94 protein-coding genes and 1 pseudogene (1 of these 95 only partly in view) are annotated in these 115,343 nt (G+C 70.5%); 38 read left to right on the top strand and 57 right to left on the bottom strand.

Going from position 1 to position 115,343, the window contains the following annotated elements; translation table 11 throughout:
* Positions 1-332: 332 nt before the first annotated feature.
* A complete protein-coding gene (locus AB0J90_RS08295; protein ID WP_363593489.1) occupies positions 333-1,820 on the bottom strand; it encodes a catalase in 1,488 nt (495 codons plus the stop codon).
* A gap of 334 nt (positions 1,821-2,154) precedes the next feature.
* Between AB0J90_RS08295 and AB0J90_RS08290 the strand changes: the two genes are divergently transcribed.
* From AB0J90_RS08290 to AB0J90_RS08280, 3 genes are all read left to right on the top strand, one after another.
* Entirely contained in the window at positions 2,155-2,832 is a 678-nt protein-coding gene (locus AB0J90_RS08290; protein ID WP_363593487.1) for a hypothetical protein, read from the top strand.
* A 13-nt stretch (positions 2,833-2,845) separates the two neighbouring features.
* Positions 2,846-3,691 (top strand): hypothetical protein, encoded by an 846-nt coding sequence (locus AB0J90_RS08285; RefSeq protein WP_363593486.1) that lies wholly within the window; start codon positions 2,846-2,848, stop codon positions 3,689-3,691.
* Positions 3,692-3,791: 100 nt separating this feature from the next.
* Positions 3,792-4,157 carry a hypothetical protein gene (locus AB0J90_RS08280; RefSeq protein WP_363593484.1) on the top strand — a complete coding sequence of 122 codons (366 nt, stop codon included), beginning with the start codon at positions 3,792-3,794 and terminating at the stop codon, positions 4,155-4,157.
* A gap of 78 nt (positions 4,158-4,235) precedes the next feature.
* Here the strand turns inward: AB0J90_RS08280 and AB0J90_RS08275 are convergent, their stop codons facing one another.
* Positions 4,236-6,026: a glycoside hydrolase family 6 protein gene (locus tag AB0J90_RS08275; protein ID WP_363593482.1), complete on the bottom strand. Its 1,791-nt coding sequence runs from the start codon at positions 6,024-6,026 to the stop codon at positions 4,236-4,238.
* Positions 6,027-6,493: 467 nt separating this feature from the next.
* Between AB0J90_RS08275 and AB0J90_RS08270 the strand changes: the two genes are divergently transcribed.
* From AB0J90_RS08270 to AB0J90_RS08260, 3 genes are all read left to right on the top strand, one after another.
* Positions 6,494-7,243: a hypothetical protein gene (locus tag AB0J90_RS08270; RefSeq protein ID WP_363593480.1), complete on the top strand. Its 750-nt coding sequence runs from the start codon at positions 6,494-6,496 to the stop codon at positions 7,241-7,243.
* Positions 7,227-7,964, top strand: a complete 738-nt coding sequence (locus tag AB0J90_RS08265) for a class F sortase (protein WP_363593478.1) — start codon at positions 7,227-7,229, stop codon at positions 7,962-7,964. Before AB0J90_RS08270 ends, AB0J90_RS08265 begins: the two co-directional genes overlap by 17 nt.
* A 170-nt stretch (positions 7,965-8,134) precedes the next feature.
* Positions 8,135-10,438, top strand: a complete 2,304-nt coding sequence (locus AB0J90_RS08260) for an esterase-like activity of phytase family protein (RefSeq protein WP_363593476.1) — start codon at positions 8,135-8,137, stop codon at positions 10,436-10,438.
* 67 nt (positions 10,439-10,505) lie between these two features.
* On the opposite strand, the gene AB0J90_RS08255 is transcribed toward AB0J90_RS08260, so the two are convergent.
* Together AB0J90_RS08255 and AB0J90_RS08250 are read right to left on the bottom strand one after the other, a co-directional pair.
* Positions 10,506-11,132, bottom strand: a complete 627-nt coding sequence (locus tag AB0J90_RS08255; RefSeq protein ID WP_363593474.1) for a hypothetical protein — start codon at positions 11,130-11,132, stop codon at positions 10,506-10,508.
* Between the two features lie 328 nt (positions 11,133-11,460).
* Complete coding sequence (locus tag AB0J90_RS08250) at positions 11,461-16,530, bottom strand: NAD-glutamate dehydrogenase (protein ID WP_363593472.1); 5,070 nt, start codon at positions 16,528-16,530, stop codon at positions 11,461-11,463.
* Between the two features lie 294 nt (positions 16,531-16,824).
* Between AB0J90_RS08250 and AB0J90_RS08245 the strand changes: the two genes are divergently transcribed.
* Positions 16,825-18,789, top strand: coding sequence for a penicillin-binding transpeptidase domain-containing protein (locus AB0J90_RS08245; RefSeq protein ID WP_363593470.1), 1,965 nt, complete (start codon positions 16,825-16,827; stop codon positions 18,787-18,789).
* Positions 18,790-19,610: 821 nt separating this feature from the next.
* On the opposite strand, the pseudogene AB0J90_RS08240 reads toward AB0J90_RS08245, so the two are convergent.
* The 10 genes and pseudogenes from AB0J90_RS08240 to AB0J90_RS08195 form a co-directional block, all read right to left on the bottom strand.
* Positions 19,611-20,516: pseudogene (locus AB0J90_RS08240) on the bottom strand (arginase family protein); the annotation flags it as partial.
* A 199-nt stretch (positions 20,517-20,715) separates the two neighbouring features.
* Complete coding sequence (locus tag AB0J90_RS08235; RefSeq protein WP_363593469.1) at positions 20,716-21,645, bottom strand: tetratricopeptide repeat protein; 930 nt, start codon at positions 21,643-21,645, stop codon at positions 20,716-20,718.
* A 6-nt stretch (positions 21,646-21,651) separates the two neighbouring features.
* Positions 21,652-24,654, bottom strand: coding sequence for an FtsX-like permease family protein (locus AB0J90_RS08230; RefSeq protein ID WP_363593467.1), 3,003 nt, complete (start codon positions 24,652-24,654; stop codon positions 21,652-21,654).
* On the bottom strand, positions 24,651-27,785 hold the full coding sequence (locus AB0J90_RS08225; protein ID WP_363593465.1) for an FtsX-like permease family protein: 3,135 nt from the start codon (positions 27,783-27,785) through the stop codon (positions 24,651-24,653). The genes AB0J90_RS08230 and AB0J90_RS08225 overlap by 4 nt, the downstream gene beginning before the upstream one ends.
* A 126-nt stretch (positions 27,786-27,911) precedes the next feature.
* The gene (locus tag AB0J90_RS08220; RefSeq protein ID WP_363593463.1) at positions 27,912-28,778 is read right to left on the bottom strand and encodes an ATP-binding cassette domain-containing protein; all 867 of its coding nucleotides are present in this window, start codon (positions 28,776-28,778) and stop codon (positions 27,912-27,914) included.
* Positions 28,779-28,824: 46 nt separating this feature from the next.
* Positions 28,825-30,513 (bottom strand): methylmalonyl-CoA mutase family protein, encoded by a 1,689-nt coding sequence (locus tag AB0J90_RS08215; protein WP_363593461.1) that lies wholly within the window; start codon positions 30,511-30,513, stop codon positions 28,825-28,827.
* 206 nt (positions 30,514-30,719) lie between these two features.
* Positions 30,720-31,172 carry an Asp23/Gls24 family envelope stress response protein gene (locus AB0J90_RS08210; RefSeq protein WP_363593459.1) on the bottom strand — a complete coding sequence of 151 codons (453 nt, stop codon included), beginning with the start codon at positions 31,170-31,172 and terminating at the stop codon, positions 30,720-30,722.
* A 169-nt stretch (positions 31,173-31,341) separates the two neighbouring features.
* On the bottom strand, positions 31,342-32,031 hold the full coding sequence (locus tag AB0J90_RS08205; RefSeq protein WP_363593457.1) for an ATP-binding cassette domain-containing protein: 690 nt from the start codon (positions 32,029-32,031) through the stop codon (positions 31,342-31,344).
* A gap of 45 nt (positions 32,032-32,076) precedes the next feature.
* The gene (gene meaB / locus AB0J90_RS08200) at positions 32,077-33,048 is read right to left on the bottom strand and encodes a methylmalonyl Co-A mutase-associated GTPase MeaB (protein WP_363593455.1); all 972 of its coding nucleotides are present in this window, start codon (positions 33,046-33,048) and stop codon (positions 32,077-32,079) included.
* Positions 33,049-33,050: 2 nt separating this feature from the next.
* Positions 33,051-34,250 (bottom strand): acetyl-CoA C-acetyltransferase, encoded by a 1,200-nt coding sequence (locus AB0J90_RS08195; RefSeq protein ID WP_326562907.1) that lies wholly within the window; start codon positions 34,248-34,250, stop codon positions 33,051-33,053.
* Positions 34,251-34,315: 65 nt separating this feature from the next.
* Here AB0J90_RS08195 and mce point away from each other — a divergent pair, with 65 nt between their 5' ends.
* Entirely contained in the window at positions 34,316-34,786 is a 471-nt protein-coding gene (mce, locus tag AB0J90_RS08190) for a methylmalonyl-CoA epimerase (RefSeq protein ID WP_363593453.1), read from the top strand.
* Between the two features lie 85 nt (positions 34,787-34,871).
* On the opposite strand, the gene AB0J90_RS08185 is transcribed toward mce, so the two are convergent.
* Positions 34,872-35,753 (bottom strand): hypothetical protein, encoded by an 882-nt coding sequence (locus AB0J90_RS08185; protein WP_363593451.1) that lies wholly within the window; start codon positions 35,751-35,753, stop codon positions 34,872-34,874.
* A 169-nt stretch (positions 35,754-35,922) separates the two neighbouring features.
* On the opposite strand from AB0J90_RS08185, the gene AB0J90_RS08180 reads away from it, so the two are divergent.
* The 6 genes from AB0J90_RS08180 (at position 35,923) to AB0J90_RS08155 (ending at position 44,023) form a co-directional block, all read left to right on the top strand.
* On the top strand, positions 35,923-36,903 hold the full coding sequence (locus AB0J90_RS08180) for a TIGR03621 family F420-dependent LLM class oxidoreductase (RefSeq protein WP_363593449.1): 981 nt from the start codon (positions 35,923-35,925) through the stop codon (positions 36,901-36,903).
* Positions 36,904-37,259: 356 nt separating this feature from the next.
* Complete coding sequence (locus AB0J90_RS08175) at positions 37,260-38,507, top strand: cell division protein DivIVA (protein WP_363593447.1); 1,248 nt, start codon at positions 37,260-37,262, stop codon at positions 38,505-38,507.
* A gap of 281 nt (positions 38,508-38,788) precedes the next feature.
* Positions 38,789-41,062, top strand: a complete 2,274-nt coding sequence (locus AB0J90_RS08170; protein ID WP_363593445.1) for a hypothetical protein — start codon at positions 38,789-38,791, stop codon at positions 41,060-41,062.
* 56 nt (positions 41,063-41,118) lie between these two features.
* Positions 41,119-41,343, top strand: a complete 225-nt coding sequence (locus tag AB0J90_RS08165; RefSeq protein WP_363593676.1) for a low temperature requirement protein A — start codon at positions 41,119-41,121, stop codon at positions 41,341-41,343.
* An 89-nt stretch (positions 41,344-41,432) separates the two neighbouring features.
* Complete coding sequence (locus tag AB0J90_RS08160; RefSeq protein WP_363593443.1) at positions 41,433-42,578, top strand: AI-2E family transporter; 1,146 nt, start codon at positions 41,433-41,435, stop codon at positions 42,576-42,578.
* A gap of 119 nt (positions 42,579-42,697) precedes the next feature.
* The gene (locus AB0J90_RS08155; protein ID WP_363593441.1) at positions 42,698-44,023 is read left to right on the top strand and encodes a hypothetical protein; all 1,326 of its coding nucleotides are present in this window, start codon (positions 42,698-42,700) and stop codon (positions 44,021-44,023) included.
* On the opposite strand, the gene AB0J90_RS08150 is transcribed toward AB0J90_RS08155, so the two are convergent.
* From AB0J90_RS08150 to AB0J90_RS08130, 5 genes are read right to left on the bottom strand one after another with little or no spacing between them, the layout of a single operon-like run.
* Complete coding sequence (locus tag AB0J90_RS08150; protein ID WP_363593439.1) at positions 44,020-45,309, bottom strand: Coenzyme F420 hydrogenase/dehydrogenase, beta subunit C-terminal domain; 1,290 nt, start codon at positions 45,307-45,309, stop codon at positions 44,020-44,022. The two genes, AB0J90_RS08155 and AB0J90_RS08150, sit on opposite strands and share 4 nt — an antisense overlap.
* Positions 45,306-46,607: a polysaccharide pyruvyl transferase family protein gene (locus AB0J90_RS08145; protein WP_363593437.1), complete on the bottom strand. Its 1,302-nt coding sequence runs from the start codon at positions 46,605-46,607 to the stop codon at positions 45,306-45,308. Before AB0J90_RS08145 ends, AB0J90_RS08150 begins: the two co-directional genes overlap by 4 nt.
* 22 nt (positions 46,608-46,629) lie before the next feature.
* Positions 46,630-47,268: a PIG-L family deacetylase gene (locus AB0J90_RS08140; protein ID WP_363593435.1), complete on the bottom strand. Its 639-nt coding sequence runs from the start codon at positions 47,266-47,268 to the stop codon at positions 46,630-46,632.
* Positions 47,268-48,140, bottom strand: a complete 873-nt coding sequence (locus AB0J90_RS08135; RefSeq protein ID WP_363593433.1) for a sugar phosphate nucleotidyltransferase — start codon at positions 48,138-48,140, stop codon at positions 47,268-47,270. Before AB0J90_RS08135 ends, AB0J90_RS08140 begins: the two co-directional genes overlap by 1 nt.
* Positions 48,140-49,447, bottom strand: a complete 1,308-nt coding sequence (locus tag AB0J90_RS08130; protein WP_363593431.1) for a class I SAM-dependent methyltransferase — start codon at positions 49,445-49,447, stop codon at positions 48,140-48,142. Before AB0J90_RS08130 ends, AB0J90_RS08135 begins: the two co-directional genes overlap by 1 nt.
* Before the next feature lie 179 nt (positions 49,448-49,626).
* On the opposite strand from AB0J90_RS08130, the gene AB0J90_RS08125 reads away from it, so the two are divergent.
* The 5 genes from AB0J90_RS08125 (at position 49,627) to AB0J90_RS08105 (ending at position 54,926) form a co-directional block, all read left to right on the top strand.
* Entirely contained in the window at positions 49,627-50,667 is a 1,041-nt protein-coding gene (locus tag AB0J90_RS08125; protein WP_363593429.1) for an SDR family oxidoreductase, read from the top strand.
* Entirely contained in the window at positions 50,664-51,833 is a 1,170-nt protein-coding gene (locus tag AB0J90_RS08120; RefSeq protein ID WP_363593427.1) for a methyltransferase domain-containing protein, read from the top strand. Before AB0J90_RS08125 ends, AB0J90_RS08120 begins: the two co-directional genes overlap by 4 nt.
* A gap of 59 nt (positions 51,834-51,892) precedes the next feature.
* Positions 51,893-52,807 (top strand): glycosyltransferase family A protein, encoded by a 915-nt coding sequence (locus tag AB0J90_RS08115; protein WP_363593425.1) that lies wholly within the window; start codon positions 51,893-51,895, stop codon positions 52,805-52,807.
* Complete coding sequence (locus AB0J90_RS08110) at positions 52,807-54,315, top strand: lipopolysaccharide biosynthesis protein (RefSeq protein ID WP_363593423.1); 1,509 nt, start codon at positions 52,807-52,809, stop codon at positions 54,313-54,315. The genes AB0J90_RS08115 and AB0J90_RS08110 overlap by 1 nt, the downstream gene beginning before the upstream one ends.
* 164 nt (positions 54,316-54,479) lie before the next feature.
* Positions 54,480-54,926, top strand: coding sequence for an HIT family protein (locus tag AB0J90_RS08105; RefSeq protein ID WP_363593421.1), 447 nt, complete (start codon positions 54,480-54,482; stop codon positions 54,924-54,926).
* 90 nt (positions 54,927-55,016) lie between these two features.
* On the opposite strand, the gene AB0J90_RS08100 is transcribed toward AB0J90_RS08105, so the two are convergent.
* A complete protein-coding gene (locus tag AB0J90_RS08100; protein WP_363593419.1) occupies positions 55,017-58,700 on the bottom strand; it encodes a PQQ-dependent sugar dehydrogenase in 3,684 nt (1,227 codons plus the stop codon).
* 574 nt (positions 58,701-59,274) lie between these two features.
* A complete protein-coding gene (locus AB0J90_RS08095; RefSeq protein WP_363593417.1) occupies positions 59,275-62,958 on the bottom strand; it encodes a PQQ-dependent sugar dehydrogenase in 3,684 nt (1,227 codons plus the stop codon).
* 462 nt (positions 62,959-63,420) lie between these two features.
* Between AB0J90_RS08095 and AB0J90_RS08090 the strand changes: the two genes are divergently transcribed.
* The 6 genes from AB0J90_RS08090 to AB0J90_RS08065 all read left to right on the top strand — a co-directional run bounded on the left by AB0J90_RS08090 (position 63,421) and on the right by AB0J90_RS08065 (position 69,728).
* Positions 63,421-64,710: a glycosyltransferase family 4 protein gene (locus AB0J90_RS08090; protein WP_363593414.1), complete on the top strand. Its 1,290-nt coding sequence runs from the start codon at positions 63,421-63,423 to the stop codon at positions 64,708-64,710.
* A 61-nt stretch (positions 64,711-64,771) separates the two neighbouring features.
* On the top strand, positions 64,772-65,674 hold the full coding sequence (locus AB0J90_RS08085) for a Wzz/FepE/Etk N-terminal domain-containing protein (protein ID WP_363593412.1): 903 nt from the start codon (positions 64,772-64,774) through the stop codon (positions 65,672-65,674).
* 35 nt (positions 65,675-65,709) lie between these two features.
* Positions 65,710-67,062, top strand: coding sequence for an O-antigen ligase family protein (locus AB0J90_RS08080; RefSeq protein WP_363593410.1), 1,353 nt, complete (start codon positions 65,710-65,712; stop codon positions 67,060-67,062).
* Positions 67,063-67,087: 25 nt separating this feature from the next.
* Positions 67,088-67,930: a glycosyltransferase gene (locus AB0J90_RS08075; RefSeq protein ID WP_363593408.1), complete on the top strand. Its 843-nt coding sequence runs from the start codon at positions 67,088-67,090 to the stop codon at positions 67,928-67,930.
* On the top strand, positions 67,927-68,769 hold the full coding sequence (locus tag AB0J90_RS08070; protein WP_363593406.1) for a glycosyltransferase: 843 nt from the start codon (positions 67,927-67,929) through the stop codon (positions 68,767-68,769). Before AB0J90_RS08075 ends, AB0J90_RS08070 begins: the two co-directional genes overlap by 4 nt.
* Positions 68,766-69,728, top strand: a complete 963-nt coding sequence (locus AB0J90_RS08065; protein ID WP_363593404.1) for a glycosyltransferase family 2 protein — start codon at positions 68,766-68,768, stop codon at positions 69,726-69,728. The genes AB0J90_RS08070 and AB0J90_RS08065 overlap by 4 nt, the downstream gene beginning before the upstream one ends.
* Positions 69,729-69,762: 34 nt before the next feature.
* On the opposite strand, the gene AB0J90_RS08060 is transcribed toward AB0J90_RS08065, so the two are convergent.
* Together AB0J90_RS08060 and AB0J90_RS08055 are read right to left on the bottom strand one after the other, a co-directional pair.
* Positions 69,763-70,584, bottom strand: a complete 822-nt coding sequence (locus AB0J90_RS08060; protein WP_363593402.1) for an alpha/beta hydrolase — start codon at positions 70,582-70,584, stop codon at positions 69,763-69,765.
* Positions 70,585-70,666: 82 nt separating this feature from the next.
* Entirely contained in the window at positions 70,667-70,993 is a 327-nt protein-coding gene (locus AB0J90_RS08055; RefSeq protein WP_363593400.1) for a hypothetical protein, read from the bottom strand.
* Between the two features lie 180 nt (positions 70,994-71,173).
* On the opposite strand from AB0J90_RS08055, the gene AB0J90_RS08050 reads away from it, so the two are divergent.
* Positions 71,174-72,298 carry an FG-GAP-like repeat-containing protein gene (locus AB0J90_RS08050; protein WP_363593398.1) on the top strand — a complete coding sequence of 375 codons (1,125 nt, stop codon included), beginning with the start codon at positions 71,174-71,176 and terminating at the stop codon, positions 72,296-72,298.
* 295 nt (positions 72,299-72,593) lie between these two features.
* Complete coding sequence (locus tag AB0J90_RS08045; RefSeq protein WP_363593396.1) at positions 72,594-73,688, top strand: Ig-like domain-containing protein; 1,095 nt, start codon at positions 72,594-72,596, stop codon at positions 73,686-73,688.
* Here AB0J90_RS08045 and AB0J90_RS08040 read toward each other — a convergent pair.
* The 4 genes from AB0J90_RS08040 to AB0J90_RS08025 form a co-directional block, all read right to left on the bottom strand.
* On the bottom strand, positions 73,678-75,354 hold the full coding sequence (locus tag AB0J90_RS08040; RefSeq protein ID WP_363593394.1) for a 3-hydroxybutyryl-CoA dehydrogenase: 1,677 nt from the start codon (positions 75,352-75,354) through the stop codon (positions 73,678-73,680). The genes AB0J90_RS08045 and AB0J90_RS08040 overlap by 11 nt on opposite strands.
* Positions 75,355-75,439: 85 nt before the next feature.
* Entirely contained in the window at positions 75,440-76,351 is a 912-nt protein-coding gene (locus AB0J90_RS08035) for an alpha/beta hydrolase (protein WP_363593392.1), read from the bottom strand.
* On the bottom strand, positions 76,348-77,400 hold the full coding sequence (locus AB0J90_RS08030) for an alpha/beta hydrolase (protein ID WP_363593390.1): 1,053 nt from the start codon (positions 77,398-77,400) through the stop codon (positions 76,348-76,350). The genes AB0J90_RS08035 and AB0J90_RS08030 overlap by 4 nt, the downstream gene beginning before the upstream one ends.
* Before the next feature lie 117 nt (positions 77,401-77,517).
* Positions 77,518-78,054, bottom strand: coding sequence for an FHA domain-containing protein (locus tag AB0J90_RS08025; protein ID WP_363593388.1), 537 nt, complete (start codon positions 78,052-78,054; stop codon positions 77,518-77,520).
* A gap of 214 nt (positions 78,055-78,268) precedes the next feature.
* Between AB0J90_RS08025 and AB0J90_RS08020 the strand changes: the two genes are divergently transcribed.
* Together AB0J90_RS08020 and AB0J90_RS08015 are read left to right on the top strand one after the other, a co-directional pair.
* Positions 78,269-79,768, top strand: coding sequence for an aldehyde dehydrogenase family protein (locus AB0J90_RS08020; RefSeq protein WP_363593386.1), 1,500 nt, complete (start codon positions 78,269-78,271; stop codon positions 79,766-79,768).
* Between the two features lie 81 nt (positions 79,769-79,849).
* On the top strand, positions 79,850-80,536 hold the full coding sequence (locus AB0J90_RS08015) for a class I SAM-dependent methyltransferase (protein WP_363593384.1): 687 nt from the start codon (positions 79,850-79,852) through the stop codon (positions 80,534-80,536).
* A gap of 120 nt (positions 80,537-80,656) precedes the next feature.
* Here AB0J90_RS08015 and nucS read toward each other — a convergent pair whose 3' ends face one another.
* Positions 80,657-81,316 carry an endonuclease NucS gene (gene nucS, locus AB0J90_RS08010; protein WP_363593382.1) on the bottom strand — a complete coding sequence of 220 codons (660 nt, stop codon included), beginning with the start codon at positions 81,314-81,316 and terminating at the stop codon, positions 80,657-80,659.
* Between the two features lie 241 nt (positions 81,317-81,557).
* Here nucS and AB0J90_RS08005 point away from each other — a divergent pair, with 241 nt between their 5' ends.
* From AB0J90_RS08005 to AB0J90_RS07990, 4 genes are all read left to right on the top strand, one after another.
* Positions 81,558-82,175, top strand: a complete 618-nt coding sequence (locus AB0J90_RS08005; RefSeq protein ID WP_363593380.1) for a DUF4126 domain-containing protein — start codon at positions 81,558-81,560, stop codon at positions 82,173-82,175.
* Between the two features lie 69 nt (positions 82,176-82,244).
* On the top strand, positions 82,245-83,177 hold the full coding sequence (locus tag AB0J90_RS08000; RefSeq protein WP_363593378.1) for a polysaccharide deacetylase family protein: 933 nt from the start codon (positions 82,245-82,247) through the stop codon (positions 83,175-83,177).
* Between the two features lie 64 nt (positions 83,178-83,241).
* A complete protein-coding gene (locus tag AB0J90_RS07995; RefSeq protein WP_363593376.1) occupies positions 83,242-84,090 on the top strand; it encodes an ABC transporter ATP-binding protein in 849 nt (282 codons plus the stop codon).
* Positions 84,087-84,923, top strand: coding sequence for an ABC transporter permease (locus AB0J90_RS07990; RefSeq protein ID WP_363593374.1), 837 nt, complete (start codon positions 84,087-84,089; stop codon positions 84,921-84,923). The genes AB0J90_RS07995 and AB0J90_RS07990 overlap by 4 nt, the downstream gene beginning before the upstream one ends.
* A gap of 133 nt (positions 84,924-85,056) precedes the next feature.
* Here AB0J90_RS07990 and AB0J90_RS07985 read toward each other — a convergent pair whose 3' ends face one another.
* Entirely contained in the window at positions 85,057-85,905 is an 849-nt protein-coding gene (locus tag AB0J90_RS07985) for a 3-hydroxyacyl-CoA dehydrogenase family protein (RefSeq protein WP_363593372.1), read from the bottom strand.
* A 117-nt stretch (positions 85,906-86,022) separates the two neighbouring features.
* Positions 86,023-87,624: a UDP-N-acetylglucosamine 1-carboxyvinyltransferase gene (gene murA / locus AB0J90_RS07980; RefSeq protein WP_363593370.1), complete on the bottom strand. Its 1,602-nt coding sequence runs from the start codon at positions 87,622-87,624 to the stop codon at positions 86,023-86,025.
* Here murA and AB0J90_RS07975 point away from each other — a divergent pair.
* Entirely contained in the window at positions 87,623-88,195 is a 573-nt protein-coding gene (locus AB0J90_RS07975) for a cob(I)yrinic acid a,c-diamide adenosyltransferase (RefSeq protein ID WP_363593368.1), read from the top strand. The genes murA and AB0J90_RS07975 overlap by 2 nt on opposite strands.
* Before the next feature lie 17 nt (positions 88,196-88,212).
* Here the strand turns inward: AB0J90_RS07975 and AB0J90_RS07970 are convergent, their stop codons facing one another.
* The 3 genes from AB0J90_RS07970 to AB0J90_RS07960 form a co-directional block, all read right to left on the bottom strand.
* The gene (locus tag AB0J90_RS07970) at positions 88,213-88,977 is read right to left on the bottom strand and encodes a DedA family protein (protein WP_363593366.1); all 765 of its coding nucleotides are present in this window, start codon (positions 88,975-88,977) and stop codon (positions 88,213-88,215) included.
* Positions 88,978-89,089: 112 nt separating this feature from the next.
* A complete protein-coding gene (locus AB0J90_RS07965) occupies positions 89,090-89,809 on the bottom strand; it encodes a response regulator transcription factor (protein ID WP_363593364.1) in 720 nt (239 codons plus the stop codon).
* Positions 89,806-91,020: a histidine kinase gene (locus AB0J90_RS07960; protein ID WP_363593362.1), complete on the bottom strand. Its 1,215-nt coding sequence runs from the start codon at positions 91,018-91,020 to the stop codon at positions 89,806-89,808. The genes AB0J90_RS07965 and AB0J90_RS07960 overlap by 4 nt, the downstream gene beginning before the upstream one ends.
* A 121-nt stretch (positions 91,021-91,141) precedes the next feature.
* Between AB0J90_RS07960 and AB0J90_RS07955 the strand changes: the two genes are divergently transcribed.
* Positions 91,142-91,789 (top strand): SAM-dependent methyltransferase, encoded by a 648-nt coding sequence (locus AB0J90_RS07955; protein WP_363593360.1) that lies wholly within the window; start codon positions 91,142-91,144, stop codon positions 91,787-91,789.
* A gap of 165 nt (positions 91,790-91,954) precedes the next feature.
* On the opposite strand, the gene AB0J90_RS07950 is transcribed toward AB0J90_RS07955, so the two are convergent.
* The 16 genes from AB0J90_RS07950 to prmC all read right to left on the bottom strand — a co-directional run bounded on the left by AB0J90_RS07950 (position 91,955) and on the right by prmC (position 105,235).
* Positions 91,955-92,410: a DUF2550 domain-containing protein gene (locus tag AB0J90_RS07950; RefSeq protein ID WP_326562856.1), complete on the bottom strand. Its 456-nt coding sequence runs from the start codon at positions 92,408-92,410 to the stop codon at positions 91,955-91,957.
* Between the two features lie 12 nt (positions 92,411-92,422).
* Positions 92,423-92,707, bottom strand: coding sequence for a F0F1 ATP synthase subunit epsilon (locus tag AB0J90_RS07945; protein ID WP_363593358.1), 285 nt, complete (start codon positions 92,705-92,707; stop codon positions 92,423-92,425).
* Positions 92,708-92,794: 87 nt separating this feature from the next.
* Positions 92,795-93,931 carry an LCP family protein gene (locus AB0J90_RS07940; protein ID WP_363593356.1) on the bottom strand — a complete coding sequence of 379 codons (1,137 nt, stop codon included), beginning with the start codon at positions 93,929-93,931 and terminating at the stop codon, positions 92,795-92,797.
* 190 nt (positions 93,932-94,121) lie between these two features.
* Positions 94,122-95,558 carry a F0F1 ATP synthase subunit beta gene (gene atpD, locus AB0J90_RS07935; RefSeq protein WP_326562853.1) on the bottom strand — a complete coding sequence of 479 codons (1,437 nt, stop codon included), beginning with the start codon at positions 95,556-95,558 and terminating at the stop codon, positions 94,122-94,124.
* The gene (locus AB0J90_RS07930) at positions 95,558-96,487 is read right to left on the bottom strand and encodes a F0F1 ATP synthase subunit gamma (RefSeq protein ID WP_363593354.1); all 930 of its coding nucleotides are present in this window, start codon (positions 96,485-96,487) and stop codon (positions 95,558-95,560) included. The genes atpD and AB0J90_RS07930 overlap by 1 nt, the downstream gene beginning before the upstream one ends.
* 9 nt (positions 96,488-96,496) lie before the next feature.
* Complete coding sequence (gene atpA, locus AB0J90_RS07925) at positions 96,497-98,149, bottom strand: F0F1 ATP synthase subunit alpha (protein ID WP_363593352.1); 1,653 nt, start codon at positions 98,147-98,149, stop codon at positions 96,497-96,499.
* Positions 98,150-98,216: 67 nt separating this feature from the next.
* Positions 98,217-99,038 (bottom strand): F0F1 ATP synthase subunit delta, encoded by an 822-nt coding sequence (locus AB0J90_RS07920; RefSeq protein ID WP_363593350.1) that lies wholly within the window; start codon positions 99,036-99,038, stop codon positions 98,217-98,219.
* Complete coding sequence (locus tag AB0J90_RS07915) at positions 99,038-99,577, bottom strand: F0F1 ATP synthase subunit B (RefSeq protein ID WP_363593348.1); 540 nt, start codon at positions 99,575-99,577, stop codon at positions 99,038-99,040. The genes AB0J90_RS07920 and AB0J90_RS07915 overlap by 1 nt, the downstream gene beginning before the upstream one ends.
* 31 nt (positions 99,578-99,608) lie before the next feature.
* Positions 99,609-99,842 (bottom strand): F0F1 ATP synthase subunit C, encoded by a 234-nt coding sequence (locus AB0J90_RS07910; protein WP_363593346.1) that lies wholly within the window; start codon positions 99,840-99,842, stop codon positions 99,609-99,611.
* Positions 99,843-99,910: 68 nt separating this feature from the next.
* Positions 99,911-100,705, bottom strand: coding sequence for a F0F1 ATP synthase subunit A (gene atpB, locus AB0J90_RS07905; protein ID WP_363593344.1), 795 nt, complete (start codon positions 100,703-100,705; stop codon positions 99,911-99,913).
* A 12-nt stretch (positions 100,706-100,717) separates the two neighbouring features.
* Positions 100,718-100,960: an AtpZ/AtpI family protein gene (locus tag AB0J90_RS07900; protein ID WP_363593342.1), complete on the bottom strand. Its 243-nt coding sequence runs from the start codon at positions 100,958-100,960 to the stop codon at positions 100,718-100,720.
* A gap of 162 nt (positions 100,961-101,122) precedes the next feature.
* Positions 101,123-101,500 (bottom strand): hypothetical protein, encoded by a 378-nt coding sequence (locus tag AB0J90_RS07895; protein ID WP_363593674.1) that lies wholly within the window; start codon positions 101,498-101,500, stop codon positions 101,123-101,125.
* A 121-nt stretch (positions 101,501-101,621) separates the two neighbouring features.
* Positions 101,622-102,899, bottom strand: coding sequence for a serine hydroxymethyltransferase (gene glyA, locus AB0J90_RS07890; protein WP_363593340.1), 1,278 nt, complete (start codon positions 102,897-102,899; stop codon positions 101,622-101,624).
* Positions 102,900-102,998: 99 nt separating this feature from the next.
* On the bottom strand, positions 102,999-103,622 hold the full coding sequence (locus tag AB0J90_RS07885; protein WP_363593338.1) for a phosphotyrosine protein phosphatase: 624 nt from the start codon (positions 103,620-103,622) through the stop codon (positions 102,999-103,001).
* The gene (locus AB0J90_RS07880; protein ID WP_363593672.1) at positions 103,623-104,267 is read right to left on the bottom strand and encodes an L-threonylcarbamoyladenylate synthase; all 645 of its coding nucleotides are present in this window, start codon (positions 104,265-104,267) and stop codon (positions 103,623-103,625) included.
* Entirely contained in the window at positions 104,267-105,235 is a 969-nt protein-coding gene (gene prmC / locus AB0J90_RS07875) for a peptide chain release factor N(5)-glutamine methyltransferase (RefSeq protein WP_363593336.1), read from the bottom strand. The genes AB0J90_RS07880 and prmC overlap by 1 nt, the downstream gene beginning before the upstream one ends.
* A gap of 74 nt (positions 105,236-105,309) precedes the next feature.
* Here prmC and AB0J90_RS07870 point away from each other — a divergent pair, with 74 nt between their 5' ends.
* Positions 105,310-106,866: a GGDEF domain-containing protein gene (locus AB0J90_RS07870; protein ID WP_363593334.1), complete on the top strand. Its 1,557-nt coding sequence runs from the start codon at positions 105,310-105,312 to the stop codon at positions 106,864-106,866.
* A gap of 22 nt (positions 106,867-106,888) precedes the next feature.
* Here AB0J90_RS07870 and prfA read toward each other — a convergent pair whose 3' ends face one another.
* Positions 106,889-107,977, bottom strand: a complete 1,089-nt coding sequence (gene prfA / locus AB0J90_RS07865; RefSeq protein WP_363593332.1) for a peptide chain release factor 1 — start codon at positions 107,975-107,977, stop codon at positions 106,889-106,891.
* A 114-nt stretch (positions 107,978-108,091) separates the two neighbouring features.
* Positions 108,092-108,316, bottom strand: coding sequence for a 50S ribosomal protein L31 (gene rpmE, locus AB0J90_RS07860; RefSeq protein WP_121156762.1), 225 nt, complete (start codon positions 108,314-108,316; stop codon positions 108,092-108,094).
* Between the two features lie 214 nt (positions 108,317-108,530).
* Here rpmE and AB0J90_RS07855 point away from each other — a divergent pair, with 214 nt between their 5' ends.
* Both AB0J90_RS07855 and AB0J90_RS07850 read left to right on the top strand, forming a co-directional pair.
* Positions 108,531-109,622: an RNA ligase gene (locus AB0J90_RS07855; protein ID WP_363593330.1), complete on the top strand. Its 1,092-nt coding sequence runs from the start codon at positions 108,531-108,533 to the stop codon at positions 109,620-109,622.
* Between the two features lie 3 nt (positions 109,623-109,625).
* Positions 109,626-110,522, top strand: a complete 897-nt coding sequence (locus AB0J90_RS07850) for an AAA family ATPase (RefSeq protein ID WP_363593328.1) — start codon at positions 109,626-109,628, stop codon at positions 110,520-110,522.
* A 65-nt stretch (positions 110,523-110,587) separates the two neighbouring features.
* Here the strand turns inward: AB0J90_RS07850 and rho are convergent, their stop codons facing one another.
* The 5 genes from rho to AB0J90_RS07825 all read right to left on the bottom strand — a co-directional run.
* On the bottom strand, positions 110,588-112,618 hold the full coding sequence (gene rho / locus AB0J90_RS07845; RefSeq protein WP_363593326.1) for a transcription termination factor Rho: 2,031 nt from the start codon (positions 112,616-112,618) through the stop codon (positions 110,588-110,590).
* Positions 112,619-112,913: 295 nt separating this feature from the next.
* The gene (gene thrB / locus AB0J90_RS07840; protein WP_363593324.1) at positions 112,914-113,990 is read right to left on the bottom strand and encodes a homoserine kinase; all 1,077 of its coding nucleotides are present in this window, start codon (positions 113,988-113,990) and stop codon (positions 112,914-112,916) included.
* 86 nt (positions 113,991-114,076) lie between these two features.
* A complete protein-coding gene (locus AB0J90_RS07835; protein ID WP_363593322.1) occupies positions 114,077-114,340 on the bottom strand; it encodes a hypothetical protein in 264 nt (87 codons plus the stop codon).
* Positions 114,341-114,354: 14 nt separating this feature from the next.
* Entirely contained in the window at positions 114,355-115,209 is an 855-nt protein-coding gene (locus AB0J90_RS07830; RefSeq protein WP_363593320.1) for an SPFH domain-containing protein, read from the bottom strand.
* A gap of 71 nt (positions 115,210-115,280) precedes the next feature.
* Positions 115,281-115,343, bottom strand: the final stretch of a protein-coding gene (locus tag AB0J90_RS07825) for an MFS transporter (RefSeq protein WP_363593318.1). It continues 1,185 nt past the right edge of the window; the window shows 63 of its 1,248 coding nt (coding positions 1,186-1,248); the start codon falls outside the window, past its right edge; it ends in the stop codon at positions 115,281-115,283.

Genomic DNA, 115,343 nt, shown 5'->3' with positions numbered 1-115,343 from the left:
ACGTATGCACTACCGGACCTTCCGGGTCGGGTTCCCGACCACTGTCCAAACTCGACCCGATCGGACCTGCGCCCCGATCGGTCCACCACCGTGGTGCCATTGTCACTGTCACGCTGCCGCTATTGCCGGACAAGCGCGAGCCATCGGCGTACGGGCCGAGTCGGGGGTCAGCACACCCAGTCATTCCGTCGCACCTTAGAGCGACAGCATGCGCGCTGGGCAGCAAAAACGAGATGCCCCGGAGGTTATGTCCGGGGCATCTCGCGCGTACTCGGTGTTACTCGCGTCCGTACCGGCGACCGCTCATGTGGGACCGGGATGGACCAATCGGTTCAGGAGTTGGCGGTCAGGCCGAGGCCCTCGGCCACCCGGCGACCAAACGCCTCGTCCGCCTGGTCGAAGTGCCAGACCATTTTTTCCTGGATGTGCTTGTCGCACTGGCCCAGCAGGTCGACGAAGTTCTTCACCAGGTCGTCACGCTCCCACTCGGGCATCGTGCGGAACCGCTCACCGGCCTGGGCGTAGTTGTTCTGCCGCTCGATCGGCGCCCGCAGCACCTGACCCGACACGTGTGGCCGGTACTCGCGGTAGGAGTCGTCGGCCTCGCGCAGACCGGCGACCGACGACGGCTCGAAGTTGATGTGCGGGTTGCCGCCCCGGTTGTCCACCCCGTACGACATCTGGCCGCCGCCCTGGTTGGTGCTCACCCGTACGTCCTCGCGCGGCGCGTTCACCGGGAGTTGGAGGTAGTTCGGGCCGACCCGGTAGCGCTGGGTGTCGGAGTAGGAGAAGGTCCGGCCGACGAGCATCTTGTCGTCGCTGAAGTCCAGCCCGTCGACCAGTACGCCGGTGCCGAACGCGATCTGCTCGTTCTCGTTGTGGTGGTCGGTGATGTTGCGGTCGAGCGTCATCACGCCGACCGGACGCAGCGGGAAGACGTCCTCCGGCCAGGTCTTGGTGTCGTCGAGCGGGTCGAAGTCCAGCTCCGGGTGCTCGTCGTCGCTCATGATCTGCACGTTGAGCTCCCACTGCGGGAACTCGCCGCGCTCGATCGCCTCGTAGAGGTCCTTCGAGGCGTGGCCCAGCTCGGTGGCCTGGATCGCGGCGGCCTGCTCCTCGGTCAGCGACTCGATGCCCTGCCGCGACTTCCAGTGGTACTTGACCAGCACACCCTCACCGGCGGCGTTGACCATCCGGTAGGTGTTCACCCCGAAGCCGTCCTGGGTCCGGTAGTTGGCCGGGATGCCGCGCGGGCTGAACAGCCAGGTCAGCATGTGCATCGACTCGGGGGTGTTCGACATGAAGTCGAAGATCCGGTTGGGTTCCTGACGGAAGGTCACCGGGTCCGGCTTGAGCGAGTGGATCACGTCCGGGAATTTGATCGCGTCCCGGATGAAGAAGACCGGCAGGTTGTTGCCGACCAGGTCCCAGTTGCCGTCCTCGGTACGGAACTTCACCGCGAAACCGCGCGGGTCACGGGCTGCCTCGGAGGAGTCCCGACCGCCGATGACGGTGGAGAAGCGGACCGAGACCGGGGTCTTCTTGCCCTCGGTCTGGAAAAGCTTGGCCCGGGTGTACGTCGACGCCGGCTCGTCACCGATCCTGCCGTACGCCTCGAACTCACCGTGCGCGACGAACCCGCGGGCATGCACCACCCGCTCCGGGATCCGCTCCCGGTCGAAGTGGCTGATCTTCTCGAGGAAGTGGTAGTTCTCCAGGGTGGCCGGGCCGCGTGACCCGACGGTGCGCTGCTGCTGGTTGTTGTGCACGGGGTGACCCTGACGGGTCGTGAGCGTTGCCTTCTCGGCCGGATCGCTCATGCTTCTCCTCCTGACGATTCCTGGAAGCCAGGACAGCGGCCCCAGAAAATGATCTCGGCGCAAACCGGCGAATCAGCGCAGCGGCGAACAACTCGCGCTCGGCGCCGCAAACCACTCGACTCGACCGGCACCCCACCACCAAAGCGCGTTTTTTGGAATGAGTCAAGTTAACAACCAGGGTTGGGCGGCTACCAACGAGGTGCCGCGAATCACCCCCAATATCAGACAGAGCATCACGAACGGGTCGACTCGCCCGAGGATCGAACGAAAATATCCCGACCGGGGATTGGCGATCACCTCGCAGCGGGAATAGCAGAGGGCGAAGGAGGATCCCATGTCACCCACGCAGGTCATCGTCATTGTCGTGGCCGCCGTACTCGTCGTGGTCATCGCCGCGTCGATCTGGGCGGTCAGCCGCCGGGCCGCGCTCCGACGCCAGTTCGGGCCGGAGTACGACCAGGCCGTCGCCGAACGGGAGAGCCGCGGCGACGCCGAGCGGGAACTGCGCGAACGTACCCGCCGGCACGCCGAGCTGACGCTCACCCCGCTCTCCGAGGAGTCCCGTCAGCGGTACGCCACCACCTGGGCGGACATCCAGGCCAACTTCGTCGACGCCCCCAACGACTCGGTCGGCGCGGCCGACGAACTGGTCACCCGCCTGATCGCCGAGCGCGGCTACCCGACCGGGGACTACGACGAGCAGCTCGCCACCCTCTCCGTCGAGCACGCCCGCACCCTGTCGCACTACCGCGACGCCCACGAGATCCGCCTGCGCGACCAGCGCGGCGAGGCCGACACGGAGGACCTGCGTCAGGCCCTGGTGCATTACCGGGCCCTCTTCGCCGACCTGCTCGGCACCGATCTCGGCACCGACCCCGGAACCGAACCGGTACGCCCGGACGAGCCGGTCACCCGGCCCCGGGCCGACGAATCGGATTCCCAGCCCCAGAAGCCTCAGCACACCCCAGAGCCCGCCCCGCGGCAGTCGCCGCAGGACGCGCCAAGCCGGTGAGGAGTACATCCCCATGCGCCAGCACGACCAGCAGAACCAGGACGACCAGCAGGCCGCCCGCACCCCCGTACAGGTCGACGACCGGGACTGGCCCGACGACCCGGACCGGGCCGACGACCCCGACCGGGTGAACGGCCGGGATCGCACCGACGGCGTCGACGATCTCGACCGGACCGACGACCCGGACCGCACCGACGACCGCGACCCGCTGGACGATCCCGACCGGGATCGGCTCGACGACGACCTCGCCCGCGATCGGCTGGACGACGATCTCGACCGGGTCGACGGTCGGGACCGGGCCGACGATCTCGACCGGGTCGAGTTCCACGAGCCGGCACCGCTGCCGACCACCTTCGGCGCCCCGACGGTCGGCGGCGCGGTCGCCGCGTCGGCGCTGGCCAGCGGAAACCGGACCGACGAGTTCGACGCCCGGGAAGACCAGACCGTGGGCCCCGACAACGGCCTGTCCGACGGCCAGGCGTCCGACAACCCGACCCCCGAGCCGGATACGGCCGCGACCGCTCCGAGTACCGCAGCTCCGAGTGCCGCAGCCTCGAATACCGCGGTTCAGGCCGATGGGGACGGGTTCGGGCCGCTGCTCGACCCGGAAACCACCGCGGGGCTTCGGGACCGCTGGCGGGATGTGCAGTTGCGCTTCGTGGACGACCCGCAGGCCGCCCTCGATGAGGCGCGCGGGCTGGTCGGCGAGGCCGTCGAGTCGCTCACCTCCGCACTCGCCGCGCAGCGCGACAAGCTCGACGACGGCGGTGCCGGCGCGGAGCATGCCGGTGAGACCGAACGGATCCGGCTGAGCATCCGCCGCTACCGCGACTTCCTCGACCGGGTGCTCGACCACTGACCCCCGTCACCCGACCGGGTACGAGTCGGCATGGCGCCGACGATCCCGGGTAGCCGAGTCCGATGGGAACGACGCCGCTACCGGACAGGAGGGCAGCAACATGACGGAGCGCGATCCGGGCCTGGACCGGCCGCTGGAGGAGTCCCCGGAGATGGCCTCGGCCGCCGACGACGAGAGCACCCTGCCCCAGCTCAGAACGGGTGGCGGGCGGGATGCGAACACACCCGAGTTCATCGGGCCGGACGACGTACCGGGTGACTTTCCGCCCACCGAGGAGCTGATCGGCGACTCGCAGGGCGGCGGCTACCCCGGTTCGGACCAGACCCGTACCGGCGCCGAACAGCCCTGGGAACCGGAGGACCTGGTCGCCGCGTGGGGTGCCGACCCCACCCCGGCCAACCTCGAACGAGCCCGCCGGATGTTGGCGGAACAGGGCGCGGCCGCGATCGAGAAGACCGTTCCCTGACCCGTACGCATGGATCCCTGGCCCGACCTCGACGGTCGGACCAGGGATCCCGTGCTGTGTGGCCTGCCTACCCGAGCGCTACGACAGCGGCGGGTACGCGTTCTGCATGAGCTGCTGGAACTGGGCCGAGAACCAGGCCCCGGAGAGCGGGGCGTCGGGCAGGGCGCCACTCATGTTGTTGCCGTTGCGGGCGTTGCCGGTGTACGTCGGGTCGCACATCCGGTCGAAGCCCTTGCCTTCGTTGTTCGGGATCTCCCGGCTGGCGCCGTCGGACTCGCCCGGGGGCTTGATCCAGACGTAGGCGTCGATACCAGCGGCCGGCGCGGCCCGCGGGCGCTCGCCGATACCGGCACCGCTCTGGTTGCACCAGTTGCCGAGGTGGATGCGCCGGTCGAGACGACCGCCGTTGACGAAGGCGTTCACGTCGGTCTGCGGGCCGGGGCCGGTCGGACGGGCCGAGCCACCCCAACCGTTACGGCCGGTGTCGATCAGCATGCCGACGTTGGAGTTGAAGCCGGCGCTGATGAGCTGGGTACGGAACGCCTGGGCGAACGACTGCTCGTCCACGTAGCGGTTCCAGTCGACCCACGAGGACTGCCGCACCGACGTACCGCCCACCGTGCTGTTGATGTTGAAGTACGGCTCGGTCAGCGGGCCGTAGTTGGCGGTGTTGACGATGAAGCCGTGCACGTTGTTCACCGTGCTGCCGGAGGCACGAGCGGCCTCGGCGAACAGGGTCGCCGACGGGGCGAAGTTGTCGTCCCAGCCGATCCAGCCGTGGTGGCCGGCGTCGATGTAGTTGTACGTGTTCGGCAGCGCGCCCAGCTTCGCCAGGGCGTACCCGACGCCGTTGACGTAGTTGCCGTTCGCCTTCATGACGTCGCACTGCGGCGTGGCGGTCGGCCGGCTGCCGGTGTTGGTGACCAGGTTCGGCAGCGAGTCGATCTCGATCACGTTGATGATCCGCAGGTTGCGGTACTTGGCGTCACCCATGATCGCCGCGATCGGGTCGATGTACTCCGTCTTGTACCGGGGCAGGTCTGTCGGCCCCAGTTCACCGTTGGACGCGAGCGCCGCACAGTCCCGGCCGGGCAGGTTGTAGATGACGATCTGGATGTAGCCGGCACCCTGCGCCAGTGCGGTGTCCAGGTGCGCCCGCAGACCACGGGCGGAGGCGGATCCGTTGATCGCCGCGATCCGGTCCATCCAGACGCCGGTCGGGTTGTTCGAGATCCGGCTACCGCCGGGCTCGGCGTCCGCCTTGGCCTTCCAGTCCGGGTTCACGTAACCCGTGACACCCACGTACGGGTTGTCCACCCGCGGTCCACCCGGCGGAGGCGTGGTCGGCGGCGGGGTGGTGGTCGGCGGAGTCGTGGGAGGTGTCGTCGGCGGGGTGGTCGGCGGAGTCGTGGGCGGGGTGGTCGGCGGGGTGGTGGGCGTACCGCCGTTGCACACGGTCCCGTTGATGGTGAACGAGGTCGGCGCTGGGTTGCTGCCGCTCCAGGCACCGTTGAAGCCGATGCCGGTCGAGGCTCCGGTGGCCAGCGAGCCGTTCCACGACATGCTCTGCGCGGTCACCTGGCTTCCCGACTGGCTCCAGGTTGCCGACCAGCCCTGCTGCACCCGCTGGCTGCTGTTGGGGAAGGTGAAGCCGAGTGTCCACCCGTTCAGCGGGTCGCCGATGTTCCGGATGGTCAGGTTGGCGCTGAAGCCGCCCTGCCACTGGCTGGTGGTGTACGTGACGCTGCACTGGGTGGCCGCGTGGGCCACGGTGACCGGGAGGGTGACGAGACCGGCGGCCACCAACGTGCTCGCGGCCGCCAGCACCACTGCTTTGCGTCGGCCGGACAATCTACTCCGTAAATTCATGCGACTGATCTCCTTGGGCCAGCCGGTCCGCGATGGCGGGGCCCGGCGCGCGGCGGCCTCGCGGACGTGAACCGGTGGGATGGTCCACGAGGCGCCATGGGGACTTCGATTGCCCGGCCCGGACGGGCAGCAAAGAACGGTGGTGGTGCCGGCCGTAGCTACCGGCCGGGTCGACGTCGTCCGGAGACCGGATGCCCTCGACGTCCACTGCGCGGTATGGCTCCCCTACACAGTGGATGAATTCTTGCATGGGAGCGCTTCCACCACAACACCCCAGCGACATCCACCGATCCCTGGCCATCCTCTCCCCCTGCCCGCAGCCCCTGCAACCGCTCGACGGGCTGAGGCCGTCACCCGTACGGGGGCGATGGCGCATTAATCCGACGAAAGCTCACAAACCAGCTAGCCTCGGTTTTGGTTCGGCTGCCGTCGGGCCACGGTGAACAGGGGAAGGAGTGACGGACGTTATGTCCAGGAACTTTCTCGGCAAGGTTGTCGCCGGAGCTGCCCTCGGTGGCGCCTCTCTGCTTGTCGGTACGCCCGGGATCGCCTCGGCGGACCCCTCTCCCACCGCCACCGACGCAGGCCAGATGTCGACGAAGCCACAGTGGGCGAAGCCCGGTCACGAGGTGACCATCGTCGAGGTCTGCGACCAGCCGCAGGAGAGTCCCTGGGTCTGGTCCGAGCTGACCGGGAAGCTGGAACTGAACCCAGAACGCGACAGGCCGGCCGCTCCCGAAGAGGCGCCGCCCGCCGCCGACCTGGGACCGGTCGAGGACTATGCACCCGAGGCGGTGGAATCCTCCACCACACCGGACGACCCCACCAACGGCCACGCCGACGCGCACGACCCGACGAAGGCCGAGACACCGAAGGCCGAGGCACCGAAGGCCGAAGAATCCGCCGAGGCCGAGACACCGACGGCCGAGGATGCCGAAGCCGACGGCGGGTCCGGAACAGGGGGCGCGCAGAGCCGTAGCTACGCCTACCGGGCCACCGCCGAGATCCCGGCCGACGCGACGCCGGGACATTACAAGCTCAAGGGTTCCTGCGGCTTCGGGAGCCTGGTGGTCGTACCGACCGGCTGGGTCGACGGCGGCGACGGTGGGGCGGGCGACAACGGTCTAGCGACCAGCGGAGCGGCGATGCTGGGCGCGGCCGTGCTCGGCGGCATCGTCCTGATGCGGCGGCGTCGGATCGATGGCTCACTCGTCTGAGACGTCGAGGGGACGGTCCGGCGGCCGCCACGCGACCACCTGGCACGGCGCCGGCTATGCCCTCGTCGCCGTACTCGCGCTGGGCGGGGCCAGTCTGCTCGGCGCCTCGCTGAACCAGACCACGGAACTGCCGCCCCAGCCCGCGGCGGAGGCCGCGCCCGAGTACGTCGGCTCGAACACCTCCGCGTCGCCGGTCGACCCGGACCTGTCAGCACCCGCCCCGAGCCCCTCGGCGAGCCGGCCGACTGGGATGGCACGCTCCGAACCGACCCGCGTCACCGTCCCGAAGATCGGCGTCGAGGCCAAGCTGATGTCGCTGGGGGTCGACAAGGCCGGCATGATCGAGGTGCCGCCGTTGAGCAAGGCCGAACTCGCGGGCTGGTACCGACTCGGCCCCAGCCCCGGCGAGATCGGCAACGCGGTCATCGTCGGGCACGTCGACTCACACGAAACCGGACCCGCGGTCTTCTTCAAGCTCGGTGCGTTGAAAACCGGCGACAAGATCCAGGTTCCCCGCAAGGACGGCAGCGTCGCCGAGTTCACCGTCGACGGCGTCAAGGCGTACCCGAAGACCGCCTTTCCCACCGACCTGGTCTACGGACCGTCGGACAAGGCGGGCCTGCGCCTGGTCACCTGCGGCGGCAGGTTCGACCAGAAGAAGCGCAGCTACCCGGACAACATCATCGTGTTCGCGTCCGCCAGTGGCGCCACGGCACGGTAGCGCCGGCCTTCACCAGCAATCGACGTGCGTGCTTCCGATCCTGGTCGGGTCCCCAACAGGGGCCGGACCAGGATCGACTTTCTTCGCCCACTGTTCACCCACGAGATCGTTACCGCTCGCCTGCCCGTGCGAACTTCCATGGTCGGGACCCGAGCAGCAACGGAGACTTGATGCCTGCCAGAAAGCTATATACGGCGCTCACCGTCGCGGCCGTCGCCGCCAGCACCCTCGGCGGTGCGGGAGCGGCCACCGCGCACCAGAAGTCCGACCGGCAACCGCTGTCGTTCGACCGGACCGCCACCTACCCGGTGTTCCAGAACCGGCCCGCGGGCGAGGACCCGGCCACCCCGACCGTCGCCGAGATCTCGGCGGTCAGCGAGGACGGCCGGACGCTGATCTACACCGACGCGCTGGCCCGGCGGATCGGTTTCCTCGACCTGAGCAACCCCGACAAGCCCCGTGGCCTGGGCACCCTCGCCCTCGACCAGCTCGGCGACGCGGAAGACGAGCCGACCTCGGTCGCCGTGGTCGGCCAGTACGTGCTGGTCGTGGTGAACACCAGCCCGAGCTTCACCGCACCGTCCGGCCGGCTGGACGTGATCGCGCTGCGTACCCGGCAGCGGGTGGCGAGCTTCGACCTCGGCGGCCAGCCCGACTCCATCGCGATCAGCAAGGACAAGCGGTACGCCGCCATCGCGATCGAGAACGAGCGCGACGAGGAGGTGGCCCCGCCCGGAGGCGAGGAGGGTGACCTGCCGCAGGCCCCGGCCGGTTTCCTCCAGATCGTCGACCTGGCCGGCAACAACCCCAGCCGCTGGAAGACCCGGCCGGTGGCGTTCACCGCCGCCGACGGCCAGGCGCTGCCCTCGTTCGTCAGCGCCGGCTTCGCCGCACCGACCGACCCCGAACCGGAGTACGTCTCCATCAACGGAGACAACGAGGTCGCGGTCACCCTTCAGGAGAACAACGGCGTTGCCATCGTCGACCTGCCGACCGGTCGGATCATCCGCGTCTTCAGCGCGGGTACTGCCTCGGTCAGCGGCATCGACACGGTCGAGGACGGCGCGATCGACCTGACCGGCTCGATCACCGACGTCCCGCGCGAGCCCGACGCCGTGGCGTGGATCGACAACCACTACCTGGCCACCGCGAACGAGGGCGACTGGCGGGGCGGCACCCGGGGCTGGACCGTCTTCGACGGCCGTACCGGGCGGGTGGCCTGGGACGCCGGCAACAGCTTCGAGCGGCTGGCCGTCACGTACGGCCTGCACAACGAGGACCGCGCGGAGAACAAGGGCACCGAGCCGGAGGGTGTCGCGATCGCCGAGTACAACGGCGTCCGGTACGCCTTCGTCGGCTCGGAGCGGAGCAACTTCGTCGCCGTCTACGACGTCAGCCGGCCGACCAAGCCGGTCTTCAAGCAGGTGCTGCCGGCCACCAACGGTCCGGAGGGACTGCTGCCGATCCCGGGGCGCAACCTGCTCGCGATCTCCAGCGAGGAGGACGACGCCGAGGTCGGCGTACGGGCCTCGGTCACCGTGTACCAGCTCGGCAAGGGCAAGCCCGCCTTCCCGACCATCGTCTCCGCCGACAAGGCGAAGGCGCCGATCGGCTGGGGTGCGCTCGGCGCGCTGTCGGCCGTACCCGGCAAGTCGCACCTGCTCTACAGCGTCACCGACGCCGCGTACACGCCGACCCGGATCCTCACCGTCGACCCGACCAGCACGCCAGCGGTCATCACCACCGCGCTGACCGTCTCGGACGCCGCCGGCAAGCCGGTCGGCTACGACGCGGAGGGCATCTACGCCCGCCCGCAGGGTGGCTTCTGGCTCGCCGTCGAGGGCACCACCGGTGCCGGTAACAAGCTGGTCCGGCTCGACCGCAAGGGCGTGACCCAGCAGGTGGTGGAACTGCCGGCAGAGGTTGCCGCCGGCCTGGCCAAGCAGGGCTTCGAGGGTGTCACCGCGACCACCGACTCGCGTGGCCGCGAGGTGGTCTGGGCCGCCCTGCAGCGGGAGGTCGCCACCGACCCGGCCGGCACTGTCCGGCTCGGTCGCTACGACGTGTCGGCGGGCACCTGGAGCTGGTTCGGCTACCGGCTGGCCAGCACCAGCACGGCCGGTGACTGGATCGGCCTCTCCGAGATCACCGTGGTCGGCGACAAGCTCGCGGTGATCGAGCGGGACAAGCTCAACGGTCCGGCCGCCAAGATCAAGCGGATCTACACCGTGGACCTGCCGCGTACCGCCGCGGCGCCGGGTCCGCTGCGGGTCCTGCCCAAGACCCTGGCGTACGACGTGCTGCCCGACCTGCGGGCGACGAACGGCTGGACCCAGGAGAAGCTCGAGGGTATGACCGTTGCCGGTGACGGTCAGGTCTACGCGATCACCGACAACGACGCGGTCCAGGACGCCACCGGTGAGACGGTGTTCCTGCACCTCGGTACGAGCAAGCGGGTCTTCGACCAGCGATAGGTCCCGTACTCGACAGACGCCAATGGCCGGGTCCCCGAACTACGGGACCCGGCCATTGGCTTGTTGCTTACTTGGTCCAGACGTCCTGCACGATGTGCGCGGCCTGGTTCTCCCACTGCGCGTACGCATCCGGGAACGCCGACACCTGAACCTTCTGCGCCGCATCCGTCAGCGGCATATCCTGCCAACCATCAACCTGCTTCAGGTTCTTCAAGAACGCGGTCGAAGCGTAGGTCGGGTCCGTGATCTGCTCCGGCGAACCCCAACCCGAACTGGGTCGCTGCTGGAACAGACCCAGCGAGTCATGGTCGTTCATGTCACCCAGATGACCCAGGTTCTCCAGCTTCGACTCCTGCATCGAGGTCGCAACCGCAATCACCGCACCACGCTCACCCATACCCAGCTTCTTCGCCGTGTCCGTGATGGCCTTGGCGTTAGCGAGCTGCTCCTTGCTCAGGTCGATGCTCGACTGCGCACCCTGCGTACCATGCGGCACGAGCTTGTCCATACCCGGCTTGTCGGCCGTCACCTGCGCGACCGTGGTCATCGCCGGGGCAGCATGCTCAGCCGGGGACGCGAACACGTGACCCACAGGCCCCGCAACCGCACCACCAACAAACGCCAGACTGGCAACACCCAGAGCGGTCTTACGAACAAACGAAGTCTTGGTAACAGCGGTGAAAGTCGTCTTCACGATGGTTCACCTTCCAATCGGGGGTACCAAGCACGCGCACACAGGGGGAAGCGGCGCTGCACTCGGGAAGAAATACGAGGCCACAGCCGGCACGAGGCGAGAACACAACCCCGGCGCTGCTCCGGTCGTACGCGATGTATAACCACCCCCAGCCCGCCAACATTCCGCCAACCCGCCTCCGACGAGAGTTGATCAAGCCCAAAAACCTCGCACACCCGACACCCGGGTCAGCCCCGACAACAGATACAGAGAAAGAGTGGTTATCCGCGACGGGATAACCACTCAATCACTGAAACTGTGCAGTTGTCAGGCGTGTGCGGTGTGGGGCCTACTTACTGGCGGCGGAGGTGCGGACGAGGGTACGGATCTGGCGGAGCAGTACGGACAACGCGGCCAGATCCGAACGGGACTCGTCGAACTCGCCCATCGCCTTCTCCGTACGGGTGATCGAGGTCGCGTTCGACTCCTCCCACTCGCGTACCCGTCGCTCGGCCGGAACCGAGTCGGCGGTCGAGTGGAGCACCTCGGCGGTGAGTGCGGCGAGCGCCGCGTACAGGTCGTAGCGGAGCGCCATCCGGGCCAGGGTCTGCCAGCGGTCCTCCCGTGGCAACAGCGAGATCTTCGACAGCAGCGCGTCGACCCGGAACCGGTCGGAGAGGACGAAGTAGACCGAGGCCACCTCGGCGACGTCCCGGCCGTTGGTCGCCGCGGTCTCCACCACGTCGAGCAGACCGAAGCTGTACATCAGTCGGGTGACCTGCTGGGCCAGCGGACGCTCGATGCCGCGCGACATCAGCAGGTCGACGTGCGCGTCCAACGCCTGCCGCTCCGAACCGCAGAAGAGCTGGTCCAGCTCCGGCAGCAGCCGGGAGACGCCGTCGCGCAGCCGGGCGATCTCGGCGGGTACGTCGATCGGCGAGCGCCGGTTGGTGACCAGCCAGCGCACCGCCCGGTCGAGCAGTCGCCGGGTGTCCAGGTAGACGCCGGTCTGCACCTCGGTCGGGACCTTGTTGTCCAGGTCCTCGACGGCGGCCCAGATCTCGCGCAGCTTGAACACGTCCCGGACCACCACGTACGCCCGGATCACGTCGGCCGCGGAGGCGGCTGTCTCCTCCACCACCCGGTAGATGAACGAGATGCCGCCTCGGTTGACGGCCTCGTTCACCAGCACGGTCGTGACGATGTCCCGGTGCAGCCGGTGGTCGGCCATCCGGCTGCCGAAGCGCTCACGCAACGGGCTCGGGAAGTAGCCGGCGAGCACGTCGGCCGTCCAGGGCTCGTCCGGCAGGCCGTCGGCCAGGATCTCCCGCTCCAGCACGATCTTCACGTACGCGAGCAGCACCGCGAACTCGGGCGCGGTCAGTCCGGACTCGGTCCGTACCGCCAGTTCCTCGTCCGGTGGCAACGCCTCCAGCGCCCGGTTGAGCGCACCGGACTTCTCCAGGTCGCTGATCATCCGGCGGTGCACCGGCAGCAGCGACGCCGCCTGAGCCTGGGCGTTACCGATGGCGCGGGCCTGGTCGTAGTTGTCCCGGAGCACGTGCTCGGCGATCTCGTCGGTCATCTCGGCGAGCAGTTCGTCGCGCTCGGGTACGGTCAGCTCGCCGTCCGCGACCGCGGCACCGAGCAGGATCTTGATGTTGACCTCGTGGTCGGAGGTGTCCACCCCGGCCGCGTTGTCGATGAAGTCGGTGTACATCCGGCCGCCGGCCAGGGCGTACTCGATCCGGCCGAGCTGGGTGAAGCCGAGGTTGCCGCCCTCGCCGACGACCTTGGCGCGCAGCGCCTTGCCGTCGACCCGGATCGCGTCGTTGGACTTGTCGCCCACCTGGCCGTTCGACTCGGCGGCACCCTTGACGTAGGTGCCGATGCCGCCGTTCCAGAACAGGTCGACCGGTGCGGTCAGGATCGCCTTCATCAGGTCCTGCGGCGAGATGCTGTCGATACCCTCGTCGAGGGCGAGCACCGCACGTACCTGCGGCGTGACCGGGATCGTCTTCGACGTACGCGGGAAGATGCCGCCGCCTTCGGAGATCAGGCTGGTGTCGTAGTCCTCCCACGACGAGCGCGGCAGGTCGAACAGCCGCCGCCGTTCGGCGAACGAGACCGCCGGGTCCGGATCCGGGTCCAGGATGATGTGTCGGTGGTCGAACGCAGCCACCAGCTTGATGTGCTCGGAGAGCAGCATCCCGTTACCGAACACGTCACCGGACATGTCACCGACGCCGACCACGGTGAAGTCCTGGCTCTGGGTGTCGATGCCCATGTCGCGGAAGTGCCGCTTGACGGACTCCCAGGCACCACGCGCGGTGATGCCCATCTTCTTGTGGTCGTAACCGGCGGAACCGCCGGAGGCGAACGCGTCGGCCAGCCAGAAGCCGTGCGACACCGAGATCTCGTTGGCGATGTCGGAGAACGTCGCGGTGCCCTTGTCCGCAGCGACCACCAGGTACGGGTCGTCGCCGTCGTGCCGGACCACCTCGCGCGGTGGCACGATCTGCCCACCGACCAGGTTGTCGGTGACGTCGAGCAGGGCGGAGATGAACTCCTTGTAGCAGATGACGGCCTCGTCCCGGTCCCCCGGCTTCTGCTTCAGCACGAAGCCGCCCTTGGCGCCGACCGGCACGATCACCGCGTTCTTCACCATCTGCGCCTTCACCAGGCCCAGCACCTCGGTACGGAAGTCCTCGCGCCGGTCGGACCAGCGCAACCCGCCCCGGGCCACCGGCCCGAACCGCAGGTGCACACCCTCGAACCGGGGCGAGTATACGAAGATCTCGTACTTCGGGCGGGGTGCCGGCAGCTCCGGAATCGCCTGCGGGTCGAGCTTGAACGCCACGTACGCCTTGGGGCGCCCGTCGGTGGCCCGCTGGTAGAAGCTGGTCCGCAGGGTCGCCTGGATCAGCGTCAGGTACGAGCGCAGGATCCGGTCCTGGTCGAGGCTGGTCACCTCGTCCAGCGCGTCGCCGATGCTCTCCACCAACTGCTTGCTCTGCACCTCGCGCTGGCTCGCGTCGAGCTGCGACGACGGCGAGAACCGGACCTCGAAGAGCTGGACCAGCAGGCCGGCGATCTCCGGGTACGCGATGAACGTCGACTCCATGTACTCCTGGGAGAAGACCGTGCCGGCCTGGCGCAGGTACTTCGCGTACGCCCGCAGCACCACCACCTGCCGCCAGGTGAGGCCACCGCGCAGGACCAACTCGTTGAAGCCGTCCACCTCGGCCTCGCCGCGCCAGGTGGCGGAGAACGCGTTCTCCACGTGTGGGCGTACCTCGGCGAGGTCGCGTGCGCCGTCCTGCAGGTGCAGGCCGAAGTCGTACAGGTAGATCCGGCCGTCGACCCGGTCCACCTCGTACGGGTGCTCGTCGACGACGCTCACGCCGAGCGAGTGCAGCACGGGCAGGACGGCGGAGAGCACCATCGGCTCGCCGTACCGGTAGACCTTGAACCTGACCTCCAACTCCTCGTCGGAGGGGACGCCACCGCTGCCCGGCCGGGGCGAGCGCTGCTTGCGGAACATGTGCATGGCCAGTTGGCCGGGTTCCTCCAGCAGTTCGAGCTTGGCCAGGTCCTTCATCGCCTCGTACGGCGTGTGGTCGTCCTTGTAGCCCTCGGGGAAGGCGTCGGAGTACCGGCTGAACAGGCGCTTGGCCTGCTCGTCGCCGAGCTTGCGTTCGAGGACGAGGCGGTAGTCGTCGTCCCAGAGCCGGGTGGCGTCGGCGAGCCGTTCGGCGAGCAGGTCCGCGTCGACCCCGCCGGGCGGGTTCGACGGATCGGTACGGACGATGAAGTGGACCCGGGCGAGCATCGACTCGGTGACCCGGGTGGTGTAGTCCACCCCGATGCCGTTCAGCTCACGCAGCAGGATCTCCTGCATGCGCAGCCGGTTCTGGGTGGTGAACCGGTCCCGGGGCAGGTAGATCAGGCAGGAGATGAACCGGCCGTAACCGTCCCTGCGCAGGAACAGCCGCAGTTGTCGGCGCCCCGCCATCCGCAGTACGCCGATCACCGCGTGGTACAGGTCGTCGGTCTTGATCTGGAACAGCTCGTCGCGCGGGTACGTCTCCAGGATCTGGAGCAGGTCCTTGCCGGAGTGGCTGCGCGGGCTCAGCCCGGAGCGGTCCAGCACCTCGGCGACCTTGCGGCGGACGACCGGCAGCTCCCGGACGCTGGTCCGGTACGCCGAGGTGGAGAAGAGGCCGAGGAAGCGTCGCTCGCCGACCACCTCACCCGCGTCGTTGAAGATCTTGAAGCCGATGTAGTCGAGGTAGGCGGACCGGTGCACGGTGGCCCGTGAGTTCGCCTTCGTGATGATCAACAGGCGCTTTTCCAGCACCTTGTCGTGCGCCTCCGGCGTCATCGAGGTGAGCGCCCGGGGCGCCGTCGAGTCCTGCCGCAGGATGCCCAGACCGGTGCCGAGCACCGCCTCCAGCGCCTGCTCGGCACCGGCGGTGTCCGCGCCGTCCGTGTCGACCAGCCGGTACTCCCGGTAACCGAGGAAGGTGAAGTGCTCGTGGGCCAGCCAGCGGAGCAGTTCCACCGAGTCGGTGATGTCCTTCTCCGGCACCGGCGGCCGGGTCTGCGACGTACGGGCGGCGGCCAACTCGTCGGCGAGCGCGAGCGCCCGCTGCCGCATCTTCGGCCAGTCCTCCACCGCCTCGCGCACGTCGGTGAGCACCCGCTGCAATTCGCTGCGGAGTTTGTCGCGGGCAGCCGCGTCCCGGACCGGATCGATCTCGATCCGCATCCAGCTCTCCACCACGTCGCCGTCGATCGCGTCGTCCGGCTCCACGTCGGCGGCGACCTCGGCGAGCCGGCCGAGCGGCTCCCGGCGTACCACGACCAGTGGGTGGATCAGCATGTGCAGGTCGAGGTGCTGGGCAGTGAGCAGCGCCGTCACCGAGTCGACCAGGAACGGCATGTCGTCCGTGACGATTTCGATCACGGTGTGCTGCTGTTCCGGGGCCGGCTCGTGGATGCGTAGCTTCAGCTCGCCCGGCACCCGCTGCTGGGCCAGGTCACGGTGTGCCTGGGCGGCGGCGAGCATCTCCGCGGCGGTGAACCCGATCAGCTCCTCGTCCGGCGCGAACCGCCAGAACCGGTCGACCAGGGTGGCCACGTCGTGATCGTTACCAGCGAGCGCCACCGCCTGCGCGACGAGCCGCTCCGCGTTCGGTACCGGCTCGTCGAGATCGGCGTCCTCGACGTCGTCGGTCAACGCGTCCGGTGGCAGTCCCAGATCGTAAAGGGTGTCGACGCTGGCACCCGTAACCCCGCCCTCGACACGAGGGCCGTGGCCGTCGTCGTCGCTCGTGGGATCGAAGTTGTCGTCCCGGCCGGTATCGACCTGCCGGAGATCGGACTCCGGAAACTTAATCGCCGGACGCCGGTCCATCGGTGCCACTCCCCTCGACCCACCGCGTTGTGGGTCACTCTGCGCCCAGCCTATGCCTTGCCGGTTCACCCCTTGATCGGCGGACCGACGCACCGGACGTCCGGATCGCGACTTCGCCCTTTCACCCCTTGTGGGTACGGAGCACAGGTGTTCCTGAGTACCCCCACTCAGCAGGTCATCACACCTGGATCTCGGTTGCCTGCGAACCCGGCACGCAACCACCACCAGCGGCGCGGGCGTACTACCTTCAGGGATCGAATCGGGGACGAACGACCGAAAGGTGGCCGCCGCCACATGCGCCCGTACGAACACCGCATCCGTGCAACGTCCACCCGCCGCCGCCGACCGGTCGTCGCCGCGCTCGCCGGGCTGGGCCTGGTGGCCGGGCTGTTGGCCGGCTGCTCGGGATCCGACTCGCCGGAGCAGACGGTGGACGCCTTCCTGCGCGGATGGCAGGACGGAAAGCTCGACCAACTCCGCTTCGTCGACACGCAGGGGCAGGGCGTAACCGGCGCCAAGGTCGCCGAGGAGATCAAGCTGCTCTCCGGCGAACTGACCGCGAAGCTGCGCCGTGAGGGTAAGGCGCAGGTCCGCGAGGACGCCGCGACGGCGAACCTGACGATCGACTGGACCCTGCCCGGTGGCACCCACTGGGCCTACCCCTCGACGGTACGGCTCAAGCGTGACACCGAAGACCACTGGCGGGTCATCTGGGAACCCCGGGTGGCGCAGGAGAAGCTGACGGCCGGCGACACGCTGACCGTACGGCGGGTCGGCGCGCCACGCGGCCAGATCCTGGACGGCGCCGGGCAGCCGATCGTCGCGGCCCGGTCGGTTGTGCTGGTGGGCGTGCAGCCGAGCGAGGTGACCGACGTACCGGGCCTGGTCAAGAACCTGGACGAGGCGTTCAAGGCGATCCGGCCGGCGATCAACCCACCGATCGACCTCGCTGACCTGCCGGCCCGGATGAAGGAGGCCAAACCGGACGCCTTCGTCGACGTGGTGAGTCTCCGGAAGGAGGCGTACCAGCAGATCAAACCGCGCATCTACGACCTGCCGGGGACGAAGTTCCGGGAGGAGCAGCGCGAGTTGGCGCCCACCCGTGAGTTCGCCCGTGCCCTGCTCGGCTCGGTCGACCCGGCCCTCAAGGACGACCTCGACGCCAACCCCGGCGTGTACGCCGAAGGCGACCTGGTCGGCCACGGCGGCCTACAGGGCCAGTACGAGAAACCGCTGCGCGGCACCCCCGGCGGCACCGTGGTGATCAGTCGGCGCAACCCAGCGGGCGAACTCGCCCCGACCGACCAGGAGCTGTACCGGATCGAACCGAAGCCGGGTACGCCGTTGAAGACCACGCTCGACGTCAAGACCCAGAACGCCGCCGACGCCGCGCTCGGTGCCGATCCGCACCGTACCGCCCTGGTGGCGATCAGGATCAGTGACGGCTCGGTCCTCGCCGCCGCCAACGGCCCCGGTGGCGGCACCGAGAATCTGGCCCTGACCGCCCAGGTGCCGCCCGGCTCGACCTTCAAGATGGTCAGCACGCTGGGCCTGCTCGACCTGAACGCGGTCAGCCTCGACGGTCCGGTCGACTGCCCGAAGAACTTCACCGTCGACGGGCGGTCGTTCAAGAACTCGAACGACTTCGAGCTGGGCAGGGTGCCGTTCCGTACCGACTTCGCCAAGTCGTGCAACACCGCGTTCGCCGCGCTGGCGCCGAAGCTCGGTGACACCGGGCTGGCCGAGGCGGGCCGGAGCCTCGGCCTGGAGGCCAAGTGGGAGCTGGGCGTGGAGGCGTTCAGCGGCAAGATCTCGACCGGCGGTTCGGCCGTCGAGCGCGCCGCCGCCACCTTCGGCCAGGGCACCAACCTGGTCAGCCCGATCGCGATGGCCGCCGCCACCGCCGCCGTTGCCAAGGGTCAGTGGCAGCAGCCGAAGCTGGTCCTCGACCCCGCACCCGCCGCACCCGCGCCCGCCGGGCCACAGCTCAAGGCCAGCTCGGTCGAGCCGCTGCGGACCATGATGCGCGAAGTGGTCACCGTCGGCAGCGCGACCGCGCTCAAGGACGTTCCCGGCGCACCCGTCCACGGCAAGACCGGAACCGCGGAGTACGACGACAACCCGGCCAACACGCACGCCTGGTTCGTCGGCTGGCAGGGCGACGTCGCGTTCGCGGTCTTCGTCGAGCGGGGCGGCGGCAGCGGTGACACCGCGGTCCCGATCGCCGAACGCTTCCTCCGCAACCTGGCCGCCCGCTGACCCATCCCCACCCCACCTCCCCGTCCCCGGGACCAAATACAGAGGAAGAGGGGCTATTCCAGCTTGGATAGCCCCTCATTCTCCGTATTAGTGAGGTTCGGAGCGGTGGGGTGCGGTCAGGCGGGTGGGTCGGGAGATGGAGTAGGGCGCAGTCGGCCCGGTCCGGCGGACGGCGGGGGACCGACCGGCTCCGGTGCACGGGGTTCCGGTGGCGTAGCGGCCTCGGTCCGCGTCTCGTCGCGGTCGAGCCGCGACTTGCCTCGGCCGGCGCCTTCACGCCGTAGGTCTGGATCGCCGTGCGGCTCGGTCGCCGGACCGGTGGGTAAGAGCGGCATGCCGGACGGCCGGGCGACGGGCCCGAGTACGACCGGCGCCTCGATAGTCGGGGCCCGCTCGACCACCAGCGCCGGTTCACTCACCGGCGACGACTCGTTGACCGGGGGCGGCTCGCCGACCGTAGGGAGATCGACGGCCGCAGGTGGTTCGGTCGGCGTGGGTGGCGCGATGGCTGCAGAGGGCTCTGGCGCGTCGTCGACGCCCATTCCGGCGACCGACGACAGCCCGCGCCGCAGGGCGTTCGGTGACTTGGGCGAGCGGGACGACGGGTGGCGTTCCACGGCGGTGTCGAGCATGTCCGCGCCGAGCGCGCTCACCGGTCCGAACGCGCTCGCCGAGGGCCGCACGGCGGAGGACGTACCGGACGGGGTACGGGCGCCGGACGACGTACCGGCGGAGTTCTTGCGGATCGGGCGCAGGCCGCCACGGCCGGTGGCCGAGGACTGGGCCGGCAGCAGCCGGGCGGGGGGCGTCTCCGGTGCGGCGACCGGCGCCAGACCGGCGGCGAGGGTGGCGACGATCTCGGCCGCGTACGCGCCGTCCTGGTCGTAGTCGGGGTCGAAGACGGTGATCTCCACACCGAGGCAGTGCGGGGTGTCGACGAGTCCGGCGAGTAGCAGTTCCAACTCGGGGAACGCGATCCCGCCTGGGTCGGGCGCGTCGACCGCCGGCATCACCGCCGGGTCGAGTACGTCCACGTCGATGTGCACCCAGTAGCCGGCACAGTCGGCAAGCTGGTCGTGCGCCCACTGGGCGGTACGCGCCGCCCCTTCGGCGCGCAGCGTCGGCACCGGCCGGGTCACGATGCCGGCCGCCTGCAGGTCGAGTCGGTACTCGTCCTGGGCCCGGATGCCGAGCACCACCACGTCGACGTCCCGGAAGTACGGCCGGCGGCCCTCGATCGAGGCGAGGTCGGGCTGTCCGCGCCCGGTGACCAGGGCCAGGCCCTCGCCCGCGGCGGCGCCGACGTACGAGGCGTTGCCCGGGTGCCGGAAGTCGGAGTGGCCGTCGACGTAGACCAGCCCGATCCGGCCGCCGACCGCCTCGCCGAGCCGGTGCATGGCGAGCGCGGAGCCGAGCACGATCGAGCAGTCGCCGCCGAGGACCACCGGGAACTCGCCCCGGTCGATGATCGCGCCGATCCGGTCGGCCAGCGCCCGCGAGTACGCCCCGATCGCCCCGGCGTGGCTGACCCCGTCGCCGGGGCGCCAGTCGCCGGGGTCGTACCGCGACGGGGTGAGGCAGCCGGCGTCACGGGCGGCGAGCCGGTTGATCAGGTCCTGGTCGCGCAACGCCCCCGGTGCCTTGGCGCACCCCGGCACGGACGTGGCGGTGGGCGGACGCAGGCCCAGGTTCGAGGGTGCGTCGAGGACGGCGATCCGGCGCATCATGGGCTCCCGTCCTCGTTCCCGACCCCGGTGCCGACCGGTACGCAGCTCGTACTCACCTGGTCAGGCCTTCCGAACCCATGTGATCACACTTTTCCCGCACCCAGGGTCAGGCATTTCGCACTTGCCTCGTCAGACTTTTCACGCTCCATGGTCAACCGTTACCCGGCACACCCCGGCCGGCCGTCCGACCGGGCACCGGTCAGAACAGCGCGCTGGCCAGCGCCCGGCGGGCTCCGGCTACGGCCGGGTCGTCCGGTCCGGCGACGGTGAACAGGGAGAGCAGGTGGCGGCGGATGCCCTCGCGGTCGTCGCCCGAGCTGCGCCGGATCAGGCTGACCAGCCGCGCGTACGCCTGCTCCGCCTGGCCGGAGAGCACCTCGATGTCGGCGGCCAGCAGATGCGCCGGTACGTCGTCGGGGTTGGCCTCGGCGGCGGCGATGGCCGCGTTCGGGTCGACCCCGGTCACCCGGCGGGCCAGCGCGACGTGGGCCAGGCCGGCCTCGGCCGCGGCGTCCGCCGGTGCATCCGAAAGGATCTTCTTGTACGCCCGTTCGGCCGTGTCGAGATCGCCGGTGATGAGCGCCTCGTCGGCCTCACCCAGTCGGGGATCCTCGGGCGTGTCGACCGCCACCCCGCCGGCCTTGAGTACGGCGTCGAGCCACTGCCGCAGCTGCGCCTCGGGCACCACGCCGGAGAAGGCGTCCACCGGCTGGCCGCCGATCACCGCGTAGACCATCGGGATGCCCTGGACCCGGAACATCTGCGCGATCCGCGGGTTGGCATCGACATCGATCTTGGCGAGCACCCAGGCGCCGCCGCCCTCCACCGCCAGCCGCTCCAGCACCGGCGAGAGCTGCTTGCACGGCTCGCACCACTCGGCCCAGAAGTCGATCACGACTGGCGTGGTCAGGGAGCGCTCCAGCACCTCCGTCTGGAACGTCGCCTCGCTGACGTCGATGACGGTGACCCCACCTCCACCTGCGGCGCCGGCCGGCGCGGCAGCGGGTGCGGACGGGGTGGCCGGCGGCTGGCCGGCGGGTCGGGCGGTCGGCTGGGCGGCGCTGCGCAGCGCGCCGAGGTCTACCGCGCCGCGGGTGAAGATCGACGAGGTGATCCGTGGGTCGCTCATGGTTGTCTAGTCTCGCACGCGCGACGCCCAACCCAGACCCACCGCCACGGCCGTGAACATCACCCCAGCCAGCGCCCATAGCCCGAAAACCGGGAATAAATCCGGCCAGCGCGGCGGCGTCAGTTGGAAATCCCGGTCGACGAAGATCGGCAGATAGTCACCGGCCAACCACCAGGCCGCCCCGGCGGCGAGCAGCCCGGCCAGCGACGCGCTGGTCACCACCGGTAGGTACGACCAGCGGGCCGCCGCACCGACCACCCCGGCCGACAGGCCCTGACGGCGCAACGACCGGCCGTCCTCGACCCGCCGCCGCCGGTCGACGGTGACCATCAGCACCAGACCGCAGAGCGCGAGCAGGATGGCGAACCCACCGGCGAGCAGATGGAACCAGACCGCGAGCGCGGGCGCCTGCCGGGCCAGCCGGGCCCGTTCCCCGGCGGCCGTCACCTCGCCGATCACCTGCAGTCCCCGCGCCTCCAACCGGTCGACCACGTCAGCCGGCGCCTCCGCCGTCAACCACACCTCGGCCCTCGGCAGCAGGGTGCCGCCGAGCGACTGCCGCTCGGCGTACTCCAGGTCCAGCAGGACGCCGCGACCACCCACCCGGGGCAGCACCCCGGCATCGAGGACCCGCTCCACCTCGTGCAGGTCGGCGTCGAGTCCGGGCAGCCGGCCGGGTACCTCCCCGGCCACCAGTGCCGGCAACCGGGCCGGTACGTCCGACGGCAGCGCCCAGACCAGTTCGTCCTGCGCCAAGCCGGTGATCGGCAGCCGCAGTCCCCGACCGGCCGGGTCGGCCGCCGCGTCGGGTGTGCCACGCCACCGCGCCGTATCGGCGAAGTCCGCCGGCCCGACCGCCACCTCACCGGAGTCGAGAGCCCGCAGTTCGACCAGCAGCAGCTCGCCCGGATCCGTACCGGGTCGCTGGTAGCTGGCCTGGACCCCGACCACGCGGCAGCCCGACACGCACCCCGGCACGTCGACCGGGTAGTCGTGCCGACCCGTACCGAGCACTCCGAGCGGTACGCGCAGCGGCGGGCCACCGGCCAGCGACCGCAGCACCAGGGTCGCCTCCAGTTTGGCGCCTTCCACCTGGGTGGGAACTTCCACGGTGAGCGCCGCCCGGGCGGATCGCAGGACGAACGGCGCCGACACCGGCGTACGCAGGCGGGCCGCGGCCTGTTCGGCGGGCAACCCGAACTCGGCCCGCCAGTCCGGCACCCGGGGCAGCGCCTCGGCGTCCACCAGCAGCAGCGACGGTGCGTTGTCGTCCGGCGCCGGCAGGACGCCGACGGCCATCGCGTACTTGCCGGCCGGGTCGACCGCGCGGACCGTACGCAGCAGCACCCCGGCGTCCACCGGCAGTACGCTCAGCGCCCGGTCCGCCCCGGTCTGCACGCCGGCCCGCTCGGCGCGGGCCCGGTCCGACACCTCGACCGCCGCGGCGGCGAAGGAGAGCGCCGCGACCGCCACCGTGACCAGCACGAAGAGTCGTTGGCTGCCAGGCCGGCGGGCAAGCTGGAGCAGACCCAGCGCCGGACCGATCCGGCCCCAGCGCAACGCGACCGCGCCGAGCCGAGCGGCCAGCGGCATCAGCAGCCGTGCCGTGACCAGCGCCACCGCTAGCGCCACCAGGCCGGGTACCAGCAGCGACAGCCCGACCAGTTCACCGTCGAAGCCCCGCAACTGGAACGCGGCCACCACCGCCAGCACCACCACGGTCGCCTCGACCGCGACCGAACGCCAGTTCACCGACCGGGCCGGCACCCGGCGCAGCAGGTCGACCACCGGGGTGGAGACCACCCGGCGCTGGGCCAGCAGGCCGGCGATCAGCGCACCGGCGACCGCGACCAGGGCCGCGGTCAGCGCCGAGCGCGGCGGCAGGACACCGAACTCGGCGTCCATCCGGGAACCGGCGATCAACTGGACCCCGAGCGTGCCGACCAGGAATCCGATCGGCGCGCCGAGCAGGATCGCCAGCAGGCTCTCGCCGGTCGAGAGCCACCAGCGGATCGGCGTACGGATGCCGCGCAGCGCCACCAGCCCCAGTTCGTGCCGGCGGGCGGCGGTGCCGAACGCGACCGCGAGGAAGATGACGAACCAGCAGAGCGCCACCAGCGGTACGGCCGCCACCGGCACCACCTGCCGGGCCAGCCCGCGCGAGTCCTCGATCCGGTCCAGCAGGTCCGGCAGGTCGGCCAGCACCATCGCGTACCCGCCCGTACCGGCGCCGCCGCCCAGGTCGTCCTTCAACTCCTCGAACTCGGCCCGCAGCGCGGGCAGCCGGTCCGGGGTCAACGCGCCCGGTCCCGGGATGCTGTCGACCTGCCGTAGGTCGCTGGGATGTGGGATCACGTCCAGCCCGGACCGGGTCACGAAGAGCGGTTCGCGGACCGTGTCCGGGGTTCCCGGTACGAAGTGCGCCGACCGCCCCCAGTACAGCTCGGCCGGGTCGACCGGGCGGTAGACGCCGACGACCACCAGGGTCACCGGGTCGCCGACCGGGACGTACCGGTTCTGGATGGTGTCGAACGTGCAGGCCACGACGGTGACCTCGGTCCCCGGCGCGAGCCCTCGCCGGGCGGCGGTCGACTCACCGACCAGCACCTCGCTGTTGGCCACGGCGCACCGGCCGCGGACCAGGACCAGGTGCGGGCAGACGTCCTCGCGGAACACCACCGAGGACTGCTCGGCGTCGCCGACCTCGATCCCGAGCACGCCGAACTGGGCCGAGTACACCGGACTGAAGCCGGGCAGGGTGAGTAGCGACGAGGTCATCTGGTCGAACCGGCTGTCCTGGGTGTCCGATTCGCTGAGCACCGTCGTGAGGCTGACCGTACGTTCCCGGCGCGGTGCTTCCGCCACCACCACCGCGCTGCTGGCCCGGTCCACGGCGGCCAGGTACACCGGACCGGCGACCGCCGCCCCGGTGGCGAAGATGCTCAACAGGAGCAGCACCACCGCCGGCCCGCGCCGGGCCATCAGCATCGACCAGACCAGACCGATCACGGCGCCTCCCTCGGTGCCCGAAGCGCGCCGTCCCCTCGGGTGGTGACCGCTCGGACCAACTGGGTCGACGCGGTCGCGGCGGCACCGCCGAGCACGACCAGCGCTCCGAGTACGGCGAGCAGCACGGCGAGACCGCCGGGGGCGGTGGAGGTCGGCAGCAGCCCCCAGCCGTCCACGAACAGCGGCATGGTGGCGCGCAGCAGCGCCCCGGCCAGCACGGAGGCGCCGACGCCGAGCAGCACCGCGCAGCCGACCAGGAGCAGGTCACCGCCGTACGCGACCCGGCGCACGGCGCCCGGGGGCAGACCCTGCACCCGCAGTGCCACCAGGTCGGCCCGGCGGCCGTCCCGCTCGACGGCGGCGGCGACGGTGAGCGCTCCGGCGGCGAGCAGCAGGCCGATCGCCCCGGCGAGGAGTTGGAAGCGCAGTGTCGACGGCGGCCCCTGCCGGGCCAGCCGGTGCTGCACCGCACCTGTCGATTCGGTGTCGACGATGGTCAGTCCCTCGGCCCGGAGCCGGTCGGGCAGGTCGTCCGGGGCGTCGGGGGCGAGCCAGACCTGTGGCTCGTCGCCGAAACCACCGGCGGCGAGCCGGTCGGCGTACTCCAGGTCGACCAGGAGTCCGTTGCCCGGGACCTGCGGCAGCGCCCTGGCCGCCGCACCGACCCGGATCGGTACGGCGGTGCCGCCGAAGAGCCGCAGCCTCGGATCGCCCGGGACCGCGACCGGTGTCCGGCCGGTCTCCAGCACCGGCAGCGGAACCGGTGCGTCGATGAGGTACGCCCGCGCCAGCGGCAGCGCCCCGGTCGGTATCTCGGGTCGGGTGGTCACGGTGAGCCCGCCCGGTCTGGCCGCCACCATCGGTGCGGGCAGGTCCAGGAGATCCTGGGCCCGCCAGCGCAGTGGATCGCCGAGCAGCGCCGCGGTGAGCACCGGACCGGCCGGCCCGGTCAGGCCGTGCAGTTCGACGGTGCGTCCGGCCGCCGTGATCAACTCCCCGGACGAGTTGCGGCTGGCCAGGTCGAAACCGACCAGGCGGCAGCCGGCCGGGGCGGTGGACGGCTCGGCCGACGCTGGCGTACCACAGCCGGCGGCCGGTGCGCGGTAGTCGGCCCGGCCGGTGGTGACCGGGCCGAAGAGCACCGGTACCGGGTCACCACCGGCGTCGACCAGTTGCGCGATCACCAGCAGCGGCGGCGCCTCCCGACCCGGTACGGACGGGACCTGGCTCGCCACGGCGGTCAGGTCGAGCGTCAGGATGCCGTCCGGCACCAGCACCGATTCGGGTACGGCCGGCCGCAGCAGGCCGACCAGGTCCCGGGTGCCGGCCGGGGCGTACTCCGGTTGGCCGGTGACGACCCGCTCGAACCGGGGTGAGTCGACCGCCAGCATGGTCTGGCCGTTGCCGCCGCTGACGCTGTTGCGTACGACCGCCATCGCGTGCGTACCGCCGGGGTCGGCGGCCCGGACCGCGGCGAGCAGGTGCGCACGGTTGCGGACCTGGACGGTGAGCACCCGATCGGCGCCGAGTTCCTGTGCCGACCGGCGGTCCCGTGCCTGCTCGCTGGCGGACCAGCCGGTGACCGCAGTGGCGAAGATCGCGACCGCGACCGTCATCAGGGCGAAGATCCGGTGCGTGCCCGGCCGACGGGCGACCTGCAACGCGGCCAGCAGGACCGGCAGCCGGCCGGCCCGCAGCGCCCGGCGGCCGGCGCGGACCCCGAGCGGGCCGAGCAGGCGCCCCGCCACCAGGGCCAGCACCACGGCCACCAGGGCCGGCGCGACGAGCACCAGCCCGGTCGCGCCGCCCGGCTCCGGGTCGGTCACCATCGCCTGGTAGATGCCGGCGCCGGCCACCGCGACGAGCACCAGGTCGACGACGTCCGCCCGCCAGCCGCGTCGGCGCGGCGGTACGTGGCGCAGCAACTCGACCACACCGGAACCGATCGCCCGCGAGTCGGCGAACACGACGGCGACCAGCGCCCCGACCAGCGCGGTCCCGGCTGCGGCGAGGGAGAGGGCGGTGGCGGTCGCGGACCGTCCCGGGTCGGCGACCGCACTGTGGAGCTGGCGGGCGGCGAGTACGCCCAGCCCCACGCCGACCAGCGCACCGGTGACCATCGGCAGCGCGCTCTGCAGCATCACCAGGGCGCTCACCCGCCACCGGGCACCACCGCGCAGCTTGACCAGGCCGATGTCGGAGCGACGCTGCTCCGCGGTGTGCCGTACGGCGAAGTAGAGGGCGAACCAGCAGACCAGCAGCAGTTGTACGGCGGCGACGGTGACCCCGAGGTTGAGCAGGTCCTGTTCCCGGTACACCCGCTCGGCCAGCCGCCGGGCGTTCGTCTCCACCCGCCAGGAACCGGCCTGCTGGCCCTGCCGGGCGACGTCGGCGACCAGGTCGTACCCGTCGATCCGGAGGAAGGCCGAGGCCGGCAGTTCCAGGTGGTAGTCGGCGTTGATCTCGCGCAGCGGTAGCGCGGCCATGGTCGCGGCGGTGACGAACATCGAGTCGCCGGAGCTGGTAGCGCTCGACTCGTTGCCGACCACGCCCCCCGACTCGCTCAGCGCCCAGTACGGCGACACCGGGTCACGCAGTTCGTAGAGGCCGACGACGCGTACCGGCAGCACGCCCGAGAGACCGGCCTCGAAGACGACCTCCGCCCCGAGGCCCACCTGGAGCAGTTCGGCGGTACGCCGGCTCAGCACCGCCTGCCCCGGCCCGTCCGGGCAGGCCCCGTCGACCAGCAGGTGGGAGCAGACCCTGTCCCGGTAGGCGATGGTGAGCCGGACCTTTCCGGTCGGGCTGGCGGCGTTGCCGCTGTAGCGCAGGGCCACGGTCGGACTCGTACCCGGCACGGTGAGGGCTCGTGCGCCGCTGGTGCGGGCCACGGTCAGCAGGGCCTCGCCGGTGACGTTCTCGGCCGGTGGTTTGACCACGGACCCGGTCGCGCGGGCGGCGAGGAATCTCGGGTCGGCCCCCTCGACCTGGGCGAGCGCCACGGTACGGGCGGTGGCCAGGACGTACCACGGTGCGGCGGTGGCGGCTGCCACGGCAAGACCGGTCAACACGAACAGGATCGCGGCCTGCGCCCGTCGGACCCGGATCGCGCTCAGGACCAGGCCGAGCATGGCACCTCCGGGCGACGGTCGTCGATGCGGACCAGCGCCGACCTTATCGTCCGGGACCTCGGAAAATCTGTCCCGCGGCTCGGACCGGGACACATCGGACCCGGCCGTCCGGGTCCCGTCGCGGAGCTAGCCAGTCGGCTCCCGCGGTGCCGGCGGCGCCGCCCCGACACCGCCGATCACCAGGGTCACCACGCCGTCGGTCCGGTCGACGGTGAACAGCGTGCCGGGCGGGAACTCGCCCAGCACCTCCGGCGGCAGTTGGACGGTGCCGTCGCCGGCCACCACCGCGAAGTCCTGCCCGTCGCGGCCCTCGGCGCCGACCCGACCGTCCCGGATGGTCACCGCGCGACCGAACCTGGCCCCCACCACCGTGTCGTGGGTGACCACCACGATGGTCGTACCGCGTTCGGCGTTGACGGTCTCCAGCGCGTCCAGCACCTCGTCGCGTCCGCGGGTGTCGAGCTGGCTGGTCGGCTCGTCGACCAGGAGCAGTCCGGGCGAGGCGGCGATGCCGACGGCGAGCGCGGCCCGCTGCCGGGCGCCGGGGGCGAGCGTGTCGATGCGTACGTCGCCCTGGCCGCGAAGTCCGACGAGGTCGAGGATCCGTTCGGGGTCGTCCAGCGTGATGCCGGAGGTGGCGGCCGCCCGGCGCTGGGCCAGCCACACGTTGCGCTGCAACGAGGCGTACGGCAGCAGGTTGCGGGCGGCGCCCTGGAGCACCACCCCGATCTCGGTGCCGCGCAGTCGGGAGATCTCCCGATCGGTCAGCTTGCCGAGGTCGTACGTGCCGACGCTGACCCGCCCCGCGGACGGCCGCATCAGCCCGGCGAGCAGGGCGACCAGCGTCGACTTGCCCGAGCCGGACGGCCCGACGAGGGCGAGCATCTCCCCGGGGTTGATCGAGATGTCCACCCCGGAGAGAGCGACCACGTCAACCGCCTCGGCCCGGTAGATGTGCACGACCCGCCGACACGCCACCGCCAACCCAGTCATCGCTGATAGCTATCACAGGCTCACCAGCGAAACCACCCCGTGTACGTCAGAAGCGGGCGGGTTCGCGGTAGACGCCCCACTCGGCGCGCAGCGCGTCGCAGATCTCGCCGAGGGTGGCTTCGGCGCGTACGGCGTCGAGCATCGCCGGGATCATGTTCTCGCCGGTACGCGAGACCGCCACCATCCGTTCCACGGCTGCCTTGACCTCGGCGGTGTCCCGGCCGGTCTTGCGTTCGGCGAGCACCCGGCGCTGTTCCAGCTCCACCTCGTGCGAGATGCGCAGGATCTCCAGCTCCTTGGCCGTCGTCCCGGTGTGTACGTTCACCCCGACGATCTTCTTCTCGCCCTTCTCCAGGGCCTGCTGGTAGCTGAACGCCGCCTCGGCGATGTGGCCGGTGAACCAGCCGTCCTCGATGCCGCGCAGGATGCCGGAGGTCATCGGGCCGATCTGGTGCGGTCCCTCGCCGCCGAGCTGGCGGATCCGGGCGAAGATCTCCTCCGCCTCGGCTTCGATCCGGTCGGTGAGTGCCTCGACGTACCAGGAGCCGCCGAGCGGGTCGGCGACGTTGGTGACGCCGATTTCCTCCATCAGCACCTGCTGGGTCCGCAGCGCGATCTCGGCCGACTCGTCGGTCGGCAGGGCCAGGGTCTCGTCCAGGGCGTTGGTGTGCAGCGAGTTGGTGCCGCCGAGTACGGCGGCGAGCGCCTCCACGGCGGTCCGTACGACGTTGTTGACCGGCTGCTGCGCGGTCAGCGAGACGCCGGCGGTCTGGGTGTGGAAGCGCAGCCAGAGCGCACGCTCGTCGGTGGCGCCGTAGACCTCGCGCAGCCACCGGGCCCAGATCCGGCGGGCGGCCCGGAACTTGGCGATCTCCTCGAAGAAGTCGAGGTGGGCGTCGAAGAAGAAGCTGAGTCCGGGGGCGAAGACGTTGACGTCCAGTCCCCGGGACAGGCCGAGTTCGACGTAGCCGAAGCCGTCCGCGAGCGTGTACGCCAACTCCTGTGCGGCGGTCGAGCCGGCTTCCCGGATGTGGTAGCCGGAGACCGACAGCGGCTTGTAGCGCGGGATCTCCCGGGCGCAGTACTCCATCAGGTCGCCGATCAGGCGCAGGTGCGGCTCCGGTTCGAAGAGCCACTCCTTCTGCGCGATGTACTCCTTGAAGATGTCGGTCTGCAGCGTCCCGTCCAGTGTGGACAGGTCGGCGCCCTGCCGTTCGGCGGCGACGAGGTACATGCAGAAGACCGGCACGGCCGGCCCGGAGATGGTCATCGAGGTGGTGGTGCCGGCCAGGCCGATGCCGTCGAAGAGGGTCTCCATGTCGGCGGCCGAGTCGATGGCGACGCCGCAGTGCCCGACCTCGCCGAGCGACTGCGGGTCGTCGGAGTCGCGGCCCATCAGGGTCGGCATGTCGAAGGCGACCGAGAGCCCGCCGCCACCGGCGCCGAGGATCATCTTGTAGCGCTCGTTGGTCTGCTGGGCGTTGCCGAAGCCGGCGAACTGCCGGATGGTCCAGGTCCGCCCGCGGTAGCCGGTCGGGTAGAGACCCCGGGTGTACGGGTACTCCCCCGGCCAGCCGATCCGCTCGAAGCCGGGGTGGTCGGTGCCGGGCGGCGGGCCGTAGACCGGCTCGACGGGCGTACCCGACAGCGTGGTGAAGTCCGCGTCCCGCTTGCGGGCCGCGTCATACCGGGCCTGCCAACGGGCCCGGCCGGCATCGATCTCGTCGGCGTTCATCCGGAGAGCTCCTCCTCGAGTCCTCGACTGCCAGTCGAGCATAGAGGGCTTTCCTGAACGATCGCTAAGCCAGCCTACGATCAAGGACCTTCCGCCACCGGATCGGAGGTGATCCGGAGCGAAAGGTCCTAAAATCGCAGCAATTTCAGCTCGGTGACCGGCGACCCGCCACGGGGTGACCCGGTCACCGGCGGTCGACCGGTGACTCAGGCTCCGGCGGCCGGCGCGGCGGGCAGCTCGATGTCGTCGACCTTGACGTTCACCTGGGTCACCTGGAGGCCGTACTTCTCGACCGCCTCGATGACCTTGGCCCGTACCGCCTCGGTGACCTCGCCCACGACGTGACCGGCCTCTAGCACGATGACGATGTTGATGGTCGCGGCCGTGCCCTTCACGTCGACCGAGACACCACGGCCGGCGTCACCCACCTCGTCCAGCCCGATCCGGTCCAGCACGCTGTTGAAGAAACGCGCCACGTCGCCGCCGAGTTCGGCGACACCCGGCACCTCACGCGCCGCCGTACCGGCGATCTTCTCCACGACCTCCTCGGACACTGCGGTGGTGCCGCGCGGTGCGGCAGCCGGCGCGGCAGCCGCTGCCGCCTCGGGTACGGCACTGCCCGCGGCGTCGCCCTCGGTGTTCTGCACAACCTCGCTCATGCTGACTTCTCCCCTGGTCTCGGCACCGACCCCGGCGCCCTGCGCGATGAGGGAGCCTACTCGGCACGCCCCGTTCGCGGGATGGCCTGACGGATAGTGTCCACCGAGGACGGCAGGGCAACCGGGGCCGGAACCCGCCGTCGACCGGCGCAGCCGGTGGCCCGGACGGCTAGCCGGACACCGGGGCGGCCGGCACCGGCGCGGCCGAGCGGACAAGTTCGGCGCGACCGTCCAACAGGTGCAGTTCGGCATCGCAGGCAGCCGCCGCCTCCGGGTCGTGCGTCGCGAACACCACCGCCACTCCCCGGTCGGCCTCCGCCCGGAGCAGTTCGAGCACCCGCTGCCGGTTGCCCGCGTCCAACTCGCTGGTGACCTCGTCGGCGAGCAGCACCTCACCGCCGAGCGCCAGCCCACGGGCGATCGCGGTGCGCTGCTGCTGCCCGCCGGAAAGCTCCTCGACGAGCTGGTCGGCCTGACCGGCCAGGCCGAGCCGGCCCAGCGACTCGGCGGTCAGCCGGCGGGCCTCGGCCGGTGGGTTACCCCCGGCGATCAACGCCACCTGGAGGTTCTCGCCCGCGGTGAGGATCTCGGCCAGGCCGTTGTCCTGCGGCACCAGCACCACCCGGCGGGCAACCGCGTCGTCGCGGTCCCGCAGCACCACACCGTCCACCTCGACCCGACCGGCCGTCGGCCGGACCAGGCCGGCCATCGCCCAGAGCAGGGTGGTCTTGCCGGCACCGGAGGGCCCGGTCACCGCGAGCAACTGGCCCGGCCGTACGGTCACCGACACCTCGCGCAGGACCGGCTCACCGCGGCCGTACCCGACCGTGATCCCGTCGACCCGTACCGTCCTACCCACGCCGCGAACGTTACCCCGCAAGGCGGTCCACGGACGCCCCGGCGACTATCCGGTGGACCGTTGGTCCAGCTCCGCGAGCAGGTCACCGGCGGCGGCGTACGGATCCAGCGAACCGGCGGCGACCTTGGCGGCCAGCGTGGCGAGCCCCGTACCGTCGCGCAGAGAGCCCAGCCGGGCCCGCAGCGCGCCCAGCGCGATCGCCTCGACCTCGGCGGCGGCCCGCGCCTCCCGGCGCCGACGCAGCTCGTCGTGCTCGACCAGCCAGGCCCGGTGCCGCTCGATCCCGGCCACGATGTCGTCGATGCCCTCGGCCCGCGACGCGATCGCGCGCAGCACCTGCGGGCGCCACTGCCCCGGCCCGCGCTCACCGAGCGCGATCATGCCCTGGATGTCGCGGACGGTGGCGTCGGCGCCGTCCCGGTCCGCCTTGTTGACCACGAAGATGTCGGCGATCTCCAGGATGCCGGCCTTCACCGCCTGGATCGCGTCACCCATGCCGGGTGCGAGCAGCACCAGCGTGGTGTCGGCCAGCGAGGCGACCTCGACCTCGGCCTGGCCGACCCCCACCGTCTCGACCAGCACCACGTCGCAGCCGGCGCCCTCCAGCACCCGGACCGCCTGCGGCGTCGCCGCGGCCAGCCCGCCGAGGTGGCCCCGGCTGGACATGGAACGGATGTAGACGCCCGGGTCGGTGGCGTGCTCCTGCATCCGGACCCGGTCGCCGAGGATCGCCCCGCCGGTGAACGGGCTCGACGGGTCCACGGCGAGCACACCGACCCGGTGACCACCGGCCCGCAGCGCCCGTACCAGCTCGTTGGTCGTGGTCGACTTGCCCACGCCGGGTGCGCCGGTCAGCCCGATCACCTGGGCCCGACCGGCGTACGGCGCGAGCGCCGCGGCCACCTGCGGCAGCAGTTCGTCCCCGGACTCGACCAGGGTGATCAGCCGGGCCACCGCGCGGGCGTCACCGTCGCGGGCCCGCTCGACCAGCACCGGTACGTCCCGACCGCGTCGCACCGTCACTCCCGCTCGCCGGCACCACTCGGTACGTGGATGATCAGCGCGTCGCCCTGCCCACCGCCACCGCAGAGTGCCGCCGCCCCGGTGCCACCGCCGCGTCGGCGCAGCTCCAGGGCGAGGGTGAGGACCAGGCGCGCCCCGGACATGCCGAGCGGGTGCCCGAGGGCGATCGCGCCACCGTTGACGTTGACGATCTCGCTGCTGATCCCGAGGTCACGGGTGGACTTGATGCCGACCGCGGCGAACGCCTCGTTGATCTCGACCAGGTCCAGGTCGGCGACGCCGAGGCCGGCCTTGCGCAGCGCCTGGTTGATCGCGTTGGACGGCTGCGAGTGCAGCGAATTGTCCGGTCCGGCGACGTTGCCGTGCGCGCCGACCTCGGCCAGCCAGGTCAGCCCCAGCTCGATCGCCTTGGTCTTGCTCATCACGACCACGGCCGCGGCACCGTCGGAGATCGGCGAGGAACTGCCCGCGGTGATCGTCCCGTCCGGGGTGAAGGCCGGGCGCAGTCGGGCCAGCGTCTCGACCGTGGTGTCCGGGCGCACCCCCTCGTCCGCGCTGATCACCAGCGGGTCACCCTTGCGCTGCGGCAACTCCACCGGGACGATCTCGTCGGCGAAGACGCCGTTCTTCTGCGCGGCGGCGGCCCGCTGGTGGCTGGCCACCGCGAAGGCGTCCTGCTCCTGCCGGGTGATGCCGTGCTTGACCCCGTGCCGCTCGGTCGACTCCCCCATCGCGCAGCAGTCCCACGGGTCGGTGAGCCCGTCCAGCGCCATGTGGTCCTTGATCGTCACGTCGCCGTACTTGTAGCCGGTGCGCTGGTTGAGCAGCAGGTGCGGGGCGTTGGTCATCGACTCCATGCCGCCGGCCACCACGATGTCGAACTCGCCGGCCCGGATGAGCTGGTCGGCCAAGGCGATCGCGTCGAGGCCGGAGAGGCAGACCTTGTTGATCGTCAGCGCCGGTACGGACATCGGGATGCCCGCCTCGACGGCGGCCTGCCGGGCCGGGATCTGGCCGGCACCCGCCTGGAGAACCTGCCCCATGATCACGTACTGGACCTGGTCGGCGGCGACCCCGGACCGCTCCAGCGCACCCCGGATCGCGATCCCGCCGAGCTTGCTCGCCGACAGGTCCTTGAGGTTGCCCAGCAGCCGCCCCATCGGGGTACGCGCACCGCTGACGATCACCGAAGCCATGACTCTCCGCCTCCGAGGGGTGGGCCGATCGTGCACCTTAACGATTGTTCGGCCAGACTAGCGCTATGGCAGAAGAGCACCCCGTCGAGACCGCTGCGGACAAAATCACAGGCATCGGCCTCCGACGTATCGACCACGTCGGTATAGCGGTCGCCGACCTTGACACCGCGATCGAGTTCTACCAGCGGGTCTTCGGGATGCGGTGCGTACACACCGAGGTCAACAACGAACAGGGCGTACGCGAGGCGATGCTCCAGGTCGGCCCGACCCCCGACGGCGGCCACCTGCAACTGCTGGCGCCGCTGTCACCGGAGTCGGCCATCGCGAAGTTCCTCGACCGGTCCGGCCCGGGGGTGCAGCAGGTGGCGTACACCGTCACCGACGTCGACGCGGCCGGTGCGGCGCTGCGCGAGCGCGGCATGCGCCTGTTGTACGACACCCCGAGGCGCGGCACCGCCGGCTCCCGGATCAACTTCGTCCACCCCAAGGATGCCGGCGGCGTCCTGGTGGAACTGGTCGAACCCGCCCGCCCCTGACCGCCACGGCCGGCAGGTGGATGTGAAACCGCCCCGGGCCGGTTCGGGGGGAGCCGGACGGCCCGGGGCGGTTACCGCGACCGGGTCAGGCCGGCACGGTGTCGTACGACTCGATCAGGTCGGCCGGCAGCGGCTCCAGATCGGTCGCGCGCAGGAAGTCACCGAGCGTGGTGCCGGTGCAGGCGGAGTCGACGTTCTCGGCGCCGACCCGCTGCTCGACGTCGCGGCGGTTGACCGCCCGGAAGTCGATGGAGAAGCGGGTCTTGCCGGAGGTGTTCGGCACCGTGGTGTGCAGTTGCGCACCCGAGAAGAGCAGTACGCCCCCGGGCGGCGTGATCACCCGGATGTCCGGCTCGCGCGCGATCTGCTCCTCGGCCTCGGGCTGCTTGCGGGTCTCCGTCTCGACCTGCTGCGCCGCGGCGGTACGCCCGTGCGCCACCCACTGCGCGTAGTTGTAGTCCCGGGAGCTGTTGCGCACCCCGTTGGAGAAGTACGGCGGGTGGAAGGCCATCACGTTGGCCTCCTCGACGTCGTACACCGGCATCCAGAAGTTGAGCTGGGACATCGGCGCGGAGAACCAGGTGTCCCGGTGCGACTCGAACTGCAGGGTCAGCCCGGCGTTGAGGTACTCGCTGGTCATGCTCCGCAGCCGCGGTACGTCGAAGTAGGTCTGCTCCACGTCGGCGCCCAGGTCGGCGAGCATGCCTCGGACGAGTTCCTTGCTCCGGGGGTGGTTGATGAAGGTCGGTTTGAGGTCGGCGAGCACCTGCACGTACTCGGGCCCGGACAGGTGGTGCTGGGCGTCCGGCGGGAAGTGCGGCGCGAACGCCGACTCGGCCATCTCCCGCGCGAAGGCGACCAGCGCCATCGAGTGCGGGGTGGGCGAGTAGACGAACAGGTCCCCGCCGAAGAGCTTGCGCCGCCGCTCGTCGTCGGACATGGGCGAGTCGAAGTACACCACCGTCATCGCGGCCTCCTGCGAAGAGATCCCAGCCGGGGGTCACGGTATGCCGCACCGGGCCGAAGCCGAAAGGACTTCGGGGCCGCTCGGGGCCTGCTGTCGAGAATCCGACTGGCTCGCGGTCCTGGCCACGTGGACCACGCGTACGGGTCGGCGCCCCGCCTACAGTCGGACGATGCCCCCACTCGCGGACCGTACCGTCGGCGCCGGCCCACGACCGTTCCGGTTCACCGCCTCGATGCCGGCGCTGAACCGGCCGGTGCCGCAGTGGCGCGACGAGATCCGCCGGATCGAGCAGCTCGGTTTCAGCTCGGTGTCGGTCTCCGACCACTTCACCGGTGGCTGGGCGATGGATCCGCTGGTGGCGATGACCGTGGCGGCCGAGGCCAGCACCCGGCTGCGGGTGCTCGGCATGGTCTTCTGCAACGACTTCCGGCACCCGGTGCTGCTGCACAAGTCGATGGCGAACCTCGACGTCTTCTCCGGCGGCCGGGTCGAGGTGGGGCTGGGCGCCGGCTGGTTGCGCGACGACCACGACGCCGCCGGCCTCCCGTTCGACCCGCCGGGCGTACGCGTCGACCGACTGGCCGAGGCGATCGAGGTGATCACCGGCCTGTTCGGCGACAAGCCGGTCAGCTTCGCCGGCCGGCACTACCAGCTCACCGAGTTGGACGGGCTGCCCAAGCCGGTGCAGCGGCCCCGGCCACCGTTGCTGGTCGGCGGTGGCAGCCGGCGGGTGCTGGAACTGGCCGGGCGGACCGCCGACATCATCGGGATCAACCCGAGGCTCGCGCCGGACGTCGACCCGCTCGCGGCGGTGGCGGAGATGAGTCCGGAACGGATGGACCGCAAGGTGGCCTGGGCGCGGGACGCGGCGCTGGCAGCCGGACGGGATCCGGCGGCGCTGGAGTTCCAGTTACGGATGTTCGACGTCCGGGTCACCCACCGGGGGGTGGAGCACCGGTCCACCTCCAGTCACGCCGCGCTCGCCGATGCGGCCGCGCTCGCCGCCTCGCCGTCGGTGCTGCACGGTTCGGTGCAGGAGTGCGTGGAGCGGCTGTTCGCGCTCCGCGAGCGGTACGGCATCAACTACCTGCACCTGGGCGGCAACCTGGATGCCGCGGCCCCGATCGTCGCGCGGCTCGCCGGCCGTTGACCCGTGACCGCCGATCCGCGTCAGCGCCGCCGGTCCGGCTACGCAGGGCTATCCACGACATCGCCTCGACGACCATTCCGGTGGGCGGGGATTTGCTTTTCGTCCGCTTCGATCCGTGCCCATTCGGTCGTCGCGACGTACTCGGGAAGCGGTTAGCGCGTCGTTCGGGAAAGGAGCGACGACCGGTGCGTTCGGTCGTCGGGCGGGTGGCGCGACGGCCGCCGCCGGCCCCGGGAGCTGCCAAGATCACACCAGGGTACGCCAGGCCGACGACTCCTCGTTGACCATGTGAACGGGGCGTGATAACGCCGGTCAGCTCTTGCGAAGGACCCCGGTGTGTCTGCCAGTATGTCCCAATGCCCCAGCAGCAGTCCTCCCCTCTTACGTTCTTCGAGAACGCGAACTCGCAACCCGACTTCACGGTGGCCCTCCGCGGCTACGACCGCGAGCAGGTCAACGGCCACCTCGGGCGGCTGACCGCGGCGCTGGCCCAGTCCGAGCAGGCGCGCGCCGAGGCCGAGCAGCGGATGAACGACGCCCAGCGTCGGCTCCGCCAGGCCGAACAACGCCTGACCTCGGTGGAGCAGAAGCTCACCGACACCAACAAGCAGCTCGAAGAGAACAGCCGGCCCACCCTCTCCGGGCTCGGCACCCGGGTCGAGCAGATCCTGCGGCTCGCCGAGGAACAGGCCAACGACCACCGCAGCGAGGCCAAGCGCGAGTCCGAGGGCATCCTCTCCGCCGCCCGGCTCGAGGCGCGCGAGATCACCGACAAGGCGCGGGCCGAGGCCGCCGCGATGAAGGCGACCGCGGAGCGGGAGGCGGGCACGGTCCGTACCACCGCCGAGCGGGAGGCCGCCGAGGTCCGGGTGCAGGCCCGCCGTGAGGCGGACACGCTGCGCGCCGACGCCGACCGGGAGACCAAGCAGCTCCGTACGGTCACCGCGCACGAGGTGGCCGAGTTGAAGTCCACCGTCGAGCGGGAGGTCGCGACCCTGCGCGCCACCGCCGAGCGGGAGATCACCCAGCAGCGTGCGAAGGCGGCCCGCGAGGCCGAGGAGAAGCGCGCCGAGGCGACCAAGCTGCTCACCGACGCCCGGGACAAGCGGGACAAGGACCTCCAGGCGCTAGAGCTGCAGTTGGCCGAGCGCCGGGAGAAGTCCGAGCGCGAGGAGTCCGAGCGGCACGCCGCCCAGGTCGCGCAGACCCAGAAGCTGGTCGGCGAGGCCGAGCAGCGGGCCCGGGGCGCTCAGGAGCGGGCCAAGGAGATCGAGCAGCGGGCCGAGGCGCGCAGGATCGAGTCCGAGCGCAGCGCGCAGGAGACGGTGGAGAAGGCCAAGGCGCTCGCCGACAAGACCCTGAACGAGGCTCGGGCCGAGTCGAACCGGCTGCTGAACGAGGCGCGTACCGAGGCGGACCTGACCACGCAGGCGGCTCGCCGCGAGGTCGAGGACCTGACCCGGCAGAAGGACGCGGTCACCTCGCAGCTCGGGCAGATGCTTTCCGGTCTGGCTGGCATCGTGCCGGTGGCACCGGCGGCCGCTGCCGCCGCCGCGAAGACGGACGACGCGGAGGAGCGCAAGACCGCCGACGCCGCGAGCTGACCGGGTTCCGTCAGGCGCGGGTTCGTCGGGCAGATTGTCGGTCCGGGTTCGACCCGTCATCGGGTGGGACCCGCCGAGCGGGGCAGGAGAGTGCGCGGGGCCGTACCGGATTGTGCCGGTACGGCCCTGCGGCCTGTCCGGATGCCGGAGCCGGGTAGTGGATCAACCCCGACCTACTCCGATGAAACGGACACCCCGCATAATAAGGAAGTAGTTGCTTCCATCCCATCGGGCCGGACGGTATCGCCGCGCCGCGCCACACCGCATGTGAGGATGGGGACATGTCGCACGGCGAGGAACTGTTCGCCCTTGGTGGGGAAGTGGCTACGGAGCCCAGCTTCGAGTCGGCCCTGCGAGGCTATGACAGACGACAGGTGGACCGGTACGTCATCCGCGCGGAGAACGAGATAACCACGCTCGCCGCCGAACGTGAGCAGGCGTTCACCCAGATCCACAAGCTCGCCGGTCAGGTCGAGCAGTTGCAACGCGACCTGACCGAGGTACGCCGCCAGGCCGGCACGGTGGACCAGGCGTCCCTGCTGCACGTCGGCCCGGTGGTCGGGCAGATCCTGTCCCTCGCCCACGAGCAGGCCGAGTTCACGCTCTCCCAGGCGACGAGCGAGGCCGAGGCGCACCGGGGCGAGGCGAACCGGATCCTCACCGAGGCACGCGACCACGCCGCCACCGCGCTGCGCGACTTCGAACTCGCCCTCTCCTCCCGCCGTCGCGAGGAGGAACAGTCCGCCGCGGCCCGCAAGGCGAAGGTGGACGCCGCGGTGGCCGCCGCGACCGAACAGGCCGCCCGGCTCCAGGAAGCCGGGAAGTCCGCGCACGAGCAGGGACACCGGGAGGGCGCGCAACTGCGCCAGGCCGGTGAGGCGGCGCTGGCGAAGGCCCGGCAGGAAAGCGAAGCGACCCTGGCCAAGGCCCGCAAGGAAAGCGAAGCGACCCGGCTCAAGGGCAAGCAGGACGGTGAGGCGGCGCTGGCGAAGGCCCGGCAGGAAAGCGAAGCGACCCTGACCAAGGCCCGCAAGGAAAGCGAGTCGACCCTCGCGAAGGCCCAGCAGGAGGCGGCCCGGTTGCGCGAGGTCGCCCAGGCCACCCTCGCCAAGGCGAAGCAGGACAGCGAAGCCCACCTGGCCAAGGCCCGCCAGGACGGGGAGACCACGCTCACCCAGGCCAGGCAGGAAGCGACCCGGCTGCGCGAGGCCGCCCAGGCCACCCTCGCCAAGGCGAAGCAGGACAGCGAAGCCGCGCTGAACAAGGCCAAGCAGGACGGTGAAGCCCAGCTGGCCAAGGCCCGGCAGGAGAGCGAGACACTGCTCACCCGGGCCCGGCAGGAGAGCGAGGCGCTGCTCACCCGGGCCCGGCAGGACGGTGAGGCGGCGCTCGCCGAGGCGCAGCGCCAGGCCGCCCAGCTCCGCGAGGCTGGCGAGACGGCGTTGGCGAAGGGCCGGGAGGAGGGCGCGCGGCTGCGGGAGGCCGGCGAGGCCGCCCACGCCAAGGCCCAGGCGGAGGCGCAGCGGGTCACCGAGCAGACCACGGAGATCGTCCGGCGGTCCCGGGTGGACGCCGACGCGTACGTGGAGCAGGTCCGTGGCCAGACCCAGCGCGAGCTGGACGGTTGGCGGGCCAGTGTCGACCACGAGATCGAGCAGCGCCGGGCCACCATCGACGAGGAGATCGCCGGCCGGTGGAGTGCGGCGGAGCAGGAGCTCGACGCCCGGCGTACCGCGTCGGAGCAGGAGTTCGCCCAGTGGCGGACCAACATCGAGCAGCAGCACGCCGCCCAGCGCGCGGAGCTGGAGCGAGAGGCCGAGGAGATCCGGCGCGCCGCCGACGAGCACGCCACGCAGGTGCAGCGGCAGGCCGAGGAGCACCTAGCCACCGCGCGGCAGGAGGCCGAGGAGCACGCCGCGGCGTCCCGCCGGCAGTTCGAGGAGTACACCGCCACCGCACAGCAGCATCTCGCCACCACGCAGCAACACCTGGCCACCACCCAGCAGGAGGCGGCCGCCGGCCGGCAGCAGCTCGCCGAGGTGATGCAGGAGATCGCGAAGGCGCAGCAGCAGCTCGCGGACCTACGGCAGGAGACGGTGGCGTCCCGGCAGGAGTCGGACAACATCCAGCGCCGGCTGGCCGAGGCGCACCAGCAACTCGCCGGGGAGCAGCAGCGGTTGACCGGCACCCAGCGGTCGGCCGAGGAGGCCGAGCAGCTCGTGGTGGAGGCCGGCGCCGACGTACAGCGGGCGGCGGACAGCGCGGTCGACCGGCCGGCGACCCGGACCAGTCCCACCGCCCCGGCGGAGGCTCCGGTCAACGCGGACGCGATCACCAGCGACGTGAACGGCGAGCCGACCGTGGCCGCGGTGCCGGGTGAGGGTGGCCGGGAGGCGACCGCCACCAAGATCACGAGCACCGGTGACAGTGGCAAGCTCAGCGCGAAGCCGACCACGGACGACCACGCCGCCAAGCCGACCACGGACGAGCGGAGTGCGAAACCGAAGAAGGTTTCGGTGGACGCCGAGCAGAAGGTCTCGGTCGAGTCCGAGTAACGCGCGGCCGAGATGAGGGTCAGCACCAAGGCGGCGCTGGAGCGCGACCCGGAGGGATCCCGGCGGGGACCGGTGCGCTGCAGTCGCTGCTGCTGCTGATGGCGATGTGGTGGGTCTGGTCGATCACCGCGTTCCTCACCGACCTGTACGACCCGCAGCAGATCTCGATCAAGCTCATCACGGTCACGGTCACGGTCACGGTCATGCTGGGCAGCCTGCTGATGGCGTCGACGCTGCCCCGCGCCTTCACCGAGTACGGCCTCGTCTTCGCCTGCGCCTAGGGACGGGTACCGGAGCAGCCCTCGCCGCCGGGGTGAACGAACCAGCCGATAACCTCCCGGGGCAGACAGTTCAAGTACGGGAGGGCCCGGTGGCGGTCGAAGAGCCGACGGCAGAGGTCGAACGGGCGGCACCGACTCCGGAACAGCGCCGCGCCGACGAGTCCGGAGAACCGGAGTCCACCACCAGCGGCCGGTACGGGCAGCCCGGTCGACCGCTGCGGCGCAACAGCTTCCTGATCGGGTTCACCGGCGGCCTGGGGCTGCTGCTGGCGTACACGACCTTCCTCGCCGTACGCGGCGCGGCCTCGATGTTGATCCTGATCTTCATCGCGCTCTTCCTCGCCATCGGACTCAACCCCGCGGTGGCCCGGTTGCGGCGCTGGGGGCTGGCGCACGGGCTCGCCGTGACGGTGGTCGCGCTGACCCTGCTACTGGTGCTCGCCGGTGGGATCTTCGCCCTGGTGCCGCCGGTGCTGACCCAGACCGGTCAGTTCCTCGAACAGGTCCCCACGTACGTGGAGGAGTTGCAGCGCAACGCCACCGTCAACGACCTGGTCGAGCGGTACGACCTGATGGACCGGATCCAGGCCGCGGCGAACCCGGAGACGATCAGCCAGGCGGTCGGCGGGGTGTTCGGCGGCGCCCAGTTCATCTTCGGCGCCATCTTCAACGTGCTGACCGTGCTGGTCCTGACCATCTACTTCATGTCCGCGTTCGACCGGTTGAAGACGCTCGGGTACGCCCTGGTGCCGGCCAGCCGCAGGCACCGCGTCTCCCTGATCACCGACGAGATCCTGGCCAAGGTCGGCGCGTACATGGTGGGTGCGCTGGCGATCGCCGTACTCGCCGGGGTCTGCACCTTCGTCTTCGCCATGATCGTCGGTCTGGCGTACCCCTTCGCCCTGGCCGTCGTGGTGGCCGTCTGCGATCTGGTTCCGCAGATCGGTGCGACCCTCGGCGCGGTCATCGTCAGCCTGGTCGGATTCGCCACCGACCTGCCCGCGGGAATCGCGTGTCTCGTGTTCTTCGTCATCTACCAGCAACTCGAAAATTACCTGATCTACCCGAAGGTGATGGAGCGCTCGGTCAAGGTGAACGACGTGGCGGCGATCGTCGCCGCACTGGTCGGAGTGGCTCTGTTCGGGGTGATCGGCGCGCTGGTGGCGATCCCGGCGGTGGCGGCGATTCAGCTGATCCTGCGCGAGGTGGTGCTGCCGCGACAGCAGCGGAGGTGACCCGGCAACGGCTTGGGTGACCGAAGGCAAATGTTGTCCACAATTTGTCAGAATCAACAATTCCTTCACTTCCGCACCCGCTTGTAGGATCATTCTTGATCTCTAAAGGGGGGACGTCGATGACCGGTGTCGAATCGCTACCACCGGCTCCCTCGGAGGAGCCGGCGCCGCGATCACCCCGGCGCGGTCCCCTGCTCGTGGTGGTCATCGGCATCTGCCTGGCCGTGGTCATCGGCACCGGCTACCTGATCGTCACCCTCGCCGGACCGGGACGGGGCGACCCACTCGTACTGGACCAGCCGAACACCGTCCTCTGGGGACAGACGATCGACCGTCCGATCGAGATCGCGGCGGACCACGTCACGCTCCGGCGGATCACCATCCGTGCCGGCGGCGCCGCCGCCGTCCGGATCCGCGACGGGGTACGCAACACCGTCATCGAGGACACCCGGATCGACTGCGCCGACAACCGGACCGACGGCATCGTGCCCGGCGGCTACTCGGCGGTGCGGGTCCGGGTCGACGGGTGCCGCCAGCCGTTCGAGCAGCGCGACGACGCGCCCGCCACCATCCTCGACTCGACCGCGAACGGCCGGCCCTTCGCCCGCCAGGACCGCAAGCCGGCCACCGCCGTACCGAGCCCGCTGGACTTCGGCACCGACCCACCCACCGGCGAGAGCGTCACCGGCGCACCCACCCCGATGAGCTACTGGCCCGGACCGGAGAACACCGGCGTACCGGCCGGCACGGTGCTGCGGCCGTCCAGCTCACTGGACCTGCGTGAGCCGGGCATGGTGGTCAGCAACCTCGACATCACCGGCTGCGTGACCGTACGGGCGAAGAACGTGACCATCCGGAACTCGCGGATCACCTGCGACAGTTCCACCTTCTCCATCCGGACCTACGACACGGCCAGCGACCTGGTGGTGGAGAACGTCGAGATCAACGGCATGGGCAAGAACTCGGCCGCGGTCTGTTGCGCCAACTACACGCTGCGCCGGGTGAACATCCACCACGTCGTCGACGGTCCCCGACTCAGCGCCAACACCGCGATCGTCGACTCCTGGATCCACGACCTGACGCGGTTGCCGGACTCGCACAACGACACCCTGCAGACCACCGGCGGCAGCAACATCGTGGTCCGGCACAACCGGTTGGAGCCGCACGACGCGGACACCAAGGACCCGTCGAACGCCTGCATCATGATCGGTTCGACCACCAGCGACTCGGTGGACAACCTGCTGGTCGAGGAGAACTACTGCAACGGCGGCAACTACTCGATCGGGGTCAGGGACGATCTGGTCGGGTCGAACATCGTGATCCGTGGCAACCGGTTCGGGCGCGACTTCCGCTTCGGCGTCATCGCCCGGTCCGACCAGGCCGGCATCACCTGGGACCGGGCCAGCAACGTCTGGTTCGACAGCGGCCAACCGGTGGTTCGCTAACCACTCACCGAACGGTGCTGGTCCCGGTACGGGGTCAGGTCGGCCGGTTCGCGCAGCCGCTTGCGCTTGATCCGGCGCACCGTACCGACGGTCGACTGGAGCTTCTCCCTGGTGGAGAGGTGCCGGAACCACATCCGGGCCATCGGCAGCCGGCGCAGCCGGGGGGTCATCAGACCGGCGGCGCGCAGCGTACTCATCCGTCCCCAGACGGCACCCCGGGCGCGCAGCAGGTTCGGCTGCGAGGCCGGCAGGATCTCGGCCGCCACCGGCTCCAGCACCAGCGCGCCGGCCGCGATGGCCGCCTCGACCAGCCGTACGCCCCGCTCGGTGCGGGCGAGCACCAGGGAGCGCCCCGGGTCGTCGCCGGTCGGCCGGTACCACGGGTCACCGACGGCCACGTCGGCGAACTCACCGGTGTGGTCGGCGCACAGGTAACAGCGCCACTGCCGGTGCTTCTGCAGGATCTCGCCCCAGGACTGCTCGTACGTGAGCGTCCGCAACTGTCCCGGCGGGTCGTCCACCATCCGGGTGCGCGCCAGGCCCGGCCAGCCGTTGCCCCGGTAGTGCACCGACTCCGCTCGGTCCGGATCGGTCACCCCGAGCTTGCGCATCATCTCCAGGGTGCCCTCGGTGCTCGGCGTGCCGGCGCAGAAGACGGCGATGGTCAGCCCGACCCGGGCGTCCAGCGCGGGGCGTACCTGGCGGGCCATCCGTACCGCCGCGACGTCGCAGGGCTTGCCGATGAACACCGACGGTGTCTCGCCCGACTCGATCAGGTCCAGCCGGTCGGCCGGGCTGGCCGGGGCGTACCGGGAACCGGCGTTGGCCAGCAGTTCGTCGCGGCTGCGCGACAACCGGGTCTCGTTCAGGTACGGCACGTCCGCCCGGGCGCCGATGTGCAGCGTCCCGGCCATCCCCTCGTACTCCAGGCAGTACGCGGCCAGCGCGGTGGCCACCCCGCCGCTGGAGCCGGCGTACCGGATTTCGGGGTCGGCGGCGTACCCCTCCCAAATCTTGCGGACCGGTCCCCAGGCGGCCCGCAGCTCGGGGATCTCACCCGGCGCGGGCGCGCTCGCCTCGTGTTCCAGCTTGACCCCGGGGCAGCAGGCCAACGCCGCCGCCGCTCCGGTGCTCGGGCCGCCGACCGGCGTGATCGGGATCGGCCGGCGCCCCTGGTCGAGCACGTCGACCATCCGGATCTCGTCCGGCGCGAGGTAGGCGCAGACCCCGCACCCGGTGCAGAGCTTGTGCGCGGCGACGTCGTGTACGGTCTGCGGCCGGCTCATCGGCGCGCTCCCGTGGTACGCCGGGTCCGCTCGGCTCGGGCCACGGCGACGATCTCGTCCATCTGCTCCCCGGCCCGGCCGACCGCCACCGGGATCCGTTCGGTGAGTTCGACGGCGGTCTCGGCGCGGGACGTCCAGGACTTCCAGAGCGCGTCGAGCAGGTCGTCGTCGGCGAGCTTGCGAGCGTCGGCCACGTGCCGCTCCTGGCCCACGCTGGCGAAGACCCCGCGTGCCTTCAGGCTGTACGCGATGTTCGCGACCGGTACGCAGGAGGAGAGCGCCGCGATGGTGGCGTGCATCCGCATGCCACAGAACCAGGTGGTCCGGGCGATCACCCATTTGCTCTGGTGCGGGTCGAGGCCGGCCGGGCTCACCGTGATCCGGTCGCCGTACCTGCCGACCAGGGCGGCGTGCAGCCGCTCGCTCGCCGTGGTGTCGTCGTCGGCACCGTGCGGGCTGCGTACGTGCGGCACGATGATCACGCGGGTGTCCGGTTCGTCGAGCAGGCGTTCGCAGAGCCGGCGGGCCACCTCCGCGCTGTCCGCGGCCAAGCCGAACTGGGTGCGGCCCTCGGCGCGGGCCATCAGGCCACTGATGTTGATGCCGATCACCGGGCCGGGGGCGGCGTCGAACCACCGGTTCAGGGTGTCCAGGGCCGGCTGGTCCGGCTGGCGCGGCTCGAGTGCGAAGGCCACGTCGACCCCCTCGCGGTGCCGGCTCGGGTCCAGGTCGGCGCCGAGTAGCTCACTCAGCGCGACGTAGCTCTCCGGGTCGCGGGCCCAGGCCATGGCCGCGCCCCGGGTGAGGGCCGCGGCCTCGGCCCGGATCCGGTCCGAGCGGAACGGCCCGTAGGTCTGCGGCAGCAGCACCAGCGGCCGGCGGCGCAGCAGGGTGAGCCGTTTCGGCCAGGCCACCGTACGGAACCGGTGCTCGCCGTAGATGTCGCTGAAGCTGTCCCCGCCGCTGACGTCGAGCACCACGTCGGCCCGGTCGATCTTCGCCACGCCGGAATTGCCGAACCCACCGAGCGCGGCGCTGACCCGCATGTTCAGGTACGACTCGGGGCGGTGGTAGCGGCGCGAGTGCCGGGCACCGGCGAGCGAGATCGACACCGGTCGGCCGCCGACGAAGGCGTGCCCGGACCGCTGGCCCCAGCCGTCGTCGAAGACGGTGACGTCGGCCTGCGGCTCCCGGGCCAGCAACCCGCCGAGGGTGGCCGCGCGCAGCGCGCCCACGCCGAGGTTGAGGTGGGATCCGGGTACGCCGAACAGGCAGGCGGAAAGCACCTCGCCGCTCATCGGGCCGGCTCGCTGTGCTGGGTCATAACTCGATTACCGCTTTCTCACACCGGAACGCCTCGGCGTACCGGGATCGGCATTCCATGCCCCGCAGCCGGGCCAGCCCGAGGAAGACCTCGTCGTCCCACCAGTCCCGGTCCTTCTGGGACGGGTAACTGGTGTGTAGCAGCTCCACCTTGCGCCGGGCCTGCTCGTCCGTGAGCGGCAGGTAAATGTTCCGCCGGCCCAGGTCACCGTCCCACTTGGGGATTTCATAGTGCAACACCGACGCGCGGCGAAATGAGGTGGGTACCAGTTCGGCGAGGGTGCGATGGTCCTGGTGGGCATCGTCCGGAGCCGGCGCCACCACCAGGTCGGGGCTGGTCGCGGCGGCTGCCGCATTGACGATCTCTTTTGCCTGTTCCCAGTACGCGGGCACCCGGCCGTCGGGAAGTTCGTGCAGGTCGAAGTCGATCCGGGCGGTGGGCAGGAACGCCGCGGCCGCCGAGCGCGCCTCGGCCTGCCGGTCCGGCGTGCCGGTGAGGAGCAGATAGTGCACCCGCAGGCCGGGGTTGGCCGCACCGAGCGCGAGCAGCAGTCCGCCCGCGCCGATCTCGATGTCGTCGGGGTGCGCCCCGACGAGGACCAGCGATCGGACCGCGCTCAGCCGCAGCGCTCCCATCAGTGGATCAACGCGTGGGTGCCGGGGCCGGCCTGCTCGGCCGGGGTGTCGATCCGGCCGGCGAACGGGGGCGGGATCGGGCTGCCGCCGTGCCGGTGTGCGTCCCAGAGCATCCACGGGCAGCGGGCGGAGTGGTAGAGCTCCTCCAGCTCGGCCCGGTCCTTGAAGGTGTCGGCGGCCCGCCAGAAGCCGCTGTGCCGTTGCGCCATCAGTCCCTGGCGTGGCAGCAGCCGGTCGAAGGCGTGCGGCACCATGTCCTCGCCCTCGCGCAGCTCGTCGAAGATCTCCGGGCGGAGGATGAAGTAGCCGCCGTTCTCCCACTGCATCAGCTCGCGGATGGGCCGGACCCGGCGCACCTGGTCGTACTCGTCGATGTCGATCACGTGGTGGGTCGACTGCACCGGTACGGCGAGCAGGCTGGCCGTGGCGGTCGAGGCCCGGAACCGGTCGATCATCGCGGGCAGGGGCGCGTCGGTCAGCGTGTCCGCGTAGTTGGCCAGGAACATCTCCTCGTCCTGGACGTGCTTGCGTACCCGCATCAGCCGCTCGCCGATGGTCGCGCCGAGCCCGGTGTCGATGAAGGTGATGTTCCAGTCGGTGATGTCGGTGGCGAACAGGCGTACGTCCCGACCACCCATGGTGAGGGTGAAGTCGTTGGAGAGCGTTTCGTCGTAGTGCAGGAAGTAGTCCTTGACCGCCGCAGCGCCGTAGCCCAGACAGAGGATGAAGTCGGTATGTCCGAAGTGGGCGTAATAGCGCATGACGTGCCAGAGCAACGGCCGGTCACCGATCATCGCCATCGGTTTGGGCGCCGAGGCGGCACCCTCCCGCATGCGCATTCCCAGTCCGCCGCAGAACAGGACGACCTTCATCAGACCACCTCAAGCTCCGGGATGGGGTAGACGAGCCGGCCGCCCCATTCACGGACGTACGCCAGCTGGGTGGAGATCTCGGTACGCAGGTTCCAGGGCAGGACCAGCACGTAGTCGGGACGGTCCTGCGCCAGCCGCTCCGGCGCGTGGATCGGGATGTGCGTCCCGGGCAGGAACCTGCCCTGCTTGTACGGACTCCGGTCGACCGTGTACGCCAGCAGGTCCGACCGGATACCGCAGTGGTTGAGCAGCGTGTTGCCCTTGCCCGGGGCACCGTACCCGACCACCCGCTTGCCCTCGGCCCGCGCGGTGAGCAGGAAGTCGAGCAGGTTCCGCTTGATGGTGAAGACGGCCTCGGCGAAGCCTCGGTGCCCGTCGAGCGTGTGCAGTCCGGCCTCGGCCTCCGCCTCCAGCACCGACTTGACGTTGCTCGACGGCTCCCAGCCCAGGCTCGACGGCACCCAGCCCGAACTCTCACCCGTGCGGGCGCCGCCCGGTTCGGCGGCGACCGCCGTGGCCGTGGACAGGGTCGCCGGCCGGGCGTGCACCCGCAGCGAGCCGCCGTGCGAGGAGAGTTCCTCGACGTCGGCGACGGCCAGCCCGGCGGTGGCCAGCGCCCGCTGCGCGGTGAGCAGGGAGAGGTACTGGTAGTGCTCGTGGTAGATGGTGTCGTACTGCCGGCGTTCGATCAGCCGCAGCAGGTGCGGGAACTCCAGCGTGACCAGCCCGCCCGGCTTCACCAGCGCGGCCAGCCCGGCGGTGAATCCGATCAGGTCCGGCACGTGGGCGTAGACGTTGTTGCCGGCGACCAGGTCGGCCCGGCCGTACCGGGCGGCCAGGTCGGCGCCGGTCTCGGCACCCAGGAAGTGCACCTCGGTACGGATCCCCTTGGCCCGGGCCACCTCGGCGATGTTCGCCGCCGGCTCCACCCCGAGCACCGGGACGTCCCGGGCGACGAAGTGCTGGAGCAGGTAACCGTCGTTGCTCGCGACCTCGGTGACCAGACTTTCCGGACCGAGCCCGAGCGTATCGATCATCGTGTCGGCGTACCGCTTGGCGTGTGCCACCCACGAATCGGAATAGGAGGAGAAATAGGCGTAGTCGGAGAAAATGTCCTCTCCCGGCACGTATGCCGGCAGTTGCACGAGCAGGCAACTGGAACAGATCCGTACGTGCAGGGGGTAGAACGTCTCGGCGCTGTCCAACCGCTCCCCGGGCAGGTAGCTCTCGCAGAGCGGCGACATGCCCAGGTCCACGAACGTCTCGGTCAATGCCGTGCCGCAGAGCCGACATTCCGCAATGGTCATGCGATCCACCCCGATTATTCGCCCACCTCGCGCGGCGCCCGCCGGCACGCTTCGGCCACGCTAGTTCCGGCGCTTTCCGGCCGGGGTGTTCAGTAAAAAGTCCGACACTACTCAGTGGTGATCACCGCGCCCTCATAAACTCTGCCTTCTCACCCCCGCGGACCCTCGGGAGCTTTGCCGTGCGCGTTCTCGTCACCGGTCATCACGGCTACCTCGGCAGTGTGCTGACTCCGCTGCTCCAGGCCGCGGGCCACCAGGTCACCGGTCTCGACACCGACCTGTTCGCCGACTGCCTGCTCGGCCCGGCGCCCGCCGAGGTGCCGTCCCTGCGGGTGGACCTGCGCGACGTACGGCCGGAGCACCTGACCGGATTCGACGCGGTCTGCCACCTGGCGGCCCTCTGCAACGACCCGATCGGCAACCTCAACCCCGAGTTGACGTACGACGTCAACCATCGGGCCACGGTGCGACTGGCCGAGGCGGCCAAGGCGGCCGGGGTGACCCGGTTCCTCTTCTCCTCGTCGTGCAGCCTCTACGGCGCCGGACTGGACGACCGGCCGCTGGACGAGAACGCCGGCTTCGCGCCGGTCACCCCGTACGGCGAGTCGAAGATCCTCTCCGAGCAGGGCCTCGCCGCGCTGGCCGACGACAGCTTCTCCCCGGTCTTCCTGCGCAACGCCACCGCGTACGGCTTCTCGCCTCGGCTGCGCGGTGACCTGGTGGTGAACGACCTGACCGCGAGCGCGCTGCTCACCGGCGAGGTCCGACTCCTCTCCGACGGCACCGCCTGGCGCCCGCTGGTGCACGCCGAGGACATCTGCGCGGCGTTCCTGGCCCTGCTGGAGGCGCCCCGCGAGCAGGTGCACGGCAAGGCGTACAACGTCGGCATCAGCACCGAGAACTACCTGATCCGCGACGTCGCCGAACTGGTCGCCGAGGTGGTCGACGGGTCCACCGTCACGTTCGCCGGTGGCGCCTCGGCGGACTCCCGCAACTACCGGGTGAGCTGCGACCTGATCGCCGCCGAGGTGCCCGGCTTCCAGCCCCGCTGGACCGTACGCAAGGGCATCGAGGAACTGGTCGAGGCGTACCAGCGGCACGGGCTGACGATCGAGGTGTTCCGCGGCGAGCGACACCAGCGGTTGCGTCGGATCCAGGCGCTGCAGGCGGCGGGCCGGCTGGACGCGCAACTGCGCTGGGCGGCCGGTGTGACCGCGTGAGCCGGACCTGCGACGCGTGCGGCGGCGCCGCGCTCGTACCGTTCGCCGACCTGGGTGCGATCCCGGTGTTCTGCGGGGTGCACTGGGCCAGCCGGGAGGAGGCGCTCGCCTCCCCGCTGGGCGGCATGGAACTGGCCTACTGCCCCGAGTGCGCGTACGTGCGCAACCTCGCCTTCGATCCGGCCGCGCTGGTCTACGACACCACCATGGACACCAACCTGCACCACTCCCCGGCGTTCCAGACCTTCTCCGCCGAGTTGGTCAAGCACCTGGCGCAGCGGTACCCGCTGGCCGGCGCGACGGTGCTGGACATCGGCTGCGGCCAGGGTGAGTTCCTCCGCGAGCTGTGCCACGTTGCGGGCTGCCGGGGCCACGGCTACGACGCGATGTACGCCGGCCCGGTCGGCCCGGACCCGTCCGGCGCGACCTTCCACGCCGGGCACGCACCGCTGGACGACAGCACGCCGGTCTTCGACTTCGTCACCTCCCGGCACTGGTTCGAGCACCTGGACGACCCGTACGGCTTCCTGGTCCGCCTGCGGGAGCTGGCCGGCGACCGGCCGGTACGCGGCTACCTGGAGGTCCCGGACGCCTGCTACGACCTCGCCACCGCCGGGTGGGAGGTGATCTACCCGCACGTGTCCTACTTCGACGCCTACTCCCTGCGCCAGGTGGTCGAGCGGGCCGGCTGGCAGGTGACCGACACCGGCCCCCTCTTCTCCGGCATGTTCCGGTTCGTGGAGATCGCGGTGAACGTGCCGGTGAGCGCTGCTTCGCGGGACCTGCCCGGTCCGGCGGATCGGGACCGCCAACTGGAGTCGATCGCCGGTTTCGCCGCCCGGCACGCCGCCGAACGGGAACACTGGCGGTCCACCATCGACCGGCTGCTCGCCGCCGGTGACCGGCCGGTGCTCTGGGGCGCCGGTTCGCGCGGCGTGCAGTTCCTGCACCTTGCCGACCCGGACGGCCGGCTCGCCGCGGTGGTCGACGTCAACCCACGCAAATGGGGCAGATACCTGCCGGTGACCGGGCACGAGGTAGGCTCCCCTGCGAGCCTGACCGCGCTGGGCACCCGTTCGGTGATCATCACCAACCCCGCCTACCGGAACGAGATCGGCGCCGCGCTCCGCGAGCTCGGCGTCGAGGCCGAACTGATGGTGGCCTGATCATCGAGCACCGGATCACACCGACATTCATCCACGATCACTCGAAGCTGAGGAGAGTGATGGACGGAGCGCCCCGGGTGAGTCTCGGCGTTCCCCTCTACAACGCCGAGCGGTACCTCGAAGGATGCCTGGACGCACTGCTCGCGCAGGACTACCAGGACTTCGAGATCATCGTGAGCGACAACGCCTCCACCGACCGGACCTGGGAGATCTGCCAGCGCTACGCCGCGAACGATCCACGATTCCGGCTCTTCCAGAACCCGCGCAACTTCGGCGGCCACGTCAACTACGCCCGGGTCGCCCAACTCGCCCGCGGCGAACTGTTCAAGTGGGTCGCGTACGACGACGTCTGCCTGCCGACGTTCCTGAGCACCTGCGTGGCGGCGCTCGACGTCGCAGGATCACAGGCTGTGCTCGCCTATCCTCGTACCGTGCTGATCGACGAGGAGGGTTCGGTGATCGGTCCGTACGCCGACCGGCTGGACCTGCGCGATCACCGCCCCTGGCGGCGGGTCGCCGGGGTCGCCAGCAACATCAACCTCTGCCACGCCCACTTCGGGGTCTTCCGGCTCGCCGCACTGCGCCGCACCGGGATGATCCGGCCCTTCCTCTCCTCCGACTACACCCTGGTCGCGGAGGTTGCCCGGCTCGGCGAGATCCACGAGGTAGACCAGCCACTGTTCCTGCGCCGGATGCACGGCGCCTCCAGCCGGCAGGCCAAGGACTCCACCCCCGCCTCCGCCCTCTCCTGGTACGCCCAGGACAGCGGCAAGGTCCGGGCACCCAGGCAACGGATGCTGCTGGAAACCCTGCGTACGCTGCTGACCGGCGACGACCCGCTCGGTACGCGGATCAGCTCGGCCTTCGCCTTCCTCGGCGCCTGGTGGGCCCGGCGGGTCCGGGTGCTCCTCGGCCGCTGGCGCCGCCGGCTCACCCGCCGGTCGAGGACCAGCACGGCCAAGGGAAACGCCTAGTGGTCAGCACGACGCCCGACGCACCGACCGAATCCCCGCCAGCGCCCACGCGCGGGCGGGTACGGTCGGCGATCGGTTGGTCCTACCTGCTCACCGCTGGTCGGGTCGGTTCCTCGATCGTGGTCACCTTCCTGCTCGCGAAGCTGCTCGGACCGAACGAGTTCGGGCTGGTCGCGATGGCCACGGTCTTCATCACCATCGCCCAGACGATCATCCAGCAGGGGCTGGTCTCGGCGATCGTGCAGCGGGACAAGCTCACCCCGGAACACCTCGACGCCGCCTTCGGCGTGACCCTGCTCGCCGGTCTCGGCGTCGGCGCGCTCACCGCCCTGCTCAGCCCGCTCTGGTCACTCGTCAACGGCGACCCGGACGGGTTGACCGCGGTCTGCCTCGCACTCTCCCCGCTCGTCCTGCTCCAGGGACTGGCCATCGTGCCGGAGGCGGTGCTCCGCCGCGAGTTGCAGTTCCGGTCGGTTGCCATCCGTACCCTGTTGGCCGCCGCGATCAGCGGCATCGTCGGCATCTCGCTCGCCCTGGCCGGCGCGGGCATCTGGGCCCTGGTGGCGCAGCAACTGGCCACCTCCGTGGTCAGCCTGATCGTGCTCTGGACGGTCTGCCCGTGGCGCCCGAGCCGGCGGCCCCGGCTCGGCGCCATCCGCGACCTGTGGGCCTTCTCCGCCCACTCGGCGAACGCCGGGCTCGGTCTCATGCTCAGTTCCAAGGCCGACATCATCTTCACCGGCATCTTCTTCGGTCCGGTCGCCACCGGCATCTACCGGCTGGCCGCGCGGCTGCCGGACATGCTGGTCGACGTCACGGTCCGGTCGCTGCAACAGGTCGCGCTCCCGTCGCTGTCCCGCCTGCAGGAGGATCGGCGGTTGTTCGCCGTCCACCTGACCAAGCTGCAACACCTCGGCGCGATCGCCGGCCTGCCGGTGCTCGGGGTGCTCGCCGCCACCGCGAGCCCGCTGGTGGGCTTCCTCGGCCCGGACTGGGCCGGCACCGAGATCCCGCTGCGGCTGCTCTGCCTCTTCGGCGTGATCAACGTGTACGGCGTCCTGCTCGGCCCGGCGCTGCAGGCGATCGGTCAGCCGGCGAAACTCGCCGCGATCCTCTGGACCCGGGGCATCCTCGGGGTGGCCACCCTGGCCGCGGTCGGCACCCTGCTCGACGGGCGCAACGACGTGACCGAGGCGAGCGCGGTCGCCATCGCCGGAATCGGCATGCAACTGGTGGTCAATGCCGTCTCCATCTGGGTCACCGTGCGCCAGGCGATCGGCGCCTCGGTGATCCGTTTCCTCGCACCCACCCTGCCGGCGCTGCTGGCCGCGGGCGGCGCGGCACTGACCCCGCTGGCCACCGACCGGATCGGGGTCGACGACCTCCATCCGCTGCTCGGCGTGTTCGTACTCGGCGCCGCCGCCGGCCTGGTCGCGGCCACCCTGCTGCTGAGCACCGACCGCCGCGCCCGCCAACTGATCTTCACCCGCCTCCGCCGCCCCCGCTAACCCCACCCCCGCACCCGCGCCGCGCGCTGCGCCGCGCCGCGCGCTGCGCCGCGCTCCGTGGCGCCTGTCGTAGAGAAAGAGGGGCAATCCGGGGCTGCGATACCACTCATTCTCTACAAGAGTGGTCACGGATTCTTCGGCAGGTGAGGGCGGGAGGGGCGGGGATGGATGGGTGTTATTCGTGCGGGAACGAGCGGCGGCTCGATGTGCTGCCGGTACGGGAGCGGATCGCCACGGACGAGCACTGGCGGGTCGCGCACGCGTTCGCCACGGCGCTGCCGGGCTGGCTGGTGCTGGTCCCGCGCCGGCACGTGACCACTATCGCCGAACTCAGCGACGCCGAGGCGGCCGGCCTCGGTACGTGGCAGGTGCGGCTCTCCCGAGCCCTGCACGCGGTGACCGGCTGCCAGAAGACGTACGTGGTGCAGTTCGCCGAGGCCGAGGGGTTCGGCCACGTGCACTTCCACGTGGTGCCCCGGATGGCCGACCTGCCGGCGTACCAGCGTGGGCCCGGGGTGTTCGAGCTGCTGTCCGCGGACGAGGGTGAACGGGTCGGCGCCGAGCGAATGGACGAACTGGCCGACGAACTGGCCCGACACCTGTCGGGCTAGCGCGAATCCTTCGGAGCGTAAGCAGGGGCCCTTCCCATCCCGAAGGCGATGGGAAGGGCCCCTTTCGTGCTGCTCGGGGCGGAAGACGGTCTACTCAGGACGGAAGACGATCGCGGTGCCGTTGACCAGGATCGGCTGGTTGTACGAGTGCTGCACGGCCGCCGTGCCGGCCGGGTTCTCGATCCCGACGGTTGCCCCGCCGCCCAGTTCGGTCGGCTTCGTGGTGGCCATGTCGGCGTAGTGGAACGCGATCTCGCCGTTGACCGAGAGGACCGCCTCGACCGTGATCCGGGCCGACGACGACCCGTACATGCCGATGTTGCGCCACTCGACCACGAACCTGCGGTCCGCGCCCGTACCGATTGCGGCGGTCCGGATCGTGCTGTCCGCGCGGATCACCAGGTCGTCCCAGAACGGGTACAGCGCCCCGTTCGGCGGCGCCGCGTCCGGTACCGCCGTGTTGACCGGTTGGGCGCCGCTCGGGTTGACGAACGAGAGGAACCCGTTGCTGGAAACCCAGGCCGAACTGTACGTCTGCCCGTAGAACGGGAAGGCGAACGGCAGCGTCACCTGGCCCACCGCGTCGTCACCGGTCAACGGCACCAGGGTGCCCTCCGCCGGGACGAACGGTCGGGTCTCGGTCGACTTGGTGTAGTCGCCGTCACCGGTCGGCGGCGGCTCTTCCGGCGGCGCGGTCAGCGACAGGTTGACCGTGTGGGTGCTGCCGGCGACCACGGTCACCGAACCCGATCCGGTGAGGTCCCCGGTGGCCGTGCCGGCAACCGAGTACGTGCCCGGCGCCACCCCGGTCAGGGTGTACGTCCCGTTCGCCGCGGTGGTCGTCGACCGGCTGCCCGGCGACAGGGTCACCGTCGCGCCCGACACCGCCGTACCGCCGGCTGCCCTGGTGACCGTGCCGGTCACGGTGCCGGTCGTCGGCGGCTCCGGCTCCGGCGGGGGGCCGCCGTTCGGCGGGGTGAAGATGACCGCCTTGCCGTTGGCCAGCAGCGGCTGGTTGATGCCGTGCTGGACGGCGACGGTGCCGGCGGCGTTCTCGATGCCGACCGTGGCGCCACCGCCCAGCTCCAACGGCTTGCTGGCCGCGAGGTCGGCGTAGTTGAAGGTGACCTGCCCGGTCTCGGAGATGAGCGCTTCGAAGGTCACCCGGGCCGACGACGAGCCGTACATGCCGCTGTTGCGCCACTCCACCACGAACTGGCGGTTCGGTGCGGTGCCGACCACGCCGGTCCGCACGCTGGAGTCGGCGCGGCCGAACAGGTCGTCCCAGAACGGGTAGATCGAGGCGTTGGGTACAGAAGCCTCCGGGATCGGGGAGTTGATGCCCCGCGGCGCCGGTCCTGGATCGGTGAACGAGATCTTCCCGTTCACGTCGACCCAGGCGCTGGTGTAGCTGTGCCCGTAGAACGGAATCGGGAACGGGAGCGTGACCTGGGTGACCGCCTCGTCCCCGGTCAGCGGTAGCACCGCGCCGTCGACCGGCACGAACGCCCGTCCGGTGGCGGTGGTGCAGGTGTAGCCGAAGGTGTCACCGCAGTCCCCGTCGCCGTAGTCGGCCGTGTAGGTCGCGGTGTAGGTGGTCGCGGTCGACGGCGCGGTCACCACGTGCGTCCGGGCCCCGCCGTCCGACCAGCGGTCGAAGTCGAACGTCGAGGCGCCGACCGCCTGCGGACTCGGTGCGCTCACCGTGTTCGTCGAGCCGACGATGACCTGCCGGGTGGCCGGGGTGGTCACGTCCGCGCCGTTGACGTTCAGGGTCAGCCCGCTGGGACTGCTGGCCAGGTTGAGATTGACCGTACGCGGGTCGAGGCGGACCGTCGTGCTGCCGGTCAGCCCGCCGCTGTCGGTCGCGGTCAGGGTCAGTTCGAGGTACGACGGGAACTCGTGGTCCGGTGCGACGAACGAACCGGACGCCACCCCGGTCAGGTTCTGTACGGGGTGCGTGTGGCAGTTGTCGGCCGCGTAGCAGTGCCGGTTGATCAGCTCCCAGTGCAGCGCCCCCGGGCCGAGGTTGCCCTCCTGCGGGTCGCTCGCGTGCCCGGAGAAGTTGACGGTCTGCCCCACCTGCCAGTTGAACGAGGACAGGGGCGTGTCGATCACCGGCTCCGGCGCGTTGGTGCCGACCCTGATCTGGATGGTCTTGGTGTCACTGGAGCCCCCGATGTCGGACACCCGCAACCGGGCCGTGTACGTGCCCGTGTTGGTGTACGTGAAGGTGCTCGTGGAGCCGGTCGCGTCGAAGGTGCCGTCGTTGGTGAAGTCCCACTGGTAGCTGAGGATGTCGCCGGGGTCGGAGTCGGTCGAGCCGGTGGCGTCGAAGTTCACCCGCAGCGGCGCGTTGCCGGAGACCGGGGTCGCGTTGATCACCGCGGCCGGTGGCTGGTTGCCCGAGCTGTAGTGGAAGCGGCGGACCGTGCCACCGGTCAGGTCGACGTAGTAGAGGTCCTGGTCCGGCCCGACCTCCACGTCGACGGGGCCAGAGACGGTGTTGGAGAACGGGACGATGCTGGCCGGGTCGGGTTCGCCGTTGGCGCCGGCACGCATGGCCCAGATGCACTCGCGGGAGTAGTCGGCGAAGAACAGCGCACCGGCGTACGACGCCGGGTAGTTGCCGCCCGTGGCCGGGTAGAAGGCGACGCCGGACGGGGCCGAGCCACCGGTCGGGCAGCCGTCACCGGGGGCCACCACCTGGCTGTGCGCGTACGTGTAGTACGGCGGGGTGACGGTGCCGGCGGGCGCGCTGTAGAGGCTCTCGCAGAGGGTGAGGTTGGCCGAGTTGTAGCCGCCCTGGGTCGCGTTCCCCTCGTAGCAGGGCCAGCCGTAGTTGCGCAGCGGTCCGGCGGCCGGGTTGGGGATCTTGTTGATCTCCTCCCAGGTACGCCAGCCGACGTCGCCGATCCAGACGTCGCTGGTGCCGGGCCGGAAGGTCCACCGGGTGGGGTTGCGCAGGCCGTGCGCCAGGATCCGCCGGTTGTTCGGGTCGGTGCTGTTGGCCAGCGGGTTGTCCGGCATCGCCGCGCCGGTCGCCGGGTTGATCCGGATCAGGGTGCCGGAGAGCCCGGTCGGGTCGCCGGAGGTACGGATGTCCTGCGAGCGCAGCGCGCCGCCCTCGCTGGTGGGCGGGGTCTGCGGGCCACCGGCCGGCGCCGGCGGGTCACCGCACGGGTTGGTGGGGTTGCCGGCCTGGCCGTAGTCGGTGAAGGTGGCCGAGGCGCCCTCGCCGCCGGTCACGTAGAGCGCGCCGTCCGGGCCGAAGTTGAGTTCACCGATCGAGTGCGACTCGATCTGCTGGCACCAGTCGTGCAGCAGCACCTGTTCGGTGCCGGTCATCACGTTGCCGTTGGCCTGCAGCCGGGAGACCCGGGCGCTGGACATGCAGTTGCCGGTGACCGCGCAGGTGTCGTTGTACGTCGGCGCGCTGCCCCCGATCACGCCGTCGTAGCTGTAGCTGACGTAGACGTACGGGTCGGCCGGGAAGTTCGGTGGCAGGGCCAGCCCGATCAGGCCGAAGTCCTCGTAGTCGAAGACGTTCGTCCGGAGGTCGGCGAAGATCGTGGCGGTGGTGTCCGAGGTGCTGTCGTAGACCTTGATCTGGCCGTTCTTCTGGGCGACGAAAACCCGCCCGTCCGGCGAGAAGACCACCTTGGTCGGTCGGGTCAGTCCGGTGAAGACCACCTGCTCGGTGAAGCCGGGCGGGATGGCGGCCGCGGGCTTTTCGGTGTCGAGTAGCAACCCGGTCACCACGGGTAAACTCATAGCCAGCGCTAACACCATTGACAGTGCGCGCCGGAATAGCTTCGGCATCGCTGCTCTCCTTCTCACGGCGCGGCACGGCAATGTCCGCGAAACATCCGACGATCGCCGAGTACGCGCACGGGGCACCGCCGCCAGACTTCCAGTCGGGGGTCCGTTGCCCGGCCCCCTTAGTGGCCTGAATTGGCGCCCGGTCAGTCGAACCACATCGTCCGGTCGACCCGCGTCATGCACGGCTCCACTTCGGACCGGCGTCACTATATCGATATCGGCGATCCGCACTGTCCGATGAGGACGGTCCGTACGGGACCAACCCTCACCACCTCGCATTACTCACCGTGTTGCTGTTGGCGCATTTCCGTGACTACCGGGTTATCCAGTCCGGAGGTTTCCGAAACTTCGTACTTCTCCGACCTGTTCCGACGTACACCCTCGCCCACCTGCTGACCACCGAAATGGCGCCGCCTAAGAAGTACCGGAACCGATCGCAAAGGGCTGTCGGTTCGCCGACCCACCAAGGCAGCCAACCGGATCGACTCGACGAACGGTCAGCTGCCCTGGTGGGCCGAGTATCGAATCAGTCGACCGGACGGAACACGACGGCGGTACCGTTGGCCAGCGCCGGCTGGTCGAACGAGTGCTGGACCGCCGCCGTACCGGCCGGATTCTCGATTCCCACCGTCGCGCCACCGCCCAACTCGGTCGGTTTCGTGGCGGCGAGGTCGGCGTAGTTGAAGGCGATCTCACCATCGACGGAGAGAACGGCCTCCACGGTGATCCGGGCCGACGCCGATCCGTACATCCCGACGTTGCGCCACTCCAGCACGAACTTCCGATCCGCGCCGGTACCGATGTCCGCGGTACGGACCGTGGTGTCCGCACGGATCACCAGGTCGTCCCAGAACGGGTACAGCGCCGCGTTCGGCACCGCCGCGTTCGGCACCGCCGTGTTCGTCGGCTGCGGGCCGCTCGGGTCGGCGAAGGAGAGGAAGCCGTTGCTGGACACCCAGGCCGAGCTGTACGGCTGGCCGTAGAACGGGAACGGGAACGGCAGCGCCACCTGTGCCACCGAGTCGTCACCGGTCAACGGCACCAGCGAGCCCTCCGCCGGCACGAACGCCCGGGTCTCGGTCGACTTCGCGTAGCCGCCCTCCTCCCCCACCAGCAGGGTCAACGCGAGGTTGGCGGTGTGCGTACCCCCGGCCGTGACGGTGACCGGGGTCGAGCCGGAGAGCAACCCACCCAGAGCCGAACCGGAGACGGTGTAGCTACCCGGTGCCACCGCGGCGAGGCTGTAGGAGCCGTCCAGGCCGGTCGTCGCCGTCCGACCGCCGGGCGTGAGGGTGACCGTCGCACCGGCCACCGGCAGGCCGGTGCCGAGCGCCGTCACCACGCCGGTCAGGGTGCCGGTCGTCGGCGGCGGGGTGCCACCCGGCGGGGTGAAGACCACCGAGGTGCCGTTGCGCAGCACCGGCTGGTTGGTGGAGTGGCTCAGCGCCACCGCACCGGTGCCGTCCTCGATCGCCACGGTCGCCGAGTCGCCCTGCTCCCGCCCGTTCCCGGCCAGGTCCGCGTAGCTGAAGGTGATCTCACCCTGCTCGGTGAGCACCGCCTCGAACGTGATCCGGGCCGAGGAGGAGCCGTACAGGCCGCTGTTGCGCCACTCGACCACGAACCGCCGGTTCGGCGCCGTACCGAGCACCGCCGTACGTACGGTCGAGTCGGCCCGTTGCACGAGGTCGTCCCAGAACGGGTAGATCGCCGCGTTCGGCGGGTCGGCGCTCGGCACCGGGCCGTTCAGCGGAGCCGCCGACGCCGGATCGGTGAAGGAGAGGAAACCGTTGATCGAAACCCAGGCCGTGCCGTGCGTCTCGCCGTACAGCGGGAAGCCGAACGGCAGGTTGACCTGGGCGACGCCCTCGTCGCCGGTCAGCGGCAGCACCGCGCCGTCGGCCGGCTCGAACGGCCGGCTGGTCGTCGTGGCGCAGGTGTAGCCGAAGCTGTCGGCGCATCCCGCGGCGCTGGTGTACGCCGCGGTGTAGGTCGCGGCGGCGGCCGGCGCGGTGATCACGTGCGTCGCCGCACCGCCGTCGGACCAGCTCGCGAACGTGTGCGTCTGCGAGTTCGCGCTCTGCGGGCTCGGCGCGCTGACCGTGTTGGTCGAACCGACGATCACCGTACGGGTGAACGGGGTGGTCCCGGCCGTCGGTCCGACGCTGAGCTGGAGCCCGGTCGGGTTGCTGGTGAAGGTCAGGTCCACCGTCTGCGGGTCGAGCCGGCGGACCACCGTGCTGGACAGCCCGTCGGCGTCCGTGGCGGTGAGTTCCAGTTCCAGGTACGAGGGATACTCGTGATCCGGCGCCACGAACGAGCCGGACGCCACCCCGGTCCACTCCTGGAGCTGGTGGGTGTGGCAGTTGCCCACCGACTCGCAGTGCTCCATCCGCAGCCGCCACCGCAGCCCCGCCGCGGGCACCGAACCCTGCTGGGGGTCGCTCGCGTGTCCGGCGAAGCTGAGCGTGTCGCCCACCTTCCAGGTCGTCCCGGCCGTCGGGGAGTCCACCACCGCGGTCGGTGCGCTGTTGCCCGGCTGGATCGTCACGGTCGTGCTGGCCGAAACGCCCAGCGTGTCGGTGACGGTCAACCGCGCGGTGTGGGTGCCGGTGCCGGTGTAGGTGAAACTGGCGGTCGGTGTGGTGGCGTCGACCGTGCCGTTGTCGGTGAAGTCCCACTTGTACGTCAGCCGGCCCTCGTCCGCCGGGTCCGGGTCGCCGGAGCCGGTGCCGTCGAAGGTGACCGTCAGCGGGGCGGTGCCCGAGGTGGGCTGCGCGCTGATCACCGCGGTCGGCGGCTGGTTACCGGGGAAGTAGCGGATCCGCCGGACCGTGCCGCCGCCCAGGTCGACGTAATAAAGCTCGTTGCCCGGACCCATGGCCAGGTCGGTCGGGTTCGCCGCGGCCTGGCCGAACGCCTCGATGTTGGTCGGGCTGGGCAGCCCGCCCGGGGTGGTCGGGCGCATCGCGTAGATGCAGTTGCGCGAGTAGTCGGCGAAGAACAGCGCACCCGCGTACGACGCCGGGTAGTTGCCGCCGCTGGTCGGGTAGAACGCCAGGCCGGAGATCGCGTCGCCACCGGCCGCGCAGTTCTCCCCCGGCACCACCGCCGCGCTGTGGTTGTACGTGTAGTAGGGCGCGATCTGGCCGGCGCCACTGTAGAGCGTTTCGCAGAGGTTGAGGTTGGCGTTGTCGTAGCTCGACATCCGACCGGCGCCCTCGTAACACGGCCAGCCGAAGTTGGTCACGCCGCCGGTCGGGCTGACCAGCCGGTCGATTTCCTCCCAGACGTTCCAGCCGACGTCGCCGAGCCACACCTCGTTGGTGCCGGGGCGAATGGTGAGCCGGAACGGGTTCCGCATCCCGTGCCCGACGATCCGACGGGCGTTCAGGTCGGGCGAGGCGATCAGCGGGTTGCCGGCCGCGGCGGCGCCGGTGGTCGGGTTCAGCCGCAGCACCGCGCCGTCCAGGCTGGTCGGGTCGCCGGTGGTCCGTACGTCCTGGGCACGCAACGCGCCGCCCTGCGCGGTCGGCGGGGTCATCACCCCACCCGGCGGGTCGGCGCACGGGTTGGCCGGGCTGCCGAGCTGGCCGTAGTCGGTGGCGCTGAAGCTGGCGCCGTCTCCCGCGCTGGCGTAGAGCATGCCGTCGGCGCCGAAGCGCAGGTCGCCGACCGAGTGGCTGGGGTACTGCTGGCACCAGTCGTGGATCAGCACCTGCTCGGTGCCGGTCATCACGTTGCCGTTGGCCTGCAGCCGGGAGAGCCGGCCGGTGACGACGCACTGGCCGCTGTTGGCGTCGCCGCAGGTGTCGTTCCATACCGGGGCGGTCTGTCCGGGCGGCGCGTCGTACGTGTAGAGCACGTACACGTACGGGTTGGTCGGGAAGTCGGGCGGCAGTGCCAGCCCGAGCAGGCCCCGGTCCCACTGGTTGTGCACGTTCGTGGAGAGGTCGGCGAATACGGTCGCGGTCGGGTCGGCCAGGTCGTCGAAGACCTTGATCCGCCCGCTCTTCTCCGCCACGAAGATCCGCCCGTCCGGGGCGAACTCGATGTTCGTCGGTTGATTGAGCCCACTGAACACGATTTGTTCCTGGAATCCGCTGGGCAGCGTGACCGCCTCCGCCACGGTTGCCCGCAACGGTGCCAGCACGCTGCCCAGCAGAGCCCCCACCAGGGCCAGTCGCATGACTCGACGCAGACGCGTCATCGCACCCCTCCCCACACCCCCACCCGGAGTACGCGGGCCGCGTACCGCGTACGGTCCACCGGTGCCAGCCGGACGACCGCAGGCACAGGGTAGCCATCACATCAACATTTACAAATGCTCTTCTCTGACTGCCCACTCAACCCGACTGACTCGCGCTTTCGACGGGATGGATGTTTCAGCAGGCCGGCCGGGAAACGGCTGGTGATTGGCAGTGCCGACGTAACCCGTACGTACTGATGAAGTCCGGATGAACGCATGAAAGAGCAATCGGCCGATCGGCCTCCGCCTTGTAATTAAGTCGACATCACTCGCGAATCGCCGCTGCTTGCTCATCCCCCGCCAGTAGGGAAATCTTTCGGTAGAACAGTCTCCCGGCACCCGGGGGGCCACCCGGTCGCGGCGTCCACACGCCGCGACCGTCCATCGAAAACGTCGTCCGAGCTGCGCGGATCGGAGTCGGGGATGGCCAACCCACGTCCACATGTCGTCATCGTGGTGGTCAACCTGCCCGTGGAACGGGACCGCCGAGTGATCCGGGAGTGCCTGGCGCTGGAAGCCGCGGGCTACCGGGTCACCGTGATCTGCCCACGCGGTCCCGGGCGGTTGACCCAGCTACCCGGATCCGCGGGCACCGCGATCCGTTCCTTCCCCCAACCGCTGGCCGGTTCCGGGGTGCTCTCCTTCGCCGCCGAGTTCGCCTGGGCCCTGATCGCGGTCACCACCCGACTGCTCGGGATCATGCTGCGCGGCCGGGTGGACGCCGTGCAGGCGTGCAACCCGCCGGACGTGTTCTGGCCGGTCGCCCTGCTGATGCGGGCGCTCGGCCGGCCGTTCGTCTTCGACCACCACGACCTGAGCCCCGAGTTGTACGAGTGCAAGCCGGGTTCACCCCGGCCGGCCGTACTGAGCATCCTGCGACTGTTCGAGAAACTCTCCTGGCGCTGCGCCTCGGCCGTGGTCTCCACCAACGAGTCGTACCGCGAACTGGCCATCAACCGGGGCGGCTGCGACCCGGAGCGGGTGGTGGTGGTCCGCAATGGACCCACCCTGGCCGAGGTCGGACCGGCCGGCGCGACTCCGGCGACCACCGCACCGAACCGGCACACCATCGTCTACCTCGGCGTCATCAACCCGCAGGACCACGTCGACGCGGCGGTGCTGGCCGCCGAGCGGCTGCTCGGCCTGCGCGGTGGCGAGGACTGGCAGTTGGTGGTGGCCGGCGACGGCGACAGCCTGCCGGAACTGCGCCAGCTGGTCAGCCAACGCGGCATCTCCGATGTGGTTCGGTTCACCGGGTGGTTGGAGGCCGACGAGGTCGACGCCCTGTTGCGGTCGGCTTCGATCGCCATTCAGCCGGATCCGCCCACCCGAATGGCCGAATTGTCGACGATGGCGAAAACCGTGGAGTACGTCGCCCGCGGCCTTCCGGTGGTCGCGGTGGACCTGCTGGAGACGCGGCGTACCGCGCAGGACGCGGCCGCCTACGTGCCGACGGGCTCCCCCGACGAGCTCGCCAAGGCCCTTGACCAGCTACTCGGCGACGACGCCGCCCGCGCCGCGATGAGCGTGGTTGCCCGGCGACGGTTCACCGAGCAGCTAGCCTGGGACCACCAGGCGAAGTCGTACATCCGACTCTGGGATCAACTGCTTCGGCGAACCCCGGGGAGTTACAACTCGGTTTCGTCCGAAATCGGGACGGATGCTACACGCCGGACCGGGCCCCAGCATGGTACGAAAGAGGCGGTCCCGTGAGCCTGGACCAGCCTCGCCATTTCTCTGACGCATCCGTTCGCGCACCCAAAGGGGTCGATCGATGGACCTTCTCGACCTGCTGAAACTCATGTTTCGGCGATGGTATGTCACGACACCGGTCGTGGTCCTGACCCTCGCGGCTGCATTCACCCTCAGCGTCGTGATCCAACCCGAGTACAAGACGTCGGCGGCGGTCCTGCTGGTGCCGCCGACCACCAGTCCGGCCGCGCCCGCGCCGAACGCCAGCCCGCAACCGGGCAACCCGTGGCTACGCAGCGGCGAGAACGCGATGGCCCAGGCCGTCCAGATCTCGATCTCCGCCCACGAGGCCCGCGTCAAGGTCGAGGCGGCCGGCGGCAACACCGAGTACGAGGTCGGGCTGGTCAACCGCAGTCCCATCCTGACCATCGACGTGACCGGTGCCACCCACGGCGAGGCGCTGGCCACGGTCACCGCGGTCACCAAGCTGATCGGTGACGAGGTCGCCGGCCGGCAGGCCGAGTACAAGCCCAAGGCCGGCGAACAGATCACCACCCAGGTGCTCGACCCGGGCCTGAACATCGTCCAGTCCCGGTCCAACGTGCTCCGCGCCCAGATCGTGGTAATCGCGATCGGCCTGCTGCTCGCCGCCGCGGCGGCCGTCGGCTACGACGCGATCGTCCGGCGCCGGGAGCGCGCCCGGCTCGCCGACCGGCACGGTTCCCGCCCGTCGATGGCCTGGAACGCCGGGCAGGCAACGGTCGGCGCCGCCCGACGCCCGATCCCCGGGCCGAAGGGAAGCATGGACTCCAGCGACGCCACCCAGGTGGTGGGCAACCTCGGCTCACCGCCGCCCACCTCGGGCAGCGGTGACCGGTCGGGCGGTACGCCGCACATCTCGGCGGACTTCGTCCGCGCACCGCAGTCCGACGACACGATCCTGCTCACAGCGGTCCGCCGTCCCGCCGACGACACGGGCAAATAACCACGCCCCGATGACGTACCGACGGAGCGGATGACGTGCCCACGTACCTTTCCTCACGACGATCCGCCACGGTGTACGACGGCGTCACCCCGGGCGTACGCCACTTTCCGGACGCCACCGCCGTACTGATCACCTCCGTGCTCCTCGCGTACCTGCTGCCCGCACGGCTGATCTTCCCGCCGCTCACCACGCTCGGCCGACCGGGCGTCATCGTCGGGTTCTTCCTGATCGTCTGGTGGGGCCTGACCCGACTGCATCCCACCCTGGTCACCCGTGGCCAGCAGCCGATGCGCTGGGCGCTCGCGTTCTACCTGGCCACCATGGGCATGTCGTACATCGCCGGCGAGGCCCGGGGCATGCCGGTGCTGGAGGCGAACAGCGCGGACCGGACCATCCTGATGGCGTTGGCCGGGGCCGGCATCATGCTCGCGGCGGCCGACGGAGTCCTCACCCGGGAACGGATCGACCACGCACTCCGGGCGCTGGCCTGGGGCTCGACGGTGATGGCGCTCTTCGCGCTGGCCCAGTTCATCCTGCGGGTGGACTTCACCACCTATCTCAAGCTGCCGCCACTGCTGACCTTCCAGAAGGACCTGATCGGCTTCGACGCCCGCGGTGGTGGCGGGCTGGTCCGGGTCGCCGGTACGGCCGGGCACTACATCGAGTTCAGCGTGCTGATGGTGATCGGGCTGGTGGTCGCGATCCACTACGCCCGCTTCTCGGACAACCGGCGCGGGCGGCAGATCTACGGCGCCCTGGCGATGATCCAGGCGGCGGTCATCCCGATCTCGCTGTCCCGTACCGGGGTGCTCGCGCTCGGCGCCGCGATCCTGCTGTTCATCCTGGTTTGGCCGCTGCGCACCACGTTCAACGTACTGGTGATCGGGTTTTTCCTCGCCGCGCTGATCCAGGTCGGCAAGCCGGGCCTGCTCGCCACGCTGCGCGCACTGCTGTTCGCCGGGGAGAACGACCCGAGCGTGCAGGGGCGGCTGGAGGACTACGCGTTCGTCGCGCCGTACATCAAGGAACGGCCGTGGTTCGGCCGGGGCGTCGGCACCTGGTTGCCCGAGCTCTACCAGTTGCTCGACAACCAGTGGCTGGTCACGCTGGTCAGCACCGGCATCGTCGGAGTGGTCGGGCTGGCGGGGTTCTTCCTGGTCGGCATCGTGGTCGCCGGTCGGGTACGCCGGTTCGCGGCCAGCGAGCGGGACCGGGACCTGGCCGCCGTGCTGGCGGTGACGATCGGCGTGGCGGCGGTCTCCGCCTTCACCTTCGACGCCCTCTACTTCACGACCTACTTCATCACGGTGCATCTGCTGCTCGGCCTCGCCGGGGCGTTGTGGCGGTTGACCAGGGCCGAACGCATCAACTCCAGCGGGGCGTCATGACCGAGCGAACCACCGAGGTGTACGCGTGACCGGTATCGACATTCTCATGATCACGTACGACCGGCCGGAGTACGTCCGGCTGTCGCTGCCACACCTGCTCGGCACCTGCCCGCCCGACGGCCGGGTGTGGCTCTGGCACAACGGCACCGACCAGGCGACGCTCGACGCGGTCGAGGAGTTCCGCCACCACCCGAGGGTGCACCGGTTCCACCACAGCGAGGTCAACGCCGGCCTGCGTGAACCGACCAACTGGCTCTGGCGGGAGGCGACCGGCGACTACCTGAGCAAGGTGGACGACGACTGCCTGCCCGACCCGGCCTGGATCTCGACCCTGCGCCAGGCGCACGACGACGTACCCCAGTTCGGGGTGATCGGCACCTGGCGGTTCCCGGACGAGGACGTGGACGACAACCTGGTCGCGGTGAAGCTGGCCGACTACCCCGGTGGGCACCGGCTGCTGCGCAACCACTGGGTGCAGGGCAGCGGTTACCTGCTCAAGCGCGAGGTGGTCCGGCAGGTGGGCCCGCTGGCCGAGCAGGACACCTTCACCACCTGGTGCCTGCGCGCCGCCCGGCTCGGCTGGGTCAACGGCTGGTACCACCCGTTCCTGCCCGAGGACCACATGGACGATCCGCGCAGCCCGCACACCATCTACGTGACCGATGCCGACTTCATGGCCCGTCGTCCGCTGTCGGCGAAGCGGACCGGGGTCACCACGGTCGCCGAGTGGACCGAGCAGATGCGCCACTCCGCCCGGGTGGTCCAGGCCGCCCCGCTGGACCTGCGGGAATACCAGGGCTGGCGACGGCGACGGCGTACGGTCAGCCGCCGGATCCGGCTCGCCCTGACCGGGCGGGCACCCTGGTGACCAGCGTGGTGATCGCCGCGCACAACGAGGCGGCGGTACTCCCCCGGTGCCTGCACCGGCTGCTCGACGGTGCCGCGCCGGGCGAGTTCGAGGTGCTGGTGGTGGCCAACGGCTGCACCGACGCGACCGCCGAGGTGGCCCGCTCGGTTCCCGGCGTACAGGTGCTGGAACTGGTCGAGGCGTCGAAGTCGGCGGCGTTGAACGCCGGTGACGAGGCCGCGACCCGGTTTCCCCGGATCTACCTCGACGCCGACATCGAACTGTCCGCGGCCGGCGCCCGGGCCCTCGCCTCGGCGGTCGACTCCGGTGCGCTGCTCGCCGCCGCCCCGGCCCGGCGGCTGGACGTGACCGGCCGCCCGCTGGCGGTACGCGCCTACTACGCGATCAACTCCCGACTGCCCGCGTTCCGGGACGCGCTCTTCGGCCGTGGCGCCATCGTGCTCTCCGCCGCCGGTCGGGCCCGCTTCGACCGGTTCCCCGGCCTGGTCGCGGACGATCTGTTCCTGGACTCGCTCTTCGAGGTGGGCGAGAAGCGGGAGATCACCGCGGTGACCACGGTGGTGGCCACCCCGCGGCAGACCCGGGACCTGCTTCGCCGGCTCGGCCGGGTCCGCGCCGGCAACGCCGCCATGCGAGCCTCCGACAATCGGGTACGCCGGGCCCGACGTGCCTCCTGGCTGGTCGACGTGGTGCTGCCGCGCCCGTGGCTGCTGCCGGCCGGGGTCTGCTACGCGGCGCTGACCGTCCTGGCCGGGATCGCCGCCCGGCGTACCGCCACCCAACAGGGCTGGGGCCGGGACGAGTCCAGTCGCACCCCGGCGGAAGGAACCTCCCGATGAGCCCGGCGGTCAGCGTTGTCATCGTCTCTTACCAGACTCGCGACCTGATCCTGCGCGCGCTGGCCACCCTCCGTACGGCGAGCCCGTCCGGGTCGTACGAGGTGATCGTGGTCGACAACGCGTCGACCGACGGTTCGGCGGACGCGGTGACCGAGGAGTTCCCCGAGGCGCGGGTGGTCCGGCTGGCCCGCAACGTCGGCTTCGGCCGGGCGGTGAACGTCGGCGCGGCGCGTGCCCGGGGCACCTGGATCCTGCTGCTCAACCCCGACACCGAGCCGGTCGGCGACGTCATCGGCGAGTTCGTCGCGTACGCCCACGCGCATCCGGAGCACCGGGTCTACACCGGCCGTACGCTGCACGCCGACCACACCGACGATGGGCGCTCGGCGTTCGCCCTGCCCTCGCTGTGGGGCTACGTCTGCTTCGCCACCGGGCTTTCCACCGTGTTCCGCCGGTCCCGGCTGTTCAATCCGGAGGAGTTGCCGGGACTCGACCGTTCGGTGCCCGCACCGGTCCCGGCGGCGTCCGGCTGCCTGCTGCTGTTGCAGCGCTCCCTCTTCGCCGAGCTGGGCGGGTTCCTGCCGGACTACTTCATGTACAGCGAAGACATCGACCTGTGTCACCGGGCGACTCTGCTCGGGGCGTCTCCGGTGCTGGTGCCCGGTGCGCGGGTGGTGCACGTCGGCGGCGCGTCCTCGACCGGTGTCGGCAAGCGGGTGATGCTGCTCCGCGGCAAGGCCACCTACCTGCGGCTGCGCTGGCCACGGCGGCGGGCGGCGGCCGGACGGGCACTGTTGGCCACCGGGGTGGCGGTACGCGCCGCCGGTGCCCGGCTCACCGGGCGGGCCGGTTACTGGCGCGAGGTGTGGGCCGAGCGTCGTACCTGGCTGGCCGGCTGGCCGGCCGGCGCGGAACTGCCGGCGGTGGAGGTCGTCGAGCCCCGGGCCAGCGCGAACTGACCCGGACGACCACTACCGGCGATTTCGGTTCGGCTCAGTTCGCCGCACCCGGCGTCTGATCCGTCGGTCGCAGTCCCGCCGGCCGCTCACCGAAGGCAGCCACCGTACGGTCGGCGTACGCGCTGGCGTCGCCGAAGGTCATCGGACCGTCCCAATTGGACGGCAGCGGCACCGGTACGGCCGGGTTGACCCGGCGGACCACCTCGTCGAGCACGGTTTCGGCGTCGCCGACCCAGAGGTGCTTGGCGCCGGGAACCCCGACCACCTCGGCCTGTGGGACCACCCCGAACCGGCGGCGTGCCTCGTCCGGGCGGAGGTAGTCGTCGAACTCGGGGACCAGCGCGGTCAGCGGCTTGCCGGATTCGGCCCAGACGGTCAGGTCCGCAGGGGAGGAGAAGCGCAGCGGCGGGGAGAGCAGGATCGCCCCGCTCACCCCCGGGTCGCAGCCGTACTTGAGGGTCAGGTCGGTGCCGAAGGACCAGCCGAGGAGCCAGATGTTCGGCAGTTCGGCGAACTCGGCGTACTCGATCGCGGCGGCGACGTCGTACCGTTCCGCGACGCCGTTGTCGAAGGTGCCCTCGCTGGTTCCCTGCACGCTGCTGGTGCCCCGGGTGTTGAACCGGAGCACGGCCAGGTCGGCCAGGGCGGGCAGCCGCCAGGCGGCCTTGCGCAGCACGTGGCTGTCCATCATCCCGCCGTGGGTGGGCAGCGGGTGCAGGCAGACCAGGGTGGCCACCGGTGGCCGGTCTGCCGGCAGGGCCAACTCGCCGACCAGGCGCAGCCCGTCTGCGGTGTGCAGTTCGATCTCTTCCCGCCGCGCGGGCAGGATGGACGACGCGCGGATCGCTGTGCTCACCGGTCAAGTCTCGCTCGATCGGGACGATGACGTCAGCCGGGACGGGCGGAGCGTGACGAAGATCCCCGATCGGGTACGCGGTTCAGCCGTACCTGGGAGCGCTGCGCGAGCGTTCGACGGTGGGGGAACGCCGCTCGCGTGCCCGCCAGCAGCCGTTGTGCCAGTGCCGGCGGTCGGTGAGGTCGCCGCGACCGTCGGCCGGCCAGGCCACCAGGTGCGCCGTGCCGGGTGTTATCTCCTGCTGGCAGCCGGGGCAACGGTAGGTTTTGACTGCGCCACCGGCGGTGATGGAACGTACCTGCCAGTCGCCGTCTCGCCAGCTCTGCACTGCCTCGACGCCGCGCCGGGCCCGGTCGCCGTCGAGCGGGGCGGTGTCCTCGGCGCGGGGTCGATTACGACGGGGGCTCACGTTGAGCAAGAATACGGGGCTTCCGGCACGGCCGGCATTATGCAGCGTTATGCGCCATATTGACTACACAAGGCGAATGTCAGATCACGGTCAGAAAGTACCGCTTGTACCCATTGACGCCTAACGTCCCAGATAGAGGTCGGCTCTGCGGGGGTTGACCCGTGTGGCGAGGAGATCTTCATGTGGGCAAAGCGCGTAGCGGTGGTGGCCGTCGCGGCCGCCGTGGCCGCCGTAGGTGCGGTGGGTGGGGTGGCACCGGCGGCCTGGGCCGGGGGTCAGGGTGAACCGATGGTCGGCGACCTCAACCATGACGGGTTCGTGGACCAGGCCATGCTCGAGAGCGCCCCGTCAGTCACCCGCGCCCCGTTGCTCGACTGCACGGTCTCCGTACGGCTGGGCAAGTCCGGCGGCGGCTACCTGCCTCCGACGCGGTACCCGTACCTCACGCTGGACGGAGCGGAAGCCAGCTGCCCGGATCTCGGGGTGGCCGTGGACCTCGGCGGTAACGACACCATCGAACTCGTGCTCGCCTGGTTCGGTGGCCGCCCCTATCCGGTCGAGCACGACCTGCTGATCCTGGAGAACTTCAAGGCCTCGGCCGGCTTCGACGCGATCTTCCAGCCCAGCTTCATCGGGCTGGCCGACTTCAACGGCGACGGCCGCCAGGACGTCTACCAGTGGACCGACCAGGGCGACGGGTTCAGCACCTACCTGAACACTCCCGACGGCGGTCTCACCCCGGGCCCGATCGCCTGGTGTTCCGGCCGCCCGCAGTACACGCTGGCCGACTTCAACGGCAACGGAGCGATGGACGTGGTCATCGCCTACGTGGAGGGATGCGCGGACTACTTCACCGGAGTGGTGGCGATCCGCGACGACGGGGTGGCCTGGCATCTACAGGGCGACCCGTACGGGGACCACATGTGGACGGTCAAGGTGCAGAACACCAACGGCGATCGCATCCCCGACGTCGTGACCAGGGACACCGTGACCGGTGAGGTCACGTACTTCGTCGGTAACGGTGACGGCAGCTTCGTCAAGACCCCCAAGGCGGCGGCGGACAAGGTCAGCGTGAGCAACCGGAAGAAGACGAGCATCCAGGTGCTCAGCAACGACGCCGCCAGCAGGCAGGCGAAGATCACGATCGTCACCGCGCCGAGGTACGGCACGGTACGGGTCACCAGCAACCGGACCGTGGTCTTCACCCCGAACAGCAAAACCGGAAAGAGCGATCGGTTCGTCTACCGGTTGACCGACCAGGGCCGCAGTTCGGACGCCGCGGTCTCGATCAAGATCACCAACTGACGTACCACGGAACGACCCGACCACGGCCGACTCTCCGGCCGACCGTGGCCGGGTACGGCTCGGGTACGGGGTGCCCGGCCTCGTACCCGTTGCCGGCCTGCCCGTACGCGACCGTCCCGATCGACGTACCGGTTGATGCCCGGCTGACCGGCTGGTCAGGTCGAAAGACAGATCACCGTCAACGCGTACCGAATCGGCCCCCGAAGCGGCATCGTCTGTGAACAGCCGGTCACGGACCGGCATATCGGGGAACCAGCCGGTCTGCGGGGCCGGCACGAAGCGCGGAGGCAACCTCATGTGGAGGAAGCGGATCACGGTACTGGCGGTCGCCACGGCGATGGCCATGGTGGGTGCGGCACCGGCGGCAATGGCCGGTTATCAGGGTGAACCGCTCTACGGCGACCTGAACGGCGACGGCATCGTCGACCGCGCGGTCCTGACCGGTGGCGGCCCCGGGCAGTGCGGCGTACAGGTGGCGCTCGGCAACGGTTCGGGCGGCTACGGCACCGCCACCACCTACCTCTATGACAACCCCGACAACGAGTACGACCATTGCCCGGACATGGGAGTTGTCGTCGACCTCGGCGGCGACGGCACGGTGGAACTGGTGCTGGCCTGGTTCGACGGCCGGCCGCCGGGCGTCAACAGTGACCTGCTGGTGCTGCGCGACTACCAGCCGGTCGCCGGATTCGACGCGATCTACCAGCCCAGCTACATCGGGCTGGCCGACTTCAACGGCGACGGCCGCCAGGACGTCTACGAGTGGACCGACCAGGGCGACGGCTTCCTGACCTACCTCAACACCGCCTCCGGCCAACTCGTGCCCGGACCGGTCAAGTGGCCGTGCGGCTGGGACCCCGACTACGTGCTGGCCGACTTCAACCGCAACGGCGCGACCGACGTGGTGATCAGCTACGCCGGGGGCTGCGAGTACGAGACCGGGGTGGTCGTGGTGCTCGACAACGGCGCCGTGGTCGACCTCGAAGGGGATCCCGTGGGCGACTCCTACTGGAGCATCGCGGTGCTCGACGCCAACGGCGACGGGATCCCGGACGTACGGACCACCGACACCACGACCGGCGAGGTCACCCACTTCATCGGCAACGGCCGGGGTGGCTTCGGCGCGGCACCGCTCGCCGACGACGACGTGGCCTCGACCAAGGGCACCAAGAAGGTCGACATCCCGGTGCTGGCGAACGATCTCGCCACCAACGCCGCGAAAATCACCATCGTGACCCAGCCGAAGTACGGCAAGCTCCAGATCACCAGCCGCCGTACGGTGCTGTACACCCCGAACGGCCAGCACACGCAGCCCGACAGGTTCGTCTACCGGCTCACCGCCGACGGCAAGAGCGACGTCGCCGGGGTGACGATCCGGGTCAAGAGCTGACGGTCCCCTCCCGGAAGCCCCGGCCGGTCCCCCGGCCGACGTGACCGGCGGTGACCATCTGCTCCAGCAGCGGCGCGGGGGCCAGCCCCGGCTCCCGTGCCGCCCGGTAGACGCCCCGCTGGATCTCCAGCGCCACGTCCAGCCCCACCCGGTCGAGCAGTTCGAACGGGCCGACCGGGTACGCGCAGCCGAGCCGCATCGCGTGGTCGATGTCCTCGGCGGTCGCGTACGACGCCTCCAGCATCTTCACCGCGTCGTTCAGGTACGGGAACAGCAGCGCGTCGACCACGAAGCCGGCCCGGTCGTCGCAGACCACGCCGGTCCGGCCGAGCGCCACGGCGACCGTCCGCCCGGTGGCGACGGTCTCCGCCGAGGTGCGCACGGTACGGACGATCTCCACCAGTTGGCGGTCCGGCGCCGGATGCGGGAAGTGCAGCCCGATCACGTCGGCCGGGCGACCGGTGGCCATCGCGAGGTCGATCACCGGGCCGGTGGCGGCGGTGGTGGCGAGCACCGCGCCGGGGCGGCAGACCTTGTCGAGCCGGGCGAAGAGCGCCCGCCGGTCGGCCGGGTCGCCGTCGATCGCCTCGACCACCAGGTCGACCTCGGCCAGTCGGGCCAGGTCCGGATGGTCGTCGCCGGACGCGACCACCACCCGGTGGCCGGCCGCGGCGAACACCTCGGCCAGCGCGCTGGCGAGCGGACCGGAGCCGACCAGGCCGACGGTGCCCGGCGTGTTGTCGCCGGCCGCCGGCTCGACCGCCAGCGGCGTCAGGTCATCGGGTACGACCGCAGCCGACCCCGGCCCCTGGTAGGTGTAGAACCCACGGCCGGACTTGCGGCCGAGCAGCCCCGCGGTGACCATCTGCCGGATCAGCGGTACGGGTGCGTGCCGGCGGTCCCGACCCCCGCGCCGGTACATCGTGTCCAGGATCTCGTACGCGGTGTCGAGGCCGATCAGGTCGAGCAGGGCCAGTGGCCCCATCGGCAGCCCACAGCCGAGTCGCATCGCCGCGTCGAGGTCCTCGCGGGTGGCGTACCGCGCCTCGAACATCGCCACGGCCTGGTTCAGGTAACCGAACAGCAGCGAGTTGGCGATGAAGCCGGCCCGGTCGCCGATGGTCACGCCTACCTTTCCGAGCCGGGCACAGAGTGCCTCGACGTCGGCCACCACCTCGGGGGCGGTGACCACGGTCCGGATCACCTCGACCAGCTTCATCACCGGCGCCGGGTTGAAGAAGTGCATACCGACGACCCGCGCCGGCCGGGTGGTGGCGACCGAGATCTCGGTGACGCTCAGCGAGGAGGTGTTGGTGGCGAGGATGGTGTCCGGCCGGCAGATCCGGTCGAGTTCGCCGAAGAGCCGCCGCTTGAGGTCGAGCCGCTCGGGTACCGCCTCGATGACCAGGTCGACGTCGTCCAGCGTGGCCAGCCCGACGGCGAAGGTGACCCGGCCGAGTAGCGCGTCACGCTGCTCGGCGGCGAGCTTTCCGCGGGCGACCGCACGGTCGGTGGAACCGGTGAGGGTCGCCCGCCCCCGCTCCAGCGCCTCCTCGGAGATCTCCACCGCGAGTACGTCGATGCCGTTGCGGGCGAACACCTCGACGATCCCGGCGCCCATGGTGCCCAGGCCGATGACGCCGACGTTGGTGATCTCGCGTGCCACAGCCGCCTCCACCGCTTCCGGGCCGCCCGACGGGTGAACGGCCGCTAAGTTTCTGCGGCGAGTCTGCCACGGAGCGCCCGGCGGGTCAGCCGCCGGTCCGGACCGCCGCCTCGATCGCCGCGGCGCCGCCGGCACCGAGGGCGATGGTGTAGTGGTTCACGCCGGGCACCGTCTCCTCGACCGTGCCGGGCAGCCAGTGCGCGGCGTACCCGGCCGGGTAGAGCGGCTTGTCCGGCTCGTCGAGCATGCCGCGCGGCGCCCGCAGGAAGACCGCCGGCACCGGCAGCGCCGACGGCTTGACACCGGGATAGGCGTACTGGTCGCGGGCGTCCCGTACGGCCGCCTCCAGCCGGCAGGCCGGATGCAGTTCGGGGGCGGTGCCGACCAGGTCGTAGTCGACGTACCGCTGCACTGCCGGGGTCCAGTCGGTGAAGGACGGGTGCTCCCGCCACATCGTCAGGTACGTCTCCCGGTCCGGGAAGGTCCTGGTCAGCCGGGTGAACGCGGGTCCGACGGTGGCCGAGATCAGCGCCGAGATGGTCTGCTCGTCCGCGTCCGCGTCCAGACCGGGCGGTGCCGGCAGCGGCGCGCCGCCGTCGACCAGCACCAGCCGCCGGACCAGTTCCGGGTAAGTCCGGGCCAGCTCGACGGCGACGAAGCCGCCCATCGAGTGGCCGAGCAGCACCACCGGGCCGCCGCCGTACGCCTCGACCACCCGAACCAGGTCGGCCGCGTGCCGGACCATGCCGTACGGGCCGGGCAGGTCCCGGCTGCCGCCGCGTCCGCGCAGGTCGACGGCGACCAGCCGGTGATCGACGCCGAGCCGCTCCCCCACCAGCGACCAGGCCAGGTGGGACGAGGTGATCCCGTGTACGGCCAGCAGCAGCGGTCCGTCGCCGCCCCGCCCCCATTCACCGACGGTCAGCTCCCCGCCCTCCACCGGCACCGTCCGCCGCGCGTACGGCGTCGCGCCCTCCGGCGTCTCCGCTCCGCTCACAGGATCAGGTCCAGCAGCGCGGCGGCGAACTCGGCCGGACGCTCGACATGCGGCGAGTGGCCGCACTCGGCGTAGACGACCTCGCGGTACGCGCCACCGGCCGCCGCGTAGCGCTCCAGCACCGCCCGTGTCTGCCCGACCATCGGCTGCGGCGGGCACTCCTGCTCGCCGGGCCAGCCGGGAACCAGTCCGAGCGAGCCGAGGTACGCCAGGTCGAACAGCGAGGTGTCCGAGACGATCGCGTCGGCGTCGCCACGTACCCAGGTGATCGGCGGCTTGACCGCGACGGCGACCAGCTCGTCGGCGACCCGGAAGTGGTTCGGTGCCATGGTGTTGAGCACGCCACGAGTGCCCGGAGCGACGCCCGGCCAGGTGTCGGTGGTGGTCGCGTCGCCGGGGTAGTTCGCCTCGCCGATCGCTGTGCTGAGCATGCTGTCCAGCAGCAACTCCTCGTCGTCGCCGAAGGAAGCCGGGTCGGCCACGTACGCGGTACGCATGACGTTGCGGGGGCTGGTCGGCGCGTCCACGCCCCGGTCCTTGGCGGCGATCCGGGCGACGAAGTCGGGGTTGGCCGTACCGGCGCCGGTGCCGGCGAAGTCGGCGCTGGTCGGGGTGCCGTCCAGGTCCCGGGTGCCGCCGAACCCGTACGGCGACAGCGGCGATTCCAGCAGCAGCGCACGGACCCGGTCCGGATGGTCGACCAGGAGTTGCATGGCGACGCCGGCACCCATCGAGTGGGCCGCCACCACCGGTCGGGCGCCCGGGGAACCGAACAGGCCCGGCGCGTCGAGCAACGCGGCCACGTCGTCGGCGAAGTCACGCAGGCCGCGGGTGGCGTCCAGCGGCGCGGTGTCGGTGGCGCCGTAGCCGCGCAGGTCGGGTGCGACGATCCGGAGCGTGGGCGGCAGGTGGCGCAGCAGCGGTTGCCAGAAGTCGGCGGACGAGCAGTTGCCGTGGATCAGCAGGACCGGGCTGCCGTCCGCCGGCCCGGCGACGAGCACGTTCTGGGTGATGCCCCGGGCGGTGATGTTCACCTGTTCGGTTTCCATCCCCGCGATGGTGCCACTCCTTCGGGAGCCCTGCAGTGTGGCGTCCCCACATAAGGCGACCGGAGCGGCATGGCGGCGCCCCCCGCTCCGCCGTACCACACCTAAGCGGACATTTCCCTAGTTCAACACCAGGAGGGCCCAGGCCGCCCAGCCGGCGAGCACGACGCCCCCACCGAAGATCCAGAGCAGCCGGCCGGGCCGGGGTCCGGTCGCCATCATCTGGGTCGGGGCACCGAGCGCCGCGGCGGTCGACGACGCGGACGCCTCGTCGACTGCCCGGAGTGCCGGCGGCGGAAAGCTGGGCGTGTACCGGATCGCGCCGACCGGGTCGGTCAGCGCCGCCGCCGGGTCGAAGAACCGCAGCTCGACGTGGCCGATCCGGACCCGGTCACCGTCGCGCAACTCTCTCACCTGCGAGATCCGCTGGTCGTTGAGCCAGGTGCCGTTGGTGGACCCGCAGTCGGTCAGCAGGGCGCGGCCGTCAGCCAGTTCCACCGTGGCGTGCCGCCGGCTCACCTTCCGGTCGTCGATCACGATGTCGACGCCCTCGTCGCGACCGATCCGGCGGGTACCCGGCCGCAGCCGGAAGCTCGCCCCGCGCAACGGGCCGTTGACCACCGTCAGCAGTGGAAGAAGATTCAACTCGTCCGACATCGACTCTCCGCACCCGTACGTCTGCGGGCCGGCATCCCCCACGGTGCCGGCCACCGCGCCCCCCTTGGCGCACGGGACCAGCCTGACATCGAGCGGCTCCCATCTCCATTGACCCCAGGATGGACTTCCTCGTCCGGCGGGTTAATTCGGCTCACCGGTTCGGTGGGCACCCCGAGACTTACCCGTGAGTATTATTCAGGTTTACACTTCCGACATGACGGCTCCGTTGGGTCCCGGCGTACCGGTGATCGACCACGGCGAGTTGATTTCCACCCATCCGGCCAGCGGCGCGGAGGTGGGCCGCTTCCCGGTTGCCAGCGCCGACGACCTGATCGCGCGGGTGGCTCGGGCGCGCGAGGCAGCGACCTGGTGGGCCGGGCTGGACTTCGCCGAGCGGAAGGTGCGGCTGCTGCGCTGGCGGTCCCGGCTGGCCCATCGGATCGACGAACTTGCCGCCCTGGTGCACGCCGAGGGCGGCAAACCGGTCGCGGACGCGATCGTCGAAATCGCCTCGGCGATCGAGCACGTCGACTGGGCGGCCCGCAACGCCAAGCGGGTGCTCGGCCGGCGGCGGGTCCGCTCGCGGCTGATCGTCGCCGAGTTCTCCGGCCGGCTCGAATACCAGCCGTACGGGGTGGTCGGCGTGATCGGCCCGTGGAACTATCCGGTGCTCACCCCGATCGGTTCGATGGCGTACGCGCTGGCCGCGGGAAATGCCGTCGTGCTCAAGCCGAGCGAGTACACCCCGACGGTCGGGCAGTGGCTGGTCGACAGTTTCGCCGAAGTGGTGCCGGAGCAGCCCGTACTCCAGGCGGTGCACGGGCTCGGCGACGTCGGGGCGACGCTCTGCCGGGCCGGGGTGAACAAGGTGGCGTTCACCGGCTCCACCGCGACCGCACGGAAGGTGATGGCCGCGTGCGCCGAGTCGTTGACGCCGGTCCTGCTGGAGGCGGGCGGCAAGGACGCGATGATCGTGGACGCCGACGCCGACCTGGACGCGGCGGCCGACGCGGCGGTCTGGGGTGCGCTGACGAACGCCGGCCAGACCTGCATCGGGATAGAACGGGTCTATGCGGTGGAGGCCGTCTATAACGACTTCGTGGCCAGGGTGGTGACGAAGGCACAAAAGCTCACCGTGGGGTCGGAACCCGAGGCACATCTCGGCCCGATCACCATGCCCGGACAGCTCGACGTGATCCGTCGCCACATCGATGATGCCCTGGCCAGGGGCGGTCGCGCGGTGCTCGGCGGTGCCGACGCGGTGCAGCCGCCGTACGTCCGGCCGACCATCCTGGTGGACGTACCCGAGGATGCCCTGGCGGTCCGCGAGGAGACCTTCGGGCCGACCCTCACCATCAGCCGGGTCAAGGACGCCGACACCGCCGTGACCAGGGCAAACGCGGTGCCGTACGGGCTCGGCGGCTCGGTGTTCGGCAAGCGCCGGGCGGTGGAGATCGCCGGGCGGCTGCGCTCCGGGATGGTCGCGGTGAACTCGTCGTTGACCTTCGTCGGGATGTCCACACTGCCCTTCGGCGGGGTGGGCGACTCCGGTTTCGGGCGGATCCACGGCGACGACGGGCTGCGCGAGTTCGGCCGGGCCAAGGCGATCACCGTACGACGTGGACCGTCGCTGCTGCCCTCGACGACCTTCGACCGCACTCCGGCACAGGTCGCAAAAATCGCAAAAGCCGTCAAGTTTATGTACGGTCGGTGACCCTTACCGGACCGATCGTGCTCTATGAATAGGCGTTTCGGATATACCGGCCCAAGCCGACCGACCCCTACATTCCGTCGAGTGGGCATACACGGATTGCGGTCGCGCCTGGTCGAGAGCGAAGATTCGTTCGCCGCCCGGCGTCGTAGCCGACGAGCGGACTGGCTGGTCGAGACGTTTCCCGACCTCGCCCAGATGTCCGTCATCGACCTCGGCGGCCGCGTCGAGACCTGGGCCCGCGCGACCGTCCGCCCCAAGCACGTACACGTGGTCAACCTGGAGAAGCCGCCGTCCGAGATCCCGGCCTGGGCCGAGGTCGACCACGGCGACGCCTGCGCACTTCCTCCCGGCATCCTGGACCGCCGCTACGACCTGGTCTTCTCCAACTCGGTACTGGAACACGTCGGCGGCCACGAACGCCGGGTACGGTTCGCCGAGACGGTGCACCTGCTCAGCAACGCACACTGGGTGCAGACCCCGTACCGGTACTTCCCGATCGAGCCACACTGGATCGCCCCGGGCATGCAGTTCCTGCCGGTCCGCCTCCGTACCCTGATGGCCCGCAAGTGGCCGCTGGCCCACTCCCCGGCGAAGAACCACGAGGCCGCGATCCGCCAGGTGCTCTGGACCGAACTGGTCGACCGCTCACAGATGCGGCACTACTTCCCCCGCTCCCACATCCGCATCGAACGCCTAGCCACCCTCCCCAAATCCCTGATCGCCATCCTCGGCGCCCCCCAACCCACCCCAGCCCGCTTGGCGCGTTGATCATGAAGTTAGCGACAGATCCCGGTCGATTTCCTGTCGCTAACTTCATGATCAACGCTCTGGTCCGGGTTAGCGCTTTGGGTGCCAGCATTGTGGGTGGTGGGTGGTGGGCGGTGGGAGCTAGAAGAGGGTCAGCTCGTCGCGTTCGATGCCGCGCAGGCGGTCGTAGTTGACGGCCACGCACCGGATGCCCCGGTCGCTGGCCAGCACCCGGGCCTGCGGCTTGATCTCCTGGGCGGCGAAGACGCCGTGCACCGGGGCGAGCAGCGGGTCACGGTTGAGCAGTTCCAGGTAGCGGGTCAGTTGCTCCACGCCGTCGATGTCGCCGCGCCGCTTCACCTCGACCGCCACGGTGGCCGATGCGCCGTCGCGGCAGAGCAGGTCGACCGGGCCGATCGCGGTCGGGTACTCCCGGCGGATCAGCGTGAAGCCGTCGCCGAGGGTGGTCGGGTTCGCCGCCAGCAACTCCTGCAGGTGCGCCTCCACCCCGTCCTTGCGCAGGCCGGGGTCCACCCCGAGCTCGTACGAGGTGTCCTGGAAAACCTCTTCCAGGGTGATCCGCAGTTCCTCGCCGGCCTTGTTCACCACCCGCCACACGCCGGGCGCCTCTTCGAGCTTGCACGGCGGGCTCATCCAGTTGAGCGGCTTGTATGCCCGGTCGTCGGCGTGGATCGACACCGACCCGTCCGCCTTGACCATCAGCAGGCGGGTGGCCAGCGGCAGGTGCGCCGAGAGTCGTCCCACGTAGTCCACTGCGCATCGCGCTATCACCAACCGCACCCGACGAGGGTAGCGGAGAGCCCCGCCGCCGCCCGCCGCGCACGCCGCAAGGCGCCTGCCGAAGGAGACGAGCCGCCCACCGCGAGCCGCCCACCGAACGGAACGAGCCGCACGCCGCGAGGCGCCCACCGAACGGAACGAGCCGCACGCCGCGAGCCGCCCACCGAACGGAACGAGCTACCGCCACAAGCCCTGGGCCGCTCGTTGAGCGGAAGTGGCGCGTCGATGAGATGCTGACGGCGTGCTGGAAGCCCTCACCGGTACGGGCCTGGCCGCGTCATCCGGCCTGAACGCGTACATCCCCCTGCTGCTCATGGGACTGCTGTCCCGGTTCACCGGTCTGATCGACCTGCCCAGCGGTTGGCAGTGGCTCTCCAACGGCTGGGTGCTAGCGATCCTGGCGGTGCTGCTCGCGGTCGAGTTCGTGGCCGACAAGGTGCCGGTGGTCGACCACGTCAACGATCTCGTGCAGACGGTGGTCCGGCCGACCGCCGGTGGACTGGCGTTCAGCGCCGGCTCCAGCTCCGAGACGGTGACGGTCAGCGACCCGGGGAGCTTCTTCTCCTCCAACCAGTGGGTGCCGATCGTGACCGGCATGCTGATCGCGTTCGGCGTACACGCGGTGAAGTCGGCGGCCCGGCCGCTGATCAACGCTGGCACCGCCGGTTTCGGCGCCCCGGTGGCCAGCACCGCCGAGGACGCGACCAGCGTGGTCGTGTCGCTGGTGGCGATCGTCCTGCCGGTGCTGGTGCTGGTCTTCCTGGTCGGCTTCGCGATCCTGGTGCCCTGGTTGCTGCGCCGCCGACGGGAGCGCAAACGTGAACGGGAGGCCGCCCGAGCCGCAGGTTTCCGCGTCTGAGCAGCACCAACGGGTGAAGGGCTCCGGATAGGGCCATGAGCATTCCTCACTTCTGGAATGATCTGCCCGGTGAGTCGACCCCGGTCCCGGCTACTGCTGGGTGTACTGGTGGCGGTGGCCGTCCTCGGCACCGCCACCGCCGCTGTCGGGCTGACCAGAACACTGTCGCCCCCGGATCGTGCGCCGTCCACCGGCGGCACACCGGGCCCCGGCACCCACGCGATCGGTCCGGCCGCCACCCCGACCGGAGCCGCCACCAAGCCGGGCACGACCAAGCCCAGCAGCGCCGCGCCAGGTACCACCGTCCCCGGCGCTACGCGGGCGGGGACCAGGCCACCGGTGGTCGACAACGGACCGCGTACGGGCAACCGGGTCGCCCTCACCTTCGACGCCGACATGACCGACTCGATGCTGCACAGCCTGCGTACGGGCAAGGTGAAGTCGTACGCCAACCTGAAGATCATCGACCTGCTGGAACGGGAAGAACTGCCGGCCACCTTCTTCCTGACCGGCAAGTGGGTCGAGCGCTACCCCGACCTGACCCGCCGGCTGGCCCAGAACCCGCGTTTCGAGCTGGCCAACCACACGTACGGGCACCTGGCGTTCACCGGGGACTGTTACGACCTGCCCCGGGTGCCGGCCAACAGCATGACCGAGGACGTGGCCAAGACGTTCCGGGTGATCGAGCCGTACGGCGGCCGGCAGACCCGCTACTTCCGCTTCCCCGGTCTCTGCCACGACACCGCGGCCCTCACCGCACTCGCCCCGCTCGGCCTGACCGTGGTCGACGGTGACGTGGTCAGCGGCGACCCATTCGCCACCGCCTGGCAGCCGATCGTCAGGGCGGTGCTCGACAAGGTACGGCCGGGCTCAGTGGTGATCATGCACGTGACCGAGGCGAACGCCGCGATGACCGACGAGGCGCTGCCGCACATCCTGGCCGGCCTGCGGGAGCGCGACCTGGTCCCGGCAGCACTCTCCGAGGTCCTGGGCGGATCTTGAGCCACTCCGGGGTGGCCGGACCCCCGCTGCCCACGGTCTGTCACCGGCGCGCATAGTGTTCGTCATGAGTGACCAGCTCGCGATCTCCGTACGGGGATTGCGCAAGTCGTACGGCGAGCACGTCGCCGTCGCCGGCCTCGACCTGACGGTCCGGGCCGGTGAGGTGTTCGCCCTGCTCGGCCCGAACGGCGCCGGCAAGACGACGACGGTCGAGATCCTCGAAGGCTATCGGCACCGCGACGGCGGCGAGGTCGACGTGCTCGGCGTCGACCCGAACACCGCCGGGCGGGACTGGCGTTCCCGGGTCGGCATCGTGCTCCAGGGCACCGGCGAGTTCGACGACCTGACCGTGGGCGAGGTGGTCGACCACTTTGCCGCGTTCTACCCTAATCCGGACGATCCGCGCCAGGTGATCGGTCGGGTCGGGCTCACCGACAAGACCCGTGCCCGTACGCACACCCTCTCCGGCGGCCAGAAGCGCCGGCTCGACGTGGCACTGGGCATCATCGGCCGCCCCGAACTCCTCTTCCTCGACGAGCCGACCACCGGCTTCGACCCCGAGGCGCGACGCGAGTTCTGGGAGCTGATCCGCGACCTGGCCGCCGCCGGCACCACCATCGTGTTGACCACGCACTACCTGGACGAGGCGGAATCACTCGCCGACCGGGTGGGCGTGATCGCCGCCGGCCAGCTCGTCGAGGTCTCCACCCCGGCCGAGCTGGGCAACCGGCAGCAGGCGTTGCCGGTGGTCTCCTGGCGTACGCCGGACGGGACGCCGCAGCGGGCGGAGAGCGCGACGCCGACGGCCCTGATCGCCGAGTTGGCCGCGCGGTACGGCGGCGAGGTGCCCGGCCTCACCGTGACCCGCCCGACCCTGGAAGACGTCTACCTGCGGATGATCGGACAGTCATGAGCACCACCACGGAAGCCGCTCCGGTAGCGGTGCCAAGCCGGACCAGCCCGATCGAACTCGGCCTGCGTCAGGGACGACTCGAACTGCGCCAGTTCCTGCGCAGCCGCGAGTCGGTGGTCTTCACCATGCTCTTCCCGGTGGTCCTGATCCTGACCTTCGCGTCGATCTTCAAGGGCGAGATCGGCGGCGGCGTCAAGTTCACCCAGTACTTCGTCACCGGCATGATCGCCACCGGCCTGCTCACCGTCGGCTTCCAGAGCCTGGCCATCCAGATCCCGATCGAACGCGACCGCGGCGTACTCAAGCGCCTGCGCGGCACCCCGATGCCGAAATGGGTCTACTTCGCCGGCAAGACCATCATGGTCGCCGTCATCGGCGTCGCCGAGACGGTGCTCCTGCTCGCCGTCGCCGTGCTGCTGTTCGACCTCAAACTGCCCGACACCGCCACCAGGTGGCTCACCTTCGGCTGGGTATCCGCCCTCGGCATCACCGCCTGCACCCTCTGCGGCATCGCCTTCTCCTCGCTGGCGCGCAGCGGCCGGAGCGCACCCAGCACGGTCACCCCGGTCGCCCTGATCCTCCAGTTCATCTCCGGCGTCTTCTTCGTCTTCACCGACCTGCCGACCTGGATGCAGCAGGTGGCGGCGATCTTCCCGCTGAAGTGGATGTGCCAGGGCCTGCGCTCGGTCTTCCTGCCCGACTCGTTCGGCGCCCAGGAGCCCGCCGGCTCGTACGAGTTGGGCAAGGTCGCCCTCGTCCTGGCCGCCTGGTGCGTCATCGGCCTGGTCCTCTGCCTACGCACCTTCCGCTGGACCACCAAACGCGACGGCTGACGCAGTCCACGACGCCGCACCAACGCACGTGCCCTGACCTGCGAAAGGCTGTGGCCCTCCGTGCCCGGCGGAGAGATCAAGCCTGACCGCTCGGAGCCGGGCACGGAGGGCCACAGCCCCCACGACGAGCCCGTCAGTACGAGTAGAAACCCTTGCCGCTCTTGCGACCCAGGTCCCCTGCGGTGACCATGCGCTGGAGCAACTCCGGCGGGAAGAACTTCTCGTCGCCGGTGTCGCCGTAGATGTTCTGCGTCGCGTGCAGCAGCACGTCCGCGCCGGTCAGGTCGGTGGTGGCGAGCGGGCCCATGGCGTGGCCGAAGCCGAGCTTGCAGGCGATGTCGAGGTCCTCGGCGGAGACGACGCCGGACTCGACGAGCTTGACCGCCTCCATGACCAGCGCGGTGATCAGGCGGGTGGTGACGAAGCCGGCGATGTCCCGGTTGACCACGACGCAGGTCTTGCCGATCTCCTCGGCGAAGGCGCGGGCGGTGGCGAGCGTTTCGTCGCTGGTCTTGTAGCCGCGTACCAGCTCGCAGAGCTGCATCATCGGCACCGGTGAGAAGAAGTGGGTGCCGACGACCGACTCCGGCCGCTTCGTCACCGCGGCGATCTGGGTGACCGGGATCGCCGAGGTGTTGGTCGCGAGGACCGCGTCGGGCCGGCAGATCCGGTCCAGTTCGCGGAACACCTCCTGCTTGAGTTCCAGCCGCTCGAACACCGCCTCGACCACCAGGTCGGCGTCGGCCGCCGCGTCCAGGTCGGTGGTGGGGCTGATCCGGCCCAGGGTGCCCTCCACCTCGCCGGCCTCGATCTTGCCCTTGCTGGCGAACCTCTCCAGCGAGGTACGGATGCCGTCCAGGCCGCGCTGGGTGGCCGCGTCGTCCAGGTCCCGGAGCGTCACCTGCCAACCTGCCAGCGCCGCCACCTGTGCGATGCCCGAACCCATCAGTCCGGCCCCGATGACCGCGAGTCGACCCGCCATCCGCCTGCTCCTCCCCTGGTACGCCTGTCCTCACCGCACTCTATCCGCCGACCTGAACGACACCTCAGGCGACGCGGACGAGCAGCGGGTGGGACGGCGGCGAGGGTGGACAGGGAGTCAGAGCGAGAAGTTCTGCTCGGCCGGTGCGGTGGTGCGTTCGACCTCGACGCCGAGAGCGCGCAGGTCCGCGACGAAGTCCGGATAGCCCCGGTCGACGTGGTGCACGTGCGATATCTCGGTGACCCCGTCGGCGCAGAGGCCGGCAATCACCAGGCCGGCGCCGGCCCGGATGTCGGTGGCCCGGACCGGGGCGCTGGAGAGGCGTTCCCGGCCGCGTACCACGGCGTGGTGCCCGTCGGTCTTGATGTCGGCGCCGAGCCGGGCCATCTCGTTCACGAACATGAACCGCCCGTCGAAGATGTTCTCCGTGATCAGCGAGGCACCCTCGCTGACCGAGGCCATCCCGATCGCCATCGGCAGCAGGTCGGTGGCGAAGCCGGGGAACGGCAGGGTGACCACGTCGACGGCGGTGGGACGCCGGTCCATCCGTACCCGGAAGGCGTCGGTGCGGGTCTCGACCAGTCCCCCGGCGGAGATCACCTTGTCCAGCGCGATCTCCAGGAAGCTCGGGCTCGCGCCGGTCACGGTCACGTCCCCCTGGGTCATGGCCGCCGCGAAGGCCCAGGTGCCGGCGACGATCCGGTCCCCGACCGTACGGTGTTGGACCGGGCGCAACTCGCTGACGCCCTCGATCCGGATGGTCGAGGTGCCGGCTCCCTCGATCTTGGCTCCCATCGCCGAGAGCATCGTGCAGATGTCGACGATCTCCGGCTCGCGGGCCGCGTTGTCGATCTCCGTTGTCCCCTTGGCCAGCACCGCGGCCATGACCAGGTTCTCGGTCGCGCCGACGCTGGGGAAGTCCAGCCAGATGGTCGCGCCGCGCAGCCCGTTCGGTGCCGAGGCGATCACGAAGCCGTGCGAGCCGGAGATCTCGGCGCCCATCCGGGCCAGGCCCGACACGTGCATGTCCAGCCCACGGGAGCCGATCGCGTCGCCACCGGGGTGGGCCACCCGGACATAACCACGCCGGGCCAGCAACGGCCCGAGTACGCAGATCGACGCGCGCAGCCGCCGTACCAGGTCGTAGTCGGCGTCGGTGCCCGGTTCCGCCGGCACGTCGATGGTGACCGTACGGGCCCGGCCGGGCAGCGCACCGAGGTCGACCGCGGCCTGGGCCTCACCGCTGGCCGTCGAGGCGACGTCGCGGACCGGTCCGGCGCCGTCCACCGGCGGCACCTCCACCGGTACGCCGTCGGCCACCCCGACCACCGGAATGCCCTCGATGGTCCCGGTCGACGTGCCGTTGTCCTCGCCGAACGAGACCTCGCAGCCGAGTCGACGCAGCACCTCACCCATGATCGCGATGTCGGTGATCCGGGGCACGTTGGTGATCACGCTGCGGCCGGGCGCCAGCAGGGCCACCGCCATCAGCTTCAACGCGGAGTTCTTGGCACCCACGACGTGCACCTCACCGGCGAGCCGGGCGCCGCCGCTGACCCTGATCACGTCCACGTCGGCAATCGTAGAGTCGGCCGCCACCTCCGCGGTCACCCCGGCCGCCGGCCAGTCAGCCGGCAACACGCCGGTCGGGTCGGCTCCGTCACCGGTCACCGTCTGGGTGGGCGGCTCGCCGTCGGACCTCCGTACGCTGTCCGTCATGGCCGTTCACCTCACCCGCATCTACACCAGGACCGGCGACGCCGGCCAGACCAGGCTGAGCAACAACGAACTGGTCGACAAGACCGATCCGCGGATCGCCGCGTACGCGGACGTGGACGAGTGCAATGCCGCGATCGGGGTGGCGCTCGCGCTCGGCCAACTCGACGAAGGCTTGCGTACGGTGCTGGCCGCGGTCCAGAACGACCTCTTCGACGTCGGCGCCGATCTGGCCACGCCGGTCGAACCGGATCCGGCGTATCCCCCGTTGCGGGTGACCGAGGAGTACGTGACCAGGCTCGAAACCTGGTGCGACGAGTACAACGCGGAACTGGGCAAGCTCGACTCCTTCATCCTGCCCGGCGGCACCGCGGGAGCGGCTCTGTTGCACGTCGCACGCACGGTGGCCCGGCGCGCCGAACGAGCGGCCTGGGCACTGGTGAACCACGATCAGGAACGAACCAGCATCCTTCCGGCAAAGTATCTCAACCGGCTATCCGATCTGCTGTTCATCCTGGCAAGAACGGCCAATCCCGACGGCGATGTGCTATGGGTCCCCGGCGGCCGGAAGTGACGCCCACCCGAGGCTGATCACCACCCGGACCGGTCCCGCTCCGGCCGAGCCGTACGGGTGTCCGGGCGGGTGCGCCGCCCCTGGTCCGGGCCGCGCCGCCGCAGCGGCGACCGGGCACGGCGTACCCGTCCCCGGCATCCTGTGGCGGACTCCCGGTCACGGCGGGCGCGGCCCCGACCCCGACGGCGCCGCGCCCAGACCCCGGCGGCGACCAGCCCGGCCACGGCCACCACGATCACCGCGACCGTGCCGACCAGTCCACCGATGCGCAGGTACGAGGCACCGGCGAGATAGCCGATCAGGAAGATGCCGGGCACCCAGACCAGCACCGCGGCGGCGTCGTACACCGCGAACCGCCGGTACGGCAGTCCGGCCATCGCCGCCATCCGGGGCACCAGGGTCCGCACGTACGGCGTCCACCGGCCGAGCACGATCGCCGGGCCGCCCCCGGTGGTCAGCAGGCGCTCCGCCCGCTCCCACCGCCCCGCGTCGATCCGGCGGCCGAACCGACCCCGCCGCAGCCGCGGCCCCACCAGCCGCCCCTCCAGGAAGCCGAGATGGTCCCCGAGCATCGCCGCCAGGCTGGTCACCACGAGGGCGGTGGCCGGGTCCAGGTCACCGGCGCGGGCCAGGAAACCGACGGTGAGCATCGTGGTGGCCGCCGGCAGCACCATGCCCGGCAGCACCGCCACCTCTGCGGCCAGTACGGCGGCCGCGGTCAGGTACAGCCAACCGGTCGACAACCCGGCGAGCCAGTCGACGAAGGCGCTGATGATCTCCACCTGGCTACCCTGACGCCCACCGGTACGCCGCCACGTCGTCCAGCCGGCCGAGGGACCTCCTCCGGGTGGCCGGAGGCAGCCCTAGGGGACGCCGGCCGCCGGGGTACGGCAATCATCGGGGTGCCGGTGAACAGGCCGGGTCGGACTCCTCGACCAGGTTGAACCCGTCGTCCACCAGCCCGAGCCGGTGGGCCACCACCGCGGCCTGCACCCGGTTGCGCAGCCGTAGCTTCTCCATCGCGGCCGAAACATGGGTCTTGACCGTGGTGACGCCCAGGTGCAGCCGACCCGCGATCTCCGCGTTGGAGAGCCCGACCCCGACCAGGGCCAGCACCTGCCGCTCCCGCTCGGTCAGCAGGCGCCGCTGCCCTGCGGAAACCTGCTCGGCATCCCGCTGGGCCTCCTCGCGGTGCGCGGACAGGGCGCGCCCGACGATGCGGGCAAGCACCGGCGGAGCCAGCAGTGACTCCCCGCCGGCCGCGCGCCGGACCGCTTCGATCAGCGCCTCCGGTTCGCCGTCCTTGACCAGGTAACCGATCGCGCCGGCACCCAGGGCGCCGTAGATGTTGGCGTCGTCGGCGAACGTGGTGAGCACCAGCACTCTGGCGGCCGGATGGTGGTCGAGGATCCGGCGGGTCGCCTCGATCCCGTCCATCCTCGGCATCCGCAGATCCATCAGCACCACGTCGGGGTGCAGCCGTCGGGCCAGGCGTACCGCCTCCGATCCGTCAGCGGCCTCGCCGACGATGTCGAAACCCCCGGCCGTACGCAGCAGCAGCGCGACGCCCGCGCGAACCAGCGCCTGGTCGTCCACCACGAGTACGCGGATCATCGGCTCTCCTTCACCGGTCGGATCATCGGGGTCTCCTTGACCGGTAGGTGGGCCGTCAGCCGCCAACCGCCGCCGTCGGCGGGACCGGCGGCCAACCTACCCCCGAGCAGCCCGACCCGCTCCCGCATGCCGGCCAGTCCGTGCCCCGACGGCGGCAGTGCCGACGCGACCGGGCCGGCTCGTAGGGACCCGCTGTCGACGACCTCGACCAGCAGGCCGCGGTCCTCCCGGCACAGCCGCACCGAAACCGAGCTACCGGGGCCGGCGTGTTTGAGCGCGTTGGTCAGCCCCTCCTGGATCACCCGGGCCGCGGTCGTACGCACCACCAGCGGCGCACCGGCCACCAGTTCCGCACCGGCGAGCCGGACCTCCAGCCCGCCCGCCTCGACCTGGCGGACCGCGTCCCGGAAGATCTGCTCCGGCTCCACGAGCACCGTGGTCGCCTCGACCGCATCCGGGTCGCGCAACACCTCCAGCAGCTCACGCAGCTCGTCCAGCACCCGACCGGCCGTACCGCGCAGTTCGCCGAGTGCCACCACCGCGTCGTCGACCTTGCCGGTGTGCCGGGCGGCGAACTGGGCGGCACCGGCCTGCAACGCGATGGCGCTGACGTGGTGGGCGACGATGTCGTGCAGATCCCTGGCGATACTTGTGCGCTCGGCGAGCCGGGCCGCCCGGTTCTCCGCCGCCCGCCGGGTCTCCGCCTCCCAGGCACGTTCCTCGGCGACCAGGGTGGCGTCGCGCTGCCGGCGCAGGTACCGGCCGAACACGATCGGCGCGCCGACCAGTGCCGCGATGGCGAGTACCCGTACCGTCGCCTGCTTGTCGGTCAGCTCCAGCGGGTCACTGGCAGGGTCGACCACGTCGATCAGGGTCGCGACCAGGGCCACCAGGAACGCCGTGGCGCTGCCCACCCAGCGCGAGCGGTAGCCGACCACGGCCGACGCGACCGCCAGTCCGAGTTGGGTGATGACACTGTTCGGTGGTGCGACGGCGTCGGCGACCACCAGCAGGGTCGCCTCGACCGCCATCGTCGGCCACGGCCAGCGCCGTGCCCCGAACAGCGCGAGCCCGGTCGCGGTGGCCAGGCCGGCGACCACCGGGTTGTCCTGCATCTCGGCCCAGCCGAGCAGGCCGTTGGCCGCGACCAGCGCGAGCCCGACCAGGCCGAGCAACAGATCAGGACCCCACCGCCACCGCCCCGTTCGCACCCGCCAACGATACGTAGCGGGCGCGGGCAGCCGGTCCGGCCACCGGTCGGTCCGCCTCCTCCGGGTGGCCGAAGTTCAGACCATCCGGACGACCGGGTACGGACGGTCATCGCCTATTTTGGTGGCCGTGGCCAATGAGAAATTAACGTTCCTGACCCAGTTTGTCCGCCAGCCGATGTCGGTGGGTGCGATCGCGCCCAGCTCACGGGCGCTGGCAGACAAGATCACCGCACCGGTTCCGCGTACGGGTGATCCGGTGGTGGTCGAACTCGGGCCCGGCACCGGCTCCTTCACCGGCGAGATTCAGCGCCGGCTCGGCGGGCGCGGCCACCAGCTTGCCATCGAGATCAACCCCGACTTCGCCGGTGCGTTGAGTCGGCGCTACCCGGCGGTGGACGTCATCTCCGACGACGCCCGCAAGCTCCGCGACCTGCTGGCAGCACGGGGCCACCACCAAGCCGACGTGATCGTAAGCGGCCTGCCCTGGGCCGCCTTCAACAACGACCTGCAGCAGAACCTGCTCGACGCGGTCGCCGACGGGCTGGCCGACGACGGCGCGTTCACCACCTTCGCCTACCTGTTCGCCATCTGGACCCCGCCGGCACAGCGCCTGCGCACCGCACTCAGGTCCCGGTTCGAAGAGGTCACCTTGGGCCGTACGGTCTGGGGAAACCTTCCCCCCGCACTCGTCTACCACTGCCGCCGCCCGATCCGACCCACCCGCCCGCACTCCGGCCTCGCCGCCACCAACACCGGCACCACCACCTGAGCAGGGCACTCACGCACAGCGATCACCCTGCCGCAAACGCCCGGTCCCCAACGGGACCGGGCGTCGACGAACAAGGTTCTGGGTTAGGCCTGCCGTGCCCGGCGGAGAGATCAAGCCTGACCGCTCGGAGCCGGGCACGGCAGGCCCAACCCCCAACGAGCACCCTCAGGCAGCAGGCCAATCATGAGCCCCCAGACGCGGCGAGACCGCCCCCGGAGGGGCGGCCTCGAGCCACGACAGAAACCCGGTCACCGTGGATTGCGCCATCGCGATCTCCACCGGTGCCTGGTGGCTGGTACACCGCAGGATCACCCAGTCGGCCGGCATGGAGAACTGTTCCTGGCCCTCGGGCAGTCGGCGACGTTCCACCGCGAGCCCCCGACGGGCGAGCACCCGCTTGGGCCGGATGGCAAAACTGAACATCCGGTACCAGCGCAGTTCGTCGTCGGTGAACCGCCCGAAACCTGGCGACCAGCCCCGGCCGTCGAGCATCGTCGACACCCGTACGCTGAGCCGGATTATGCCGCCCGAGCGGGTGACCAGGGCACGCCGGACGAAGAGTACGAGCAGGCCGGCGAGCACGACCAGCGCGCCGACCCCGATCCACTCCAGAACCAGCACCGACGTGCCGGGTCAGCGGGTCGAAGCGGCGGTAACCGGGGTGGCGCTCTCGGCTAGGACGGTGACGCCCTCGCCGGTCACCGAGAGGAAGCCACCGGCCACCTCGAACGTGATCTGCTCACCACCGGCGAGCTTGATCCGGACCTGGCCGGGCTCGGCGAGCTGGCCCAGCAGCGGAGCGTGGCCCGGCAGCACTCCGAGCTCGCCCTCGGTCGTCCGCGCGACGACCATTTCGGCGTCGCCGGACCAGACCTTCTCCTCGACGGCTACGAGCTCGACGTGTAGCTGATTTGCCACGCTGTCTCCTTGTATAGCTACGGGATCCCACCGAGTCTAGTCGCGTATCCGTCCCGCTCCCACGGCGGGTGGCGAGAAGCACCCCGGTTACTTGTCCGTGTTGATCAGTTCGGGGTGCGCGGCCACGAACGTGTCGAGCGTGTCGGCCTGTACGGAGGCGAAGAAGTCCGGCGCCGGAGCCTTCAGCTGCTCGCCCTGGTAGTTGCTGGAGGAGCCGAGCGCGGCATGCGGCAGTTTGATCAGCGTCATCGAGTCGGACCGCAGGTCGCGTAGGGCGAATGCCCAGTCGGCGACGCTGTGCCCGCGACCGCTGAAGATCAGGGACTGTCCGGCGGCGCGCAGCACCGCGTCGAGCTTGAGCGGGTTGGTCACCACGTCCCGGCTGAGCGCCTGGCTGGCCATCGCCCGGATGAACTGCTGCTGGTGCCGCTGCCGGCCGTAGTCGCCGTCGACCAGTGTCTTGCGCTGCCGTACGTAGTCCAGCGCCTGCCAGCCGTTCAGGTGGGCCTGGCCCTTCTTGTACTCGCGCTGCGGCCCGATGTAGCCCTCGCCGTTCGGGTTGCCCGGACGCGGGGTGCCGTCCGGTTGGAGGTGCTCGGACTTGGTGTCCGCGTCGATGTACATGTCGACGCCGCCCATCGCGTCGACAATCTTCTTGAAGCCACCGAAGTTGAGGATCGCGCCCGCGTCGAACCGCTTGATGCCGGTGTAGTTGCTGATCGTGGTCTGCAGTAGCTCGAATCCCTTGGCCGCGTCCGGGTTCTTCCCGGGCACCAGGCTGCCGTGTGACATGGCGGCGTTGAGCCGGTCGTTGCCCCCGGCATAGTTCGCCTTGGGGAAGGCGGGGATGTCCACCCGCAGGTCACGGGGAAGCGAGAAGAGGTACGCCCGGTCCATGCCGGCCGGCACGTGCAGGATCATGATCGAGTCGGCCAGCGGTGGCGTGGACGGCTGCCGGGGGTCGATGCCGACCAGCAGGATGTTGACCGGCCCCTTGATGTCGGAGACCTTCGGCGGCGGCGTGCCGGGCCCCTCGTCGCCGAAGAGGTCCGCGCTGGCCACCGCACCCTGGTAGCGGGAGAGCAACACCTCGAACCCGACCAGTACGACCCCACTGAGCAGCATGAGCACGGTACCGAAGATCGTGCAGAGTCGCGCCCAGCGCGGCACCGCCGACTTCTTCCTGCGCTTGCCGTGTGTGGTTGGCGTACCGAGGTCGGTCACCAGGCATCTCCCATCATCGCGCCCCGACGGCACCGGACGGCCCCTTCGGGGGCACGGACGTTGCAGAGCGTAGCGCTGGTTTCTGGAAGAACCCCTGGAAGATCAACTGGCCGCCACGCGGCCCCCCGTACGCGAAAAGGGACCGTGCCGGCGGTCAGCCGACACGGTCCCCAGTCGTGGTACGGAAAAACTAGTCCTTCATCAGCTCGCGTGCGTTGCGCTCCAGGTCGTCCAGGCCACCGCACATGAAGAACGCCTGCTCGGGGAAGTGATCGAACTCACCCTCGCTGATCTTCTTGAACGCCTCGACGGTGTCCTTGACCGGCACGTACGAACCCTTGATGCCGGTGAAGACCTCGGCCGCGAAGGTGTTCTGCGACAGGAAGCGCTCGATCCGCCGGGCACGCCCAACGGTGATCTTGTCTTCCTCGGAGAGCTCCTCGATACCGAGGATGGCGATGATGTCCTGCAGGTCCTTGTAGCGCTGCAGGATCCGCTTCACCTCGGAGGCGACGGTGTAGTGCTCCAGCCCGACGTACTCCGGCGCGAGGATCCGCGAGGAGGACGCCAGCGGGTCCACCGCCGGGTAGATGCCCTTGTCGGAGATCGACCGCTCCAGGTTGGTGGTCGCGTCCAGGTGGGCGAAGGTGGTCGCCGGTGCCGGGTCGGTGTAGTCGTCCGCCGGCACGTAGATCGCCTGCATCGAGGTGATCGCCTGGCCCCGGACCGACGTGATCCGCTCCTGCAGCTCGCCCATCTCGTCGGCGAGCGTCGGCTGGTAACCCACGGCGCTCGGCATCCGGCCCAGCAGGGTGGAAACCTCCGAGCCGGCCTGGGTGAACCGGAAGATGTTGTCGATGAAGAGCAACACCTCCTGCTTCTGCACGTCCCGGAAGTACTCCGCCATGGTCAGCGCGGAGAGGGCGACCCGCAGACGCGTGCCCGGCGGCTCGTCCATCTGGCCGTAGACCAGCGCGGTCTTCTCGATGACGCCGGACTCGGTCATCTCGTGGATGAGGTCGTTGCCCTCACGGGTACGCTCGCCCACCCCGGCGAACACCGAGGTACCACCGAAGTTGTTCGCAACCCGGATGATCATTTCCTGGATCAGCACGGTCTTGCCCACGCCCGCGCCGCCGAACAGGCCGATCTTGCCACCCTTGACGTACGGGGCGAGCAGGTCGAGAACCTTGATGCCGGTCTCCAGCATCTCGGTCTTCGGCTCGAGGTCGGCGAAGGCCGGGGCCTTCCGGTGGATACCCCACCGGTCGGAGACCTGGAGCTTCTCGCCCTCCTTGAGGTTGAGGCACTCGCCGATCGCGTTGAACACGTGACCCTTGGTGCCGTCACCCACCGGCACCATGATCGGGTTGCCGGTGTCCCGGACCTCGGCGCCGCGGACCATGCCATCGGTCGGCTGCATCGAGATGGCCCGGATCATGTTGTCGCCCAGGTGCTGGGCGACCTCCAGGGTCAGCGTCTTCTCTCCACCGGAGAGCGAGACGGTGACGTTGAGGGCGTTGAAGATCTCCGGCATGGCGTCGCGCGGGAACTCGGCGTCGACGACCGGGCCGATGACCCGTACCACCCGACCGGTGGCGGTCTTCGTCTCTACTGGTGCAGTCATCACACTTCACTTCCCGACGCGGCCAGCGCGTTGGCGCCGCCGACGATCTCACTGATCTCCTGGGTGATCCCGGCCTGGCGGGCCGAGTTCATCTCACGCGTGTATCTGTCGATCATGTCCTCGGCGTTGTCGGTCGCGCTCTTCATCGCGCGCCGGCGTGCCGCCGACTCACTGGCCGCCGATTCGATCAACGCCGCGTAGATCCGGGTGTTGATGTACTTGGGCAGCAGTGCGTCGAGCAGCGCCTCGGCTTCGGGCTCGAACTCGTACGCCGGCAGCAGGCCCTCGGACCGCGGACGGTCCTCGACCTCCATCGGGCCAATGATCTTGGTAACCGGGTTCTGCGTCATCAGCGACTTGAACTCGGTGTAGACGATGTGCAACTCGTCCACACCCAGCACGCCGTCGATGCCGCCGCTGCCGCTCTCGTCGTCCGCGCCGTGGCCGAACGCCTTGATCAGCGTCTCACCCACCTCGCGGGCGTTCGCGAACGACGGCTGCTCCGAGAACCCGGTCCAGCTCGCCTCGATCGGCCGGTTGCGGAACCGGTAGAAGGTGACGCCCTTACGGCCGATGACGTAGAGCACCGGCTCCTTGCCCTCGTCCCGCAGCCGAGCCAGCAGCGACTCGGCCATCCTGATCGCGTTGGAGCTGTAACCGCCGGCCAGGCCGCGGTCACTGGTGACCACCACGACCCCGGCTCGCCGTACCCGCGGACGGGCGGTGAGCAGCGGGTGGTCGATCGCCGCGTTGGACGCCAGCGCGGTGAGCACACCGGTGATGGCCTGGGCGTACGGCAGGGACGCCGCAACCCGGGCCTGGGCCTTGGCGATCCGGCTCGTCGCCACGAGCTCCATCGCCTTGGTGATCTTCTTCATCGACTTCGCCGAGCGGATTCGTTGACGAAGAACGCGAACCTGGGCCGCCATTGGTCAGCCCTACTTCTCTACCGCAGCGTCGGTCCCGCCATCCCGGTACCGGGTTACGGTCTCGCGGTTCTCTTCGCCTTCGAGGGGCGCGGCTGCGGCCTCGTTGACCTTCACGTCGTCCGCTTTACCCAGGAACTGGGGCTTGAACCGGTTGATCGCCTCGTCCAGGGCGCGCGGCTCGTCGTCGCCCCAGTTGTTGGCGGCGATCGAATCCAGCGTCGACTTGTAGTTGTGCCGCAGGAACTCGAGGAACTCGTTCTCGAACCGGCGCACGTCGGCAACCGCGATGTCGTCGAGCTTGCCCTCGGTGCCGGCCCAGACCGACACCACCTGCTCCTCGACCGGGAACGGCGAGTAGTTCGGCTGCTTGAGCAGCTCGACCAGGCGGGCACCGCGGTCCAGCTGGTTGCGGGAGGCCCGGTCCAGGTCGGAGGCGAAGGCGGCGAACGCCTCCAGCTCGCGGTACTGGGCCAGGTCCAGCCGGAGCCGGCCGGCGACCTTCTTCATCGGCTTGACCTGCGCAGCGCCACCGACCCGGGAGACCGAGGTACCGACGTTGATCGCCGGGCGGACACCCTGGTTGAACAGCTCGCCCTCGAGGAAGATCTGCCCGTCGGTGATCGAGATGACGTTGGTCGGGATGAACGCCGAGATGTCGTTGCCCTTGGTTTCGATGATCGGCAGACCGGTCATCGAGCCGCCACCCAGCTCGTCGGAGAGCTTGGCGCAGCGCTCCAGCAGGCGGGAGTGCAGGTAGAAGACGTCACCCGGGTACGCCTCGCGGCCCGGCGGGCGACGCAGCAGCAGCGACACGGCGCGGTACGCCTCGGCCTGCTTGGTCAGGTCGTCGAAGACGATCAGGACGTGCTTGCCGCCGTACATCCAGTGCTGTCCGATGGACGAGCCGGCGTACGGGGCGATGTACTTGAAGCCGGCCGGGTCGGAGGCGGGCGAGGCGACGATGGTGGTGTACTCCATCGCGCCCTGCTCCTCCAGCAGGCCCTTCACCGAGGCGATGGTGGAGGCCTTCTGGCCGATCGCCACGTAGATGCAGCGGACCTGCTTGGCCGGGTCACCCGACCGCCAGTTGTCCCGCTGGTTCAGGATCGTGTCGATCGCGACCGTGGTCTTGCCGGTCTTCCGGTCACCGATGATCAGCTGACGCTGACCCCGGCCGATCGCGGTCATCGCGTCGATGGCCTTGATGCCGGTCTGGAGTGCCTCGGTGACACCCTGGCGGGCCATGACGTTCGGCGCCTGCAGCTCGAGCTCACGGAAGCCCTCGTTGGCGATCTCACCGAGACCGTCGATCGGGGCACCGAGCGCGTTCACCACGCGACCCAGGAAGGCGTCGCCGACCGGAACGGACAGCACCCGGCCGGTGCGCTTGACGCGCTGGCCTTCCTCGATGCCGGCGTAGTCGCCGAGCACCACGGTGCCGATCTCCCGGACGTCGAGGTTGAGCGCCACACCGAGCGTGCCGTCCTCGAACTCCAGCAGCTCGTTGGCCATCGTCGAGGGAAGCCCCTCGATGTGCGCGATGCCGTCACCGGCGTCGGCGACAGTGCCGACCTCCTCGCGGGAGATGTCGGGCGAATAGGAGGAGACGTAGCGCTCCAGGGCGCCGCGGATCTCCTCCGACGAGATGGTCAGCTCGGCCATCCTCTGCTTCCTCTATTCAGGGCCCGGAGTTAACTCAGAGCGGCAGGCTAAGTACGGCGTAGTTCGTTCAGCGCTTGGTGAGCGCGTTACGGGTTTCGGTGAGTCGGCGCAGGATGGTGCCGTCGTAGAGATCGGCACCGACCTGGACGCTCAGCCCGCCGAGCACGTGCGGGTCTACCGTCTGCTTGACGGTGACCTCCCGACCGTAGATCTCGGTCAGCTTGGCGCTCAGCCGGCGCTCCTCTTCCTCACCGAGGGGCGCCGCGACGGTCACGTAGGCCACCTGCCGGTCACGGCGGTCGGCGGCCAGCTCCACCAGGCGGGTGAGCCCGTTGGAGAAGGACCGTCCACCGAAGCCGGCCAGGGCCACCTCGGCGAGGCGGATGGTCGACGGCTTCGCCTTGCCCGACAGCAGCGTCCGGACCAGTTCGGTCCGCTGCGCCACCGGTGCGATCGGGTCGGACAGGGCATTGCTCAGTCCGGTGTCCCCCCCGACCACCTGGCCGAAGCGGAACAGCTCGTCCTCGACCTCACCGAGGTCGTCGGCCCGGTCGGCGCTGGCGAGCAGCGCCTCCACTCCGAGTCGCTCGGTGCCGGTCAGCAGCTCGGACGGAGCCGACCAGCGACCGGTCACCAGCGCGGTGAGCAGCTCGGACGCATCCGAGTTCACCTTGCCGGCGAGCAGGCTGCCCAGCAGGCCGGCCCGCTCCTCGCCGGAGCGGGCCGGGTCGGACAGGGCCCGCCGCAGCCGCGCCTCACGACGCAGCAGATCGGCCACGGCGAGGATCCCGTCGGCGGTGTCGGCGATCGCCGACGGCTCGGCGGTCTGGGCGTACGCGTCCAGACGCTCCGCCACGGCGGCGTACGACTCCCGGCTGGCGGCCTGCATCAGCGGGCCCCCGCGCTCTCGAGCCCGGTCAGGAAGCGCTCGACCGTGCCCTTCTGACGCGCCTCGTCGGCGAGCGACTCACCGACGATCTTGCTGGCCAGGTCGACCGCGAGCGTGCCGACCTCCGCGCGCAGTTCGCGCACGATGGTCTGCCGTTCGGCGGCGAGCTGCTCCTTGCCGAGCGCGATGATCCGGTCGGACTCCTCGCGCGCCTTGGCCAGGACGTCCTGTCGGATGCCCTCGGCGTCGGCCCGCGCGTCGTCACGGATCTTGGCGGCGTCGGTACGTGCCTCCGCCAACTGGGCCCGGTACTGATCGAGGAACTGGTTGGCCTCGGCCTGTGCGACCTCGGCCCGCTTGATGCCACCCTCGATCGCTTCGACCCGCGCCTGGAAGGTCTGCTCCATGCGCGGGAAGACGAACTTCATCAGCACGAAGCAGAGCAGCGCGAAGGCTACCGAGCCAACGACGATCTCCTGCCAGAGCGGGAGAATCGGGTTGTGCTCGGTGGCGCCTTCCGCAGCGGCGATGTAAAGCATGTGAACCCTCCGTTGACGAAGGCGGGCAGGACTAGGAGAGCGTGCCCTGCCAGATGAAGCCGAACGCGATGCCGAGCAGCGCGAGCGCCTCGATCACGGCGAAGCCGATCCAGACGTAGGGCAGGGTGATCCGCGACGACTCGGGCTGACGCGCCGTCGAGTTGATGTACGCGGCGAAGACCAGGCCGACGCCGATGCCGGGGCCGATGGCGGCAAGGCCGTAACCGATGGCGGCGACGCTGCCCTCTACTGCGGCGATGTCCATTAGTTGGTTCCTCCTGGTTATCACGCGTGACGGTCACGCGGGACGACAACGGTTGTGCGGTTGTGAACTCAGTGCTCTTCGGCGACAGCGCCCTGCACGTAGCTTGCGGTAAGTACGACGAAGACGTAGGCCTGTAGGACGATGACCAGTGCTTCGAGGAAGGTCAGCGCGACGGTCATCACCCAGGAGAGCACCGAGACCGGCGCCAGCAGCGGGGTCGCGTTGAGCATCGCGAATCCGCCGAGGGTGAAGACCAGCAGGAGCATGTGGCCGGCGAACATGTTCGCGAACAGACGCACGGCCAGCGAGAACGGGCGAACCAGGAACGTCGAGAATGCCTCGATCGGAATCAGCAACGGCAGGATGTACCACGGCGCCGGCGGGATGAGCGAGTTCTTGAAGAACTTGCCCGCTCCGTGGTGCCGGATGCCCACCCAGATGAACATCACGTAGCTGATCGCCGCGAAGATCGCCGGGAAGGCGATGTGCGAGTTCGGCGAGATCTGGATCAGCGGAACGATGCTGAACAGGTTGGTCAGCAGGATGAAACAGAAGAGCGTGGTGAAGTACGGCGCGAACGCGACTCCACGGTGTCCGATCATCTCTACGGCGATGTTGTTGCGCACGAAGCCGTAGATCGACTCGGCGAACCACTGCTTCTTGGTCGGCACCAACTGCGGTTTGCGGTAGCTCAGCAGGAAGAACAGGATGAGCAACCCGGCAGCGAGCCAGACCAGCAGGGTGATCTTGGTGACCCACAGCGAGTGTCCGCCCCACGGGGCGACGCTGGGCAGGAAGAAGTCCCCCACGCTGGGTGGAAACGGGGAATCGCCCTCCGCGAGGACGACCGTTTGTCCGATCACCGCGTCCCTTCCCTAGTTAGGCGGCGCGCCGAGCCGGCGGATGACCAGGTAGATCCCACCGGCCGCGCCGAGTACGACGCCGATCCCGATGGCGACGCCATCGGTCTCGAGCCACCGGTCGACCAGCCAGCCGATGAGGCCCCACACCAACATCCCTGCGATCAGGTACGCGAGCGCGGTCCATCCCTGTCCGGCGTTGGGCGGCTGATAGTCGCCTGTGCCGTCAGCGGGTTGGGGGGTTTGGTCACCGGCCATGACAGGGCGAACGGTATCAGCCAGAAATACGAGGCAAGGAGGCACCCCCCGCACAACCGATGTGTGTGGGCGTTCTGGGGCGCAGCGTCGTCTGGAGGCACGCTACTCCGCTTAGGCCCGCTGGGAAATGACCGATCACGGACAGTTTTTTGCCGCGTCGTGCTAGGCGGCGGTCCGCCGCAGGTGAACAGCGGTGATCCACCAGATGTGCACCCCGGTCCAGACCGCCACGCCGGCAACCACGCCGAGCGCCAGCGGCACCAGCCCTGGCCAGCCAGTAGCAGCCGCGGCGGCCATCAACACGCCGAACACCGAGAATTTGGCCGCGTACATGGCCAGGCCGAACGGGAGGACCAGTTGCGGGTCCACCGAATCGGCCCAGGCCACGACCAAGGTGGACGACGTGTAACTGAAAGTGACGACGGCAACGCCGATCGCGGCGCCGATCGCTCCGGTCGTGCCGGAGGTCAGGCCGCCGACCAGGGCGGCCAGCGCCACCAGGCCCGCGGAGGCCAGCAGCAACACCGGCAGGTGTCGCAGCCGCCAATGTTTGTCCGTCGGGGACGCCGGGTCCGTGACAGCGTCAGTGGGGGGTGCGTCGACCGTCGCGGAGGGCTCGACCGGGTCGTGGTCGGCCTCCAGGGCGCGGTCCGCCGCCAGCTCAGCCACGGGGGTACGCCGGGAAGCCGGCCACCAGCTCGGTGACCTCGTGGGCGACGGCGGCCAACGTCTCCTCGCCGCCGGTAGCGGTCGGATCGGTCCGCACCGCCCGGGAGATCAGGCTCGCGATCTGCCGCATCTCACCCTCGCGCATGCCCTGGGTGGTGACACTCGGAGTGCCGACCCGGATCCCGGAGGCGATCATCGGCTTCTGCGGGTCGTACGGAACCGCGTTCTTGTTCAGCGTGATGCCGGCCCGGCCGGCGCGTTCCTCCGCATCCCGCCCGGTCACGTCCAGCTCGCGCAGGTCGATCAGGGCGAGATGGGTGTCGGTGCCGCCGGAGACCGGCCGCATCCCCTCCGCCGCCAGCCCTGCGGCGAGCGCACGGGCGTTGCGGACCACCTGGGTGGCGTACGCCTTGAAGTCCGGTGACGCGGCCTCGCGCAGCGCGACGGCCTTGGCCGCGACGGCGTGCATCAACGGACCCCCCTGGGTGAACGGGAACACCGCCTTGTCGATGCGCTCGGCGAGCCCCTCCCGGCACAGGATCATGCCGCCGCGAGGTCCCCGCAGCACCTTGTGGGTGGTGAAACAGACCACGTCGGCGTACGGCACCGGGGACGGGATCGCCCCGCCGGCCACCAGCCCGATGAAGTGCGCGGCGTCCACCATCAGGTACGCACCGACCTCGTCGGCGATCTCCCGGAACCGGGCGAAGTCGATCAGGCGGGGGTAGGCGGTCGCGCCACAGATGATCAGCTTCGGCCGGTGCGCCAGAGCGAGGTCGCGTACCTCGTCGTAGTCGATCAGTTCGGTGTCCCGGCGGACGGTGTAGCCGATCGGGGAGAACCACTTACCGGAGAAGTTGACCCGGCTGCCGTGGGTCAGGTGGCCGCCGTGCGGCAGCTCCATCGCCAGCACCGGGTCACCCGGCTGCACCAGCGCCGCGTACGCGGCCAGGTTCGCGCTCGCCCCGGAGTGCGGTTGCAGGTTGGCGTGCTCGGCGCCGAACAGCTCCTTGGCCCGGTCGATGCCGATCTCCTCGGCCCGGTCCACCTCGGCGCAGCCACCGTAGTAACGCCGTCCGGGATAACCCTCGGCGTACTTGTTCGTCAGGGTCGAGCCGAGCGCCGCCAGTACGGCCGGCGAGGTGAGGTTCTCGCTGGCGATGAGTTGCAGTCCGCCCCGCAACCGGTCCAGCTCGCCGAGCACGACATCGGCGATCTCCGGGTCGGTGGCCGCCAACTCGTCGAAGTCGGGCCCGTAGAACTTGCTCATGTGGTCTCCTCGTCGAGTGCGCCACCGCAGTGGAGTGTACGGAGCGGCCCGGCGTGATCCACCTATGCCCTGGTCAGGACGACAACCCGGCCGCCGCGCTCAGGGCAGCAGGGCGGCGGCGAGCGGGTCGACGGTCTCCTCGATCTCGTCGGCGACCCGGCTGAAGCACTGGTCGCCCCGGCCCCACGGGTCGTCGAGGTCGTCCGCCGGCAGCGGGGTGCTGCCGCGGCGGGCGGCGTCGACCGCCTCGACCAGCGCGACGCCTCGGGCGTACACCTCGTCCGGGGTGGCTGCCGCGGCCGGCAGCCCGCTCAGGTCGACGGCAGCGAGCAACCGGCCGAACTCGCCGAGCACGAAGGTCCGCCCGCTCGCGTCGGGGCGCAGCGCCACCACGTAGTCCTGCTGGTCGGCGGTGGCGGTCAACACCAGGTCGGCCGCGTCGATCTGGTCCGAACGCAGTTTGCGGGCGGCGAACCCGTCGATGTCACCGCCACGGGAGCGGACCTGGCGGGCGGCGGGCGGGTTCATCTCCTCGCCCGCGTGCCAGCCGCCGGTGCCGGCGCTGTGGCTGTGCAGCAGTTCGTCGGCGAGCGTCGCCGCCACCGTCGCACCGTCGGCCCGCCGGGCCAGCCGCTCGCGGATCGCGAGGGTGAGCAGCCGTTCCGCCATCGGCGAGCGGCAGATGTTGCCCATGCAGACGTGCAGGACGGTGAACGGCGGCACTCAGGCCTCCCGGCCCTGGATGTCCGGTACGACCTCGCGCAGCTTCTCCAGCGGGATCGCCCCCTCCCGCAGCACACGCGGGATCTCGCCGGTGAGGTCGACGATGGTGCTCGGCACCGGGTCCGGCGCGGTGCCGGCCTCCAGGTACGCCCGTACGGAGTAGCCGAGCTGGTCGCGGGCCTCCTCCGCGGTGGTCGCCGCGGGCTGCCCGGTCTTGTTCGCCGACGAGACCGCCATCGGCCCGGTCTCCCGGAGCACCTCCAGCGCGACCGGGTGCATCGGCATCCGTACGGCGACGGTGCCGGCGGTGTCGCCGAGGTCCCACTGCAGGCTGGGCGAGTGCTCGACGACGATCGTCAACGCGCCCGGCCAGAACGCCGCGACCAGGTCACGGGCGGCCGAGGGCAGGGTGAAGACCAGCCCGTCGAGGGTGTGCCGGGAGCCGACCAGGACCGGCGGTGGCATGGACCGACCCCGACCCTTGGCGTTCAGCAGCGCGGTGACGGCGTACGGCGTGAACGCGTCCGCGCCGATCCCGTACACCGTGTCGGTGGGTAGCACCACCAGCTCGCCGTTCTTGACCGCCTCGATCGCGGCGGCGATGCCGCGGTCGCGCTCGGCGAGGGACCGACAGTCGTAGAGCATCACGAGGAGCCAGTCTGCCACGCCGGAACGGCATCGGCGGCACGGGTGCCGCCACTGCGACACGCGGTGACAAACCGGGCCCGACCCGTCAGGTCCGGGTGGTCGCGTACCTCGTCGAACCGGCCGTCGGCGCGCAGCAGCGCCGGTACCGCCTCGGCGTGGGTGTCGTCGTGTTCGATGCCGAGCAGCCCGCCGGGGCGCAGCAGGTCGGCCGCGCGGGCCAGCACCGGCCGGATCACCGCCAGGCCGTCCGGGCCGCCGAAGACCGCCTCCGCCGGGTCGTGGTCGGCCACCTCCGGGGGTACGGCGGTCGTCGACGGCACGTACGGCGGGTTGCAGAGCAGCACGTCCACCTGCCCGACCAACCCGGCCAGCAGCCCCGGCTCGGTGACGTCGCCGGCCACCACCTCGATCGGCCGGTCCCCGGCGGCGGCCCGCTCGGCCGCGTTGCGGCGCAGCCAGGTCAGCGCCTCCGTGGACCGCTCGACCGCCACCACCCGCGCCTGCGGCACCTCGTCGGCCACCGCCAGGGCGATCGCCCCGCTGCCGCTGCACAGGTCGACCACGAGCGGTTCGACGGCCGCGCCCGTGCCACCGCCCATCGCACGTGCCCCCTCGATGCCCCAGCCGGCGAGCAGTTCGGTCTCCGGGCGGGGTACGAAGACGCCGGGCCCGACCGCCAGCTCCAGATAACGAAACGGCGCCGAACCGAGCAGGTACTGCAACGGCTCGCGGCCCACCCGTCGGCGGACAAGTTCGGCGAACCGGTCGAGTTGGGCGGGGGTGAAGCGGGCCGTCAGCGCCAACCGCCCACGCGACGTGTCCAGCACGTACGCGGCCAGCAGCTCCGCTTCGGCCCGCGCCGGCCCGATTCCGGCGGCGCCGAGCACACCGGTCGCCCAGCCGACGGCGACCGAGGGCCGCAACCGTTCTGACCCTTCGGCGGGCTGCTGTAGGAAATCTGTCACGCCATAATCATGAGACGTCGGACGGGGGCACCGGACACGGGCGCCGCTCGTCCGCGATTCGTAGGAGGTTCCGCGTGAGCTGGCTCGACCAGGTCAAAGACCAGGCCGAGGTCCTCATGCACGCTCGCGGGCTGATGGAGGCCGGCCGGTCCGCCGCGGCGTGCCAGACCTTCGAACAGGTCATCGACACCACCGAGGACCCATATTCCCGGGCCGACGCGCTGGTCCAACGCCTCTCCGCGCTGATCAACCTGGGCCGGACCGCCGAATACACCACCGCCGTCGAGCGGGCCTTCGACGCCGCCCGCGACCTCGTCTCCGAGCCGTACCTGCACGGGCACCTGCACGCGCTGGCCGCGCTCGCCGCGCACGACCACGGCGCGCTCGACCGGTGCGTCACGCACCTGGTCCGCAGCGCCCAGGCGCTGGCCGCGGTCGAGGACCCGGACCGGGAAACCGCCTGGGCCTGGCACGACCTGGCCATGGCCTACTCCTACCTCAGCTTCCACGGCTACGCGCTCTCCGCCATCGAACGCGCCCGCCAGCTCGGTGCCGCCGCCGGCATACCGGACGAGACGTTCGCCGCACCCGGTATCCGGCTGCGCAACGCGGTCACCCTCGACCACCACGGCGACAGCGACGGCTGCCTGCGGGTGCTCCGCGACATCGGCGGCGACCTGGACCGGTTCGTCGCCACCGGCGGTGGCGCGCGACTGCGCCCGAGCAGCCTGGTCGCGTACGGCTACGCGGTCGCCCGCCGGGCGGCGCTCGGTGAGCCGACCGAACTGCCCACCGGGATCTCCGCCACCTCGTTGCTCAGCAAGGGCGGGGACAGCGCACGGGCGCGGGACATGCGACAGCTCGGCGAGGCGTGCCTGGCGATCGCCGCCGGGCGGCCGATCGAGGCGATGACCCGACTGGACACGGTCACGGTGGCCGCCGAAACCCTCGGCGCGGCCGAGCACGCCCGGCTGCGCAGCATGGCGTACAGCCGCGCAGGTGACCACCCGGCGGCGCACCGGGCCGACCGGTTCGCGTTCCGGCTCGCCGCCCAGCGCAACGACCGGCTCCGGGACGTGTACGTCGACGGCATCGCGGCCCGGATCGACCACGAGGAGTTGCGCCGCGAGGCGGCCCGGTACGAGGACGAGGCGCTCACCGATCCGCTCACCGGCCTGCCCAACCGCCGCCGGCTGGAGCGTTACGTCGCGGCGATGGTGGGACGGGGCGAGCGGGCGGTGATTGGGGTCTGCGACCTCGACGGGTTCAAGGCGGTCAACACCGCGCACGGCCACCACTCCGGCGACCTGGTGCTGCAACGCATCGCCGGGGTGATCAACAGGGTGATGCGGCGGGGTGACTTCGTGGCCCGGTTCGGCGGTGACGAGTTCATCGTGGTGCTGCCGAGCGCCGGCATGGCAGAGGCGGACGACGTGGGTCGCCGGATCACCGCGGCGGTGTACGCCGAGGACTGGGCCTCGCTGGTGCCGGGCACCCCGGTCGGGGTCAGCGTCGGTTTCGCCGAGGTCAGCGGGGCCGGTGCCAACCTGCGGGAGGCACTGAGCACCGCGTTCAAGGTCGCCGACCGGGAGATGCTGCGGTCGAAGACCCGGCCGCGGATCGTCTCCTGACCGGGTCCGCGAGAGCGGCGGATCAGCGGCGGGACAGCTCGCTCTCGCCGGCCAGCCTGGCTGCCCGGTCCGCCTCGGTCAGCGCGTCCAGCACCGCGTCCAGGTCTCCGGCGAGCGCCAGGTCCAGGTTGTACGCGGTGTAGCCGATCCGGTGGTCGGTGATCCGGTTCTGCGGGTAGTTGTAGGTACGGATCCGCTCCGAGCGGTCGACCGTACGCACCTGCAGCCGGCGGGCGTCGGAGGCGGCCGCGTCGGCCTGCTCCTGGGCGGCGGCGAGCAGCCGGGCGCGCAGGATCCGCATCGCCTGCTCGCGGTTCTGTAGCTGGCTCTTCTCGTTCTGGCAGGAGACCACGATCCCGGTCGGCAGGTGGGTGATCCGCACCGCCGAGTCGGTGGTGTTGACCGACTGGCCGCCGGGGCCGGACGAGCGGAACACGTCGATCCGCAGCTCGTTCGGGTCGATGGTGACGTCGACGTCCTCCGCCTCCGGCAGCACCAGGACACCGGCGGCGCTGGTGTGGATCCGGCCCTGGGACTCGGTGACCGGCACCCGCTGTACGCGATGCACCCCGCCCTCCCACTTCAGCCGGGACCAGACCCCGTTGCCGCCCTCCGGTACGCCCTTGGTCTTGACCGCGAGCGAGATGTCCTTCACCCCGCCGAGGTCGGAGTCCTGCACCTCGAGCACCTCGGTCACCCAGCCGTGGCGTTCGGCGTACCGGGTGTACATCCGGAGCAGGTCACCGGCGAAGAGCGCGGACTCGTCGCCGCCCTCACCGGCCTTGATCTCCAGGATCACGTCCTTGGCGTCGTGCGGGTCGCGCGGGGCGAGCAGCTCGGCCAGCCGCTGTTCGAGCGCGGGCAGCGCCGCGACCAGCGTGTCGACCTCGCTGGCGAACGACGGGTCCTCGGCGGCGAGTTCACGGGCGGCTTCGAGGTCGGCGCGGGCCTCGGCCAGTTCACCGGCCGCCTTGTGTAGCGGGGTCAGCTCGGCGAACCGGCGCCCGACCCGCCTGGCGGTCGCCTGGTCGGCGTGGATCGCCGGATCCGCCAACCGCTTCTCGAGCTGCGCGTACTCGTCGAGAAGGCCAGCCAACCGCTCACTGCTCATGACCCGTACTCCTTATGACCGAGCGGGGGAACCACGGCGGAATGGACAACCGCGGGCACATACGGACAACGCCCGCGCCCGGTACGAACCGGGACGCGGGCGCCGTCGACGCAGCTACTTGGCCTTCTTGGCCTGAACCTTGGCGTACTTCTGCTGGAACTTCGCAACCCGGCCGGCGGTGTCGAGAACGCGCTGCTTACCGGTGTAGAACGGGTGGCAGGCGCTGCAGGTCTCGACGTGGATCGAGCCGCCCTTGGCGGTGCTGCGGGTGGTGAAGGTGCTACCGCAGGAACAGGTCACCTCGGTGGTGACGTATTCCGGGTGGATGTTGGGCTTCATGTCGCCTCGGTCCCTTTCGTCAAGTGGTCGCCGGGTCGCCGTCAACGCTCGTCACGATCGCGTGGCGCGCTCGGGCGTGAACCGGAACCGGTGGCCGATTGACCAGTGTGCCATGGGCCTTGGCCCACCCCGAAATCGGGCTGCACACCTGATCCGTGGTGGTTAACGTTTCCCGCACCCCTGTGCATTCCCCTCCCGCCGGAAGGCATTCCCCGTGACCACCCCTGTCCGCGTACCGGTGACGTCGCTCTCGCAGATCCTCGACCCGTCCGCCCTGGCCGCCGCGCTGGCCGAGGGGCTGGTACGCGCGCAGCGCCACCCCGAGCTGCCGTTGTCGATCTACAACTACACCGAGGCGTGCGCGTACACGTCGGCGTGGTCACCGGTGACGTTGGCCTGTCGGGGGCTGATCGTGGACGACGTGACCGGGGCGGTGCTGGCCCGGCCGTACCCGAAGTTCTTCAACCACGACCAGCCGGGGGCGCCGGACCTCCGTCTCGACGCACCGGCCACGGTGACGGACAAGGCGGACGGCTCGCTCGGTGTGATCTTCCCGACCCCGGCCGGGTACGCGGTCGCCACCCGCGGCTCGTTCGCGTCCGACCAGGCCCGGCACGCCACCGACCTGCTGCGCACCCGCTACCCCGACTTCCTCCCGCCGGCCGGGCACACCGTACTGGTCGAAATCATCTACCCGGCCAACCGGATCGTGCTCGACTACGCCGGCCTGGACGACCTGGTGTTGCTCGGCTCGGTCGAGATCGCCACCGGCCGCAGCCACGGCCCGGCGGCGGTGCCCGACTGGCCCGGTCCGGTGGTGGATGCGCTGCCCTACCGCACGCTCGCCGAGGCGCTGGCCGCGCCGCCGCGCGACAACCGGGAGGGGTTGGTGGTGCACTGGCCGGACACCGACCAGCGAGTGAAGATCAAGTACGCGGACTATGTCCGGCTGCACCGCCTGGTCTACGGCCTCAGCGCCCGTACCGTCTGGGACGTCATGGTCCACGGCGGCAGCCTGGCCGACCTGGTCGAGCCGCTGCCGGACGAGTTCCGTGCCTGGGTCGAGGCCGTCGCGGCCGAGCTGACCGCGACCGTCGCGGCCCGCGCCGCCCAGATCGAGGCGGCGTACGGTGAAATCGTCGCACGCCTGCCCGACGGCTGGACCCGACGCGACTTCGCCGGCCGGGCCCTGGCCCACCCGGAACGCGCCGCCCTCTTCCTCCGACTCGACGGCAAGGACCACCATCCGCTGCTCTGGCAGCAGGCCAAGCCCGCCGGTGACCGCACCCCGCACAACCCGGAGTGAACGATGACCCGACTGATCCTCACCCGCGGGCTGCCCGCCTCCGGCAAGACCACCTTCGCCCGCGAACTCCAGCCGGGCGTGGTCCGGGTCAACCGCGACGACCTGCGCCGGATGCTGCACGGCACCCGCCTGTTCACCCAGTGGGCCGAGGGCCAGGTGACCGCCGTACAGCGGGCACAGGTCGAGGCGCTGCTCCGGGCCCGGGTCGACGTCTGCGTCGACGACACCAACCTGCGGTCGAAGACCGTACGGGACTGGGCCGAACTCGGTGCCCGGTTCGGCGCCACGTTGGAGGTGCACGACTTCACCGACGTACCGGTGGACGAGTGCGTACGCCGGGACGCCGACCGACCCGAGGACGACCAGGTCGGCGAGGAGGCGATCCGCCGGATGCACCAGCGTTACCTGGCCGGACGCAACCTGCCACTGCCGGTGCCGTACGTGACCCCGGGCGGCCCGGCGACCGTCTACCGGCCCACGTCCGGCGCGCCGGAGATCGTGCTGGTGGACATCGACGGGACGGTGGCGCTGATGGGCGAGCGCAGCCCGTACGACATGAGCCGGGTCGGCGGCGACCTGCCGAATCCGGCGGTGATCGCGGCGGTCCGGGCGATGCACTCGGCCGGCTACGGCGTGGTCTTCTGCTCCGGACGGGACGACTCCTGCCGGGCCGAGACCGAAGCCTGGCTGGACCTGCACGTGGCAGTGCCGTACCTGGGCCTGCACATGCGCGAGTACGGCGACAGCCGCAAGGACTCGGTGGTCAAGCGGGAGATCTTCGAAGCCGAGATCCACCCCCACTTCCAGGTGGTCGGCGTCTTCGACGACCGCATGCAGGTGGTCCGGATGTGGCGCGACCTGGGCCTCACCGTCTTCCAGGTGGCCGAGGGCGACTTCTGACGGGTGTCACGACGAAGGGGCACGGCCGTTTCCGGCCGTGCCCCTTTCGTTTACGTCAGCCGGGATTACTCTCCCGGGGTCGACTTCGCGATCTGCATCAGGAACTCGATGTTGGTACGGCTCTGCTTGAGCCGGTCCAGCAGCAGGTCCAGTGCGGCCTGCGAGTCCAGCGAGTGCAACACCTTGCGCAGCTTGTGCGTGATGGCCAACTCTTCCGGCGCGAGCAGGATCTCTTCCTTACGCGTACCGGACGGGTGGATGTCGATGGCCGGGAAGACCCGCTTGTCGGCGATCTTCCGGTCCAGCTTCAGCTCCGCGTTACCGGTGCCCTTGAACTCCTCGAAGATGACCGTGTCCATCATGGACCCGGTCTCCACCAGCGCGGTGGCGAGGATGGTCAGCGAGCCGCCGTTCTCGATGTTGCGCGCCGCGCCGAGGAACCGCTTCGGCGGGTAGAGCGCGGTCGAGTCGATACCACCGGACATGATCCGGCCGCTGGCCGGTGCCGCCAGGTTGTACGACCGCCCGAGCCGGGTCACCGAGTCCAGCAGTACGACCACGTCGTGGCCGAGTTCGACCAGGCGCTTGGCCCGCTCGATGGCCAGCTCCGCGACCGTGGTGTGGTCCTGCGGCGGCCGGTCGAACGTGGCCGCGATGACCTCGCCCTTGACCGAGCGCTGCATGTCGGTGACCTCTTCGGGCCGCTCGTCGACCAGCACCACCATCAGGTGGCACTCCGGGTTGTTGTGGGTGATCGCGTTGGCGATCGCCTGCAACACCATCGTCTTACCCGCCTTGGGCGGGGAGACGATGAGCGCCCGCTGGCCCTTGCCGATCGGCATGACCAGGTCGATGACCCGGGTGGTGAGGATGTGCGGCTCGGTCTCCAGCCGGAGTCGCTCCTGCGGGTAGAGCGGAGTCAGCTTGTAGAACTCCGGCCGCCGCTTCGCCTCGTCCGGCTCCATCCCGTTGATGGTGTCGAGCCGCACCAGCGGGTTGTACTTGTCCCGCCGCTGCTCACCGTCACGAGCCGCGCGGACCGCGCCGGTGACCGCGTCACCGCGGCGCAGGCCGTACTTCTTGACCTGGGACATCGACACGTAGACGTCGTTCGGGCCGGAGAGGTAACCGGTGGTCCGTACGAAGGCGTAGTTGTCGAGCACGTCGATGATGCCGGCCACCGGGACGAGCACGTCGTCCTCGTTGACCTGCGGCTCCCGGCCGCCACCGGTGGTCTCGGCGCCCTCGGGGCGGTCGTTGCGACCACGCCGACGGTCCCGGAACCGGCTGCGGCGGCTGCGACGACCACCGCCCTCGCCATCGTCGTCACCGTCATCGTTGCGGTCGATGTTCCGGTCGTTGTTGCGGTCGAGGTTGCGGTCACCGTTCCGCTCGCCGTTGCGGTCACTGCCGCGCTCGGCGTTACGGTCGTTGCCGCGCTCCGCGTTGCGGTCACTGCCGCGCTCGGCGTTGCGGTCGTTGTTCCGCTCGCCGTTGCGGTCGGAGCTGCGCTCGCCGTTGCGGTCGGAATTGCGCTGGCCGCGCTCGGCCCGCTCGGTGCGCTCACCGCGCTCGGACCGGTCGCCCCGCTCCCTGCTGGTCCGGGACTCGGCCCGCTCGACCCGCTCGGTGGTCTCCGCCACCGGCTCGTCCGCCTTCGGCTCCACCGCGGCCGTGGCGGCGGTTGCCGCGGCACGACTCGACCGGCGGGAGGAACGCTCGCGTACGGGCGCCTCGGTGGCTGCCGGCTGGGCAGCCGGAGCCGGGTTCTCGTCCGCGCCACGCCGCTCGGTGGTGTCCCGCACCTCGGCGCGTACCTCTTCGCGGGCCGGCGCGGCCGCGGCGGCGACCTCGACCCGTGGACGCGGCGGGCTACCGGCGGCGGCGCCGCCCTGCCGTTCCGAGATGGCGCTGATCAGCTCGCCCTTGCGCATCCGGGCGGTACCGGAGATGCCGAGCGACGCGGCCAGGCTCTGCAGCTCCGGCAGCAGCATCGCCGACAAGCCGGTGCCAGTCCGGCGGCGACGGACGGGACCCGCGGTGGCTTCGCCAGCGACGTTGGAAACATCCGACGTCACGTCGGTGGTGTCGCTCAATGGATTCCTTCCCTCGATAAGGCCGGGGCTACCCGGGATCGACTAACAAGGTGGCCGGGCGGCCTCGGTACACCCGCCTCGCGTCGCGCGTAACGGGAGTCTGTAACACAGCAGCCGGTTTTCCCGACTCACCAACGTCGGTGAGCAGTCTTCGCCGTCTGCGACGACCGGTGGAAAACTGCGGTGCGGCGTGGGCCTAGGCAAGGGTGAGACGGGCTAACCGCCGAAAGCTTCGGGGGTGCACCGACCCGCAGGAGATCGCATGCTTCGCGGCTGTGCTAAGTCTAGAGCGTAATCAACTCTTCCGACCTGCGGCAACAGGGTCCCGCTCGGCGTGTCCCAGTCTAACCCTATCAACCTGGGCGCCGGTCACGTCTACTGGCAACAGCCGGACCGACCAGCCCATTCCCGGGTCGAAGTTTTCCGGCACCGCGGACAGGGCCAGTACGGTCGGTCCCGCCCCACTGACCACCGCCGCCACTCCAGCCGCCCGCAGGGCCGTGAGCAGGGAAGCAGTGCCCGGCATGCCGGCCGCCCGGTAGTCCTGGTGCAGCCGGTCGGAGGTCGCGGCGTACAGCAGGGACGGGTCGGCGGTGAGCGCGTGCACGAGCAGCGCGGCCCGTCCGGCGTTCCGCGCGGCATCCCGGTGCGGCACCGTGGCCGGCAGTGCGGCACGGGCGACGGCGGTGAGTCCCCGTTCTTCGGGCACAAAAAGCACGGGCGCGACATCCGGCGACGGCCGCAGCACAACCGCGCGTGCACCGGCTGCCGTCGGGCGTACGCCGGACTGCCCGGCACCGGCCGTCACCTGGGGCTCAATCGAACCGGCCGTCCCATTCGTCACTCGCGACGCGGGAGCGGACGTACCGGTCAGGTCGGATCCGGACGAGAGCGGCGCCGTCTCGGTCCAGGCGATGGTGAAACCACCGAGCAGACAGGGGGCCACGTTGTCCGGATGTCCCTCGATCTCGGCCGCCAGGCGCAGCGCATCGGCGTCGTCGAGCCGGTCCATGCCGTCGACGGTCAGGCCGCGGGCCAACTGCACCCCGGCGACGATCGCCGCCGACGAGGAACCCAGGCCGCGAGCCTGCGGTATCCGGTTCACGCAGTCCAGCGCCAGCCCCGTCGGCTGGCCGCCGAGCAGGTCGAAGGTGGCCCGCATGGCCCGGACCACCAGGTGCGTCTCGTCGTCGGGAAGTTCACCCGCGCCCGCACCGGTCACCGTGACCCGGCAGCCGGCGGCGGTCACCTCGGCGCTGACCTCGTCGTGGAGGGCCAGCGCGAGGCCGAGCGAGTCGAAGCCCGGCCCGAGGTTCGCGCTGGTCGCGGGCACCCGGACCCGGACCGGCCCGGAGACGAAGGACAACACCATCCGCCCATGCTAGGGCGGCCGGCCACCGAGGTGACCGGCCGCCCACGCCTGATCAGTATTCGGACGGCGAGTCGTGAGCAGAACCGCTACTCGCCGGACTCGCCCGGCGCCCGCTCCCCCGATCCCCGCTCACCCGATCCCGACGCTTCCGATGCCGGCTCGGGCAATGTCGGCTCGGGCAATGTCGGCTCGGGCGACGGTTTCGGTGATCGCCCGACCGTGCGCAGGGCGAGCCGTAGGGCGTACTCGATCTGGGCGTTGACGCTGCGCAGGTCGTCACCGGCCCAGCGGGCCAACGCGTCGTAGACCTGTGGATCGAGCCGGAGCAGGAGTTTCTTGCGCTCGGCCATCAGCCGGACCGCCTCTAGCTGTAGAGGGAACCGGCGTTGACCACCGGCTGGGCGGCCCGGTCGCCGCAGAGTACGACCAGCAGGTTGGCCACCATCTGTGCCTTGCGCTCCTCGTCGAGGTCCACCACGTGCTCCTCGCGCAGCTTGTCCAACGCGAGGGAAACCATCCCGACCGCGCCCTCCACGATCTTGAAGCGGGCGCCGACGATCGCGCTGGCCTGCTGGCGGGCCAGCATCGCCTGGGCGATCTCCGGAGCGTAGGCCAGGTGGGTGGTACGCGATTCGAGCACCTCGACGCCGGCCATCTCGGACCGCTCCCGCAGTTCGTGGGTCAGCTCCTCGCTCACCACCGCGCTGTCGCGCAGGCTGGCCCGACCGGAGTCGTGCGCCTCGTACGGGTAGCTGGTGGCGAGGTGCCGTACGGCGGTCTCGGCCTGCACTGCGACGTACTCGACGTGGTCGTCGACGGCGAACACGGCCTTGGCCGCGTCGACGACCCGCCAGACGACCACGGCCGCGATCTCGACCGGGTTCCCGTCGGCGTCGGAGACCTTGAGCCGGGCGGTTTCGAAGTTGCGCACCCGCAGCGTCACCTGGGTACGGGCGGTCAGCGGGAGGGTCCAGTGGAAACCGGCGTCGCGGATGGTGCCGACGTAGCGGCCGAAGAACTGCACCACCTGCGCGTTGTTGGGGTTGACGATGGTGAAGCCGGTGCCGGCGACGGCGGCCAGTACGGCGTACGCGACGGCGGTGGCCACGATCGCCTGGTCGTTGCCGGCCGCGAGGAGCACACCGGTCGCGACGGCGGCGAGCACCAGCAGGATCGCGATCATGAGGAAGCCGGACATCCGGAAGACCACTCGCTCCATGACATCTCCTTAGTAGCAAAGTGATATCACTACGATAGCGAGCCGCCACCTGTCGGACAACCCTGTATTCGCTATCGGGTCGACTCGGGGTCGGCGGCAGGCTCGGGCTCGGTGAGGGCGAGCCTGCGGGTGGC

The sequence above is a fragment of the Micromonospora sp. NPDC049523 genome (assembly GCF_040676775.1).
Lineage (GTDB): Bacteria > Actinomycetota > Actinomycetes > Mycobacteriales > Micromonosporaceae > Micromonospora_G.
Note: the sequence above shows the minus strand (reverse complement) of the source record. Positions and strands in the feature narration are given on the sequence as shown.

Excerpts from the sequence above, each read along its gene's own strand:
- AB0J90_RS08295 (WP_363593489.1), bottom strand. The coding sequence starts at position 1,820 with ATGAGCGATCCGGCCGAGAAGGCAACGCTCACGACCCGTCAGGGTCAC.
- AB0J90_RS08290 (WP_363593487.1), top strand. The coding sequence starts at position 2,155 with ATGTCACCCACGCAGGTCATCGTCATTGTCGTGGCCGCCGTACTCGTC.
- AB0J90_RS08285 (WP_363593486.1), top strand. The coding sequence starts at position 2,846 with ATGCGCCAGCACGACCAGCAGAACCAGGACGACCAGCAGGCCGCCCGC.
- AB0J90_RS08280 (WP_363593484.1), top strand. The coding sequence starts at position 3,792 with ATGACGGAGCGCGATCCGGGCCTGGACCGGCCGCTGGAGGAGTCCCCG.
- AB0J90_RS08275 (WP_363593482.1), bottom strand. The coding sequence starts at position 6,026 with ATGAATTTACGGAGTAGATTGTCCGGCCGACGCAAAGCAGTGGTGCTG.
- AB0J90_RS08270 (WP_363593480.1), top strand. The coding sequence starts at position 6,494 with ATGTCCAGGAACTTTCTCGGCAAGGTTGTCGCCGGAGCTGCCCTCGGT.
- AB0J90_RS08265 (WP_363593478.1), top strand. The coding sequence starts at position 7,227 with ATGGCTCACTCGTCTGAGACGTCGAGGGGACGGTCCGGCGGCCGCCAC.
- AB0J90_RS08260 (WP_363593476.1), top strand. The coding sequence starts at position 8,135 with ATGCCTGCCAGAAAGCTATATACGGCGCTCACCGTCGCGGCCGTCGCC.
- AB0J90_RS08250 (WP_363593472.1), bottom strand. The coding sequence starts at position 16,530 with ATGGACCGGCGTCCGGCGATTAAGTTTCCGGAGTCCGATCTCCGGCAG.
- AB0J90_RS08245 (WP_363593470.1), top strand. The coding sequence starts at position 16,825 with ATGCGCCCGTACGAACACCGCATCCGTGCAACGTCCACCCGCCGCCGC.
- AB0J90_RS08235 (WP_363593469.1), bottom strand. The coding sequence starts at position 21,645 with ATGAGCGACCCACGGATCACCTCGTCGATCTTCACCCGCGGCGCGGTA.
- AB0J90_RS08225 (WP_363593465.1), bottom strand. The coding sequence starts at position 27,785 with ATGCTCGGCCTGGTCCTGAGCGCGATCCGGGTCCGACGGGCGCAGGCC.
- AB0J90_RS08220 (WP_363593463.1), bottom strand. The coding sequence starts at position 28,778 with ATGACTGGGTTGGCGGTGGCGTGTCGGCGGGTCGTGCACATCTACCGG.
- AB0J90_RS08215 (WP_363593461.1), bottom strand. The coding sequence starts at position 30,513 with ATGAACGCCGACGAGATCGATGCCGGCCGGGCCCGTTGGCAGGCCCGG.
- AB0J90_RS08210 (WP_363593459.1), bottom strand. The coding sequence starts at position 31,172 with ATGAGCGAGGTTGTGCAGAACACCGAGGGCGACGCCGCGGGCAGTGCC.
- AB0J90_RS08195 (WP_326562907.1), bottom strand. The coding sequence starts at position 34,250 with ATGGCTTCGGTGATCGTCAGCGGTGCGCGTACCCCGATGGGGCGGCTG.
- mce (WP_363593453.1), top strand. The coding sequence starts at position 34,316 with ATGGCAGAAGAGCACCCCGTCGAGACCGCTGCGGACAAAATCACAGGC.
- AB0J90_RS08185 (WP_363593451.1), bottom strand. The coding sequence starts at position 35,753 with ATGACGGTGGTGTACTTCGACTCGCCCATGTCCGACGACGAGCGGCGG.
- AB0J90_RS08180 (WP_363593449.1), top strand. The coding sequence starts at position 35,923 with ATGCCCCCACTCGCGGACCGTACCGTCGGCGCCGGCCCACGACCGTTC.
- AB0J90_RS08175 (WP_363593447.1), top strand. The coding sequence starts at position 37,260 with ATGCCCCAGCAGCAGTCCTCCCCTCTTACGTTCTTCGAGAACGCGAAC.
- AB0J90_RS08170 (WP_363593445.1), top strand. The coding sequence starts at position 38,789 with ATGTCGCACGGCGAGGAACTGTTCGCCCTTGGTGGGGAAGTGGCTACG.
- AB0J90_RS08155 (WP_363593441.1), top strand. The coding sequence starts at position 42,698 with ATGACCGGTGTCGAATCGCTACCACCGGCTCCCTCGGAGGAGCCGGCG.
- AB0J90_RS08150 (WP_363593439.1), bottom strand. The coding sequence starts at position 45,309 with ATGAGCCGGCCGCAGACCGTACACGACGTCGCCGCGCACAAGCTCTGC.
- AB0J90_RS08145 (WP_363593437.1), bottom strand. The coding sequence starts at position 46,607 with ATGAGCGGCGAGGTGCTTTCCGCCTGCCTGTTCGGCGTACCCGGATCC.
- AB0J90_RS08140 (WP_363593435.1), bottom strand. The coding sequence starts at position 47,268 with ATGGGAGCGCTGCGGCTGAGCGCGGTCCGATCGCTGGTCCTCGTCGGG.
- AB0J90_RS08135 (WP_363593433.1), bottom strand. The coding sequence starts at position 48,140 with ATGAAGGTCGTCCTGTTCTGCGGCGGACTGGGAATGCGCATGCGGGAG.
- AB0J90_RS08130 (WP_363593431.1), bottom strand. The coding sequence starts at position 49,447 with ATGACCATTGCGGAATGTCGGCTCTGCGGCACGGCATTGACCGAGACG.
- AB0J90_RS08115 (WP_363593425.1), top strand. The coding sequence starts at position 51,893 with ATGGACGGAGCGCCCCGGGTGAGTCTCGGCGTTCCCCTCTACAACGCC.
- AB0J90_RS08105 (WP_363593421.1), top strand. The coding sequence starts at position 54,480 with ATGGATGGGTGTTATTCGTGCGGGAACGAGCGGCGGCTCGATGTGCTG.
- AB0J90_RS08100 (WP_363593419.1), bottom strand. The coding sequence starts at position 58,700 with ATGAGTTTACCCGTGGTGACCGGGTTGCTACTCGACACCGAAAAGCCC.
- AB0J90_RS08095 (WP_363593417.1), bottom strand. The coding sequence starts at position 62,958 with ATGACGCGTCTGCGTCGAGTCATGCGACTGGCCCTGGTGGGGGCTCTG.
- AB0J90_RS08090 (WP_363593414.1), top strand. The coding sequence starts at position 63,421 with ATGGCCAACCCACGTCCACATGTCGTCATCGTGGTGGTCAACCTGCCC.
- AB0J90_RS08085 (WP_363593412.1), top strand. The coding sequence starts at position 64,772 with ATGGACCTTCTCGACCTGCTGAAACTCATGTTTCGGCGATGGTATGTC.
- AB0J90_RS08065 (WP_363593404.1), top strand. The coding sequence starts at position 68,766 with ATGAGCCCGGCGGTCAGCGTTGTCATCGTCTCTTACCAGACTCGCGAC.
- AB0J90_RS08050 (WP_363593398.1), top strand. The coding sequence starts at position 71,174 with ATGTGGGCAAAGCGCGTAGCGGTGGTGGCCGTCGCGGCCGCCGTGGCC.
- AB0J90_RS08045 (WP_363593396.1), top strand. The coding sequence starts at position 72,594 with ATGTGGAGGAAGCGGATCACGGTACTGGCGGTCGCCACGGCGATGGCC.
- AB0J90_RS08030 (WP_363593390.1), bottom strand. The coding sequence starts at position 77,400 with ATGGAAACCGAACAGGTGAACATCACCGCCCGGGGCATCACCCAGAAC.
- AB0J90_RS08025 (WP_363593388.1), bottom strand. The coding sequence starts at position 78,054 with ATGTCGGACGAGTTGAATCTTCTTCCACTGCTGACGGTGGTCAACGGC.
- AB0J90_RS08020 (WP_363593386.1), top strand. The coding sequence starts at position 78,269 with ATGACGGCTCCGTTGGGTCCCGGCGTACCGGTGATCGACCACGGCGAG.
- AB0J90_RS07995 (WP_363593376.1), top strand. The coding sequence starts at position 83,242 with ATGAGTGACCAGCTCGCGATCTCCGTACGGGGATTGCGCAAGTCGTAC.
- AB0J90_RS07990 (WP_363593374.1), top strand. The coding sequence starts at position 84,087 with ATGAGCACCACCACGGAAGCCGCTCCGGTAGCGGTGCCAAGCCGGACC.
- AB0J90_RS07985 (WP_363593372.1), bottom strand. The coding sequence starts at position 85,905 with ATGGCGGGTCGACTCGCGGTCATCGGGGCCGGACTGATGGGTTCGGGC.
- AB0J90_RS07975 (WP_363593368.1), top strand. The coding sequence starts at position 87,623 with ATGGCCGTTCACCTCACCCGCATCTACACCAGGACCGGCGACGCCGGC.
- murA (WP_363593370.1), bottom strand. The coding sequence starts at position 87,624 with ATGACGGACAGCGTACGGAGGTCCGACGGCGAGCCGCCCACCCAGACG.
- AB0J90_RS07965 (WP_363593364.1), bottom strand. The coding sequence starts at position 89,809 with ATGATCCGCGTACTCGTGGTGGACGACCAGGCGCTGGTTCGCGCGGGC.
- atpD (WP_326562853.1), bottom strand. The coding sequence starts at position 95,558 with ATGACTGCACCAGTAGAGACGAAGACCGCCACCGGTCGGGTGGTACGG.
- AB0J90_RS07930 (WP_363593354.1), bottom strand. The coding sequence starts at position 96,487 with ATGGCGGCCCAGGTTCGCGTTCTTCGTCAACGAATCCGCTCGGCGAAG.
- atpA (WP_363593352.1), bottom strand. The coding sequence starts at position 98,149 with ATGGCCGAGCTGACCATCTCGTCGGAGGAGATCCGCGGCGCCCTGGAG.
- AB0J90_RS07920 (WP_363593350.1), bottom strand. The coding sequence starts at position 99,038 with ATGCAGGCCGCCAGCCGGGAGTCGTACGCCGCCGTGGCGGAGCGTCTG.
- AB0J90_RS07915 (WP_363593348.1), bottom strand. The coding sequence starts at position 99,577 with ATGCTTTACATCGCCGCTGCGGAAGGCGCCACCGAGCACAACCCGATT.
- AB0J90_RS07910 (WP_363593346.1), bottom strand. The coding sequence starts at position 99,842 with ATGGACATCGCCGCAGTAGAGGGCAGCGTCGCCGCCATCGGTTACGGC.
- AB0J90_RS07900 (WP_363593342.1), bottom strand. The coding sequence starts at position 100,960 with ATGGCCGGTGACCAAACCCCCCAACCCGCTGACGGCACAGGCGACTAT.
- glyA (WP_363593340.1), bottom strand. The coding sequence starts at position 102,899 with ATGAGCAAGTTCTACGGGCCCGACTTCGACGAGTTGGCGGCCACCGAC.
- AB0J90_RS07880 (WP_363593672.1), bottom strand. The coding sequence starts at position 104,267 with ATGCTCTACGACTGTCGGTCCCTCGCCGAGCGCGACCGCGGCATCGCC.
- prfA (WP_363593332.1), bottom strand. The coding sequence starts at position 107,977 with ATGAGCAGTGAGCGGTTGGCTGGCCTTCTCGACGAGTACGCGCAGCTC.
- rpmE (WP_121156762.1), bottom strand. The coding sequence starts at position 108,316 with ATGAAGCCCAACATCCACCCGGAATACGTCACCACCGAGGTGACCTGT.
- AB0J90_RS07850 (WP_363593328.1), top strand. The coding sequence starts at position 109,626 with ATGACCCGACTGATCCTCACCCGCGGGCTGCCCGCCTCCGGCAAGACC.
- thrB (WP_363593324.1), bottom strand. The coding sequence starts at position 113,990 with ATGGTGTTGTCCTTCGTCTCCGGGCCGGTCCGGGTCCGGGTGCCCGCG.
- AB0J90_RS07835 (WP_363593322.1), bottom strand. The coding sequence starts at position 114,340 with ATGGCCGAGCGCAAGAAACTCCTGCTCCGGCTCGATCCACAGGTCTAC.
- AB0J90_RS07830 (WP_363593320.1), bottom strand. The coding sequence starts at position 115,209 with ATGGAGCGAGTGGTCTTCCGGATGTCCGGCTTCCTCATGATCGCGATC.